General features: G+C 66.6%; 82 protein-coding genes and 1 tRNA gene (1 of these 83 only partly in view). 48 read left to right on the forward strand and 35 right to left on the reverse strand.

The features are described from left to right. Window positions 1-1,270: the 5' portion of an amylo-alpha-1,6-glucosidase gene (locus ABXH26_RS11675; protein WP_353567249.1), read on the reverse strand. The gene continues 887 nt to the left of window position 1, outside the view; 1,270 of the gene's 2,157 nt are visible here — the first part of the coding sequence; the start codon lies at window positions 1,268-1,270; the stop codon falls past the left edge of the window. A gap of 31 nt (window positions 1,271-1,301) precedes the next feature. Between ABXH26_RS11675 and ABXH26_RS11680 the strand changes: the two genes are divergently transcribed. Then, window positions 1,302-2,690 (forward strand): glycoside hydrolase family 1 protein, encoded by a 1,389-nt coding sequence (locus ABXH26_RS11680; RefSeq protein WP_353567250.1) that lies wholly within the window; start codon window positions 1,302-1,304, stop codon window positions 2,688-2,690. Between the two features lie 49 nt (window positions 2,691-2,739). On the opposite strand, the gene ligD is transcribed toward ABXH26_RS11680, so the two are convergent. The 7 genes from ligD to ABXH26_RS11715 all read right to left on the reverse strand — a co-directional run bounded on the left by ligD (window position 2,740) and on the right by ABXH26_RS11715 (window position 15,258). Continuing rightward, window positions 2,740-5,067: a DNA ligase D gene (gene ligD / locus ABXH26_RS11685; RefSeq protein ID WP_353567251.1), complete on the reverse strand. Its 2,328-nt coding sequence runs from the start codon at window positions 5,065-5,067 to the stop codon at window positions 2,740-2,742. Then, window positions 5,024-5,911 (reverse strand): non-homologous end joining protein Ku, encoded by an 888-nt coding sequence (gene ku / locus ABXH26_RS11690; RefSeq protein WP_353567252.1) that lies wholly within the window; start codon window positions 5,909-5,911, stop codon window positions 5,024-5,026. Before ku ends, ligD begins: the two co-directional genes overlap by 44 nt. A gap of 137 nt (window positions 5,912-6,048) precedes the next feature. Continuing rightward, window positions 6,049-8,577 (reverse strand): glycoside hydrolase family 3 C-terminal domain-containing protein, encoded by a 2,529-nt coding sequence (locus ABXH26_RS11695; protein ID WP_353567253.1) that lies wholly within the window; start codon window positions 8,575-8,577, stop codon window positions 6,049-6,051. A 94-nt stretch (window positions 8,578-8,671) separates the two neighbouring features. Beyond that, window positions 8,672-10,786, reverse strand: a complete 2,115-nt coding sequence (locus ABXH26_RS11700; protein WP_353567330.1) for a TIM-barrel domain-containing protein — start codon at window positions 10,784-10,786, stop codon at window positions 8,672-8,674. A gap of 179 nt (window positions 10,787-10,965) precedes the next feature. After that, window positions 10,966-13,194 (reverse strand): serine/threonine protein kinase, encoded by a 2,229-nt coding sequence (locus ABXH26_RS11705; RefSeq protein WP_353567254.1) that lies wholly within the window; start codon window positions 13,192-13,194, stop codon window positions 10,966-10,968. Further along, window positions 13,191-13,799 carry an ECF-type sigma factor gene (locus ABXH26_RS11710; protein WP_353567255.1) on the reverse strand — a complete coding sequence of 203 codons (609 nt, stop codon included), beginning with the start codon at window positions 13,797-13,799 and terminating at the stop codon, window positions 13,191-13,193. Before ABXH26_RS11710 ends, ABXH26_RS11705 begins: the two co-directional genes overlap by 4 nt. A 55-nt stretch (window positions 13,800-13,854) precedes the next feature. Continuing rightward, on the reverse strand, window positions 13,855-15,258 hold the full coding sequence (locus ABXH26_RS11715) for a sulfatase family protein (protein WP_353567256.1): 1,404 nt from the start codon (window positions 15,256-15,258) through the stop codon (window positions 13,855-13,857). Window positions 15,259-15,445: 187 nt separating this feature from the next. Between ABXH26_RS11715 and ABXH26_RS11720 the strand changes: the two genes are divergently transcribed. The 5 genes from ABXH26_RS11720 (at window position 15,446) to ABXH26_RS11740 (ending at window position 26,799) form a co-directional block, all read left to right on the forward strand. After that, complete coding sequence (locus ABXH26_RS11720; protein WP_353567257.1) at window positions 15,446-18,823, forward strand: mechanosensitive ion channel domain-containing protein; 3,378 nt, start codon at window positions 15,446-15,448, stop codon at window positions 18,821-18,823. Between the two features lie 49 nt (window positions 18,824-18,872). Beyond that, window positions 18,873-20,831 (forward strand): DUF294 nucleotidyltransferase-like domain-containing protein, encoded by a 1,959-nt coding sequence (locus tag ABXH26_RS11725; protein WP_353567258.1) that lies wholly within the window; start codon window positions 18,873-18,875, stop codon window positions 20,829-20,831. Then, the gene (locus ABXH26_RS11730) at window positions 20,828-21,502 is read left to right on the forward strand and encodes a 3'-5' exonuclease (protein ID WP_353567259.1); all 675 of its coding nucleotides are present in this window, start codon (window positions 20,828-20,830) and stop codon (window positions 21,500-21,502) included. The genes ABXH26_RS11725 and ABXH26_RS11730 overlap by 4 nt, the downstream gene beginning before the upstream one ends. A gap of 75 nt (window positions 21,503-21,577) precedes the next feature. Then, complete coding sequence (locus ABXH26_RS11735) at window positions 21,578-23,449, forward strand: alginate lyase family protein (RefSeq protein WP_353567260.1); 1,872 nt, start codon at window positions 21,578-21,580, stop codon at window positions 23,447-23,449. A gap of 512 nt (window positions 23,450-23,961) precedes the next feature. Next, the gene (locus ABXH26_RS11740) at window positions 23,962-26,799 is read left to right on the forward strand and encodes a glycoside hydrolase family 2 TIM barrel-domain containing protein (RefSeq protein WP_353567261.1); all 2,838 of its coding nucleotides are present in this window, start codon (window positions 23,962-23,964) and stop codon (window positions 26,797-26,799) included. A gap of 33 nt (window positions 26,800-26,832) precedes the next feature. Here the strand turns inward: ABXH26_RS11740 and ABXH26_RS11745 are convergent, their stop codons facing one another. The 3 genes from ABXH26_RS11745 to ABXH26_RS11755 are packed head-to-tail and all read right to left on the reverse strand — an operon-like array spanning window position 26,833 to window position 31,765. Continuing rightward, window positions 26,833-29,826 (reverse strand): FAD-dependent oxidoreductase, encoded by a 2,994-nt coding sequence (locus tag ABXH26_RS11745; protein WP_353567262.1) that lies wholly within the window; start codon window positions 29,824-29,826, stop codon window positions 26,833-26,835. Between the two features lie 29 nt (window positions 29,827-29,855). Next, a complete protein-coding gene (locus tag ABXH26_RS11750) occupies window positions 29,856-30,899 on the reverse strand; it encodes a hypothetical protein (RefSeq protein ID WP_353567263.1) in 1,044 nt (347 codons plus the stop codon). 20 nt (window positions 30,900-30,919) lie between these two features. Further along, on the reverse strand, window positions 30,920-31,765 hold the full coding sequence (locus tag ABXH26_RS11755; protein WP_353567264.1) for a PEP-CTERM sorting domain-containing protein: 846 nt from the start codon (window positions 31,763-31,765) through the stop codon (window positions 30,920-30,922). Between the two features lie 137 nt (window positions 31,766-31,902). Here ABXH26_RS11755 and ABXH26_RS11760 point away from each other — a divergent pair, with 137 nt between their 5' ends. The 3 genes from ABXH26_RS11760 (at window position 31,903) to ABXH26_RS11770 (ending at window position 34,678) form a co-directional block, all read left to right on the forward strand. After that, complete coding sequence (locus ABXH26_RS11760; RefSeq protein WP_353567265.1) at window positions 31,903-32,460, forward strand: sigma-70 family RNA polymerase sigma factor; 558 nt, start codon at window positions 31,903-31,905, stop codon at window positions 32,458-32,460. Between the two features lie 12 nt (window positions 32,461-32,472). Then, complete coding sequence (locus ABXH26_RS11765; protein WP_353567266.1) at window positions 32,473-34,047, forward strand: LamG-like jellyroll fold domain-containing protein; 1,575 nt, start codon at window positions 32,473-32,475, stop codon at window positions 34,045-34,047. A gap of 61 nt (window positions 34,048-34,108) precedes the next feature. Further along, complete coding sequence (locus ABXH26_RS11770; protein WP_353567267.1) at window positions 34,109-34,678, forward strand: glycoside hydrolase family 127 protein; 570 nt, start codon at window positions 34,109-34,111, stop codon at window positions 34,676-34,678. A gap of 462 nt (window positions 34,679-35,140) precedes the next feature. Here the strand turns inward: ABXH26_RS11770 and ABXH26_RS11775 are convergent. Further along, window positions 35,141-35,226: transfer RNA gene (locus ABXH26_RS11775), tRNA-Leu, on the reverse strand. 20 nt (window positions 35,227-35,246) lie between these two features. Then, window positions 35,247-36,848, reverse strand: a complete 1,602-nt coding sequence (locus ABXH26_RS11780; protein WP_353567268.1) for a hypothetical protein — start codon at window positions 36,846-36,848, stop codon at window positions 35,247-35,249. Between the two features lie 88 nt (window positions 36,849-36,936). Between ABXH26_RS11780 and ABXH26_RS11785 the strand changes: the two genes are divergently transcribed. Further along, window positions 36,937-37,638, forward strand: a complete 702-nt coding sequence (locus ABXH26_RS11785; protein ID WP_353567269.1) for a zinc ribbon domain-containing protein — start codon at window positions 36,937-36,939, stop codon at window positions 37,636-37,638. A gap of 12 nt (window positions 37,639-37,650) precedes the next feature. On the opposite strand, the gene ABXH26_RS11790 is transcribed toward ABXH26_RS11785, so the two are convergent. The 3 genes from ABXH26_RS11790 to ABXH26_RS11800 are packed head-to-tail and all read right to left on the reverse strand — an operon-like array spanning window position 37,651 to window position 40,846. Beyond that, window positions 37,651-39,861: a hypothetical protein gene (locus ABXH26_RS11790; RefSeq protein WP_353567270.1), complete on the reverse strand. Its 2,211-nt coding sequence runs from the start codon at window positions 39,859-39,861 to the stop codon at window positions 37,651-37,653. After that, entirely contained in the window at window positions 39,861-40,394 is a 534-nt protein-coding gene (locus ABXH26_RS11795) for a prepilin-type N-terminal cleavage/methylation domain-containing protein (RefSeq protein WP_353567271.1), read from the reverse strand. Before ABXH26_RS11795 ends, ABXH26_RS11790 begins: the two co-directional genes overlap by 1 nt. Further along, window positions 40,391-40,846: a hypothetical protein gene (locus ABXH26_RS11800; protein ID WP_353567272.1), complete on the reverse strand. Its 456-nt coding sequence runs from the start codon at window positions 40,844-40,846 to the stop codon at window positions 40,391-40,393. The genes ABXH26_RS11795 and ABXH26_RS11800 overlap by 4 nt, the downstream gene beginning before the upstream one ends. A 183-nt stretch (window positions 40,847-41,029) precedes the next feature. Between ABXH26_RS11800 and ABXH26_RS11805 the strand changes: the two genes are divergently transcribed. After that, window positions 41,030-41,623, forward strand: coding sequence for a hypothetical protein (locus ABXH26_RS11805; RefSeq protein ID WP_353567273.1), 594 nt, complete (start codon window positions 41,030-41,032; stop codon window positions 41,621-41,623). A 15-nt stretch (window positions 41,624-41,638) separates the two neighbouring features. On the opposite strand, the gene ABXH26_RS11810 is transcribed toward ABXH26_RS11805, so the two are convergent. From ABXH26_RS11810 to mutL, 5 genes are all read right to left on the reverse strand, one after another. Further along, window positions 41,639-42,670: a hypothetical protein gene (locus tag ABXH26_RS11810; RefSeq protein WP_353567274.1), complete on the reverse strand. Its 1,032-nt coding sequence runs from the start codon at window positions 42,668-42,670 to the stop codon at window positions 41,639-41,641. Next, window positions 42,667-43,209 (reverse strand): hypothetical protein, encoded by a 543-nt coding sequence (locus ABXH26_RS11815; protein WP_353567275.1) that lies wholly within the window; start codon window positions 43,207-43,209, stop codon window positions 42,667-42,669. Before ABXH26_RS11815 ends, ABXH26_RS11810 begins: the two co-directional genes overlap by 4 nt. Window positions 43,210-43,229: 20 nt before the next feature. Beyond that, window positions 43,230-44,159, reverse strand: a complete 930-nt coding sequence (locus ABXH26_RS11820) for a hypothetical protein (protein ID WP_353567276.1) — start codon at window positions 44,157-44,159, stop codon at window positions 43,230-43,232. Window positions 44,160-44,454: 295 nt separating this feature from the next. Next, a complete protein-coding gene (locus ABXH26_RS11825) occupies window positions 44,455-45,231 on the reverse strand; it encodes a hypothetical protein (protein ID WP_353567277.1) in 777 nt (258 codons plus the stop codon). Window positions 45,232-45,463: 232 nt separating this feature from the next. After that, a complete protein-coding gene (gene mutL / locus ABXH26_RS11830; RefSeq protein ID WP_353567278.1) occupies window positions 45,464-47,188 on the reverse strand; it encodes a DNA mismatch repair endonuclease MutL in 1,725 nt (574 codons plus the stop codon). Between the two features lie 140 nt (window positions 47,189-47,328). Here mutL and ABXH26_RS11835 point away from each other — a divergent pair, with 140 nt between their 5' ends. The 4 genes from ABXH26_RS11835 (at window position 47,329) to ABXH26_RS11850 (ending at window position 50,509) form a co-directional block, all read left to right on the forward strand. Then, complete coding sequence (locus tag ABXH26_RS11835) at window positions 47,329-47,703, forward strand: HesB/IscA family protein (RefSeq protein WP_353567279.1); 375 nt, start codon at window positions 47,329-47,331, stop codon at window positions 47,701-47,703. Further along, window positions 47,700-48,458, forward strand: a complete 759-nt coding sequence (locus tag ABXH26_RS11840) for a hypothetical protein (RefSeq protein WP_353567280.1) — start codon at window positions 47,700-47,702, stop codon at window positions 48,456-48,458. Before ABXH26_RS11835 ends, ABXH26_RS11840 begins: the two co-directional genes overlap by 4 nt. A gap of 167 nt (window positions 48,459-48,625) precedes the next feature. Then, complete coding sequence (locus ABXH26_RS11845) at window positions 48,626-49,225, forward strand: PEP-CTERM sorting domain-containing protein (protein ID WP_353567281.1); 600 nt, start codon at window positions 48,626-48,628, stop codon at window positions 49,223-49,225. Window positions 49,226-49,279: 54 nt separating this feature from the next. Then, complete coding sequence (locus ABXH26_RS11850) at window positions 49,280-50,509, forward strand: hypothetical protein (RefSeq protein ID WP_353567282.1); 1,230 nt, start codon at window positions 49,280-49,282, stop codon at window positions 50,507-50,509. Window positions 50,510-50,774: 265 nt separating this feature from the next. Here the strand turns inward: ABXH26_RS11850 and ABXH26_RS11855 are convergent, their stop codons facing one another. From ABXH26_RS11855 to ABXH26_RS11865, 3 genes are all read right to left on the reverse strand, one after another. Beyond that, the gene (locus ABXH26_RS11855; RefSeq protein WP_353567283.1) at window positions 50,775-53,240 is read right to left on the reverse strand and encodes a LamG domain-containing protein; all 2,466 of its coding nucleotides are present in this window, start codon (window positions 53,238-53,240) and stop codon (window positions 50,775-50,777) included. A 173-nt stretch (window positions 53,241-53,413) separates the two neighbouring features. Continuing rightward, window positions 53,414-54,757 (reverse strand): archaeosortase/exosortase family protein, encoded by a 1,344-nt coding sequence (locus ABXH26_RS11860; protein WP_353567284.1) that lies wholly within the window; start codon window positions 54,755-54,757, stop codon window positions 53,414-53,416. A 42-nt stretch (window positions 54,758-54,799) separates the two neighbouring features. Then, window positions 54,800-56,803 carry a VIT and vWA domain-containing protein gene (locus ABXH26_RS11865; protein WP_353567285.1) on the reverse strand — a complete coding sequence of 668 codons (2,004 nt, stop codon included), beginning with the start codon at window positions 56,801-56,803 and terminating at the stop codon, window positions 54,800-54,802. A gap of 134 nt (window positions 56,804-56,937) precedes the next feature. Between ABXH26_RS11865 and ABXH26_RS11870 the strand changes: the two genes are divergently transcribed. The 7 genes from ABXH26_RS11870 (at window position 56,938) to ABXH26_RS11900 (ending at window position 69,086) form a co-directional block, all read left to right on the forward strand. Continuing rightward, entirely contained in the window at window positions 56,938-57,348 is a 411-nt protein-coding gene (locus ABXH26_RS11870) for a hypothetical protein (protein ID WP_353567286.1), read from the forward strand. A 134-nt stretch (window positions 57,349-57,482) separates the two neighbouring features. Beyond that, a complete protein-coding gene (locus ABXH26_RS11875) occupies window positions 57,483-57,773 on the forward strand; it encodes a YHS domain-containing protein (RefSeq protein ID WP_353567287.1) in 291 nt (96 codons plus the stop codon). Window positions 57,774-57,827: 54 nt separating this feature from the next. After that, the gene (locus tag ABXH26_RS11880) at window positions 57,828-59,135 is read left to right on the forward strand and encodes a TolC family protein (protein ID WP_353567288.1); all 1,308 of its coding nucleotides are present in this window, start codon (window positions 57,828-57,830) and stop codon (window positions 59,133-59,135) included. A gap of 7 nt (window positions 59,136-59,142) precedes the next feature. Then, window positions 59,143-60,966: a heavy metal-binding domain-containing protein gene (locus ABXH26_RS11885; RefSeq protein ID WP_353567289.1), complete on the forward strand. Its 1,824-nt coding sequence runs from the start codon at window positions 59,143-59,145 to the stop codon at window positions 60,964-60,966. A 24-nt stretch (window positions 60,967-60,990) separates the two neighbouring features. Next, window positions 60,991-64,893 carry an efflux RND transporter permease subunit gene (locus tag ABXH26_RS11890; RefSeq protein WP_353567290.1) on the forward strand — a complete coding sequence of 1,301 codons (3,903 nt, stop codon included), beginning with the start codon at window positions 60,991-60,993 and terminating at the stop codon, window positions 64,891-64,893. Between the two features lie 281 nt (window positions 64,894-65,174). Continuing rightward, window positions 65,175-68,165 (forward strand): choice-of-anchor tandem repeat GloVer-containing protein, encoded by a 2,991-nt coding sequence (locus ABXH26_RS11895; protein ID WP_353567291.1) that lies wholly within the window; start codon window positions 65,175-65,177, stop codon window positions 68,163-68,165. 189 nt (window positions 68,166-68,354) lie between these two features. Next, on the forward strand, window positions 68,355-69,086 hold the full coding sequence (locus ABXH26_RS11900; RefSeq protein WP_353567292.1) for a glutaredoxin family protein: 732 nt from the start codon (window positions 68,355-68,357) through the stop codon (window positions 69,084-69,086). Here the strand turns inward: ABXH26_RS11900 and asnS are convergent. Continuing rightward, on the reverse strand, window positions 69,083-70,450 hold the full coding sequence (gene asnS / locus ABXH26_RS11905) for an asparagine--tRNA ligase (RefSeq protein ID WP_353567293.1): 1,368 nt from the start codon (window positions 70,448-70,450) through the stop codon (window positions 69,083-69,085). The two genes, ABXH26_RS11900 and asnS, sit on opposite strands and share 4 nt — an antisense overlap. Window positions 70,451-70,497: 47 nt before the next feature. Beyond that, the gene (locus ABXH26_RS11910) at window positions 70,498-71,598 is read right to left on the reverse strand and encodes a metal-dependent hydrolase (RefSeq protein WP_353567294.1); all 1,101 of its coding nucleotides are present in this window, start codon (window positions 71,596-71,598) and stop codon (window positions 70,498-70,500) included. A gap of 98 nt (window positions 71,599-71,696) precedes the next feature. Here ABXH26_RS11910 and coaD point away from each other — a divergent pair, with 98 nt between their 5' ends. From coaD to ABXH26_RS11925, 3 genes are all read left to right on the forward strand, one after another. Further along, on the forward strand, window positions 71,697-72,188 hold the full coding sequence (coaD, locus tag ABXH26_RS11915; protein WP_353567295.1) for a pantetheine-phosphate adenylyltransferase: 492 nt from the start codon (window positions 71,697-71,699) through the stop codon (window positions 72,186-72,188). Between the two features lie 179 nt (window positions 72,189-72,367). Beyond that, window positions 72,368-74,155, forward strand: coding sequence for a Na/Pi cotransporter family protein (locus ABXH26_RS11920; protein ID WP_353567296.1), 1,788 nt, complete (start codon window positions 72,368-72,370; stop codon window positions 74,153-74,155). Between the two features lie 151 nt (window positions 74,156-74,306). Then, window positions 74,307-76,130, forward strand: coding sequence for a carbon starvation CstA family protein (locus tag ABXH26_RS11925; protein ID WP_353567297.1), 1,824 nt, complete (start codon window positions 74,307-74,309; stop codon window positions 76,128-76,130). A 41-nt stretch (window positions 76,131-76,171) separates the two neighbouring features. Here ABXH26_RS11925 and ABXH26_RS11930 read toward each other — a convergent pair whose 3' ends face one another. The 4 genes from ABXH26_RS11930 to ABXH26_RS11945 form a co-directional block, all read right to left on the reverse strand. Beyond that, window positions 76,172-77,647, reverse strand: a complete 1,476-nt coding sequence (locus ABXH26_RS11930) for a pyruvate carboxylase subunit B (protein ID WP_353567298.1) — start codon at window positions 77,645-77,647, stop codon at window positions 76,172-76,174. 120 nt (window positions 77,648-77,767) lie between these two features. Further along, a complete protein-coding gene (locus ABXH26_RS11935) occupies window positions 77,768-78,109 on the reverse strand; it encodes a hypothetical protein (RefSeq protein ID WP_353567299.1) in 342 nt (113 codons plus the stop codon). Between the two features lie 57 nt (window positions 78,110-78,166). Beyond that, window positions 78,167-79,543 (reverse strand): arylsulfatase, encoded by a 1,377-nt coding sequence (locus tag ABXH26_RS11940; RefSeq protein ID WP_353567300.1) that lies wholly within the window; start codon window positions 79,541-79,543, stop codon window positions 78,167-78,169. A 73-nt stretch (window positions 79,544-79,616) separates the two neighbouring features. After that, window positions 79,617-80,300 (reverse strand): rhomboid family intramembrane serine protease, encoded by a 684-nt coding sequence (locus ABXH26_RS11945; protein ID WP_353567301.1) that lies wholly within the window; start codon window positions 80,298-80,300, stop codon window positions 79,617-79,619. Window positions 80,301-80,450: 150 nt separating this feature from the next. Between ABXH26_RS11945 and ABXH26_RS11950 the strand changes: the two genes are divergently transcribed. Beyond that, on the forward strand, window positions 80,451-82,838 hold the full coding sequence (locus ABXH26_RS11950; RefSeq protein ID WP_353567302.1) for a response regulator: 2,388 nt from the start codon (window positions 80,451-80,453) through the stop codon (window positions 82,836-82,838). A 13-nt stretch (window positions 82,839-82,851) separates the two neighbouring features. Here ABXH26_RS11950 and ABXH26_RS11955 read toward each other — a convergent pair whose 3' ends face one another. Continuing rightward, window positions 82,852-83,220 (reverse strand): hypothetical protein, encoded by a 369-nt coding sequence (locus tag ABXH26_RS11955; RefSeq protein WP_353567303.1) that lies wholly within the window; start codon window positions 83,218-83,220, stop codon window positions 82,852-82,854. A 250-nt stretch (window positions 83,221-83,470) separates the two neighbouring features. Here ABXH26_RS11955 and ABXH26_RS11960 point away from each other — a divergent pair, with 250 nt between their 5' ends. From ABXH26_RS11960 to ABXH26_RS12025, 14 genes are all read left to right on the forward strand, one after another. Next, window positions 83,471-83,926, forward strand: coding sequence for a CBS domain-containing protein (locus ABXH26_RS11960; RefSeq protein WP_353567304.1), 456 nt, complete (start codon window positions 83,471-83,473; stop codon window positions 83,924-83,926). Between the two features lie 7 nt (window positions 83,927-83,933). Beyond that, on the forward strand, window positions 83,934-85,268 hold the full coding sequence (locus ABXH26_RS11965; protein WP_353567305.1) for an ArsB/NhaD family transporter: 1,335 nt from the start codon (window positions 83,934-83,936) through the stop codon (window positions 85,266-85,268). A gap of 176 nt (window positions 85,269-85,444) precedes the next feature. Further along, window positions 85,445-86,110: an ROK family protein gene (locus ABXH26_RS11970; protein WP_353567306.1), complete on the forward strand. Its 666-nt coding sequence runs from the start codon at window positions 85,445-85,447 to the stop codon at window positions 86,108-86,110. Between the two features lie 120 nt (window positions 86,111-86,230). Further along, window positions 86,231-87,187, forward strand: coding sequence for an endonuclease/exonuclease/phosphatase family protein (locus ABXH26_RS11975; protein WP_353567307.1), 957 nt, complete (start codon window positions 86,231-86,233; stop codon window positions 87,185-87,187). Between the two features lie 135 nt (window positions 87,188-87,322). Continuing rightward, window positions 87,323-88,534 (forward strand): tryptophan synthase subunit beta, encoded by a 1,212-nt coding sequence (trpB, locus tag ABXH26_RS11980; RefSeq protein WP_353567308.1) that lies wholly within the window; start codon window positions 87,323-87,325, stop codon window positions 88,532-88,534. Between the two features lie 40 nt (window positions 88,535-88,574). Further along, window positions 88,575-89,228: a hypothetical protein gene (locus tag ABXH26_RS11985; RefSeq protein ID WP_353567309.1), complete on the forward strand. Its 654-nt coding sequence runs from the start codon at window positions 88,575-88,577 to the stop codon at window positions 89,226-89,228. Window positions 89,229-89,411: 183 nt separating this feature from the next. Next, on the forward strand, window positions 89,412-91,130 hold the full coding sequence (locus ABXH26_RS11990) for a hypothetical protein (RefSeq protein ID WP_353567310.1): 1,719 nt from the start codon (window positions 89,412-89,414) through the stop codon (window positions 91,128-91,130). A gap of 106 nt (window positions 91,131-91,236) precedes the next feature. Next, window positions 91,237-92,094, forward strand: coding sequence for a PIG-L deacetylase family protein (locus tag ABXH26_RS11995; protein ID WP_353567311.1), 858 nt, complete (start codon window positions 91,237-91,239; stop codon window positions 92,092-92,094). Beyond that, complete coding sequence (nagB, locus tag ABXH26_RS12000) at window positions 92,094-92,864, forward strand: glucosamine-6-phosphate deaminase (protein ID WP_353567312.1); 771 nt, start codon at window positions 92,094-92,096, stop codon at window positions 92,862-92,864. Before ABXH26_RS11995 ends, nagB begins: the two co-directional genes overlap by 1 nt. A gap of 144 nt (window positions 92,865-93,008) precedes the next feature. After that, complete coding sequence (locus tag ABXH26_RS12005; RefSeq protein ID WP_353567313.1) at window positions 93,009-94,085, forward strand: Gfo/Idh/MocA family protein; 1,077 nt, start codon at window positions 93,009-93,011, stop codon at window positions 94,083-94,085. A gap of 7 nt (window positions 94,086-94,092) precedes the next feature. After that, window positions 94,093-95,331 carry a 3-keto-disaccharide hydrolase gene (locus ABXH26_RS12010; RefSeq protein WP_353567314.1) on the forward strand — a complete coding sequence of 413 codons (1,239 nt, stop codon included), beginning with the start codon at window positions 94,093-94,095 and terminating at the stop codon, window positions 95,329-95,331. A 78-nt stretch (window positions 95,332-95,409) separates the two neighbouring features. Further along, window positions 95,410-96,792, forward strand: coding sequence for an MFS transporter (locus ABXH26_RS12015; protein WP_353567315.1), 1,383 nt, complete (start codon window positions 95,410-95,412; stop codon window positions 96,790-96,792). A gap of 3 nt (window positions 96,793-96,795) precedes the next feature. Continuing rightward, entirely contained in the window at window positions 96,796-98,064 is a 1,269-nt protein-coding gene (locus ABXH26_RS12020; RefSeq protein ID WP_353567316.1) for a Gfo/Idh/MocA family oxidoreductase, read from the forward strand. 64 nt (window positions 98,065-98,128) lie between these two features. Further along, entirely contained in the window at window positions 98,129-99,220 is a 1,092-nt protein-coding gene (locus tag ABXH26_RS12025; RefSeq protein WP_353567317.1) for a substrate-binding domain-containing protein, read from the forward strand. A gap of 15 nt (window positions 99,221-99,235) precedes the next feature. Here ABXH26_RS12025 and kbl read toward each other — a convergent pair whose 3' ends face one another. Both kbl and tdh read right to left on the reverse strand, forming a co-directional pair. Continuing rightward, complete coding sequence (kbl, locus tag ABXH26_RS12030) at window positions 99,236-100,432, reverse strand: glycine C-acetyltransferase (protein ID WP_434783425.1); 1,197 nt, start codon at window positions 100,430-100,432, stop codon at window positions 99,236-99,238. A 27-nt stretch (window positions 100,433-100,459) separates the two neighbouring features. Next, a complete protein-coding gene (tdh, locus tag ABXH26_RS12035; protein WP_353567319.1) occupies window positions 100,460-101,500 on the reverse strand; it encodes an L-threonine 3-dehydrogenase in 1,041 nt (346 codons plus the stop codon). Between the two features lie 249 nt (window positions 101,501-101,749). Between tdh and ABXH26_RS12040 the strand changes: the two genes are divergently transcribed. From ABXH26_RS12040 to ABXH26_RS12065, 6 genes are all read left to right on the forward strand, one after another. Continuing rightward, window positions 101,750-103,309, forward strand: a complete 1,560-nt coding sequence (locus ABXH26_RS12040; RefSeq protein WP_353567320.1) for a sulfatase family protein — start codon at window positions 101,750-101,752, stop codon at window positions 103,307-103,309. A gap of 198 nt (window positions 103,310-103,507) precedes the next feature. Then, complete coding sequence (locus ABXH26_RS12045; RefSeq protein ID WP_353567321.1) at window positions 103,508-105,721, forward strand: hypothetical protein; 2,214 nt, start codon at window positions 103,508-103,510, stop codon at window positions 105,719-105,721. A gap of 33 nt (window positions 105,722-105,754) precedes the next feature. Then, window positions 105,755-106,618 (forward strand): PEP-CTERM sorting domain-containing protein, encoded by an 864-nt coding sequence (locus ABXH26_RS12050; RefSeq protein ID WP_353567322.1) that lies wholly within the window; start codon window positions 105,755-105,757, stop codon window positions 106,616-106,618. Between the two features lie 117 nt (window positions 106,619-106,735). Continuing rightward, on the forward strand, window positions 106,736-109,657 hold the full coding sequence (locus tag ABXH26_RS12055) for a glycosyl hydrolase family 28-related protein (protein ID WP_353567323.1): 2,922 nt from the start codon (window positions 106,736-106,738) through the stop codon (window positions 109,655-109,657). A gap of 65 nt (window positions 109,658-109,722) precedes the next feature. Then, on the forward strand, window positions 109,723-110,511 hold the full coding sequence (locus ABXH26_RS12060) for a glycoside hydrolase family 16 protein (RefSeq protein ID WP_353567324.1): 789 nt from the start codon (window positions 109,723-109,725) through the stop codon (window positions 110,509-110,511). A gap of 70 nt (window positions 110,512-110,581) precedes the next feature. Further along, window positions 110,582-111,046, forward strand: a complete 465-nt coding sequence (locus tag ABXH26_RS12065) for a GNAT family N-acetyltransferase (protein WP_353567325.1) — start codon at window positions 110,582-110,584, stop codon at window positions 111,044-111,046. A gap of 231 nt (window positions 111,047-111,277) precedes the next feature. Here ABXH26_RS12065 and ABXH26_RS12070 read toward each other — a convergent pair whose 3' ends face one another. Then, complete coding sequence (locus ABXH26_RS12070) at window positions 111,278-111,640, reverse strand: RNA recognition motif domain-containing protein (protein ID WP_353567326.1); 363 nt, start codon at window positions 111,638-111,640, stop codon at window positions 111,278-111,280. Between the two features lie 346 nt (window positions 111,641-111,986). Between ABXH26_RS12070 and ABXH26_RS12075 the strand changes: the two genes are divergently transcribed. Next, a complete protein-coding gene (locus tag ABXH26_RS12075; protein WP_353567327.1) occupies window positions 111,987-112,943 on the forward strand; it encodes a glutathione S-transferase family protein in 957 nt (318 codons plus the stop codon). Window positions 112,944-113,138: 195 nt separating this feature from the next. Further along, entirely contained in the window at window positions 113,139-113,960 is an 822-nt protein-coding gene (locus tag ABXH26_RS12080; protein ID WP_353567328.1) for a hypothetical protein, read from the forward strand. A 268-nt stretch (window positions 113,961-114,228) separates the two neighbouring features. Here the strand turns inward: ABXH26_RS12080 and ABXH26_RS12085 are convergent, their stop codons facing one another. After that, window positions 114,229-115,128, reverse strand: a complete 900-nt coding sequence (locus ABXH26_RS12085; protein WP_353567329.1) for a hypothetical protein — start codon at window positions 115,126-115,128, stop codon at window positions 114,229-114,231. Window positions 115,129-115,343 lie beyond the last annotated feature (215 nt).

Consider the following 115,343-nt stretch of genomic DNA (forward strand, 5'->3'; position numbering starts at 1 on the left):
GCACCAGTCCCGACTCGTGATGCCGCGCGTAGGTGATGAAGCCCTCCTCGGCGAGCTTCCCGCGCACCCAGCCGAGCGTGCGACGGAACGCCGCTTCGTGTTCCCGCAGGAAATCCCCATCGCCCGTCTGCCGGACGTAGCGCCCGAGCAGCTTGAGAAACAAGGGCGGCGAGTCCGCGCTGCCGAAGTACGCCCCATACGGTACTTCGCGCAGGGCGACCATTTCGCCCTTGCGGGATTCGTGCAGGATCTTGCCCGGCTCCGCCTCGGAAAAGGCATCGTGTTCCCTGGCCTGGTGGCTGGCGAGGAAAGCCAGCACGCCGCGGGCGATCGCGGGCGCGAACCACAGCGTCTGCAGCGCCGTGATCAATCCATCCCGCCCGAAGGGCGCGCAGAACCACGGCGTGCCGGCGTAGGGGTAGAGACCCTGCGGGGTGTCCGTCAGCAGCATCAGCAGGTCGGTGCGTGCCTGGTCGATCCATGACTGGAACACCTCGTGGCTCAGACGCAGCGCGGCCATCCCGCCGAGGACCCCCCTTTCCCACTCCGTCCTCATCTGCCGCGCTCCTTGGAAATCGATGGCCGCCGAGGCTTCGCCGTCTTGCTCGCAGAGGATCGAGATCATCAAGGTCCGCTGCTCGCGCGGCTCCAGGGTGGTCTCGGCAAACACCCGCCCCTCCTCGTGGCGGATCGCTTCCAGCCCGTGCAGCTCGATGCGCGTCACCCGCTCCACGCCGTCGAGCCCGAGGTATTCCTGCCGGCGCGGGTCACCGGTCTCGCGATGCGTGCCCCGTTTTTTCCGGCGGCTGCCGCGGATCTCGAACAGGTCCCGGAAATCCGCCTCCCAGTCGATCCGCAGCCGGACCTTCCGTGGCTCCTGCGTGGGATTGGAGAGAATGAGCTTTTCCAACAGCCGCTGCTCGAACAGCAGCGTCTCGCGGTGAAGGTAGATCGAGCCCGGCTTCTGCCTTCCATCGTCGGTGCCCGGATCGGTCAGGTCGGCGAAGAGCGTCGTATGGTCGGCGCTGACGAAAGCCCCGAGACCCACCGGTGACCTGCCGTCGCCGAAGCGCAGCACGTAGCGCGAGAGGAAGCGGGTGCAGTTCCAGTAGAGCCCGCGGTCGCGGCCCGCGGCCGGATCGATGTTGCCCAATGCGTCGAAGAGCGCCTGCAGTTCGCGGTGCTTGAGGACGTAAGTCGGCGCGTTGGGATTCTCGTGGCGGGTGGTGCCGGCCTCCACCGGGGCGTCTTGAACTCGGGTGATGCTCATGAGCTGGTTCATCCCTTGCTCAAAGGAGGCCATGAACGTCGCACCCGCTCCGACGCCGGCCGAACTGGCCCGGCGCTTCCCGAAGTCCTTTCGTTTCGGCGTTGCCGACTCCGACCTCCAGGTGATCGGCGAGGATGCCTGCCTGCGCGAGGAGCAGTCCCAGCCCACGATGTGGGGGTGGTTTGCGACGCAGTCGGGCAAAGTGCATGGACAGGCAAGCCCCGGTCCCGGGGTCGACCGCTACCATCGCTGGGAGGAGGATGCCGATCTGATCGCCGCGCTGGGTTTCCGCCACTACCGCACCTCCATTTCCTGGGCGCGGCTGATGCGCGAGGACAACAGCGTGAACCGCGCGGCCCGCGATTGGTATGTCCGGTACTTCCGCGCGCTGCGCGAGCGCGGCATCCGCGTCTATGCCACGCTCTATCACTGGGAGCTGCCGCTGCGCTACAGTCTGGTGGGCGGCTGGAAAAACCGGGCCACGGTGGATGACTTCGTGCTCCACGCCCGCGCGTCGGTGGAGGAGCTGGGCGAATACGTCGATGAGTTTTTCATCCTCAACGAACCGTGGTGCAGCGCCCACAACAGCTTCTACACCGGCACCCACGCGCCGGGGGAGGCGAACCTGCGGAACGCGCTCATCGCCGCCCACCACCTGCTGCTCGCCCAGGCCCGGGCCTTCGAGGCCATCCGCGAGATCGCGCCCGCGGCGCCGGTGGGCACCGTGATCAACTACGAGCCCGCCTTTCCCCGCTCGGAAACCCCGGAAGACCTCCGCGCCGCCCAGCTTGCCCACGAGTTCTTCAACGGGTGGTTTCTCGACCCGCTCTTCCTCGGCCACTACCCGGAGGCGATCTCGCGGGTCTATGCCGACTCCATGCCGCAGTTTTCGCAGGCGGACCTCGACGCCATCCGCATCGGGCCGCAGCTCCATGCCCTGGGCATCAACTACTACCTCGGCAAGGTGATCGCCGACACCCCGGAGTCCCCGCTGCTCTACGAGCCGGTCCGCCTGCCGGGCGAATCGCAGAACGCGCTGGGCTGGAGCGTGTGCGTCCCGCCCGTCTATCCGGAAGGCCTCCGGCTCGGGCTGCGGCAGATACACGAGACCTACGGCCCGCACGGCCTGCCTCCCCTCGCCATCACGGAAAACGGATACGCCGGCGAAGATGCCGGGCGCGTCGCCTACTTCGGCGAGCACCTGCGCCAGCTCGCCGCCGCGCTCGACGACGGCCTACGGGTGTCGGCGTACTTCGCATGGACGCTCATGGACAACTACGAGTGGGCGGAGGGCTACCGGGAGGAATCCCGCTTCGGGCTGGTCGGGGTGGACCGCGAAGATATGACCCGTGCGCCGAAGCCTTCGGCGCACTGGTTCCGCGATCTCCTCGCCGCCCACGGTTCATCACGCCCGGCATGAACCCGGCACGATCAGGCGCGAGGGACCGCGGGCGGATTGCTTGCCCTTCCTACAGCGCCCCCATTTCCCGCAACAGCGACACGGGCAGGGTCTGCGAAGGGAGGGCCTGCCACTCGCCCGGAAACTCGAGCGCGGAGCGCAGGTCGAAATCGGCGGGGCCGAGGTCGGCGAGATCGTCCCATGACACCGGCGCGGCGACGGTCGCCCCCTCGCGGGCGCGGAGCGACCACGGAGCCACGCAGGTCGCGCCGCGGCCGTTGCGCAGCCAGTCGAGGTAGATCTTTCCCTCGCGCTTCGACAGGCTGGAGACGGTGGTCAGCTTGCGGGGATTCATCGCCGCCACCTCCGCGGCGACCTTCCGGGCGTAGCTTTTCACCACCGCCCACGGCTGGGTGCGCGCGATTGGCAGGATCACGTGGACACCCTTGCCGCCGGAAAGCTTGGCCACGGGGTGCAGGCCGTGCTTTTCGAGGAAATCGCGGAGCAGGAAGGCAGTTCCGAGCGTTTCCTCCCACGGCACGCTGCGATGAGGGTCGAGGTCCCAGATCACCTGGTCCGGGCGGTCGGGCCGGTCGACCGAACCCAGCCACGGGTGAAACTCCAGCGTCCCATGCTGGACCAGCGAAACCAGCCCCTCGACGTCGCGGATCACGATGAGCTCGGTGCCATCCTCCAGGGCACGCTGGTTCACGTGGGCCGGCACGCCGTTCTTGAACGACTTCTGGAAAAACGTCTGCCCCGTGATGCCATCGGGCGCGCGCAGCAGCGCCAGCGGTCGGTCGATCACGTGCGGCAGCATCCACTCCGCCACGCGCTCGTAGTAGCGGGCGACCTCGAGCTTGGTGATGCCCTCGCCGGGAAAGACCGTGCGGTTCGGGTGGCTGATGACCTGCCCTGCCACCTCCGGCCGCTCCCCCGCCTCGGCACCGCGGTCCGGACCTTCCAGCCGCACCTGCGCGGCCTCCTTGTCCTCGCGCAGTCCGACGAAGCTGGCCTGCCGCACCGAGCCGCTGGCGGTCAGCTCGGTGAACTCGACCTCGACCACCAGCTGCGGCTCCACCCAGCTCACGTCCTTGATGTCGGGAAAATGCTTCCGCTCCGTTGCCAGCGGCTCGAGCTGTTCCAGCAGGCGTCCGCGGGTGTCTGCGGTGAAGCCGCTGCCGACCTTGCCGCGGGCCACCAGCCGGCCGTTTTCATACGAACCCAGAACCAGCGCGCCGAAGCCGCTGCGCGAGCCGCCCGGCGCGGTGAAGCCGCAGACCACGAACTCCTGCCGCGGCCGGCATTTCGACTTCACCCACGCCCGCCGCTGGCCGGGCAGGTAACGCCCGTCGGCCGGCTTGCTGATGATGCCCTCCAGCCCGAGCCGGCAGCTCTCGCGGAACAGCGACGGGCCCTCGTCGCCGCTCCAGGACTTGGAAACCCGGAGCCGCGGGGAGCCTTCGGGGATCCACCCGCCGAGCCGGCGCTGCCGCTCCTCCAGCGGCAGGTCGCGGAGGTTGCGGCCATCGAGGTGAAGCAGGTCGAACACCACGAACTCGATGCCTCCGCGGCCGCCCTTCAGCGCCTCCTGCAGCAGCCCGAATCGCGAGCGTCCCTTCCCGTCGAACACCACCGCCTCGCCATCGATCACGAACTCGCCGCCGGGCAGCCCGTCCAGGTCAGCGGCCAGCTCGCGGAACTTGTCGGTCCAGTCGAGCCCGCTGCGGGTGAACAAGCGGGTGCCGTCGCCCGTCCTCACCGCGATCATACGATAACCATCGTACTTCAGTTCGTGCCGCCATTCCTTTCCCCGCGGCACGCTGGCGACCGTGCGCGCGAGCTGCGGCTCGATGAAGCCCGCCTTTTCGCGCCCGCCCACGTCGCTTCCCGTGCCGGCCGCGCTGCCCTGGATCCGCCGCAGCAGCCAGTTCGGCTCCTCGTCCATCCGCGCGAGCACCCAGCTGCCGTCGAGCCGGCCACCGCGCAGCTGGAACTTCAGCTTCCCCTTCTCGAGCCGCCGCTTCCAGTCCTTGTCGAGCGGCTGCCACGTGCCGCGATCCCAGATCGCGACCTGGCCGGCCCCGTAGTTGCCCTTCGGGATCTCGCCTTCGAAATTGCCGTATTCGAGCGGGTGGTCCTCCACCCGCACCGCCAGCCGCTTTTCCCCCACCCGCTCCGGGACGCCCTTCGGCACCGCCCAGCTCGCCAACACGCCGTGCATTTCCAGCCGCAGGTCGAAATGATGCGAGCGCGCGTGGTGCTCGTGGATGACGAACGCGCGGCCCGGCTTTCCCGGTCCGTCTTCGGCCGGCTCGGGCGTGCGGCTGAAGTCGCGCTTGCCGCGGTAGGCTTCAAGCCGACTTCGACTTCCTGCGGGCGGTCTTCTTGGCGGCATGTTTCTTCGTCCGTGTGGATTTCTTGGCTTTCGAAGACGACGTTTTCCCGCCGCGCTCCTTGACGCTTTTCTCCAGATAGGCGGCCAGGTCCACGACCTTGGTGCCTTCGTCGGCTTCGGCCTCGCCTTCCTTCACGTCCGCCACCGCGTCGCCCTTCCTCACCTTCTGCTCGATGAAATCCATGAGCGCCTCGCGATACTCGTCGTGGTAGTCGTCGGGCTTCCAGTCGGTCGTCATTTCGTCAATCAGCTTCAGCGCCAGGTCCATCTCGCGCTTGGCCGGCTTGAGGTCCTTGTCGCCGGATTCCGGCAGCTCAAGCTTCGAGGTCGCCTTCAGTTCCTGCGGAAAGCGCAGCAGCATCAGCACGAGTGCATCATCGCGCACGAACATCGCCGAGAGATATTCGCGGGTCCGGATGACCACCCGTGAAATCCCGGCCCGACCGCTTTTTCGCAGCGCCTCCCGCAACAAGGCATAGGCCTTCTTTCCCCGCTTCTCGGGCTCCAGATAGTAGGGTTTGTCGAAGAGCAGCGGGTCGATCTCGTCCAGCGCCACGAAATCGCTGATCTCGATGGTCTTGGTCAGCTTCGGCTGGACCGCATCGAGATCCTCCTCGGACAGCAGCACGAACTCGCCGTCCTGGTGTTCGTAGGCCTTCACGATCCGGTCCCACGGCACCTCGTCGCCGGTGTCCGCGTTGACCCGCTCGTAGCGGATGCGGGCGTGGTTGCGGCTGTCGACCATGTGCAGGTGGACATCCGGCCGCGACTCGGCCGAGACCAGCGACACGGGGATGTTCACCAGTCCGAAAGCGATGGAGCCTTTCCAGATCGACCGGGCCATCCTTTCCCCATCGCAACCCGCGTGCCGCCGCCCGGCTCGGGGAAAACCCGCTGCCGAAGCTTCGGGAACCAAGCGTTTTGCAATTCCGGGCGGCGCGCAATGCAGCCTTTTGAGGACGCACGGCCCTCGACCACCGGTCAGCGACCTTCGACCGACTCGGTGAAATCCGCCGTGAGCTGCACGGTCGATCGCTGTCGCACGTCGCGTGACGAGGCACCGACCCGGATCTCATAGCGGCCGGCCTTCGCCATCCACTGGCGGCGGGCGACATCGAAATAGGCCAAATCCCTCGGCCGGACCTTCATGCTCACCTTCTTCCGCTCGCCCGGCTGCAGCGAGACGCGGGCAAAACCCTTCAACTCCTGCTTCGGCCGATCGATGGCGGGCGACGGATCACGCACATAGAGCTGCACGATTTCATCGCCGGCCCGCCGGCCGGTGTTGGCGACCTCGAGCGAGACCTCGATCTCGCCGTCCGGAGCCACCGAGGCGGCCGACATTTCCAAGTTCCCGTAGGCGAAGCGCGTGTAGGACAGGCCGTGGCCAAATGGAAACTGCGGCACGATGCCCCGCGTGTCGAAGTGGCGGTAGCCGACATAGATGCCCTCCGCGTACTCGACCTCGTGGTCCTTGCCCGGAAAGTTCGGCGCGTCCGGGTAGTCGCTCCGTTTCCTCGCCAGCGTGTCGGGGAGTTTGCCGGACGGATTCAGCTCGCCGAAAAGCATGGCCGCCAGCGCGGCACCGCCTTCCTGACCAGGGAGCCAGGCTTCGATCACGGCCGGAACTTCGTCGATCCAGCCGCTCATGCCGATCGGGGTGCCGTTGTTGAGGATCACCACGGTGTGGGGATTCGCCTCGCGCGCCGCGCGGATGAGGCTCTCCTGCCCGCCGGGCAGGTCGAAGGTCGCGCGGTCCTGGCCCTCGCGCTCGCCGCCCATGGTGGACACGCAGACGATCGCGGCATCGGCCGCCTTGGCGGCCTTCCCGATGGCATCGATGGCATGCGGCCGCGTCTGCCATTCGAGTCGGGCCAGCGCGTTGCCACCGCCTTGGAAAAACTCGATCTGCAGGCGGTAGGTTTTCCCCTTTTCCAGTTCGAGGCTGGCGATCGAGGTGTCGCCGGGGCTCGGAATCCAGTGATCGATGATGCGCTCGCCATCCAGCGTGACGCGGTAGCCGTCGTCACCGGCGAAACGCAGCTGATAGAATCCCGATTCCCCGGGCCGCAGCTCGGCGCTCCAGCGGACGCTGTAATCCTCGGCGGGCACGCCGTCGCCCGGCGAGCCGGGGCCTTCGATGCGGATCGCCTCGTCCACGCGGGTCAGCACCGGATGGCCTTGGACGTCGCGGTTGTCGAAATACTGGCCGAGAAACCCGTGCTGCCCGAGCTTTCCGGGCACCGACAGCCAATCGACCGGCATCTCGAAGGGATGGAGCTCGGTATCGACGAACTCGACCTCCACCTCCGGGGCCTGGGCCGCGATCCCATCCAGCAGCGAGGTGCTGCGGAGCGGGTGGACCTCCGGGCTTCCCAAACCCGCGAACTGGAGGCGTCGCGCGCCCTCGCCGATGACGGCCAGCTTGCGGACCTTGCCGGGATCCAGCGGCAGCGCGAACTTGTCGTTCTTCAGCAGCACGATGCCCTTGGCCGCCACCTCCAGAGCCAAACTACGATGTTCATCGGAGTTCACCTTGGCCGGATCCATGGTCGGCGTCCCCTCCAGCAGGCCGAGCCGGATGACCGTGCGCAGGAGCCGGCGCACCGAGTCATCGATCGCCTCGCGGGTGACCGATCCTTTTTCGAGGGCCTCCTCGATCGCCTGCATGCCCACATGGTTTCCCCACGGCATTTCGATGTCGTTGCCGGCCTGCACCGATTCGGTCGCGTGCACCGCGCCCCAATCGGAGATGACCGGGCCATCGAAGCCCCACTGTTTTTTCAGCACCTTCGTGAGGATGTAGGGATTTTCGGTGACGTGCTGGCCGTTGATCCGGTTGTAGGCGGACATCACGGAAACAACGCCCGCCTCCTTCACCGCCGCCTCGAAGGCCGGGAAGTAGATCTCCCGCAAGGCGCGTTCATCGACCTTCACGTTGACCTCGCCGCGGTCGGTTTCCTGGTTGTTGCAGGCGTAGTGCTTCACGCAGGCGCCGATGCCGGTCTCCTGCACGCCCTCGATGTAGGCCACCGCCAGGCGGGCGGTGAGGTGCGGATCCTCGGAAAAATACTCGCCGTTGCGGCCGCCCATCGGGCTGCGATGGATGTTCACCGCCGGCCCGAGAAGAATCTGCGATCCCGATTCGCCCTTGTGGATCGCCTCCTCGGCGATCGCCGCGCCGACGCGGTGCATCAGCTCGGTGTCCCAGGTCGCCGCCATGGTCACGGCGCCGGGAAAAGCGGTGGCCGGTCCTTCCTGAGTGGCCCTGCCCTTGTCCGGATCCGCGCCGGGGATGCCGAGGCCGCGGACTCCGAGGCCGCCATCGACCATCCGCAATGCCGGCACCCCGAGACGGGGGATCGGCATCCAGGTGGCATCCGCACCGCCGAGCATCTTCACCTTTTCCTCAAAAGTGAGGCGGGCGAACAGGTCCTCCACCCGCGCCTCGAGGGGAGTCTCCGGGTCCTTGTAGGGAACTTTCTCCGCACCACGACACCAAGGAGCCATCGACACCAAACAGGTGGCTACGATGCTCACCGTACTTCTTTTACCCATACCCGCGAGGGGGCTGAACATGCAGGACTTCATCATGAAAGGAAACTCACAGGCCGATCCGGATCCCGTCGGTCACCGAGCCACTGCCGCGGCGGATGCCGTTCGCCGTCACCACCTCCACCCGCACCTCGCCCGGAAGGGCTTGGCGACCCGCCGATTTCGCCACCGAGACCAGCACGGTCTTCCCCTCGGTCCGGGCCTTGAACCGCCAGCGGCCGAAGTCGCCGCTGCGATAGCCGTAGCCATCGCCCTCGTCCCCATACAGCTCGCCGGAGGCCTCGCCGTTCTCGTCCGGGCAGACGACCAAGGTCAGCGGCGCCAGCGAGTCCTCGCCGGTGTGTTGAATCACTTTGCCGGCCGGCACGATCGCCCCGCCGCGGATCTTCAGGTGCGGCTGGTGCGGGCCGTCATCGCCCTCGATCAGCGAGAGATCGCGCCAGACGCCTCCGGGAAGCGACGGGTTTTCCGCCCAGCGCGGGACGACCAGCAGGTCATTTCCCACAAGGAAGGCGTCCTCCTCCGACCGCAATGCCGGGTCCTTCGGGTCCGCGAAAAACACCGGCCGCATCACCGGCAGCCCGGTCCGCGAACTGTTCTCGAAGAGCGTGTAAAGATACGGCAGCAAGCGGTAGCGCCGCTCGATGGCGATGCGCGCGGCGTCCTCGACCTCCGGACCGAAGGCCCACGGTTCCTTGTTGTTGGTGCCGGCGCAGGCATGCCCGCGGGCGAAGGGAAACAGCGACCCGACCCCGATCCAGTCCGCCCACAGCTCGGGCGAGGCATCGCCGAGGAAGCCTCCGATGTCCGGCCCGTTGAAGGGCTGGCCGGACAGGCCGAGCGTCAGCGACATCGGCACCGACAGCTCCAGGTGCTCCCGCGAGGAGAAGTTGTCGCCCGTCCAGGTCGCCGCGAAACGCTGGCCGCCGAGCAGGTTCGCGCGGCTCAGCACGAACGGCCGCTTGTCCGGATTCGCCGCCTGGATGCCCTCGCGCGTGGCCTCGACCATCAACCGCCCGTAGGCATTGTGGTAAAGCAGATGCGGCCCCGGCGGCAGGGCGCCGCCACCGCGGTGATGGGTATCGTCCGGCATCGTGTCGCTGGTGCTGGCGCCCAGCTCACGGGCCACGGCGGGCTCGTTCATGTCGTTCCACACGCCGTCCACGCCCTGCGCCATGAAGTCCTTGTAAAGCCCCGCCCACCACTCGCGGGTCTCGGGCCGGGTGTAGTCCGGAAACACACACTCGCCCGGCCACACGAAGCCGGTGAAGTCGCCGCCGTCCGGCTTTTTCGTCCACACGTCCTGCTTCGCTCCGCTACGGTAGACGTCGTAATTAGGATCCACCTTCACGCCGGGATCGATCATCCACACCGAGTGGAAACCCTGCTGGTTGAGGTAGCGGTTGAGCTTCTTCGGCTCCGGAAAGCCATCGGGGTGGAAGGTGAAGACGCGGTAGCCGTCCATGTAGTCGATATCCATCCAGATGACATCGCAGGGGATCTTCTTCGCGCGGAAGGTGTCGGCGATTTCGCGGACCTTGGACTCCGGAGCGTAGGAAAACCGGCACTGCTGGTAGCCCAGCGCCCAACGGGGTGGCAGCGGCATCCGGCCCGTCATTTCCGCCAGCCCGCGCATCACGGCCTGCGGCGACTCGCGATCGATCACATACACCTGGAACAAGGCCCCTTCCGAATCGAAGTCGATGCGCTCCGACCCGGTCGTCAGCGTCGCCTTCCACGAGCTGTCGAAAATCACGCCGAAGGACGTCCCGTCCGGCCGCACGCCCATCACCCAGGGATGCGATTGATAGAGCCGCTTTCCGCCATCCACGCCGTAGGCCCCGGAGTCGGTGTTCCACAAAACGATGCTCTGCCCGTTGCGCAGGAGCGGACCGGTGACCTCGCCGCCGCCGTAGAGGCTGGTGTTTTCCGGCACGCTCAGGCTGGCGCTCGCCTTGCCATCCTCGATGTCAAAGGTGGGCGTGAGCCGCCAATCCTGCGGCAGGTCCCCCACCCTCTGCGGCACCTTTTCCAGGCACAGCGACGGCGTCAGCTTCGGGTCATACCCTTTCGGGCTGAACCCGGCGATGCCTTCGCCCACCAAGGCCGAGCTTTGAACCGCGACCGGGGCCGCGCCGAGGGAGATGACCAGCGCGCCGAGCATCCCCGGCACCGCGATCCCCATGTTCCAACACTTTGATGTCATTCCGAAATCCTTGCCTTGAGGGGACGCTCCGCCGGCATGGCACCGGCAGCAGCTCCCATCCCAAGAGTGCGGATTGCCATCGGATGGCCCGCCAAAAAAAGGCCTCGCGCTGCCCGTCGTGGCGGAGCCGGCGTCTGCTACTCCTTTGAGAACTTCAACGGTTGCCGGCCCTCGCGGACCAGCGTCCGCGCGATCGCCCAGTCCCACCAACAGGCCTCGACCGGTTGACCGGCGACCGTGTCCACGCCATTGGCCGCGCGCAGCATCTCGTCCGCGGTGGCGATCTGCTCATCCGCCCGCTCGAGGTCGCCCATCTCGCGGTAGCACATGCTCATGACCGCATGGATGGCGACCTTGCAGGATAACTTCGCCGCGGGATGGCGAAGGCCGGCCTCACCCATCGCCACCGCCAGATGGTGATCGCCGCTTCGATGACAGAACAGGCCCATGGCGAGGTTCTCCCAGTAGGTTTGCAGCTCCTCCGGCGAGTCGCCGAGGTGGTCCGCGGCCGGCTTGATTTTTTGTAAAAACTCCGCATCGGCCGGGGCCAAAAGACAAGCCTTGAGCAGGTGCTCGGCCTCGATCCGGCCGGTGGGCGGCATGTAGGTCTCGACGACCTCCTCGCGATAGGCCGGGTATTCCTCCGGCGCGAACTCGGCGAAGGCCACGCCGATCACCAGCAGGTCCACGCCCAGCAGCACCTGCTCGGGCCGGTCGAAGCGGTTGGCCTGCACCAGCAGCCGGTAGCAGGGCAGCGCCTGCGCCATCCGGCCCTGCTTGGCATTCCAGTCGCCCAACGAGCGGAACACCGCCGCGGCCTCCAGCGAGGGCTCGATCGAGGACAGCGGGTATTTCTGCCGCAGCTCGTCGGCCTCATCGATGCGGCCCTGGTCGAGCAGCATGGCCACCCGCGCCACGTTGGCCCGCGCATCCGCCTGGGCCCGCAGCCGGCTCTCCTGCCGGCGGGCGTTCTCGGCCTCGTTTTTCAACCGGAACTGGATGTCGCGCGAGCGCTCGGCGCGATGGTAAAGCGAGGTGGTCACCGTCAGGGCCAGCAGCAGCAGCAGGATCAGCGCGGCCGAAAAACCGACGCCCAGCCGGTTGCGGCGGATGAATTTCTGCAGCAGGTAAACGCGGCTCGGCGGCCGCGCCAGCACGGCTTGGTCGCGGAGGAAACGTTGGATGTCGGTCGACAGGTTATTGACCGTCTGGTAGCGGCGGGTCCGCTCCTTTTCGAGAGCCTTGAGCACGATCCAGTCGAGGTCGCCGCGCAGGGCATGAATCAGCGCCGCGGGCTCCGTCCTGCGGGCCTCGGCGATCTTCGTCAGTGCTTCCGGCGGCTCGACCTGGAGCCGCGCCGAGGGCCGCACCAGCTCCATGTCGAGCAGCTTGCGATGCAGCTTCGCCACGCTCAGGCCGCGGATTTCCTCCATGCCCACCGGCGTGTGGGAGGTGAGCAGCTCGTGGAGCAAGACGCCGAGGCTGTAGATGTCGGTGCGGGTGTCCACGTCCAGCGAGACGAGGTCGAGCTGCTCCGGGCTGGCGTAGACCGGCGTACCGATGAACTCGTCGTGCGAGGTGAACGCCGTCGGGTTGCCCAAGCGGTCCGGGCCCGCGGCCTTGGCGATGCCGAAATCGATGATCTTGGGCGAATGGCGGTCGTCGGGGCCGTGGACCACGAGGATGTTCGACGGCTTGATGTCGCGGTGGATCACGCCCTTCTGGTGGGCATGCTGGATGGCCTCGCAGATCTGGATGAAAAGATCGAGCCGCTCGCGCACGGTCAGCCGGTGGCGGTCGCAGTACGTCGTCACCCGCTCGCCTTTCACCAGCTCCATCACGAAGTAGGGCCGCCCGGTTTCCGAGGTGCCTCCGTCGAGGATCTTGGCGATGCCTTCGTGGTCCATCAGGGCCAAGGCCTGGCGCTCGGACTCGAAGCGGGCGATGATGCCCGCCGAGTCGGCGCCGTGGCGCAAGACCTTCACGGCCACGCGGCGGCGGATCGGATGCTCCTGCTCCGCCTCGTAGACCATGCCACAGCCGCCCTCGCCGAGGCGCTGGACCACCTGGTAGCGGCCGACCCGGCTGCCGGGCGCCTCCTCTTCCAAGCCCTCGATCGACGGGGCCGGCTTCGAGGGAAGTTCCCCGACCACTTCCTTGGCGATCTGCGTCCGTTCGTCGCCCGCGTCGCTGAAATACCGCGCCGCCTCGCTGGCGGCCGCGATCAAATCCCGCATCTCGCTCTTCGCCGGGTCATCGGGACCGTAGACGCGGTCGAGGAACTCCTCGCGCGCTGCCGGATTTTCCATGGCGAGGACGGTCTGGTAGACGGCGGAATCGAACTCGCTGGCAGGATCCTCCTTCATGACTCCGGCTCGGTGGTTTCCCCCAGCTGCCGGCGGATCAGCTTGAAGAGCTTGGCCTTGGCGAACATCCAGCGCCGTTCCACGCTGCGCACACTGGAGTCGGTGATGTCGGCGATTTCGTGGGTCGTGAGGCCGCCGTAGAACTTCAGCAGCACGATCTCGGCGGCGTCCGGATTGGTTTTCTCAAGCGCGCCGAGGCACTCGTGGATCATGAGGATGTGCTCGTCGCTCTCGTTCCACTGGTTTTCGAAGTAGTCGAAGTCCGGCGTGGGGCTGCGTTTCGCGGCCGACTTCTGCCGTGCCCGGTCGACCAGGATCCGCCGCATCGCCTGGGCGGCTGCGCCGAAAAAGTGGCCCTGGCTGTTCCACATGTCGGCGCTCGGCTCGCCGAGCCGCAGCCACACCTCGTGGACCAGCGCGGTCGGCTGCAGCGTCTGGTTGCTGCCCCACTCGTGGTTGAGCCGCTGCGCGGCCAATCTACGAAGTTCATCGTAGACCAGCGGCAGCAGCTCGTCGGAACTCAAGCCGCCATCCTGCCAGGAGTCGGCGGTGCGCTCATCGTCCGCGACGTGCGCATCCTCTTCCTCTCTTCGGCGATCACCCATGTTTCTTACCCTACACCGTGCGCAAGGCAGGCCGGAAACCCGCCATTCCCGCGCGCTACGGCTTGCCCGGGAACTTTGGCTTCAGGTCGTCCGCGGCGTGGTGGGCCTCCGGGGTATCGAGCGGGATGCCGGGATCGAGCTGGTCGGCCAGCTCGCGATCCAGCTCCTTCGCCAGCCGGGCCTTGATTTCCGCGCAGGCGGGATCGTCGGCCAGGTTCTTCATTTCAAAACGGTCCTCGGAGGTGTGATAGAGATGCTCGGCGGGCCGATGGACGAAACGCTCGACCAGCTCCAGCGCATGAGGGTTTTCCACGGCGCGGAACACCCAGGTCGGCCAGTAGGCGTTGTGCTCGGTGCGGCCCATCAGGTGCTTCTCGATGTAGAGTTTTTCCGGCGTCAGGTTGCGGATGTAGCGCCATTCGCCGTCGGTCACCGAGCGGATCGGATACGGCGGGCCCTCGGGCCAATTATTATGCATGCCGTAGGCGAACTCGCGGTGCTCGTCGGTTTTTCCGCGCAGCACCCCGGCGAAGCTGGTGCCATCGAAGGCGTCCGGCTCGGGCTTGCCGCCGGCGAGGTCGATCAGCGTCGGCACCACGTCGGCATACTGGACCATGGCGCGCGTGCGCGAGCCGGGCTGGGTCACGCCAGGCCAGCGGGCGACCAGCGAGGTGTGCAGCCCGCTGTCCCAGTTGGTCCACTTGTTGCCGGGAAACTGGGCGCCCTGTTCGCTGCTGAAGAGCACCAGGGTGTCGTCGGCGAGCTTGAGTTCATCGAGCAGGCCGAGGATTTCGCCGACCTGGCCGTCCATGTAGGTGATCTCCGCGAGGTAGGACGCGAAGTCCTGGCGGGTGCGCGGCGTGTCGGCGAGATAAGGCGGCAGCTTGAGCTTGCGCGGCGGATAGGCCGAGCGGTCGCCCATCACCCACGGCGCGTGCGGCTCGACCAGGGCGATCACCAGGCAGAACGGCTGGTCGCCCTTCCGCGTCATGAACTCGCGGGTGCCGCCGAGGTCGTGCGGCAGCGTGGGATTGCGCACGCAGTTGTCATCGAAGCCGGGGACGTTCTCGAAAGGATAAACCTCGCGCGGTCCGATGTGCTTTTTCCCGGCCAGACCGACCCGGTAGCCGAGGTCGCCGAGGTAGTGCGGCAGGCTGCGCGTGCCGGGGCGCGACTTGCCGTGGTTCCAGGCGCAGCCGTTCCGCAGCGGCAGCCGGCCGGAGTAGAGTTCCGAGCGCGAGGGCGAGCACATCGCCATGCCCACGTATGCCCGCTCGAAGACCAGCGACTCGTTGGCGAAGCGGTCGAGATTCGGCGTTTTGGCGTTTTGTCCGCCGTTGAAAGACAGGTCGCTGTAGGTGCAGTCGTCGGCCAGAATCACCAGCACGTTCGGCTTTTCCGCGGCGCGGAGGGCACTGAAACAGAGGCCGAAAACAAGGAGTCGGAAGAGTCGGGTCATGGGTTTGGGTTGGAAACGAAGCGCGGCCCCGCGCCATCGCGGATGCCCCATGGGATATGATGCGAAACGCCGAAACGTTCGGAAAAACCGGTCGTCGGCCGGCCGGTGCCTGAGTTTACTGGTCCTCGCGGCCGGGCCTGTCACCTCCCGCCCTCGACAAGCCCGCGGTCCCGCCCAACGTAAGCGCATGTCGAAACCCATCCGACTGAAGCACGGTCGAGCCCTGATCTCCAACGCTCTGGCTACGAGCGCCTTGGGCTTCGCGCTGGTGCTTCTGCTCCATCCGGCATCGGCGCAGGAAACGCCGGCAAGGAAGGCGGAGGCGAAACCCGCCCAGGAAGCTCCCGCCCCACCGGCGGCGGACGCGTTTTCCGACCTCGAGGCGAAGATCAACCAAGCCGCGGCCGACCTCGAAAGCTCGGGACTCGACGAGCCTTTCCTGACGCAAACCAAAGACGAGCTCGACAAGGCGCGCGCCTCGGTCGGCCAGGCGCGGCAGTTCCGCGAGCGGGCGGCGAAGCTGGAGCAATCCGGTGTGGCCGCGCCCGACGAGGTCAGCCGGCTCGAAGGCCAGCTCGCCGCGCTCGGCAAGCCGCCGGAGCTGAAGGTGCCGAAAGGCATCGACGCCTTGCGCGAGCAGCTCGAAACCGCCCGCGCCGAAAGCGCCCGGCTCAAGGCGGCCGCCGGCAAGGCCGCCGACGATCTGACCCGCTTGCAGGCGCGCCCGGTCGAGGTCGGAGCCCGCCTGCCCGCCGCCAGCGCGGAACTCGCCCAGGCCGAAACCCGGCTCGGCGCGCTGGGCGATGCCGCCCAGGAATCGCTGGTCCAGACCGCCGACCGTCTGGCGCTGCAAGCCGAGGTCGAATCGCTGCGCGCGGAGGTGGCGATGCTTGGCACCGAGCAGGTCGGCCAAGGCCTGCGGGAGCGCATCGCCACGCTCGACAAGGAGCTGCTCGAAGCCCAGGCCACGCGGGCCGCCGCCACGGTGAAAAAGCTGGAGGCCAGCCTGGACACCAAGATGCAGGACGAGATCGAGGTCTTCCGCGACCGCGTGACGAAAATCGGAGCCTGGGATCCAAAGTCCGACCCGGAGCTGGCGCAGGCCGCCCGCGGCCTGCCGGAGTTGGTCGACGAGCTGGCCGGGAAAATCCGCAAGCTGAACGAGCTGCAGGGCCAGATGGACCGCGTCCACCGCGACTTGGAAAACCTGCAGAAGGACAACACCCGGCTTCAGCGCCAGGCGGAACTCGGCGGGCTGGAGGGCGTTTTTTCCCAGGTCCTGCTCGACCTGCGCCGGCGCCTCCCCGACCCGCACGGCCTCGATTTCCGACTGAAAAAACTCGAGGAATCGATCGCCGAGGCCCAGCTCGAGGACTACCGGCTCGGCGAGCTCCGCGATGAACACCGCGCGCTGGCCAAGCGCTGGGCCGACGACCCGAAGGCGACCGCGATGCTGAAGCTGCGCGGCGAGCTGCTCAGCCAGCTTTCCGACACGCAGCGCAGCCTGATCCAGGACCTCGCGCGCTTCGGCTCCGACCAGGTCGCCTACCGCGACCTCACCGTGGAGTTCTCGAAATTCGTCATGGAGCAGCTGTTCCTGCGCCGCAGCTCGAAGCCGGTCGGCCGCGGGTTTTTCACCGGCCTGCCGGCCAGCGCCGCGTGGCTGATCCGGGGCGACGACTGGGTGCAGGTCGGGAAATCGATCGCCACGATTCCGTTCCGGCGGCCGGTCGCGACCGGCTTTGCGGGCCTGGCCGTGTTGCTGCTGGTGGCCGCGCGGCGGCGCTTGCGGTCGGCCATCGAGCGCCGCAACCAGCGCATCCGCCGGATCTCGACCGACCGCATCACGCACACCCTCGGTGGCCTGGTGGCGAGCCTGCTGCTGGCGCTCGCGCTGCCGATCGTGCTCGGTTTCGTCTCCTGGGGCCTGGCCAGCGATCCGGACGCCCCCGAGCGCGCGCGCGGACTGGCGACCGGACTGGCGTGGTCCGCGTGGTTCCTCGGCTGGATTTTGTTTCTCGGGGAAATCGCGCGCCCGCAGGGCATTGGGCCGGTCCACCTCGGCTGGACCGAGCACTCGGCGCGGCTGCTGCGGCGCACGCTCTACCCGGCGGCGGCGTGGTTCGTGCCCAGCCTGCTGTTGGTCAGCATCACCATCTTCGAGGACAGCGCGGTGTATTTCGACAGCCTCGGGCGGCTCGCCTTCATCATCGCGCAGGTCGGGATCGCCTCGGTCTTCGCGCGCATGCTGCACCCGCCGACGGGCGTGTTTTCCCCGATCATCACCGACCGCCCGGAGCGGCTGATGAGCCGGCTGCGCTGGGTTTGGTTCGGCCTCGCGGTCGGCGTGCCGCTGGCCCTGGCGGTGCTGGCGGCGATCGGCTACTCGCTCACCGCGCTGATGCTGCAGGAGGAGTTCCAGAGTTCGCTGCGCTGGGTGGCGGGCGGCGTGGTCGGCTACGGCGTGCTGCTGCGCTGGTTCATGATCAAGCAGCGCCGGCTGACCCTGGCGCAGGCGATCCGCGAGCGAAAAGCCCGCCGCGAGCCGAAGAACGAGCCGCAGGATACCGAGGAAATCGTGGCGCCGGTCGATGAGGACGACATCGAGCTCGACCTCGACGACATCGCGCGGCAGACGCGCCGGCTGCTGCGGTCGCTGGTCAGCGTGGGCGTGATCGTGGCCATCGCCTACGCCTGGGCCGGCGCGCTGCCGCTGGCGCAGGTGGCCGAGCACATCTCGATCCCCGGCGGCCTGAGCTGGCTCGGCCTGGTGCGCGCGGCGCTGGTGCTCACCGTCACCTTCACGGTGGTGAAAAACCTGCCCGGCCTGCTCGACCTCGGCGGCTTGCGGGAGTCGGGCATCGCCCCCGGCACGCGCTACGCCGTGGCCGCGCTCAGCCAGTATGCCGCGGCGGCGATCGGGATGGTGCTCCTGAGCCGGGCGCTGGATGTCGATTGGTCGCGCTTCGGCTGGATCGCCGCCGCGCTGAGCGTGGGCCTCGGCTTCGGCCTGCAGGAGATCGTGGCGAACTTCGTTTGCGGCATCATCATCCTGTTCGAAAGGCCGGTCCGCGTTGGCGACGTGGTCACGGTCGGCCAGGTGACCGGCTCCGTTTCCCGGATCCGCATGCGGGCGACCACGATCACCAACTGGGACCGCCAGGAGTATGTGGTGCCGAACAAGGACTTCATCACCGGCTCGCTGATCAACTGGACGCTCTCCAGCCCGCTCAACCGCCTGACCATCCCGGTGGGCGTGGCCTACGGTAGCGATACCGCCCGCGCCCGCAGCCTGCTGGAAAAGGTGGCCGTGGAGAACCCGCTGATCCTCGAGGACCCGGCGCCGATCATCAGCTTCGAGCAGTTCGGCGACAGCACGCTCAACCTCGTCCTGCGCTGCTACCTGCCGACCATGGAGAACCGCCTCAAGGTCACCACCGAACTGCACGAAGGCATCGCCCGCGAGTTCCAGCAGGCCGGGATCGAGATCGCCTTTCCGCAGCTCGACCTGCACCTGCGCACCGTGCCCGGCGACCTGTTGAAGCCGGCGGGCGGCGCGGATTGAGCGCAATCCCTTTCCCGCGGGCGCGGGATGTGCTCGATTGCGGCTGGCCGTGAACCGCATCCCGAACCGCATCGCCGACGCCCTGGGACATTTCCCGCCCTTTTCCCTGCTCGATCCCGACGCGGTCGAGGAGCTGGCCCGGCAGGCCACGGTGCGGGTGTGGGTGAAAAACGACCCGATCTGGGTCCAGGGCCGGATCCCGGAGGGCGACCTGTATTTCCTGGCCAAGGGCCGTGTGGAATACCACTGGCAGCGCGACGGCCAGTCGGAGCTCGTCGATGTGCGCGACGTCGGCGATTTGCTCGGCCTGACCGCCTTGGTCGATGGCGTGGCCTACCAGGTGTCGGCCATCGCCGCCGACGACTGCCTCGTCTACACGCTGCCGTGGGCCAAGGTGGAAGCCGTGCTGGAGTCGGCCGACGAGGCCCGCAACTACGTGCGCCGCCACCTTTTCTGGGTCACGCGCGTGGGCGGGTCGGTCTCGACCGTGAACGCCTCGGACATCGCCACGCCGGCCGGCATGAGCGGCCGCGCCAAGGACATCCTCGAGGCGCACTTCCACAGCGCGCAGGTGGTGGTGGCGCGGGGGAAACGGATCGTCTCCTGCGGTCCGGACACGCCGGCCTCGGAGGCCGCGTGGCTGATCACCATCCACCATTTGGAATCGATCGTGGTGACCGATGACCAGCGCCACCCGCTGGGCTTCGTCCACGCCACCGATCTGGTCCGCCACACGCTGGTCGAGGGCCGCCCGCCCTCGACGCCCGTGTCCGAGCTGATGAGCGGCCCGGTGGTCACGCTGCCGGAGCTTTCCAGCGCCATCGCCGCGACCCTGCTGATGATGCAGAAACGCGTGTCGCAGCTGTGCGTGACCGAGGACGGCACGCCGGAAAGCCCGGTGCTCGACGTGTGGTCCGACCGCGCGCTGATGAAGCACAGCGGCTACCACCCGGCCGGCCTGATGCGCGATCTCGGGCGCCTCACCTCGCTGGCCCGGGCGCGCGAGCTTTCGGATGAAATCGAGCGCCTCGCGGGGCTCTATCTCGGTGCCGGCGTTTCCTCGGTGGTGGTCGGCCAGATCTGCGCCGAACTCTACGACGAACTCGTCGACCGCCTGATCAAGCTCGCCACCCGCGAACTCGAGCAGGCCGGCCACCCGTTGAATGGCATCCGGTGGGCGTGGATGTCGGTCGGCAGCGATGGCCGCCGCGAGCAGATCCTGCGCACCGACATGGACAACGCGCTGGTCTTCGCCGGCAGCGACGATCCCGAGGAAACCGAGGCGACGCGCGGCTTGTTGCTGAAGCTGACCGAGCGGGTCGTCGAAATGCTGGTCGAGTGCGGGATTTCCCGCTGCCAGGGCGGCGTGATGGCCTCCAACCCGAAGTGGTGCCGCTCGCTCGACGAGTGGCTGGACGAGCTGCAACTCGTCGAGCTCAACCCCGCGCCGGAGACGCTGCTGCGGGCGATCGTGCTCTACGACATGCGCTTCGTGGCGGGCGATGCCAGCCTGGTCACGCCGCTGCGCGAAACGATCTTCCGCAGCGTGCCGGCGAACCCCGGAGTGATGCGTCGGCTGGCCGAGCTGACCGTCGGCGCCCAGCCGCCGCTGAACTTTTCCGGCAAGTTCGTGATCGAAAAAAAGGGCCGCAAGGCCGGGGAGTTCGACCTCAAGGGCCGCGCCATCGCCCCGCTCCGCGATGCCGCCCGGCTGTGGGTGCTGAAGCACGGGCTCAGCCACCACTACTCGACGGGCTCGCGCTGGGCCGACCTCCGCGCGCACGTGCCCGAGCTGGCGGAGATCGCCCAGCTGGCGCGCCAGAGCTACGAGGAGCTGATGCGCTTCCGCGTCCTCAACGGCCTCGCCAACGGCGACTCCGGCCGTTACCTCGTTCCCGAAAAGCTGGGCAAGCTCGAGCGCGACCGGCTTTCCAACGTTTTCGACGTGATCCGCATGGTGCAGCACCGGGTGCGCACCGAGTTCTCGATCGACCTCCGCCTGCGATGAAGCTAACGTGGTTTCAACGACCCGACCCGCGCGTGGCCGCCCACCTCGCCCCGCCGAAGTTCGCGCGTTCCACCCCCCTGGCGGAGATCCCTTTCGTGGTGCTCGATGCGGAAACGACCGGCCTGCGGGTCGGCTTCGACAAGCTGCTCTCCGTCGCCGCCATGCCGGTCCGCCGCGAGCGCGCGGAGGTCGATGGCCTGCGCTCGTGGCTGGTCCGCCGGGAGGACCTCGACGTCACCCCCGCCACCAGCGTCCACACCATCCTGCCCTCGGACTCGACCGGCGGCACGCCCGAGGACGAGGTGCTGGCCGGGCTGTCCGAAATGCTCGCCGGCAGGGTCATCGTCGGCCACCACGTCGGCTTCGATGCCGGCGTGCTCGACCACGCATTGCGCCGCCATTTTCACGCCCGGCTGCGGCATCCACTGGTCGATACGGCGCGGCTCGCGATGCAGGTGCTCGATGCCTACCGGCCCAGCGGCTACGCCGGCCAGCGGCCGCCGGGGCTCGACGAAGTCTGCGCCCACCTCGGCCTCGGCATCTGGGAGCGCCACACGGCGGATGGCGACACCTTCGCCATCGCCCAGCTCTTCCTGCTGCTCTGCGCCCGCCTGCGGCGGAAACTCGGGCGCGACCCGGTGTTCGGCGATCTACCGGTCGCCCGGGCCTGAGCGGATGACGCAGGCAGCGAAAGAGCGGGGGCCTCCGACGGGTAATAGGAATGCTTTCCCGTCAACCCCTTCTCCATGCTGCGCCGTTTTCTCGTCCGGATCGTTTCCTCCAGCCTGCTGCTCGCCGCGGCGCGGGCCGACTTCGTGCATCCCGGCTGCCTTTCCTCCCGGGAAGATCTGGCGCGGATGGCCGACAAGGTCGCCGCCCGCGAGCAGCCGTGGCTCGGCAGCTGGGAAATCCTGGTGAAAAACACCGACGGCTTCCTCGACGACGCGCCCGAAACCCAGTCGCCCATCACCGCCGGTGGCCGCGGCGAGAACTACATCCGGCTGGCCCGCGACGCCGCCAAATCCTACCAACTCGCGCTGCGCTTCCACGGCGCGGGCGACGAGCGATTCGCCCTCAAGGCGGTGGAAATCCTCAACGCCTGGGCCGCCGGGCACGAGGGCTGGGCCGGCGATTCCAACGTCTGCCTGCGGGCCGGCCTCTACGGTCAGCAGCTCGCCTGCGCGGCCGAGCTGCTGCGCGATTTCCCCGGCTGGGAGCGGACCGATTTCCAAGGCTTCCAGCGCTACCTCCGCGAGCGCTTCTACTCGGTGAACCACGACTTCCTCACCCGTCACAACGGCACCGTGCCCGGCCATTACTGGGCGAACTGGGATCTGGCCAACATGGCCTCGATGCTGGCCATCGGCGTGGTCTGTGACGACCCCGCCATCTTCGACGAGGCGGTCCGTTATCTCCACGAGGGCGACGGTGCCGGAGCCTTGAGGCATGCCGTGGTCTTCCTGCATCCCGACGGCCTCGGCCAGTGGCAGGAAAGCGGCCGCGACCAGGGCCACGCGCTGATGGGCCCGCAGCTCATGGGCGCGTTCTGCGAGATCGCCTGGAACCAGGGCCTCGACCTCTACGGCAGCCTCGGTCACCGCTTCCTCGCCTCGGTCGAATACTCGTCGAAATACAACCTCGGCCACGACGTTCCCTTCGTCGCCTTCGTGCGCGAATGGGGTCATCTCGGAAAAGAGCGCCAGGAGATCAATCCAACGATCTCCGAATATGGCCGTGGAATGAGCCGTCCCGGCTGGGACCTTATCTTCAACCACTATGTCCGCCGCTGTGGCCTCGCTGCTCCCTGGACCGCGGCTTACGCCGGAAAATCCCGTCCCGAAGGCGGGGGCTTCAACTACGGCAGCACGAGCGGCGGCTTCGACAGCCTCGGCTTCACCACCCTCACTCACACCCTCGACTCCTCCGCAGCACCCGCTCCTCCGGCCGATCCGCGCGCCGTGGTGACCGGCAGGAGGGTGTCACTGTCGTGGACCGGAACCGCCGGCGCGACCCGCTATCGCGTGGACCGCGCGGACCGGGCGGGCGGACCTTTCACCCGCGTCGCCGTGGTGAAATCCCCGGCCCGCAGCGTGATCGACATCTGCCCCGCCAGGGACACGACTTATCTTTACCGTATCTCCGCCATCCTGCCGGGAGGCACGATGGTGGCCAGCCGCGAGTTGAAGGTCGCCACCGACCTTCAGCTCACCGGTCGCATCATCGGCACCGAGGGCTCCTTCGCCGATTCGGGAGCCGACAAGTTCACGGTCTTCGACGGATCGCTGGACAATTATTTCGACCCGCCCGGACCGGACGCGTGGGTCGGCCTCGACCTCGGAGAAGGCGTTTCCGCCCAAGTCACCGGCATCCGGTTCTGCCCGCGCAAGGGCATGGCCGACCGCATGGTCGGAGGACGTTTCCAAGGCTCGGACGATCCCGATTTCCTGACCGGGGTGGCGAACCTTTTCACCGTCACCTCGGAGCCACCCGATAACATTTTCACCACGGCCGACGTGGCCGCCGCTCCGCCCTGCCGCTACCTGCGGTATCTCCCGCCGGCCGGCGGATGGTGCAGCGTCGCCGAGATCCAGATTCTCGGCCGACCGGAAAAAAGGTGAGCCGCTGCACGGAACCCATTACCATGCAGCGGCTCGATTCAGGCATTCAGACCGAAGCATGGAAACCCATGACCATGCCTCGGCCCGCTCCGAAGGATTCGACTCATGCGAGGAACCCATACCCCGCATCAGCCGCTTGCCCTCCGGATTCACCCGGTTTGGAAAAACAGCCATTCAATGCGACTCCCTGCCGTTTGACGGGCAGCTCATCGACCCTTGGAGTATAGCGGCAGGCGTGCCATCAGCGCTCGAAAACCTCGTTTTCAGGATGTCTCAAATTTAGCCAAGAAGGCCCCATTCATGCATGGCTCTCCATCGGAAGGCACGACACCGTTCTTGGACTCATCGCGTTCATGGATGAAGCCTTGATCCGCGAGCCCCGCTTGTGGCCAGTGGCGGGCCGGCGGGCATTCCGCGACAAAAAAGCTCAAGGGCACGGAGCCTTGAGGATGTCGGGTTTTCCGGGCGAAACCGGTTATTGCGTATGGCCCCCCCGCATGCGGCCCCTTTCCATGAAATCCATCATCGCATTTTCCGGCAGCATCACCCTGCTGGCTGCCAGCCCCGCTCCCCGGACCTCCTTGTTCGATGCCGACTGGAAATTCCACCGCGGCGACGTGGCGGGCGCGGAGGCTGCCGCCTTCGACGACTCCGGCTGGCGCACGCTGGACGTGCCGCACGACTGGAGCATCGAGGACCTGCCGCCGAAGGACGACGCGGTGCCGGAGCTTGAAGCCGTGGCAGGCGAGTGGAAATTCCAGCCCGGCGACGAGGCGGACTGGAAAGCCGCCGATTTCGACGATCGCGACTGGAAGACCGTCACCTTGCCCGACACGTGGGAAAACCACGGCCAATCGAAGGAGTCCAACGTTTACGGCTGGTATCGCCGCTCGCTGGAAATCCCCGCCGACCTGAGGGGCAAGGATTTCGTCCTGCTGCTGGGCAGGATCGACGACGTCGATGAAACCTTCGTCAACGGCGAGCGGGTCGGCGGCACCGGTTCGTTTCCGCCCCACTACCGGTGGGCCGATCAGGAGCAGCGCCGCTATCCGGTCTCCGCGTCGCAGGTCGGGGAAAACGACACCATCCAGGTCGCGGTCCGCGTCTTCGATGGCGAAAACACCGGCGGCATCCATGCGGCCGGCATCAAGTCCGAGCGCATCGGGCCCTTCGATCCGGCGGAAGCCAGCAACCGGCATTTTACGGCATTCACCGTAGGTGGCACCGGCTGGTATCGGAAGCACTTCAAGCTCGGGTCGAACGAAGGCCGGACGAGCCTGCTTTTCGAAGGCGTCTCGATGAATCCGGAAATCTGGCTCAATGGCCAAAAGCTCGGCGAGCACCCGCATGCCTACACCAGCTTCGAGGTCGACCTCACGTCCCACCTCAAGCCCGCCGGTCAGGTCAACGTGCTGGCCGTGAAAGTCCGCAACGAAGGCCGCAACAGCCGCTGGTATGCCGGCTCCGGCATCTATCGCCACGTCCGGCTGACCCGCACCGACCGCCTCCACATCCCGACCTGGGGCGTCTTCGTCACCACGCCCGATGTTTCCCGGGAAAAGGCCGCGGTCCACGTGTCGGTCGAGGTGACCAATGAACGCCCGGAGGCCGCCGCGACCGGCGTGCAGGTGCGCCTGCTCGATCCCGCCGGCAAGGAGGTCGCCATGGCCCGCGCCAATCTGAGCTTGCCGCCCGCGACGACCCTTCCCGTTTCCCTGAAGCTCGCGGTGGACTCGCCGGAGTGTTGGTCGCCCCCGTCGCCGGATCTCTATCTCGCCGAAACAACCGTGGTGGTGGCGGGCAAGGAGATCGACCGCGTCCGCACGCCCTTCGGCATCCGCTCGATCGAGGTCGATGCCAAGCGAGGCTTCGTCCTCAACGGCGAACCCCTCCTGCTCAAGGGCGGCTGCGTCCACCACGATCTCGGCCCGCTCGGCGCCGCGGCCATTGATCGGGCCGTGGAGCGGAAGATCGAACTGATGAAGAAAAACGGCTACAACGCCGTGCGCACCAGCCACAACCCGCCTTCACCCGCCCTGCTCGATGCCTGCGACCGCCTCGGCCTGTTGGTCATCGATGAAGCCTTCGACCAATGGATCGAGCCGAAGGAGGGCAACCTCGAGGGCTACCAGCGTTTCTTCAAGGACTGGCATGCGCGCGACCTGGCCTCGATGGTGCGCCGCGACCGCAACCACCCTTCGGTCGTCATGTGGTCGGTCGGCAACGAGATCCCCGAGCAATTCCGCGCGCCGGAGATCGGCCGCGATTTGCGTGCCGAGGTGCTGAAGCACGACACCACCCGGCCCATCACCCAGGCCTTCCACCGCATCGAGCCGTGGGAGGAGGTGTCGAAGGGTGGCTTCGAGCATCTCGACATCGCCGGCTACAACTACCTGCCCGACAAGTATGAGTCCGACCACGAGCGCCACCCGGACCGCGTCATCGTCGGCACCGAGTCCTACCCGAAGGACGCCTACGCCGACTGGTCGCTGGTCGAGAAGCACCCCTACGTCATCGGCGATTTCGTCTGGACCGCCTGGGACTACCTCGGCGAGGCCGGCCTCGCCCACAGCGTGCCGAGCAACGAGCCGAACCCGTTTTTCATGGGCTGGCCATGGTTCAATGCCTGGAGCGGCGACCTCGACCTGTGCGGGTTCAAGAAACCGCAGTCCTACTACCGCGACGTCATCTGGGGCGAGCGCCGGATCGCGCTGTTCGTCCACCAGCCGATTCCCGACGGCCTTTCCGAAGTGCTCAGCTGGTGGGCCTGGCCGAAGGAAACGGACAGCTGGAACTGGCCCGGCCAGGAAGGAAAGCCGTTGCAGGTCTCGGTTTACTCGCGCTGCGAAAAGGTCCGCCTGGAGCTTGACGGCAAGGTCATCGATGAGCAGCCCGTTTCCGGGGAAACCAAACTCACCGCCCGTTTTCAGGTGCCTTACCGGCCGGGCGAGCTGAAGGCGATCGGCCTGGAAAACGGCAAGCCCGTGGCCGAAGCCACTCTCGTGACCACCGGCCGGCCCGCCGCCATCCGCCTCACCGCCGATCGCGACCCGATCCGCGCCGACCGCAACGACCTTTCCTACGTCACCGTCGAGATCGTCGATGCCCAAGGCCGCCGCGTGCCCGACGCCCGCGTGGAGGTGGACTTCTCCGTTTCCGGAAACGGAGAACTCGCCGCGCAAGGGAGCGCCGTGCCGAACGAGCCCGCCAGCTTCCAGCAGCCGCGCTGCAAAACCTGGCAAGGCCGCTGCATCGCGATCCTCCGGCCCGATGGAGAGGCGGGCAGCATCCGGCTCGAAGCCAGGGCCGAGGGCCTGGAATCGGCGACGCTCACGGTGACCACGCGCTGAACCGTTCGCCTTGGAGGCCGGGCTCGTGTCCGCTCACGGCAGCGGCTTGCCGCCGCTGAGCTTCCATTTCAAAAACGGGACCATGTGGGCATCGAGCGCCGCGGCGGTGGGGTGGACGCCGTCCGGCACGGCCGCCTCATAGGCCGGGCGATCGTTTTCCCGCAGGTCGAGCCAGGCCGGCTCGTGATCGATCAGCAGCAGCGAGCGATCCGCCGCGAAGCTACGATACATCTCGTAATACTGATCGAGCTCCGGCCGCAGGGTGGCGGAAAGGTTGCTGCCCGCGGGCGAGTCCCAGACGCAGTTCATGGTCTGGAGGACGACCTCGCAGTCCGGGTTCTGCGCCTGCACGGCATCGACGATGGCGGCGAGGTTCGCGCGCGCGTCGTCGACGCTGAGCGAGGGCGTGCCGTCGCTGTAGCGGAAGGCATCGTTCATCGCGAACTCGACGAACAGCACGTCGGGTTGGTGGTCGAGGACCTTCTCCTGCAGGCGGGCCACGCCCTCGGCCGAGTTCTTGCCGCTGAGGCCGCTGTTGATCACGGTGACCCGGCCCGGATAGCTCGCCGCGAGCCAGTCGCGCAGCCGGTTCACCCAGGCCCCGTTGGCCGTGAGGCTGGTGCCGTAGGCCACCACAGTGAGGTTCGCGCCGGCCGCCAGCTCACTGAGAAATCCGGCCGTTTCCCCGCCCAGCGAGGCGCGGAAAAAGGCCCGCCCGCCCGCCGTGTCGACGGTCCGCTGGAAGCTTTCCAGCACGCCGTCCACATCGCGCAGGTCGAAGCGCAGCCCGCCGTCCTCCATCCGCGGCGAGGTCAGGGTGAGGTCCTGGATTTCCGACGGGGCATGAAGCCCGAAGTAGCCCGGATGCGCGCGCACGCCCTCGAACAAGGAGGCGTTCGAAATGTCGGGATCGAGGCCGAGTTCCGCCTCGCGGAGGTCGGACATGCCGTCGCCATCGGAGTCGTCGTTTTCCCCGACCGGAGTGAAGCCGGCGGCATCGGCGACGACGTAGCCGTTGGTGCCGGCGTTGGAGATGCGGACGCCCTCGCCCTCGCCGCCGCTGAAGGGAAAGATGCCGAGCAGCATCCAGCGGCCGCCGTTGTTGCGCTCGTCGATCGACTGCACGGTGGTCTCCCCGCCGTGGACGATCTCCACCTGCACGTTCGACGCGCGGTTGGCGTGGGAGGTCCAGCGCAGGTAGACGCGCTGGTGGCCGGCCGGTGCGGATGGCAGCGGGAAGAGCACGCTCTTGTCGCCCTTGCCGGTGTTGTCGTCGTGCAGGTATCCGGTGCCCGCGTAGCCGCCGGTGCTCTGGCTTTCCAACCACTCGCCGGTGGTCACCACGGCGGGGTCGGCATCATCGACCACCGTCTGCGGCGCGGGAGCCACGGGATCGCCCAGCGCCTGGCCGGCGGCGATCAGCGCGGAACGGAGCTTTCCATAGCCCACGTCCTGGACGGCCACGCCGTCATCCAGGGCGAGGTCCGCCGCCAGCGCCGCTGACTGTCCGAGCGCCATGAACACCGGCTCCATGCGGATCGAGCCGAAGGCCGTGTGCGAGGCCGACAGGCTCCACGGCACCAGCAGGTTGGTGCACTCGGCACGCTTCGGCACGATCGCGCGGTAGCCGATCGGATACGGTGTGCCGAGGGAAATCTGGACATCGCCCTCGTTGCGGACCTGGCCGCCGACCACCTGCCGCCGCACGTGGTGGGAGTCCATGGCGTAGGCCCCCAGCGCGATGGCGTCGGCCGCCAGCTTGATGCCGCGGCAGTAGTCCTCGGTCATCACGAAGTCGGAAACCATGCGCCGCGCCTCGCGGACGTAGATCTGCCACGGCCAGTGGTCGTTGTCGGTGAACTCGTCCGCAGGCAGGCCCCACGAAGCGTAGGCGTTGCGGATCGAGGCCGGGACGCGCGGATGGTTCTGCAGCGTCCACAGCAAGCCGCGCTGCCAGTTCTCGTGCGCCTTGGCCAGGGCATCACGCTGGTCGTGGTCCAGCGTGGCCCAGCTCCAGCCGTCGCCGTAATTGCGGCCGATGAAGTCGGTCGAGATGCCGCCCGAGTTGTTGGAATCGGTCTTGCGGTTGGGCATCATCGAGAGCTTGAAGAAGCCCGAGGTCTGCCCGGCCTCGATCGCGCGGAAAAGCAGCTCGTAGTCCGCCTCGTCGTAGCCCTCCGGCTGGGGCACGCTCACCCGGTTCGCCGCCACGTCGGTGAGCACCATGCGGAAACAGTAAGCCTGCAGGCGGTCGTCGCCCCCGCCGTCGGGGCCGGCCGGCTCGTCGCTCACGCCCCGGATCAGGCCGCTGCCGGCATCGCCCGGCGTGAGGTAGGGATCGATCCCCGCGGGCAGCTGGTTCTTCGTCGCGCGGACCGTCTGGATGCCATTGTAGGTTTCACCGTAGGTGGCGTTCGACTCGCGGCCGATGATGAACTCCACGCCCGCGCCGGGCAGCAGGTCGCCCTCGTAGGACGCATCGATGAACATGCCGCCGGGAAACACCCGACCGTCCTCGAGGCGCAGCGCACTGATGGCGGCTCCGTTTTTTAAAACCCCGGCCTCCAGGTCGAGACGGCCATAGGCCACGGTGACTCCGGCCGTGCTGACGAGATCGTCGAAGATCGCCTCCGCCACCTTCGGCTCGAACACCGAGGCGATGCCGAGCGTGGCGTTGAAGGCCGGCCCGTTCTGGCCACCCATCGCCAGGTTCTTGCCCTCCCAGCTCCACGCCGCATCGTCCTGGTAGTGCTGGTAGACCGCGGTGAAGAACTCGCGGCTCAGGCCGCCGAGAATTTCGGGGTCGCCGAGGTCGGTCCAGCCGAGGCCGCTGGAGGTCATGCCGCCGAGGTGCGGGGTCGGCGAGATCAATACCACCGAGCGCCCCGAGCGGGCGGCCTGGACCGCGGCGGTGACGCCGCCGGAGGTGCCTCCGTAGACCACGACGTCGTGCGCGGGTTCATCGGCAGAGGCGGCCGTGACGACAAGACCGGCGGCGGCGAAAAGGGATGGAAGGGATCGGAACACGGATGTGGCAGTGGAAAAAAGGCAGGCTCTCAAGGAGATGGCGGGCCAAGTTGAAGACGGATGAAGTTTTTCCCGGCAGGCAGCTCGACGGTGCGCCGGACGGATTCCTGGAGCTTCCAGGCGGAGAGGTCGGGACTTTGTTGGATTTCAAAGAACAACCCGGCGATCCCGTCGCTGGCCTCGACCACCACTCCCGAGCCGGCCTGCCCGCGGATGTCCTGCGGCGTGACCAGATCGAAGTAGCCTGCATGGTCGCGGATCGCCTGGATCAAAGCCAGATCCGAAACCAGCGGGTCGAGCCCGAGCTCGATCTCCTGCTCGTTGGTCAGGCCATCGCCATCGGCATCGAGGTCGTCGTGGGGCGCCACATCGTCGAAGGTCTCGCCGATGCGCAGCTCGTCGACCTGCAGCGAGGCACCGTTCTGACCGGCGATCCGGACCCGGTCGAAGCCGAGGCTGGCCGCCTCGATCGCCGCCTCCGGGTCGCCCGCCGGGCCCGTGAGCGGCGGATCGACGAACAGCTCGACGCGGTCGTTTGCGCCGCCGCCATCGATCACGTGGAGCACGATGAAGTGCGTCCGGCCGAACTCGCCGCGACCGCTCGACACGCCCTGGTTGGTGGTGAAATTGTTGAGCGTGATGGTGGCATCGCTGGAGATGCTGGAGTTGCTCACCGCGAAAATCGACGAGCTCCCGAGGAAGAAATTCACGCCCTCATAGAGCGAGTTCGCCGCCGGCAGCCGGTAGAGGAAGGAGATCCACACGTTGTCCAGCGGGCCGTTGGCGACGGTCCGGAAGCTCCGGGTCGTGGCGGGCCCGGCGGTGTCCAGCGTGCGGCCACGGGTGACCAGCGAATGGAGGGAGGCATCCATGTAGGCAAGCGAATCGGTGGTGACCCGGCAGGCTTCGCCATCCTGGGTCCAGGCCGCGGCCCAGCCGCTGCCGCCGGCGAGCCCGGTCAGGCCGCCCACGCCGTAGTCGAAGGACTCCTCGACCAGCAGCCCGCCCCGGCAGGGTGCCACCAGCAGGACCACCGCCAGCAGCCGGCGGAGGAATGACAAGCACGTCGTCATACGTCAGTGCGGGATGCCGGTCAGCGGCGGCGGCGCAGGAAAAACCCACCCCCCAGGAGCGTGAGCAGCAGGGCCGATGGCTCGGGCACGCCGACCACCTGGACCATGTTGACGAAGCCGCGGGAGTCGGAGCCCGCGCCATCGATCACGACGTAGATCGAGTCGCCGTCCGCCACGGTCACGCCGAGCTTCACGAAGTTCTCGCCGTTTACGAACGAGCCGTACTCGCCGGCGTAGGTGGCCGAGGGGTAGCCGGGGTTGCTCTGCGTCATTCCGGCCAGTCCGCTGTAGTCGAAGGTGCCGGAGAGCGCCCCCGCGCCGGCGTAGGCGATCATCGGGACTTCGGCCGCATTGGTGTTCGTGTTGCGGGCCATGACGTAGAGTTCGTAGACGCCCGCCGCCAGGCCATCGATGCGCAGGCCCGCCGCCGAGCCTGCCGAGGAGCTGCCGCTGCCGAAGATGCCGTCGCGGCCCGCCGCCGTGCTGCTACTGTCATCCCCGTAGATCGAGCCGGCGGTCAGCAGGTTCTGCTGGCCGGGCACCGCCCCGCCGGATCCGGCCAGCGAGAGGTTGGTGATTTCGGTGGCAAAGCTGACCGTGCCGCTGCCGGCGGTGCTTTCCTGGCCGAGATTCAGCGTCACGCCGAGCGCCGCGTTGCCGTCGGCATAGCTCAGATCGCTGCGGTCGGCCGAGCTGCTGATGGTGTTCCAGCTGGTGCTGGTGGCCGGAATGGCACCGGCATCATGGGCCGGGCTGAGATTGAGGTAGGGGCTGGCGACCGCGCTCGAAGAGCCGAAATCGAGCATCAGATTGGCGGCCGAGGCGGATCCCAGAAGAACGAGGGGCAAGAAGGAGGTGGCTTTCATGGGTTTCGAGGGTTTCAATCAACTTCATGCTCCATGTCGGCGGCACCGGACGAATTAGCATCGGAAGGCCAAAAAACTTTCCCGCCGCTGCTAATGCGGGGGCCCTTCCGGATCATCCAGTGGCAGAAACCCACCCCATGCCCGCCGAACCCGAGAACCCCGACACCCCGGACGAGCGGCAGACCGCCGCCGTGCAGGGACTTTTCCTGAAATTCCAACCCATGATCCGGACCTACATCCTGTCGATCGTGCCCGACTTCACGCTGGCCGAGGACATCCTCCAGGAGACCTTCCTGGTGGTCAGCCGCAAGGCCGGCGGATTCACCCTCGGCACCAGTTTTCCCGCCTGGGTCAAAACCATCGCCCGCTTCAAGGCGCTCGAAGCCGTCCGCCGCGAATACGGCCGCCGCGCGGTGCTCTCGGACGAGGTGCTCGACGCACTCGATACCGAGACGCATCCCTATGCCGACCCGACCGAGATCGATGGCCGCGTGCAGGCGCTGCGCCACTGCATCGCCGAGCTGGCCCCGCAGGCCCGGAGGTCGATCGAATACCGCTACCGTGGCGACCACCGTCCGCCCCAGATCGCCCGCCTGATGGGCTGCACCGTCAATTCGGTCAATGTCACCCTTTCCCGCGCCCGCGCCTTCCTTCGCGATTGCGTGAACCGCCGCCTCTCCCCCACGTCTTCCTGACCCACCACCGCCATGATCGACGAAGCCCGACTGGAAGCCCTGCTCAGCGCCTACTTCGACCTCCGCCTCACCGACGAGGAGCGGGAGGAGCTGGAGGCCATGCTGCTGCATTCATCGCGGGCACGGCGGATTTTCCACGAGCATGCCGGCCACCACGGCGCGCTGCGGGAGTGGGCGCTGCGGGAAAACGGAAGCTCGCCCGTGGTCGAAATGCCGGTACGCAGGCCGCGCACCGCGGGCTACGCCTGGATCGCCGCCGGTCTGGCCGCCTGCCTGGCCCTGGTGCTGTGGCTGAATCCGCGCGAGGTGGCCGCGCCGGCCCAGGCCGAAACGAAGCCATCCCCCGAGGCTCCAACAACCTCGCAGCCGGCGGACGACGTCGCCTTGCTGGCCGAGCAGATCGGCGTCGAGTGGACCGCCGGAGCGCCCGGATTTGCCACGGGTTCGGCCCTGCCCACGGGCCTGTTCTCGATCGAGAAAGGCCTGGTCCGCCTCGATTTCTACAGCGGCGCCAAGGTCTATCTCGAGGGCCCCGCTTCGCTCGAACTGGTGTCTCCGGACCTCGCCCGCCTCACCTCCGGCAAGCTCACCGCGCAGGTGCCGCCGCCCGCCCACGGCTTCACCGTCCTCAGCGAGGCCATGAAGGTGGTGGACCGCGGCACCGAGTTCGGCATGAGCGTGGGAAATGGCGGCGACCTCCAGGTCCACGTCTTCGATGGCGAGGTCGATCTTTACCCGAAAGACGACGAAGGCTCCGCCCGCGCCCTCTACGAAGGAGGCGCGGTGGCGGTCCACCAAGGGGCGACCACCGACCTGCAGGCCGACCGCGCGGCTTTCGCCCGGCCCGGCGAGCTGTCGAAGGCCGCCGAGCAGGCCCGCGACCGCGTCTGGCGCAAGTGGCTGGCCGCCTCCTCCCGCCTGCGGCAGTCGCGCGACCTCCAGGTCTACTATGATTTCCGTAACATCAAGAGCGGCGTGCTCCCCAACCGCGCCGCCCATCCCCCGGCCGGAAGCGAGGGCATCCTGATCGGCTGCGAGCCCGTGCCCGGGCCGTGGCCGCAGGCCGATGCCCTCGGCTTCGCACGCACCAGCGACCGCGTCCGCTTCCGCCTCGACGGCCTCGCGCCCGCCGTCACCATGCTGGCGCGGGTCCGCGTCGACAGCCTGCCGCACGACCACAACGCCTTGCTTTCGATGGCTCCCAAGCAGGTCGGGGAAATCCACTGGAAGCTCGATCGCGACGGCCGCCTGCTGCTCGGCATGCGGGCGAGCGAGGAGCCCTGGGAGCGGCTGGTCAGTCCGCCGGTGGTCGGGGAAAAGGACCTCGGCCACTGGCTCACCCTGGCCACCGTGATCGACAACGAGGCCGCCGTGATGCGGGCCTACGTGGATGGCCGCGAGGTCGCCACCGCCCCGATCACGCGGCCCACGCCGGTGGCGCTTGGCAAGGCCAACCTCGGCAACTTCGAGGCCGCCGAAGCCGGCATTCCGGGCTCATCGGTCGTCCGCAACTTCAACGGCCGCTTCGCCGAGTTCGCCTTCTTCACCCGCGCCCTCACGGCCGAGGAGATCCGGGCCTACCCTTGACCCTACCCCGAGCGGGCTAGGGCGGAAAGCGGGCTGCCGCCCGGATGAGCAGGTGCCGCCGATGAACCATTTCAAAACCGCCGACAACCGCGAGCTCTACGTGAACCTGTTCGTGCCCTCGACCCTCGACTGGCAGGAAATGGGAGTGACGCTCAGCCAGGCGACCAACTTCCCCTTTGAGGACACCGCCACGCTGACGCTGAAAGGCGGGGGCGCGTTTCGGATCCATGTCCGCGTGCCGGAATGGACGAGCGAAGGCTTCCGCATCCGGATCAATGGCGAGGAGCGGCACACGGACGCCTTACCGGGCAGCTATGTGACGCTCGATCGCGACTGGCACGACGGCGACCGCATCGAGATCAAGATCCCGATGTCCTTCCATCTCATGCCGCTGATGGACCAGCCGAACATCGCGAGCATCTTCTTCGGCCCGGTCCTGCTCGCCGCCGAGGAATCCGGCGCCCGCAGCACCTGGCGTTCGGTCGCGCTCGCCATGGATGATTTGGGAAAATCCATCACCGGTGATCCGTCGACGCTCCACTTCCAGGTCGGAGACACCCGGCTGAAGCCGTTTTTCGAGTTCTACGATCAGTTCCACTCCGTCTATCTCGACATCCGTCCGGCGAACTAACCACCGGCCTCGCACCCCGACCGCTTGCGAGCATCCACCGCGCCGGAAAAAAGATCGACCCCGTCCCTCTGGAGCACGGGGGGATGCGAGAGGGGCGGGGTCGATGGGGGGTGTGTGGAGGGTCTTCCGTGGGGGGCTCGGTTGACGGGCGGGGAAGTATCCCGATCTGACGGGGTTGTCCGTTCTTTTCTGATACGCGATCGCGTAGGGTCGGGACGAAAATGCCGGGAGGGGTCAAGGATCCGCCCGGACGGTTCAAGCGCCGGGGCAGGCGGCGATTTCAGGAGCGCTTCCGGCGGCCACCGTCCCCGCCGCGTGGCCGGAATCCGGGAAACCTTGCCCGAGCTCGGGAAGCTCCGTCCACCAAGGAAAATCTACGGCGAACGCCGTAGATTTCACGATCCCTTCAAAAGGGATGACTTCGGGCACTCGCGCCCCCGGCGTGCCCCAGTTTTGAAAAAGTGCCACCGGAGGGACTCGAACCCTCACGCCGGTTGCCCGGCAACGGATTTTAAGTCCGCGGCGTCTACCGATTCCGCCACGGTGGCAATGGAGAAGAGAAACCGCCCTAGCGGCGGTTCTGGATGGAGGCGATGGCCTGTTCGATCTGGGCGCGGATTTCGCCGGCGGAGCCGGATCGGAGCTGCTGCAGGGCGGCGAGGCTCCGGGCGCCACCCACCCGCCCCAACAGGCGGATGGCCGACATCCGGAGCAGCATCGAGTCCTCGTCGAGAGCCGTCATCACCGTTTCCTCGATGGGGCGGCCGAGGTCGCCGTAAAGCGCTTCCCAGTCGCGCGGCTGCTTGAGCCACAGCTCGTGGATGAAGGGGATGGCGCGCTCGTCGTGCTGCTGGACGAGGAACTCGATCATCGGGCGGGGCACCTCGTCGCCGGCAGCGGCGATCCTGCGGGCGGCATCGTGAACGGCCTCGGCGGAGCCGTCGCCGGGGTCGGCCCAGACCATGAGGCCGCGGGCGAGGTCGGAGCGCATGTCATCGTCATCGATCGCCAGCAACTCGCGGAAACGGGCGGCGATGTCGGGCCGGTAGAGCTTGGCGGGCGAGTTGGCGAGGCGTTTCACGGCGCGGGCGACGCGCTGGGGGTCGATGCTTTCGAGTTCCCGCCGGTTGAGCTCGTAAAAGGCGGGATCGTCCGGGTCGGCGAGCTTGGCAAGCGGTCCGGCGACGAAGCGTTGGTTATCGACCGTGACTTCCACGACCTGAAGCTCCTCGACGACGCGGCCGACTTTTCCGAAACGCTCGCAGAGCTTCCGCAGGGGCTTGATGTCGGGGCTGACGCCGTGGAGGACGACGAGGTAGTCGGAGGGCGGGCGGCTGTAGGCCCAGGACTTGGCGTCGGCGTGGGTGCCGCGGATGAGGAACTTGACGATGAGGTCCTTGTTGTATTCCCGCACGTCGCGCAGCCACACGCCCATCGCGGTGGCACCGTCTTCCACGCCATCGGGGCCATAGGCGGAGATGGCCTCGGCGAGCTTGGAGTAGGTCATTTCCTCCTTCATCGCGGCGTAGGGGTCGGCCAGCGGATCGGACGCCGGCGCGGGTCCGGGGGCGCTGCCGGCGGCCTCGACCTGGGAGCGTCCGGGATCCGGCAGGCCGTCTTTGATGAGGAACGGGAGCGCGAGCAGGACGGCGAGGCCGGCCAGGCCGCCGAGGAGGCCCTTTTTCCGCGCCCAGGGGTTGGCGAGGACGAGCAGGACGGTGGCGAGGATGCCGGTGAAGCCGGCGAGCACGAGGCGCTCGGTCATCGAGGCCCCGTCGAGAACCCGGCCGGGTGCCCCGCCGCTGACGAGGATGAAGCCGACGAGGACGATGAAGGCGACGGCGGCGATGCCGAGCATGAGGCGGACCGGGGAAAAGGTCTCGACCTGGCGTCCGGCCTGGCCGCCGGAGAGGTTCGGGGCCGGCTGGAACTTGGGCATGGGCCCGGATTTCATGGGCACCCGGCTGAAGTGCTCGAGGCGGGGATCGCGGTGCTCACCCGGATAAAAGCGCCGGGCGCGGACCGCCACCTCCTCGGTGACGCGGAAGCGTTCGTCGCAGCCCCCGCATTCGACCATCTTTCCCATGTAGTCCGGCGGCACCTTGAACCGCTGGGTGCACTTGGGGCAGCGGATCGTGATTGTCTCCGACTCTTGCTCGGCTTCGTCCATCGGGGCGGAGCTTGCACCGGGCTCCGGAAACAATGCAATCCCCGTCGCCGAGCTTGCCGCACCAAGCAGCATTCTTCAGGGTCCGGGCATGACCTCCAACCTAGAGGCGCTGCTGGTCGTTCAGGACCGCGACCGCCGCCTGCTCGACCTCGAAGCCCAGCTCGCGAAGATTCCGGCGGAGAAGAGCCGGGCGGACCAGCGGCTCGACCGGGACCGCGCCGCCGTGGCGACCGCCCGTGAAAACGCGCAGAAAAACGGCGTGGCGGCGAAGAACGTGGAAATCGACATCGATACCCGCAAAACGACGGTGGCGCGGCTGCGCCAGCAGCAGTTCGAAACGCGCAAGAACGAGGAATTCCGGGCGCTGGGGAACGAGATCGAGCGCTATCTGGGAGACATCGATCGCCTGGAAACCCAGCTGCTGGAGCGGATGGAGGAAGCCGACGAGCTGCGCGGACACCAGCAGGAGGCCGAGGCCACGCTGGCCCAGTCCCAGAAGATCGTGGACGAGGACCTGGCCACGCTGGCCCAGCGCCAGGAGAACCTGCAGCAGCAGCTGGAGGAAACCCGGGCCGAGCGCCAGCGGCTGGCCGCGGACGTGGAGCCGGACCTGCTGGACCTCTACGAGCGCCTGATGCGTAAAAAGGGCGGCATGGCCATCGTGCCAGCGGTCCACGGCCAATGCGGCGGCTGCCACGTCAAGCTGATCGCCGCCACCCTGGTCAAGCTGCAGGCGGACAACTCGCTGGTGCAGTGCGAAACCTGCGGGCGAATCCTTTACCAGGGATAGGGGGCCGGCTCGTCAGTGATCGACCGCGTTGCCCTCGTAGAACTCGCGGCGGCGCTCCTCCAGCACGATCAGCCAGTTCATCATGCAGATGGGCGGCAGGGCGGCGGGGTGGACGATGGGTGCCAGGTTGACTTCGAGGTTGTCGTGGGCGACCTCGTTGTCCGAGGCGGCCTTGACGTCCAGAAGGTGGACGGAGGCCTGCGGGTGGTCGCCGGCCCCGGCGAGGCTGCCGAGCTGGCCGGAGATCTTCAGGTTGTAGGGATCGTTCTCCGCGCCGTAGCGCTTTTCCGGGGCAAACAACGAGCACGGCGGATAAAAGGGCGAGGGCAACCCGCTGCCGGCGGGGGGCGTGGTGGCGGTGGTGTTGAAGTCGTCCGCGATGTAGAGCCGGAGATTGGTCACCACGGAAAAGCCCTTGGTGAAGCTGGTGAGATCGGCGCACTCCTGGAGCACCACGCCGTAGTCGAGTTCGGTGCAGGGAATCGAGGGCCGCTGCAGTACGGCGGAGCCGGGGTAATCGACGTTGACGGCAATGGAATGGTTGACCGCACAGGTGTCGGCTCCGATGAGGGCCAGGAATTTCGCGAAGCGCTCCGGATAGAGGGTGATGCAGGTTTTCGTGCCATGAAGCAGGGTGACCTCCCACGGGTAGCTGGGCCGGAAGTAGCCATACTTGAAGGTGCCGTAGAGCGGGTCACCGAAGCGCGCGTTGTTGAAGGTGATGGAGCCGCTCACGCCATACTGGTAGTAGTAGTGCCCGTTGTAGCCGTAGGCGACGTCCACGGGATAGGGGAAGAAGTAGGATTGGCCCTCCCCGCAGCATTGCACGTAACCGGAGGGCAAACCGGTACCCGATCCCGGGGTGAGATCGATGGTCATGGTCTGGGTCGAGCCGTTCTTTTGGTAGCGGAACTTGAGCGTGGTGGGCGTGGGGTCGTCGGTGCTGACCGCATCGGCGATGTCGAGGCTCATCGCGCACTGGCGGGCGCCGATGGTGTAGTCGCTCCAGGTGGTGTCGGACAGGGTCTGGCTCTCATCCGAAACGCAGTAGCGGTCGAAGAAATCGGCCCCGCGGTTGATCGGGATGAAGGCCGTCCGGCCGCTTTCCGAGGACAGCGAGACGGGCATGAAGTTGCCGTTGGTGATCTCATACCTCTCGCGCACGCCGGGGGCGAAGGGGTCGGTGCCGACCGCCATGCCGTTTTCGTCCAGCACCACGCCGGTGGGATCGCCGGTGGCCAGCAGCGGTTGGTCACCGATCTGCGCGTCGTTGGAAATTTCGAGGCCATTGCGGCCGGAGATCCGCTCGAGGTTCATGCCGGCCCCGACCCGGGCCTGGGAGGCGAAGACGCCACCGGCAATGTTGGTGTTTTTCCACTGGGAGCCATCCTCATACTCGCCGAGCACGGCGGAGGCCTCGGCGGAAATGGCGAGCTGCGAGGGCACCTCGTAGATGGAGAGCACGAAATCCCGCTCGCGGCGCTGGACGCCGGTTTCAGCCTGGTGGTGGTCGGCCAGGTTCATGCGGAAAGCCCACCAGTTCCGCTTGGCCACGAAGGGCTCGCCGGGCGTGGTGTAGCCGAAGCGGATGTTCGGGTAGGGAATCAGGTTGAACTGCTTGTATTCGCTGACGCTGGCTCCCACCCGGCTGGCCGACAGCGAACCGTAGTATTTCTTGGTGGTGATGATCGGATAGTCGCGGTCGTTCGCCCGCACGCGGGAGCTACTGGTTTCCAGCGGCGGGGGGAAATTGATGCCGAAGTCCTGGTCGAGGCCCGGCATGGCATAGCTGCTGGTGGAGTCGTAGGCGCGGAAAGTCTGGGCGGAGTAGGTCTCGGCATCGCCGGGGTTGCCGATAACGGCGTCGGCCAAGCCGAACTTCTTCAGCGTGGCATTGTTCACCGAGGTCTCGGCATTCCCATCGACGATCGCCTGGCGGAAGATCTTCTGCCACAACAGCGGTTGGCGGGTGGTGCTCGATTCGTCGGAACCACCCATCATCGCCTTCATGGCGCTGTTGGCGGTCAGCGGCACGATCGCCCGCAGCACGGCTTCCTCCTTGGTGTCGTAGTCACCGCGCAGCGTCACCTCCGCCTGCACCTGCTGCGAGCGGGTGGCGGTGCGGTAGGTGCTCATCATCATGAGCAGCACGGTCAGGCCCAGCGTCAGCACCATCAGGTAGGAGACGTAGCCCGCCGGTTTCCGGTTGGGGGGAGTGTTCATCACAGTTCGGTTCCTGAATAGACGAGTTCCTCGTCGTTGGGGCCTTCCAGGCGCATCCTCAGGATGCCCTGCTCGATCGAGAAGGTGACGTCATCCGCCAGGGTGGTGATCGACCAATCGGGGTCCCCGATCGCGCCGGAAGTGGGGATCAGGTGGAAATACAGACCCTCGTCGCGGCCGTTTCCCGGATCCTCGAAGGCCAGCGCCGAAGCCCGCAGGCTGCCATCCGGCATGCGGTAGCGCAGGACCAGCACCTTGGCGTCCTGCAGCACCGGGCTGGCGCCCGAGCGCAGCGAATCCATGTCGCGGTAGAGGCGGTAGCCGTCCGCGCCGCTGATCACGCGGTTCACGTAGCTGTTGATCAGCGGTGCCTCGCGGGTGAGGAAATCCTGGGCTTGGAAGATCCGCAGAAAGGCCAGCTGCTGATTCATCATCATCAGCGACATGGTGGCGACCATCAGGCCGATCGACATCGCCATGGTCAGCTCGAGCAGGGTGAAGCCCCGCCGCCGGCGGATGGTTCCGGTCTTCATTGGGAGCGGACGACGGTTCGGGTTTTCACATACGCCCTGCCGCCGATCTCGTAGGTCAGGATGCTCTGGAAATTCCAGGTCCGCATGCCGGCGGGGTTGTCGGCCGCGGTGCCGGTCCCGCCATCGACGGGGAAGTTGTCCTTATCCGGCGTGCGGGTGCGGATGATGGTGCCGGAAATCGTCTTGCCGCCGGGGAGCTTGCCCAGCTCCACCGTGGACTGGGCCTTTTCGGGATAGGTCGGCCAGGGGGAGCTGTCGGAGAGCAGCTCGTTGAAGGGCATGCGCTGGGCGAGGGCCTTCTCGTAGGTCAGGTAGGCGTCGGTGACCGTCTGCTGGAGCGTCCACTGGCGCGGCGCCGTGATGTTGAGCGCCAGTTTCATGAAGACAAGCGTCAGGGCCGCCAGGAAAACCATGGCGTAGGTGGCCTCCAGCAACACCGACCCCCGGGGCACGGTCCGGCGGGGACGCGCAACGGTCGGTCGGGCGCGGGAGGGGCTTCGGGGGGGTGACGCCGCTCCAAACACTTAAGCCTCCTTAATGAAAAATGGACGTTTTGGCAACCCACACGATCGCGGGGCTCCGGGCTGCCGACCGCGATGCTTGCGATCGCCCGCCGGTGCCCGCAAGCTGCCGCCATGGGCACTCGAATCCTGGCACTCTGGCTGGCGGCCGCGCTGGCGGCTTGCGGCCAGGCGGTGCTGGAACCGCCGCTGGGCATGAAGTGGGGTGACCGTCCGGAACGGATCCTCGACTGGGCCGGCCGGCATGACCTCGACGTGAAGATCGAGATGCCGGCGAAAAAGCCGCACTTGCGGGTGATCCGTCTTTCCCCGGCCGCCGGACTCATTCCGGACGCCGCGGCGCGCCAGGTCGAGGCCCGCTACGAGGACGGGCGCTTGATTGAAATGACGCTCCACTACGGCGGCGAGGGCACCGAGGCCGAGGCGGTGGAAAACGCCTTCGAAATGGAAAAGCGACGTCTTTCCCGCGAGCACGGCAAGATGACCGCCAACCAGGAGGAAAAGTCGGTTTCCAACCATTTCTCGACCGTGACCCATTCCTATCATCGCGAACCGGTGCGGGGATTGTTTCTGCTGATCGCCTTCACCCGCATCGAGGACCTGCTGCGCAAGCAGAGTGAAGCCGAGTATTCCGTGATGTATCGGAACGACAACCTGCGGATCCGGATTGAAAACGAGCGGCAGCCGGCCCCCGCAAGCGGGCGCTGAAGCCGCCCTGGCCCGTCATTCCACGGTGGTCACCGTGCCGTTGATCTCGATGTCGCGGTCGACGTTGAAGTTGACGTAGTCGAGCCGGTCGATGCCGAAGGGGGTCACCGTCACCAGCTCCATGGTGTAGTTTCCGCTGTCGGTGATCACGCTGTCCCAGTCATCGATGACCAGGGTGCGGTCGTGCGGGACGGCATCGTAGATCACCAGGCCGGAGCCGGCGACCACGACGCCCTCGGTGCCCAGCGAGGGCGAGCCCTGATAGATCTGCACATAGGTGCGGGAATCCGGGTAGAGGTCGTGGACGTCGATGGTCAACGTCGGGCAGTTGAAACGCAGCTGGTCGCCGTTTTCGATTCCCGACAGGGTTCCATCCGCGACCGGCCAGATCTGCACGAACATCGAGGCGAGCTGGGAAGGCGGCGCCTGGTAGTCATCCAGCGAGTAAACCGAGAACCGCTCCTCGCCGCGGACCTTGGCGCGATTGGCTCCCGGCACCGAGTTCACCTGGATGGTCATGCGGTGAAGGGCATTGTGGTTCAGGGAAACCTGGCTGAGCAGCGCGGCCTGGGTGCGGTCGAGCCCGACTCCCGTGCCCCCCGCCCCGTAGGACTGGACGTGGCGCAGCAGGTTGACGCTCTTCGAGGCCTCGGGGTCGGTCTCGCCCGCCAGCAGCCCGGAGACTTCGATGTCCACCACGAACGGCCGGTCGGCGCGGGTGCGCGGGATGCCGGTGTAGGTGTTGGGGTCCTCGGTGCGGATCAACACTTCGGCCATCGGCACGTAGGTGCCGACGTAGCGGGTGTCCAAGAGATAAACGGTGACCGGATCGTTCTGGATGGTCCACAGCTCGAAACGCGCGCCGCCCGGATCGATCGCCAGCGGGGAAAGCTCCTCGCCGGTGGAGGAAACCGACATGTCCCACGTCACGCCGGTGGGTAGCTGGACCTGGCGCACGAAGTTGGTGAAAAAGTCCGCCGCCTGGCCGTGCGCCACGCCGCCCAGGGCCAGCGCGGCGAGGGAGAGTGAGAGAAACGCCGTTTTCATTGCTCTTCTTCGTTTTGGGTGACAACGCTGGCGGGATCGACCTTGAGCGGAAGCACCGAGATCGGGCCGCCCTTGTAGACCGCCACCACGAGGTTGCTGCTCTTCTCGATCGCCTCGCGCTTTTCCTTGGCCAGGGCCTCATTGCCCTCGGCCTGGACGCGGGTGACTTCCACGGTGGTGATCCAGCCGCGGTTGCGGGCGTAGAATTCGGCCCACCCGACGATTTGGTTGCCCGGCTTCATTTCCAGCATGGCCTTGTAGTCATCCGGGACGGTGAGGATGGCCTGCTTGGGCACCAGGGTGGTGAAGCCGCCGAAGCTGATGATGTCGGATTGCTCGAGCAGATCGACCGGCTGGTTGATCTTGGTCGGGTCCTGGCCGGTGACCGCTTCGAGCCGGCTCATCGGGTCGTGCTGGCGGAACTCGGTCAGCTGCGCATCGAGTTGCTCGTGGGTGGCGGCATCGCGCCAGACGGGTTTTTGATCCGACGCCGCGCCGAGACCGGTCACAGCCATGAAGAGAATGAACTTGGATTTCATGATTCAGGTCAGGTCGGGGTTCACGGGTTGCTCGAGGCTGCTCCTCCGCCGCCGGCTTCGTCGTCGACGGTGGGATCGGTATCCAGATTGATGAACGGGGCGTTGCCGGGATTGCTGGAATCGATCCCGTCAAGGTTGTTGCCGTGGCCGTTGTTGGTTTTGGCCTTCGACTTGAAGGTGACGAGGATCACCATGTCCTGAAGGTCGTAGCCCGGGTCCGACTTCTGGGAGTCGTAGTGGGTCAGCTCCATGAACACGATGACGTCCATGGGCCCGATCGAGACCTTCCCGTTCGGACTCAGGTAGGGTTTGATGAAACTTTCCAGCGACGGAGCATTGTAGTCCGGCACGTTCGAAGGCGGAGTGCTGCCGTTGACGAGGGTCCGCACGTTGTCGGTGCCGCTGTCCGAGGTGAAGTAGGGCCCCCAGGACCGGTTGTAATAGTAGCGTCCGCCGAACTTGAGCTTGCCGTGCCTGCGGAGGGTGAATGATCTCACGATCTGGTCGGGGTTCACGTCCAGGTTGGTGCCGTAGAAGATCTGCTGGTAGCTTCCACCATCCACGCTCATCAACGCCTGGGTCGGCACGAACGAGTAGTTCGAGCTGCCGTTGGAAGTCACCGTCACACCCGCGCCCAGGATCCGGACCTCGCAGTCGATGTCTTCATCCGCCTCGACGGTGGCCGGAGGCACGATGGTGACATAATCCTCGACGATGGAGGGATAGTTGATTCCCCAGGTCAGGGTCGGCTTGGTGCCGGTCTGCACCATGGTCGGGAAGGCGGTGAGCCAACCGTAGGGCAGAGCGGGAAAGGTCTCTTGGTTTCCGTTTCCGTTGCCGTTGCCGTTGTTGGAACTGGAACTGGAGCGCCTGGCGTGGGCGACTCCGGGCAGTCCTGCGAGCGCAAGACAGAGCGTTGCGGCAAGCGCAACCGATGGGCTGGTTTTCATGGCTGGTGTGTGGGATCGCTCGATCGGCTTCATGTTGCCGGTGGCCGGGACGGACCACCGGCGGAAGCCGGTCCGGAGGAGGCAAAGGCAGGGAGCGCGGATTGGCTGGTGGCGCGCCCTACCGGTTCGGGACAGAACCCCTCTCCGGACCGCCGAAAACTTCCATCGGGACTAGGAATGCTTTCGGACGACTTCGCTGGGTGTGGGACTTGGTTTGCTTAGCGTTTCGTTTGGGGGTTTGAGGGGGTTGCGGTTGTTAGGATGCCTTAGAGATTAAATATGCGGAACTACGCAATCACCTAGGCTCCCAGGATCGCCAGGGACCCGCGGGAACATCCTTGTTTTCGACGAATCGCCATTGCACGCGATCGCCGCTTCGGAGCTTGAGAAAATCACGCACGGCCGGACTCAGATCGATGCCGGCCCCGCCGTTCAGATTGTCGCGCGGCGGCTCGCCGCCGAACACGTACTGCCAGTGATCGGTCTGGAAAGGCCCCACGTCCTCCCACTGGGCGTAGCAGACCCGGCCCTCGCGGTGGATCGCCAGCCAGCGGCCGCGGCACACGGATACGCCCTCGCCGCGGTAATCGCGCCAGAACCAGGGAATCACCTCCGACGCCTCCGGGCGGTGGAAGCCGTCGGGGTCGATGTCGTTGTAAGGCAGCGCCACGTAAAAAGGATTCTGCTGCGGCGTGAATCCGGCCGGCAGATAGCCGGACCGACGCGCAGGATCGTCGTAGCCGCCGAAATTCTGCATCCAGTTCGGATCCCAGGCACTGGCCACATTGGCCACCGGGTTGTTTTCGCTGGGCTGCTCACCGACCCAGAAAACGGTCGCCACCACGTTCCCCCGCCAGGTCGCCACGTTGCGATACGGCACGTTCTCCGGCTCGAGCACGATGCGCGCGGCCTCCGGCGCGCCGAATGGATCGCTCAGCGCCGGCAACCGGTCGCGGCGGGATTCCAGCAGGGCTTCCTGTTTCTCCGCCACCATCCGGTTCAATCCCATGGCCCCGGCACCCGCCGTGACGGCCGTCCATGCGAGCAGGAAAATGGAAATCGGGTGGGTCATGAAAAATCGTCGTCGGAAGGCGTCGATCCCGCCTTCTTACGGGATTGCGTATATTTCAGTGAAATTGATGAACCAAGAACTTTTTGAAAAATATTTGAACGATTTGAAATTTTGAAGGTCTGAAGCTCATGAGCGGAAACCCTCTTTCGTCCGGCGTGAAGTTGCTTAAGATTACAATCGCGAAGACTACCAAGGCTTTTTAAACTTTTGCCCTCGTAAAATTTCGCGCTTTTCAGCGGCTGCTGCCGAACCGTCGCTCCAGCTCTCCGAGGGAGAATTCGGTAAGGGTCGGGCGCCCGTCGGCGGCGCAATAGGGAAGATCGCACTCGAAGAGCCGGTCGAGCAGCGCCAGCGCCTCCTCCGGCCGCGTTTTTTCCAGCAGGGCGGCCTTCCGTGCCAGGGATTTGGCCAGCCGTTCGAGGGCGAAGCGACGGGAAAGCGAGGCTTCATCGGCCAGCTCGTCGGCGAGACCGGTGAGCAGCGCGGCGACCTCCGCCGGATCGACGAAGGACGGCGCCGAGGAAACCTGGACACTGCCGCCGCCGAAATCGCCCAGCTCGAAGCCCGCCGTCGCGAGGCCCTCGCGATGGGCCAGCAGCAGCTCGGCCTCGCGCGGGCCGGGATCCAGCACCACCGGCACCAGCAGGCTCTGCGAGTGCCCGCTCCCCTGGCCGCCGGCGAGAAGTTTTTCGTAAAGGATCCGCTCCCGCGCCGCCTGCGGATCGAGCATCACCAGGCCGTCCTCCGATTCCAGCAGCGCATAGCGCCCGAGCAGGGTGCCGATGAAACGAAAGCGTGGCCCGGTTTGCCGCGACGTTTCCGCCGGGTCGGGAAGCAGCGGGCACTCGACCGCGACCGGCTGCCAGGCCACCGGCCGCGGCGCGGGCGCGGCGTATTCCGGCGACCGAGGCGGTGCCGGTCGCACGGGGGCCGAAGGCGGCTCCCGCAGCACCGGCTTGGGCGGCTGCAGGGCCGAAGACGCTCCCATCACCGCGGCCGCGATCGCCTCCCGCAGCTCGTGCGGCTGGCGCAGGCGGATCTCGCGCTTGGCGGGGTGGACGTTCACATCGACCAGCGCGGGATCCAGCTCGATCCACAGCCAGGCGGCCGGATGCAGCCCCTCGGGCAGGCCGCCGCGGAAGCCCTCGACCAGCCCGCGCGAGATCGCGGCGTCCTCGACCGGCCGCCCGTTGAGGAAGATGCACTGGTGTTTCCGCCCGCGGCGGGCGTGACCGTGCGGCAAAAGGAAGCCTTCCACCTTCAGCCCGCGGCCCTCGGTCGTCTCCAGCCGCAGCAGTTCCTTGCCGACCGCCAGCCCCACGATCTGGCGCAGGCGGTCGAAGCGGTCGAGCCCGGCCGGCAGGTCGAAGACCTCCCGTTCGTCCTTGCGGAACCGGATCCGCACCTCCGCCGCGGCCAGGGCGTGCAGCCGCAGCTGGTGCTCGATGTGGGCGCTCTCGGTGGTCTCGGTGCGCAGGAATTTCTTCCGCGCGGGCACGTTGAAAAACAGGTCCCTCACCTCGATCACCGTCCCCACCGGGCAGCCGGCATCGCGCGGCTCGGCGATGCGCCCGCCCTCGACCTCGATCTCGGTGCCCGCCACCGCCCCGGCGGTGCGGGTTTTCAGGCGGAAACGGGACACACTGGCGATGCTGGGCACCGCCTCGCCGCGAAAGCCGAGGGTGCGGATCCGGTGCAGATCGGCGGCCTCACGCAGCTTGCTGGTGGCGTGCCGCTCCAGCGACATGCGGGCGTCCCCGGGCGTCATGCCGCAGCCATCATCGGTGACGCGGACCAGCGCCGCGCCGCCGCGGCGGATCTCCACCAGCACTTCGCGCGCGCCCGCATCGATGCTGTTTTCCACCAGCTCCTTGACCACGCTGGCCGGGCGCTCCACCACCTCGCCGGCCGCCACCTGGCTGGCCAAGACATCGGGGAGCACTCGGATCGACGGCACCCCGTCACTTCAAACTCCCCGCCCCTCGGCGGCAAGGGGATCCTCGCCGGGAAAAACGTCGGCCCGCCCCCGCTGCGGCCGATTCCGCGCAAATATTTTCTCCTCGCACCCCGCCGCTGCCATTTTATCTAGACCCCGTCATGATCACCATCAGCGACCGCGCCGCCACCGCCCTACGCGATCTCCTTGCCAGCAAGGGAGCGTCGGAAAAGGCCGGCCTGCGCCTCGCCGTCCGCCGCGGCGGATGCGCCGGCTGGCAGTATGAAATGAAGATCGCCGAGCCGGAGGACGGCGACGACCTCTCCGCCTTCGGGGGCGGCCGCCTGATCGTCGCCGGCGACAGCGCGGACAAGCTCGCCGGCTGCATGATCGACTACTCCGACGGCCTTTCCGACGCCGGCTTCCGGGTCGTCAACCCCCAGGCCGTCCGCTCCTGCGGCTGCGGCACCTCCTTTGAAACCGCCGGCGATCCGCCATCCGACTTCGATCCCGAGGGCGACTGCACCACGAAATGAGCGCCAAGGCGGAAACGCTGCCCCCCCGGAGGAAACGCCGCGCCCACTATTACGGGTGGCTGCTCGCCAACATCGTCGCCGCCTGCCTGGCCATCCTTTCCTGGCTGCTCACCCTGCACGTCTTCGGTCACCCGGAAATCCCGCAGTTCTACCGCCTCATCAGCAAGCTGGGTCGCGCCGAGCCGCCGGTCGGGTTCACCCTCCAGCAGGCCCCGCCCGGCGAGGCGGCGGATCCCGAAAAGCTCTACCGCCGCTACGCCGAGCTGCCCGACGACAAGACCGCCACCCTCAACGGAGCGCTGCTGCGCAACTACCTGACCGGCCTCAAACAGCCCGAGCTGATCCAGTACGTCGAGGCCGACCTCGAGGTCGTGGAAACGCGCGACCTGACCGGTGACGACCTGTTCCCCGAGGGCTTCGCCGTCCGCGGGCGGGCGATGGTCCAGCCGGATGAGTTCGCCAAACCCGTGCCCTACCCGGTGGTCGTCGATTACCTCTTCCCCACCGCCAACTCCGCCGCGCGGAACTGGTTCGTCCCCGGCGACCAGCTCAAGGTTTCCAAGATCCCCAACTGCGCCATGCTGCTCCACGTGGGGCGCGCGATCGATGACGACACGCCGCTGGTGGTCCTGACCGTGGTCCCCATCGTGATGACCCAGTACCAGGTCGGCGAGGACCGCCAGTTTTCCCTGAAAACCCCGGAAACGCTCAATCCCGGGGCCAGGCTACCCGTCTTCTCGACCAAGGCCGAGTAAGCGGCCTCCGGCTCCTCCTTTCCTTCGCCGCCCCGGCCGGTGAAACGGTGGCAGCCGCGCCACCGGGCGGAGAATTCGGGCTGGTTCAGCCCTTCGCCCGCAGCCGCCGCCGGCGCGGTCCCAAAGGATTTGCCCTGACGCGCCCTGTCTGGTAGGCCCTGCGACTGATGAAAAAATCCGCCCGTTTCCCCCGCTGGATCCGCCTCGTTCCGGCGGCCGTGTTGTCCGGGTCCTTCGCCGCGGCCCAGAGCACTTCGCTGCTCGGCGATGACTACCAGATCGCCGGCACCTACGACGGCTTCGACTTCGGTCCCGCCACCACCTCGGCCTCCGTGGCCGGTAACACCAGCGTCTCCCTCGGTTTCCCCACCCTCGTCCTGTCGTGGGTCGATGGCGACACCTTCGATGTCGGCATCGAGGATCCCGAGGGCGTCTTCTCGCTGGTGCTGACCCTGTCCGACCTCGACTTCTCCCCGACCGCCGGGATCTCCGGCGTGAGCTTCAATTTCGCCGACAGCAACTACGCCACCTATCTGGCGTCCCCGCTGAATCCCTCCGGTGCTTCCCGCCCCTCGGACCCCGTCGTTTCCTACACTGCGGACTCCGTGACGGTCGCCTTCGGGTCCGATTGGAGCGGCCAGCTCGCCTCCGACTGGCCCTCGCTGCGCTTCGACATCCAGACCGTCCCCGAGCCCGGCACCGCCGCCCTGGCCGTCGCGGGCGTCGGCCTGCTCACCCGGCGCGGGCGCCGGAAATCCCGGGCCTGAAGTCCGCGGACATCCCTCCTTGGCAGGCCCCTCCTCCCCGCCCATCCTCGCGGCATGGCTTGGCGCATCGATCAGCAGGTGGTTCGCGGTGAGATCGACAGCCGCCAGCGCGGCCAAACCACCGGCCGCCTGTGGCTCGCGAACCGCGCGGAGCCGGTCGAGCTCGAGCTGGAAGGTTCGCCGTGGGCCGACCTCGCCGGCCACCTCCTCCGTTTCCACCAGCCGCGGCCCCAGGCCGGCCCGCTCGACGGGCTCGCTCCCTGCCAGCGGGGCGTCGTCGGCGACATCACCGCCTCCCGCAAGGTCAAGGTGTCCGACACGCCGGTGGAGGAAAGGCACGGCGCCGCCCAAGCCGGCCGGCCATCCTACCACTGGGCGAACTGCCTCTACCTCGAGTGGTTCAGCGAGGCCAACGGGCGCGTGGTCATTGAAAGCACCGACTTCGAACTCGAGCTCAATCCCGATCCGTCATGGACGATGACGGCCGATGAAGAACTGGCCCAACGGGCGCGCAATGCCGAAGCCATGACCCGCTTCATGGACCGCCTCTCCGCCGCCCATGCCGGGGCGGTCGATGACGAGGATTTCGACGACGACGCCCCCCAAAGCACCGCCGAGGCCGAAGCCGAAGCCCAGACCGCCTGGATGGACAAGCTGCTCGATCGCATCGAGGCGCGCATCGAGCGTGAAGGCTTCGACGAGGACCGCTACGACGAGATCTACCACGAGGAGCGCGAGCGGCTGCGCCGGGAAACCGGTCACCCGCCCGAACCCGAGGATACCCCCGAGGCCGCGCGGGAGCGCCAGCAATGGATCGATGAAATGAACGAACTCGCCGCCGAGGCCATGGCCGAGCTGGAGGCCGAAGCGTGGAAGGATCGACCCGAACCTCGGCGTCCCGAGCTGCTCGATCGGGCAACGGACCTCGCGGTGGCGCTCTTTCATGACGTGGCGGGCTGGATGCCCGACGATTCGCCCCGCGAGCATCCGTTGCGCGAGATCGTCAATGGCGTCCAGATCGCCTCCGCCAAGCTCGCTGGCGCGCTCGGCCACGATGCCGACGAGCCCTGGCCGCCCGACGCCTTGACTGCCGGCGACACCCTGGTCCGCCTCAAGAAGGCGCGCGACGCCCTGCGCGACGCCCTGCGCGGGCTCGATTCCGCCGATGAGGAACAACTCGCCGAGACCGAGTGGCGCATCGAGACCCGCCGCGCCGTTGCCGACCTCCTCGGCGAGGTCCAGCGCCTCATCGCCGAAGTCCGCGAGGTGCTTCGAGATGACTGAAGGGCCCCCTTTGACGACTGGGAAAACCTCCGGCGCACCTCGTCCGGCGATTTCCGTCCAGCGGCCCGGCCGCGGGTGGCCCTGGCCCACGCCACCGACCACGCCCTGCGGCGAGCAGGGATCCTCGGGGAGGCGGCCAGCCCGGCCCATCGCAGATCCCGGCGTTCACGGAGAATTGCGCAGGTGATCCGGCAGCCGCCGCAGCGAAGTCGTAAGGCACACCCCGACGCCCGACGGAGGCCGGGCGCCGGGGCTGCCCGAGGCGCTAATAGCGGAGCCGGTAAAAATGGATCGGCCCGTCATCGGGCAGATAGGGGGAAACCGCGCCGGGCACGTCGCTCCAGCTCCCGAGGTCGCCCGACTCCTGAAGCACGCCTTCCGTCCACTCCAGCGTGACCGAGCCGGCCGGGCGGCTCAGCATCAGCTGCGGAACCGCTCCGCCGCTGCCCGCGAAATGAGCTTCAATCCGCGAAGCGGACAGCGCCGTATCGTAGATTGCCGCCGAGCTGATGCCGCCGCTGAAAACCCGCAGCTGGCCGGGATCGACCGCGTCCGGGAAAAGGGTGCCGTATTTCCACCGCCCGCGCGACCCGATCGACCAGTTGGCGTTGTCGACCGCCACGGCACCGTCGGGATCCTCGCCCGTGGCGACCAGCTCGCCATTGCGGTAGAGCATCCACTCCCCGCCGCTCCACGTTCCCGCCAGGTGCACCCAGGCATCGCCGCTCAGATCCTCGGCGGGAATGGCGAACGACGCCTTGCCACCGCTGGCTCCGACCTCGTAGTTGCCTTCCTCGATCCGCAGATAGAGTTCCTTGTCGAAGTTGTCATTTCCCCCGTGGCCGATGATGTTCGCCGAAGTCTGGACCTGCGTCGGATCCGGGCGAACCCACGCTTCAAGCGTGATTTCACCCGCAATGTTCAACTCCTCCGGATTGCGGAGTTCGACATAGGTCTTGTCGCCATCGAAAAGACTGGCCATCTGCCCGACATCGAAGACCGGGAGCTCGGGTGCCGCGATGGGAAGGGGATCGTTGACATAGACCCCCTGCCCGTCCGCTCCCAGCGAGCCGAGGTTTTCCGCCGCCGCGACCTCGGGCTCGTCAAGCCGGTAATAGGCTACGGGACCGTCCGCCTCGATCAACTCATGATAGGGCACCGGGCGCGAGGCATTGATGCCGTTGGCATGGTGATCGGCAATCTGCTGGGTAGACAGCACCGTATCGTAGAACGCCACTTCATCGAGATCACCCTTGAACGGATTCTCGGTGCCGTTCGGAAACCCGGCGAGGCCGATCGGAACATCGCCGGGCCCGTTCGGAACATAGGGGCCCGCTGTGGTCGTCTGCGTCGCCACCTGCGCACCATTGACATAGATGAGGGCGGTCTGGGTGGAGGCGTTGTAGGTCACGGCGAGATGCTGCCATTCGCCGACGACATATCCGCCGGCGCCATTGCCGGACACCAGGTTGATGGTCGCGTTGTTGCCACTGCCGTTGTAGAGCCGGAGGTTCCATCCGTAGCCGCTGCCGGGACTGGTGGCGGCGTTGGACCCCCGCTGCCAGATCACCCATCCGGTGCGGTCTCCGTTGGGCTCGTGGTTTTTCACCAACGCCTGTGCATTCGGATTCCCCTCGGCCAGCGGGCGCACCCAGCCCTCCCACGAGAAGCTCTCCGAGTTGAGCGCCTCCTCCGCCGGCAGCACGGTGGGATAGCCGCCATCGGTGGAGACCGGGTCGATCATGTCGTAGCGCATCGCCGGGTTGTCATCGCCCGCCAGCGCGCCCGCCACCCCGTGGATGGCTCCGGGAAAATGGATGCCGTTTCCGGCAACACCGAGGCTGCCCAGATTTCCCGCCACCACCCGCGACGGTGGGTACTCGTCCAGGCGCAGGTGAAGGATCGCGCCATCCGACTCGACCAGCGTGGCATAGGACTGCTCGGGGGTCAGCGTCCACGCATTGTCGATGTGGGCGTTGATCTGTTGGGAGGTCAGCGCGGCCGGGTAGAAGGCCACCTCGTCGAGGCCGCCGGTGAAGGGGTTGTCGCCGGCGTTGTCGGAGCTGTAGGCGCCCAGCCCGAGCGGCACCTCGGTGTTCGGCACGTAGCCGCCCGACTGGCTGCCCACGTTCACCCCATCGACGTAAAGGGTGGCGGTCGAAGCCGGGCCGTCCCACACCACGGCCAGATGGGACCAGGCCCCGATGAAGTAGGAGCCGCCGGTGATGTCGATCGACGGAGTCCCGCCATTTTCATCATACATCCGGAAATTCCAGCCGGTGGTCGAAGAGCGCTGGAAAAACGCCCAGCCCTGCCGGTTTCCCGCCGAGCGGCGATTGAACAGCGGAGCCTGGGCGTTGGTGGCGCCGTTCACGTCGGGGCGGACCCAGGCCTCGATGGTGAAAGATTCGCCCGCCGGCGGATTCAGCGCCGCATGGAAAGGCACCGTCGTCAGGGCACCATCGGCATAGGAGATCGCCGTGCTCGTGCCCGCGTCGAGAGCCCCGAAGTCACGGTATCCGACGCCGGCGTGCGTGCCATCGAGCACCGCGCCGAGGCTGCCGCTGTTGACCGCGACGCTTTGCGGAATCGCACCTCCCAGAGGAAGGAACACCAGCGGGCCGTCGGCGAGCACCGCGTCCGCATAGGAGCTTGCCTTGGCCGGGATCGCCCACAAGGCAAGAAGGACGGGAACCAGGGCAGTCAGAGAACAACCAGGTGAAGGTTTCATCGGAATATCATGGGTTCAGGTGGTGAAATGAGGTCGCCGGATCGGAAGTGCATCCGGGCGGAGTTCCGGTGGATGCCGCCCGGTGTTTTGCATGAAATTTCCAATCGCGTATACCTTCGGCTCGGCACGACATTGTCACGAAAGCCGCGAAAGATTGCCGGGCGGACGACATCCTATGGGGTTTCCGCCGGGCGGATCATCGTCACCGCCGTCCACGGCCCCGCCTCGGGATGCAGGGTGGCATTCCAAAACCATGCCGAAGCATCCGTGCAGGCCTTGCCGCCCGCGGAAACGTAGCGCTCGCGGACCGTCCAGCTCCGGCCATCGCGCCCGGCCCGGGTGGTGCCCCACAGCCGGCCGTCGGCATCACGGTGCGCCGGCTCGCTGTGGGTGGTGAAACCTTCGGCCCGCAGGCAGTCCGCCGCCGGATGCATCCTCCGCGTGGCGCGATCGGTCCGCCGCAGGATCAGCTCGGCATCGCCGCAGCGGAAGCGGGCGATCGACCCCGGAAAGGCCGCCGCGAAGCGCTCCTCCACCTTGCTCAGAGGCAGGCGGACCAAAGGAACTCCCTCCCAGACCGCCGGCCATTTCTCATCAATGCCCTGCGTTTCGATCGGGCCCGGTCGCTCCGCCGTCCGACCCGCCACCACAGCCAGCAGACCGAACCCGACGACCATACCACGGCGCAGCAAACTCCCGCGCGGCCGCCGCAGTCGGGCGAGCCGCCCGCTGAGATGGAACACCGCCAGCAACACGCCGCCATGAACCAGCAAGCCGGTCCCGGGATGCAGCCAATGAGGCCATGCCACGCGCCCCGATTCCGGGAAAAACACGATCGCCGCGCGCAGCCCGTTGCCGATGATCACACATCCCACCGCCATGGTCAGCAGGGCGAGCGTCCGCACCGCACTGAGCCGCAGGCGCGCCGCCAGCACCGCGGCCACGAAGCACGCCGTCCACAGCATCCGGATGCCGGCACAGGGTGGATCGATCCCGACCATCCGCTCGCCCTCCAGGATCACCACGCCGGCCCGCTCGACCGGCAGCCCGCCGAGTTTCAAAAGCCAGCGGGTGATTTCCGCCGCGGCGAGGCGCAGCGGATAGCCGGCATAAAAGTCGAGCGACGCCACCAGCGGCAGCGACAACACGAGCAACGCCATCACGCCCGCCTTGCCGCGCGGCATGCGGAGGGAAAAGCCGATCACCGCCACCGTCAGCAGGCCGGTGAGCAGCGGATAGCGCGGCCAGCCCGCGGCCTGCACCACCGCCAGCCCGGCCGCCCCGGCCAGCATCCGGCCGGCCGCGATCCTCACCTGGTCGCGGTCGCGCCCGCCGAAACGAACAGCCGCCCCCAAGGTGCCCAGCCCCGCCAGCAGCGCGATCAACCCGAGCGGCTCGTCGGAGCCATCGTCAAGCCGCCGCCCGTACCACGCCAGCGTCGGCAGCGAGGCCAACAGCAGCGCCGCCACGGCCGCCACGGCCTTCCAGCGGATCGCCGGGCACCCGGACCCGGCCATCCTCATACCGGGAACTACCGTGTTCATCGTAGCACCGCGGCATCATTCTCCCGGCTGCACCCGATGCCGATGCAGGAGCAGGCCGGCGGCCGTCAGCAGCAAAAGGCTCACCACCCCCGGCTCCGGCGCCGCACCCACCGCGGAGCCACCGCCGCCCGACACCACCTGGCCGGTGCCGAGCGCCTGTTCGCCGACCCCCTTCGGCAGCGGCAGCGGCTGGGTCACCTTCTTGAGCTTGTCCACCACCTCGCGCGGGGTTTCATCCACGGCCACGAAAGAGGTGTGCTCCGTCAGCAGGCTGTAGGTCAGCCCGAGCGTGGTGATTTCCCGGTTGATCTCCTCTTTCCCCCGGCCCGCCACCAGAGCATCGTCCGCCAGCGTGCGCACCTTTTCCCGCGCCCACAAGGTCCGCAGCGCCGGGTTGCTGCGCGAGGCCACGTCGGCCACGTCGAAAACCGCCTTATACGGCCCCGCGCCGCCCTGGCCGGTCACGATGATCCGCCCCCGCGGCTCGCCGGTCCATTTCCCGATCAGCTCGATCGGACGGTCGGCGAACACGTCCGGGATGCTCCGCGGCTGCACCTCGGAAGTACGAAACCCCTCGTAGCTCACCCGGATCCCCGTCAGCACCGGCGAGCTGATGTAGCCGCGGAAACGGCGCGCCGTTTCCTCCGCCTCGCCGGGATGCAGGACGAAGAAAGGCTCGCCCATGCCGGCGCGGGCCAGACCCTCGATCAGCCAGCGGTTGACCGAGCTGCCGATCCCGAAGGCGAACAGGTTCGCCCGCCCGCGCTGCGACCGCACCAGCTCGAAGGCCTCGCGCTCGATGCTGACGTAGCCGTCCGTCACCACCACGATGCTGCGCGAGGTGTCTTCGTCCATCGGCAGCGCCAGCGCGCGCTTCAGGGCCGGCAGCAGCTCGGTGCCACCGCTGCCGTTCGCCATCCGCGTGAGGTCGGTGCCGCGGGCGATGTTTTCCGGCGTGGCCGGCAGCGAGGTTTGGGAAAACATCCGGCTTTCCCCGGCGAAGAGCAGCACGTTGAAGGTATCCGTCGGCCGCAGGCCACCCAGTAAATCGCGCATCAGAGACTTGGCGGTATCCAGCGGAAAGCCGTGCATGCTGCCACTGACATCCAGCACGAACAGATAGTCGCGCGCCGGGATCTGCTCCGGCACGACCCGCTGGGGCGGCTCCACATTCACCAGGAAGAAGTTCTCCTTTTCCCCCTCGTGCAGCAGCAGCCCGCTGGCCACCTGCGAGTCGGCCAAGCGGTAGTGCAGCACGAAATCCCGGTCCGCCGCCTCGCCGCTGGCCGGCAGGTCCACCTCCGCCTGCTCCTTGCCGGTGAAGTCGATTTTCACCGAGTGGCTCGGCGAGGTCAGCGACTGCAACGGCATGCCGGCATTCACCCGGATTTGGGCCGCGAAGGTCGCCGGGGTCGCCACGCCTTCCCCCAGATAGGGGTTCCCGATCCACGGCTCGGTCGCCGCGCCGGCATTCGAGTAGCGCGGGCCGACCACGGTCGGATACACGAACTCATACACCCTCTCCGTTGCGGTCAGCTTCTCGCTGAAATGGAGCGTCACCTTCACCTCATCGCCGGGCAGGATGTTCGCCACGTTCATGCGGAACACATTCGGACGCTCCTGCTCGAGCAGCGATGCCGTCTTGTGCTCGGCCTTGGCCTTTTCATAGGTCGCCTTGGCCTGCTTCTTCTCCTGGATCTCGGCCACCACCACGCGCTCGCCGATCTTCATTTCCACCCCGTGCACCGCCGCCCGCGTGCTGGCCGGAAAAACATAGACCGCCTCGATCGGCGAACTGCCCGTGTTGGCGTAGGTTTGCTTGACCGTGACCTCGGCGATCACGCCGGAAAGGGTGGCCTGAAGGTCGGTCGACTTCAGCGGAAAGGCCTCGGCGTTCTGCTCGCCGGTCACCTCGAACCGGGGTGGCAGCGTGCGGTCGGCATCGGCATCGGGAGTCGGCAGCGCTGTGGCAAGCCGCGTCAGCAGGACCAGCGCGGCGACAACTGGGGTGGGATTCATCACGTTCATGGCTTCAAATGCTCTTCGTTGGAAAGGCTCGGAGGCCGCGATGAAACGAGCATGCTCGCGCGGTGAACGGTTCGTGAAATCAAGGTGACGGATCCGGGGGCTTGCCCCGGCGATGCTTCAGGTTTATGGAATCATTCGTCGTCCGGAACCTCACACCTGCATTGAGTCTCTCCCGATCCATCGTCGCCCTGCTGCTGGTCTTCCTCATCGGAAGCCCGCTCTGTTGCTGCGCGGCGGAGGGATGCAGCAAGGACGCCGGTCCCGCCCGCCACTCGTGTTGCGAGAAATCCGCCACGAAAAAGCACGGTGACCCGTCTCCCAAGGAGCACGTCTGCCACTGCAAGTCGAAGGACCCGCGCGATCTCGCCAAGGCCCCCGAACTTTCCCACGACCCCGGGATCCCGCTTCCCGCGGAAATCTTCATCGCGGTGACGCCCCCAGCGGAAGTCCCCCGCATCTTCGTGGCCGCACACTTTTTCCCCGGCAGCGATCCCCCGCGAACGCGGCTTGCCCGCCTCGCCCGCTGGCTCATTTGAAGCCCGCCGTTTCCTGAACCCGCCCGCACCTTGCTTCGCGGCGGCTTTTCCGCGTACCGCTGCGGCCCTTTCCGGCCCCGGTCACTCCACGCTTTGCCCCTCAATCCCCACTCTATCTAACAGAACCAACCATCATGAAAATCACCATCCTGATCACATCCCTCGCCTTCGCCTTCACCTCCTGCTCGAAGCAGGAAACGGCCACCGCCGAGCCACCGGCCGAGTCCGCGACGGCGGTCGACACCGCCGGCGCCAAGCCCTATCCGCTGGAGGTCTGCCTCGTTTCCGGAGAGAAGCTCGGCGAAATGGGCGAGCCCCATGTCATCGTCTACGAGGGCCAGACGATCAAGTTCTGCTGCGAGCACTGCGAGCCGAAGTTCCGCAAGGACCCGGAGAAATACCTGTCGAAGCTCGAACAGCCCTGACCCCTTGCCACCGGAGGAGCCTGATGCGCGCCTCCGGTGGCCACCTCTTTTCCCATGCACCGCATCCTCATCGCAGGAACCTGCCTGTGGCTCGCTGCCTGCTCGAACTCGCCCGATGCCGTCGGCGCCAAGTCGGCCATGCTCGACGTGCCGCCACCCGCCGCCGCCGTGAATTACGGCATTCCCCGTAGCGCGGGCCCCGACGTCCTTGCGGCACTCGCCATCCAGCACCATCCCTCCCTCGCCGCCGCCCGCCACCGTGCCGGGCGACTCGCCGCCAAGGCTCCGCAAGCGCGCTCCCTGCCCGATCCCACGGCCGAAATCGCCGCCGGCTCGATGGCCGAGACCGCCGCCGGCCGCATGGAAGCGATGGCCTCGGTGAAACAGAAGCTCCCTTTCCCCGGCAAGCGCCGCGAGGCCGCCGCCGCCGCCGACAGCGAGGCCGCCGCCGCCCGCGCCGAGATCGAGGCCCTCGAACTCAAGCTCACCGAGCAGGTCCACGCCGCCTGGTGGGATCTCTACCTCGCGCACCAGACCATCGCCCTCACCCAGGAGAGCCGCTCGGTGCTCGATGCGCTGCGCCAGGCCATCGACGCCCGCGTCGCCGCCGACCAGGCCAGCCAGGCCGACCAGCTCCGGCTCGCCAACGAACTGACGATGGTCGACCGCGACCTCGCCGAGGCCGAAAAACTCCGCGCCACCGCCGCGGCGAGACTCAACTCCCTCCTCAACCGCCCCTCCGGAGCTTCCTTGCCCACGCCCGCCAATGCCTCCATTCCCTCGCCCGGGTCTTTGGAAAGCCTGCTCGCCCGCGCCCAGGCGAACCACCCCGAGGTCGCCGCCGCCGAACAGCGCGCCAACGCCTTCCGCCACCAGCTCAAGCGCGCCGAACTCGAAAAGTATCCTGATTTCACCGCCGGCATCACCCACGGATCGATCTCCGACTCCGGCCTGTCGCGCATGTCCAACGGCCGCGACCAGCTCTATGCCACCCTCGGCATCAACATCCCGCTGTGGCAGGAACCGCGCCGCGCGATGATCCGCGAGTCCCGTGAGGGCATGGCCGAAACCGAGTCCATGATCGCCGCCAAGCGATCCGACCTGCGCTACCGCGTCGAGGAAGCCTGGTTCGAGGCCAAGACCGCGCGCGAGGTCGCCCGGCTTTTCGAGACCCGCCTCATCCCCGATGCCGGCCAGGCCTACGACGTCACCCTCACCGGCTACAGCACGGGAAAAAACAGCTTCAACGACCTCATCGAAACCTGGCGTCAGCACCTCGCCTACCGCCTCCAACTCGCCCGCAACCGCGCCCAGCTCGGCAAGGCCACCGCCACCCTCAAGGCCGCCGCCGGCATCCGCTAAACTTCCCATGAAAGCCTCCCGCTTCCTGAAAACCTGGCCCCTGTTCCTCGGCGCGGTCCTCCTCTTCCTCTTCGGCTGGTGGTTCGGCACGCCGGCGACCGGAGAAAAACACATCCACACCGAGTCCGACACCCTCTGGACCTGCTCCATGCACCCCCAGATCCGCCAGCCGAACCCCGGCCTGTGCCCGATCTGCAACATGGACCTCATCCCGCTCGAGGAAGGTGCCGCCACCGGCCCGCGCGAGATCGTCCTCACGTCCGAGGCCGTCGCGCTGCTCGACCTGCGCACCGCCCCTGTCGTCCGTGCCCCCGCCCAGGCCGAGGTCCGGCTGTTCGGCCGCATCGACTACGATGAACGCCGTATTTCCACCATCACCTCGCGCGTCGCCGGCCGGCTCGACCGGCTTTTCGTCGACTACACCGGTGCCCTCGTCCGTCAGGGCGACCACCTTGCCGAAATCTACTCGCCCGACCTCATGGTCGCGCAGCGCGAACTCATCGAGGCCCGGCGTTCCCTCGAAAACAACCCCTCCGGCGCCGCGCGCGACACCCGCCGCCGCTTGCTCGAAGCCGCCCGGGAAAAGCTCCGCCTGCTCCAGTTCAGCGAGCAGCAGATCGCGGAAATCGAGAACTCCGAGACTCCCAGCGACCACCTCACGCTCTACGCGCCGCAGTCCGGCGTGGTCACCGCCAAGCTCGCCAACGAAGGCCAGTATGTGAAGACCGGCGACCCGCTGTTCAAGGTCGCCGACCTGTCGACCGTCTGGCTGAAGCTCGAGGCCTACGAGTCCGACCTCCAGTGGCTCCGCTACGCGCAGGACGTCCGCTTTACGGTCGAAGCCCTGCCCGGCCGCACCTTCCACGGACCCATCGCCTTCATCGACCCCGAGATCGATCCCATGCGCCGCGTCGCCAAGGTTCGCGTCAATGTCGACAACCCCGACCTCGCCCTGAAGCCCGGCATGTTCGCCGAGGCCGTCGCCCGCTCGTCGGTCACCGCCAACGGCCGGGCGCTCGATCCCTCGCTGGCCGGGAAATGGATCAGCCCGATGCACCCGGAAATCGTCAAGGACGGCCCCGGCCAGTGCGACATCTGCGGCATGGACCTCGTTCCGGCCGAGGAACTTGGCTTCATCCCCGATGCCAAAGGCGCCCCCGAGCCCCTGCTCGTTCCCGCCTCGGCCGTCCTCCGCACCGGCCAGCGCGCCGTCGTTTACGTGAAGCTCAAGGAAGCCGGTCACTATGAAGGCCGCGAGATCCTCCTCGGTCCGAAGGTCGGCGAGCGATTCATCGTCGAGGGCGGCCTTGAGGAAGGCGAACTCGTCGTGGTCCATGGCGCCTTCAAGCTCGACTCCGAACTCCAGATCCAAGCCAAGCCCTCGATGATGTCCCTCACCCCCGCCGGAACCGAGGTCGACCCCGCCGAAGCCGCCGCCCTCCGCGCGGCGCTCGCCGTTTACTACCCGATCGCTAGCGCGCTCGCCCACGACGACGAACCCGCCGCCAAGCAAGCCGCCGCCCAACTTGCCGAAGTTCTCGAGCCCCTCGGCCTCGCCGATTTCACCGCTCCCCTCCTCGACGCCTCCGACCTCAAATCCCGCCGCGCCGCTTTCGCGCGCCTCAGCCAACAACTGATCGCCCTCATCCGCGAACGCGCCCCCGACGCCGTCGGCCCCGCCTACGTCGTCCACTGCCCCATGGCCTTCGGCGGGGGTGCCGACTGGCTTTCCCCCGAACCCAAGGTCCTCAACCCCTACTACGGTGACGCCATGCCCACCTGCGGCAACGTCACCGAGACGCTCTCGCTCGGCTCTTCCACTGATCACTGATCACTCGGCACTGATCACTTCGTGATGAAATCTCTCATCCATTTCTGCCTCCACCAGAAGCTGGTCGTCCTGCTCCTGCTGACCTTCTTCATCGCCTGGGGCATCCGCGTCGCCCCCTTCGACTGGGACACCGGCGGCTACAAGCGCGATCCCGTCGCCGTCGATGCCATCCCGGACCTCGGCGACAACCAGCAGATCGTCTTCACCGACTGGCCCGGCCGCTCGCCGCAGGACGTCGAGGACCAGGTCACCTACCCGCTCACCGTCGCCCTGCTCGGCATCCCGGGTGTCAAGGAGGTCCGCTCCTACTCGATGTTCGGCAGCTCCTCGATCTATCTCATCTTCGAGGAGGACGTGGAGTTCTACTGGAGTCGTAGTAGGGTCCTGGAAAAACTCAACTCCCTGCCCGCCAACCTGCTCCCTCAGGATGTCGCGCCGACCCTCGGGCCCGACGCCACCGGCCTCGGGCAGGTCTTCTGGTACACGCTCGAAGGCCGCGACCCCGAGGACAAGCCCGCCGGCGGCTGGGACCTCGACGAACTCCGCGCCATCCAGGATTGGCAGGTCCGCTACTCGCTGCTTTCCGCCAAGGGCGTCGCCGAGGTCGCCTCGATCGGCGGCTTCGAGCGGCAGTATCAGGTCGATGTCGATCCCGACCGCCTGCGCGCCAACGAGGTCACGCTCGCCCAGGTGGTTGATGCCGTTCGCAAGTCCAATCAGGAAATCGGCGCCCGCAACCTCGCCGTCAACGGCGTCGAGTATTTCCTCCGCGGCACCGGCTACATCGAAAGCGTCGGCGACCTCGAACAGGCCGTCGTCGCCGTCCGCGACAACACGCCGATCACCGTCGCCGACGTCGCCTCCGTCCATCTCGGCCCGGCGATGCGCCGCGGCGCGCTCGACGTGAACGGCGCCGATGCCGTCGGCGGCGTGGTCGTCGCCCGCTACGGCGCCAATCCGCTCGAAGCCATCAAGGCCGCGAAATCGAAGATCGCCGAACTCCAGTCAGCGCTGCCGGTCCGTGCCGTGGTCGATTGGGAAAAGACCGATCACGCCCGCGTCGAGGCCTTCGCTCGAGAGCACGACCTATCTCCGGCATTCGAAGCGGACGGCACACTCGGAGATGAGGCATGGCTCGCCTTCACCCGCAACACACCCCGCGCCGACTGGCCGGACTGGCTCACCACCTCGCAGGTCACCGTCGTGACTTTCTACGACCGCGCCCAGCTCATCGGCGAAACGCTCAACACCCTCGACGAGGCGCTCGTCCAGCAGGTGCTCGTCACCATCATCGTGGTGGTCGTGATGGTGCTCCACCTCCGCAGCAGCCTGCTCATTTCCGCCATGCTGCCGCTGGCCGTGCTGATCACCTTCATCGCGATGAAGATCGCCGGCGTCGATGCCAACATCGTCGCGCTGTCCGGCATCGCCATCGCCATCGGCACCGTGGTCGATGTCGGCATCGTCCTCACCGAGAACATGCTCAAGCACCTCGACGAGTCCGATCCCGGGGAAAGCCGCGCCGCCGTGATCTACCGCGCCGTCACCGAGGTCGCCAGCGCGGTGACCACCTCGGTGCTGACCACGGTCATCAGCTTCCTGCCGGTCTTCGCCATGACCGGCGAGGCCGGCCGCCTGTTCCGCCCGCTGGCCTTCACCAAGACCTTCGCGCTGACCGCCTCGATCATCGTTGCGCTGACCATCATCCCGCCCGTCGCGCACCTGCTCTTCGGCTCGTTTCCGAAATGGTTCCGGAGCCGCCGCGCCCTTTCCTGCGGCCTGCTCGCCGCCGCGGGCGTGATCGCGTTTTCCCTCTCCACCCCGCTGGCCCTCGCGCTGCTCGCCCTCGCCGCCGGGGTGGCGGTCGATCCATGGGTCCGAGGAAAAACCCGCCGCACCGTGGTCCTCGGCCTGAATGCCGTCGCCGCGCTCGGCGTGGTGGTTTTCCTGACCCTCGACTGGATGCCGCTCGGCCTCGACCGCAACGCGCTCGAGAACATCATCTTCGTCATCCTCGTCGTCGGCGGCCTGCTGCTCGGCTTCAAGATCTTCGAAATGACCTACCCGCGCGTGCTTCGCTGGTGTCTCGATCACAAGCCGCTCTTCCTCGCCGTGCCCGGCGCGTTCCTCGTGTTCGCCTTCTGCGTGTGGCTCGGATTCCCGAAAATCTTCGCCTTCCTGCCGCGGACCGTCGGGCCCGGCATCACCGAGACCCGGCTGTGGCGAAGCGCCGCCGAAAAACTCCCCGGCCTCGGCCGCGAGTTCCGCCCGGCGCTCGACGAAGGATCGTTTCTCTTCATGCCGACCGTCAGCCCGCACGCATCAATCGATGAAGCGCGCGACACGGTCGGCCGCCTCGACCGCGCCATCGCCGCCATTCCGGAGGTCGATCGCGTCGTTGGAAAAATCGGCCGCGTCGACTCACCGCTCGACCCCGCGCCGATCTCGATGATCGAAACGGTCGTCAACTACCTTCCCGAATACCGCTCCGACGACAGGGGCCGCGTGCTCCGTTTCCGCACGGGAAAAGACGGCGATTTCATCTACGACGACCGTGGTAGCTTGATCGAGGATCCCGGCGGCAAGCCCTACCGCCAGTGGCGGCCCGGCATCCGCACGCCCGACGACATCTGGCAGGAAATCGAACAGGCCACCCGCATGCCCGGCGTGACCGGCGCGCCGAAGCTGCAACCGATCGAGACCCGCCTGGTCATGTTGCGCACCGGCATGCGCGCGCCGATGGGACTCAAGATCAAGGGCGACAGTCTTTCCGAAATCGAGCAGGTCGGCGTGCAGATCGAGCACCTGCTGCGCAGCGGCGGAGTCGAGGGCCTCGCCACCGAAACGGTCAACGCCGACCGCATCGTCGGCAAACCCTACCTCGAGATCATTCCCAACCGCGACGCCGCCTCGCGCTACGGGCTGAACATTTCCGACATCCACGATACCATCCAGACCGCGGTCGGCGGCCGCGTGGTCACCACCACCGTCGAGGGCCGCGAGCGCTTCGGCGTGCAGGTCCGCTACGCCCGCGAAGTACGGGACTCGCAGGAGATGCTCGGCCGCGTGCTGGTCACCGCCCGCAGCGGCGCGCAGGTCCCGCTCTCGCAGCTCGCCCGCATCCGCTACGTCCGCGGCCCGCAGATGATCAAGGCCGAGGACACCTTCAAGACCGGTTACGTCACCTTCGGCTCGCTGCCGGGCTTCGCCGAGGTCGATGTGGTCGAAAACGCCGCCGCCTTCCTGCAGGCGGCCCGCGACGACAGGCGCCTCGTCCTTCCGCCCGGCGTCCGCTACGACTTCGCCGGCAATTACGAGTCCGCGCTCGAGTTCAACCGCACGCTCTGGACCATGGTGCCGCTCGCGCTCGGCGCGATCTTCGTGCTGCTCTATCTCGACAACCGCTCCGTTGTTACCACGTTCATCGTATTTTCGGGCGTGGCCGTCGCCTGGTCCGGCGGATTCCTGCTGCTGTGGCTGTACGGCCGCCCCACTTTCCTCGACTTCGAGCTGTTCGGCCACAACCTGCGCCAGCTTTTCCAGGTCTCGCCGATCAACCTCTCGACCGCCGTGTGGGTCGGCTTCCTCGCCCTGTTCGGGATCGCCACCGACGACGGCGTGGTCATGTCGACCTATCTCCGCCAGCGCTTCGACGAGCTGAAGCCGCGCGGCCGCGAGGCCATCCGCGCCGCCGTCCTCGAAGCCGGCCAGCGCCGCGTCCGTCCGTGCCTGATGACCACCGCCACCACCCTGCTGGCGCTGCTTCCCGTACTCACCAGCACCGGCCGCGGCTCCGACCTGATGGCCCCGATGGCCGTGCCGATCTTCGGCGGCATGCTGATCGAGCTGATGACCATGTTCGTGGTGCCGGTGCTGTATGCGGCGAAGGAGGAAGCCGGCGGACGAACCCACCCCCGGGCGGCCTGAGGCGACCGCCTTCGTCCGCCCTCAGCCCTTGCCGCCCTGTGCCGGCCCGCGGACACCCGGGGGCGCGGGTCACGCCTGACACTCCCGTCCTTTTCCGCCTTGCACGCGCAGTGGAGTTTCTGCTAACTGCGCGAAAAAAGTGGTGGAGGAGGTGATCGGTTTCCACCCCTTTGCCCGCCAGCCCGTGTGGCCCCTGCGGCGTCATGAGCGCCATCTTCCAAAAGCTCGAACTTGGCCGTCGCGGACATCGCCGCGTTCCGGCCGCCGCATGGTGTTGGGTCATGATGTCCGTGGCATCGGCGGGGCCGGTCTATGAGCCGCTCGCCTCGTTCACGGCGCCGCCCAAGGTGCCTTCACGGGGGGCATTGATTCCAGTCGCGGGCGAGGAGGCCTTTTTCGGTCTCTCCGCCACCGGGGGTGGGGAGGGAAAGGGGACGCTCTACAAGATCACCAAAACGGGGACGGTGACGACCCTGGTGAACTTCACCGGCCTGCGGGACGAGTATCCCGGATACGAACCCAAAGGGGGGCTGTGGGACGACGGTGCGGGTTGGCTTTGGGGAACCACTTTCCGGGGCGGCGCCTCCGACGTGGGAACCGTTTTCAAATACAACTGGCATACCGGCACCTTCGAAACGGTGGTCGAGTTCAACGGCGACAACGGATCTTTCCCCGATGGCACGCTGGAACCGGACGGCACCGGTGGACTTTGGGGAACGACCACCGGCGGCGGCCTCACCGACGACGGCACCGTGTTCCGCCTCCGCCTCAGCGACGGGGCTTTCGCCTCGATCATTTCCTTCAGCCGCACCGCCGGCCCGGCTCCCGGGGCCTGGCCGGTGGGCGGACTGACGGCGGATGGGCACGGCTCGCTTTGGGGCGTCACCGCGCAAGGCGGGCAGAGCAGCCAGGGAGTGGTGTTCAAGGTGGACATCGCCTCCCACGACTACACGCGGATGGCGGACTTCGCTCCATTCCCGGTGCTCGATACCATCACCGCCCGGCTTCACTACGATGGGGAGGGGTTCTTGTGGGGAACGGCGGGAGGAGGGATCACGGAAGGTCCCGAGGGGGCCGTGTTCAAGGTGGCGACGCTCACTGGGGAGATCACCGTGGTGCATCAGTTCGACTGGGCGACGACCGGTTGGAAACCCTCGGGCGGTCTCACGGAAGACAGCTCGGGAAACCTCTGGGGGACGACCACGGCAGGACTAGGCTCCGGTCTCGGCGGCGTGTTCAAGGTTCAGCGGTCGACGGGTTCGGTCACCTCCGTCGCGGAATTCTCCGAGGAAACCGGCTACTCGTCGGTGGCGCCGCTGACTGCCGACAGCTCGGGCGTTTTCTGGGGCACCGCGACGCATGGTGGACCGGCCGGCGTGGGATCGATTTTCAAGGTGGCCACCCGCGCCCTCCCCGCGTCGATCACCGCCGTCCGACTGCTGGACGACGACCTGCCGCCGGTGAGAGGTCGCAGCCCGAACGGGGGATTCGTGATGACGGATAGCGGGAAATTGTGGGGCACCACCTTGCTCGGGGGTCGATCGGATAACGGCACGGTATTTACTCTCGATCCCGAGTCCGGCGAAATCCAGACCCTCGCGGAGTTCACCGGGACGGGTGGTGCCGCCCCCGGCAGCGGACCCTCCGGCTTGATCGATGGAGGCAATGGCGGGTTCTGGGGGGTGACCGCCGGCGGAGGACTCGGGCACGGGACCATTTTCAAGGTGGATTCGCAGACGCGTGCCGTATCGACGGTCGTCTCACTCACCGGCACGACTGGCGCCGCGAAGGGGGATTGGCCGGGAGGAAAACTGGTGCGCGTGGGCGACTGGCTGTGGGGCACCAGCCGGGCCGGCGGGCTTGCGGACCGGGGGACCGTTTTCAGGGTCAACCGACTCACGGGCGCATTCGTCACCGTGCACGAATGGACCGGCACGGCTCAGACCCACGGCGACGGGGCGATGGACGGGCTGGCACCGGACGGATCCGGATTTCTCTGGGGCGTGACCTACCGGTCGGGAAGCAGCGGCCATGGCTCGGTCTTCAAAATCGCCACCTCCACTGGCACCTACTCGGAGGTCTATCCCTTTCCTCCCAGCGGCGAAACTGATGTCATCCCCCAAGGGCCGCTCACCGCCGGTGGTGACGGACGCATGTGGGGAGTGACCAACGTCCTGTCCGGCACCAGCGGAGGAACCCTCTATTCCCTCCGCATCAGCGGTGGCGCCCTGGACTCCCATCACCCTTTCTCGGCGCTCGGCGGACCCGGGCCGGGAGGAAATCCCGCGGGTGGATTGCTGGCCGACGCGAGCGGCACCCTGTGGGGGATCTCCCGGCAGGGCGGCAATCATTCCCGCGGGGCGATCTTCCGGATCCCGGTCAGCGGAGGCTACGCGGGAACCGCGGTTTGGACCCTGCCGCTGTCCCGCTACGCGTGGCCCGCGCCGGGATTCCATCCTGGATCGAGCCCTCTGACCGCAGGGGGTGACGGTCACTATTATGGTGCATTGGAGGAAGCCGGCATCGGTGGCAACGGGCAGATCTTCCGGCTCCGTTTCGGTCCCAACGCGCTCACCCTGCCCGCGGATGGGGTGGGCCACACGAGTGCCGTGCTCCACGGCCTGATCAAGCCGAACGGGACCACCAGCGCGGCAGGATTCGATTTCGGCGTGCAGCCCGATCTCGCCACCTCATTGCCGTGGTCCAGCGGCAATACCAGCTCCGGCAGCTTCTACGAACCCGTCAGCGCCCAGCTCACCGGCCTGGTTCCCGGCACCACCTATTACTTCCGCGCCCGCGCCACCAACGCCGACAATCCATTTCCCCAGACCGGGAAAATCCTGTCCTTCACCACCCGCAAGCCGGGCCTCGCCGACTGGCTGCTCGGCTACGGCATCACCGGCCCCGAGGCAGGTCCGACGGAGGACCCGGACGACGACGGCATCTGCAACGCGCTGGAATACATCGCCGGCAGCCACCCCGGGCAGCCCTCGTTGCCGGCCCACCCGGTCGGAGCCTTCGGCCATGGCGGATACACCGTCAGCTTCCTGCGCGCCGACCTGTCGGAAACGCCGGACATCGATCTCAGCGTGGAGGCCGGCAGCGACCTCGAAACGTGGCCCTCCATCTATCACATCGGGGCCACCACCACCGCCTCGAGCCCCGGCGTCACCGTCATCGAGAACGGCTTCCTCAGCGACAGGATCGAAGTCGCGCTGCCTCACCTCCAGCCGCGCCTGTTTTGGCGCATCCACGTCACGGTGACGCCATGACCCCGCCCGGCGATTCGGGGATCGCACGCCGTTTCGTCCACGCGCTCCCCCGGCCCTCGGTCCGGCCTCGCGGAGGGAACTGGGCCCACCTTTCCTGGCGGCCGGGCTCGATCCGTTTGATGGATCGCATATCCATGCTTGGGTGATCATGCGGGGTCGGGCGACTCCGCGCCACCCGCTGCCATCGCCATGAAGAAAGCCGCCACCGTTTACCGCATGGTCACCCCCGACCACCTCTGCCCGTGGGGGGTGAAAGCCAAGGATCTCCTGCAACGCAAGGGCTACGAGGTCGAGGACCACCACCTCGAGTCCATGGAAGCCAACGAGGCCTACAAGGAAAAGCACGGCTACGAGGAGACCCCGCAGGTGTTCATCGGCGACGACCGCTACAACTATGACGAGCTGCGCGAGAAGTTCGGCATGAAGCAGGATCCGAAGCAGGGCGAGACCTACCAGCCGGTGGTCGCCGTCTTCGCCGTGGCCTTCGCGATGGCGCTCACCACCTGCTGGGCGATGCGCGGCGGCCTCGACGCCATCCGCGTGATCGAACTGTTCATCGCCTTCAGCATGGGCGTGCTGGGGATCCTCAAGCTTCAGGACCTGCTCGGCTTTTCCACCGGCTTCGTCCAATATGACCTGCTGGCGCGGAAATACGTGCCCTACAGTTATGTCTACCCCTACATCGAGGCCGGCGGCGGGGCCTTAATGATCGCCGGGCTGTTCACCTGGGTGGTCGCGCCGATCGTGCTCATCGCCAGCGGTATCGGCGCCATCTCGATCATCAAGGCGGTCTACGTCGAAAAACGCGACCTCAACTGCGCCTGTGTGGGCGGTGGCAGCAGCGTGCCGCTCGGCTTCATTTCGCTCAGCGAGAATCTGATGATGATCGCCATGTCCGTGTGGATGATGGTGAAGGCCTAGAACTCGCAGTGGCCCGGCGTGCGGGCGAAGGGGATGACATCGCGGATGTTCTGCATGCCGGTGACGAACATCAGCAGGCGCTCGAAGCCCATGCCGAAGCCGGCGTGCGGGACGCTGCCGAATTTCCGCGTATCGACATACCAGCCGTATTCCTCGGTCGAAAGGCCGTGGCGCTCCATGTTCGCCAGCAACATGTCGAGCCGCTCCTCGCGCTGGCTGCCGCCGACGATTTCGCCGATCCCCGGAACCAGCAGATCCATGGCGGTGACGGTCCTTTCGTCATCGTTGAGCCGCATGTAGAACGGCTTGATCTCCTTCGGGTAGTTGAAGACCGTGACCGGCCGCTGGAAGTGCTCCTCGGTCAGCCAGCGCTCGTGCTCGCTTTGCAGGTTGTGGCCATATTCGACCGGATACTCGAAGGCCTTGCCGGAGTTCTGCAGAATATCGACCGCCTCGGCGTATTCGATCCGCTGGAAGGGGTTCGAGGCCACGAACTCGAGGCGTTCGCGCAAGCCCTTGTCGACGAACTTCTCGAAGATCGCCAGGTCGCCCTCCTGTTTTTCCAAGGCCTCGACAACGAGGTATTTCAACATCTCCTCCGCCAGATCCATGTCTCCTTCGAGATCACAAAATGCCATCTCCGGCTCGATCATCCAGAACTCGGCCGCGTGGCGGGAGGTATTGGAGTTTTCCGCGCGAAAGGTTGGCCCGAAGGTGTAGATCCGCCCCAGCGCGCAGGCGAAGGCCTCGCCCTCGAGCTGGCCGGAGACGGTCAGGTGGGCGGCCTTTTCAAAGAAGTCGTCCTCGAACTTCTGCTTCGCGCCGGTGCTCGGGTCGAGCGTGGTCACCCGGAACATCTCGCCCGCGCCCTCGCAGTCGCTGGCGGTGATGATGGGCGTGTGGATATAGTGAAACGCGCGTTCGGCGAAAAAGCGGTGCACCGCCTGGCTCATCCGGCTGCGCAGGCGGAACATCGCGCCGTAGAGATTCGTCCGCGGCCGGAGGTGGGCGATCGAGCGCAGGAACTCCGGCGAGTGCCCTTTTTTCTGCAGCGGGTAGTCCTCCGGCGCGATGCCGAGCAGGCGCACGGCCGAGGCCTGCATTTCCCACGACTGCCCGCCGCCCTGCGACGAAACAAGCCGGCCGACGAGCTGGACGGACGAGCCGGTGGTCATCCTCGGCAGGTCGTCCGAGCCGGGGATGCCGTGATCGATCACCACCTGCAGCGAGCCCAAGCAGGAGCCGTCGTTGATTTCGAGAAAAGAGAAGCTCTTCGAGTCGCGGCGGGTCCTCACCCAGCCGGCGGCTTCGATTTCCGCGGCGGGCGCGGTGGCGGTGAGGAGGTCGCGGATCAGCGTGCGCATGGTCCTGATCTAGCAAGGAGCGGCCGGTCCGCAAGTTCCCGGGGCCTTCATCGCACCGAGCCGAGGAACTCGTGCGGGCGGCCGGGATCGCCGATCAGCCGCGGGCGGTCCTCCCAGCCTTCCTGGTCGCCGCAGATCCGTCGCCACAGCCGGGCCATCATCGCCTTCGTGTCGCGGTCGTCCTTGATCGTCGTCTTCATCGGATCGCCCCGGGTCTCCAGCCGGTAGTCCCACGCGTGCACCGGGCGCAGCGCCAGCCCGCGGGCGTCCCACTCGCGGTATTCGCCGAAGCGCAGGTCGACCAGCCAGATGCCGCCAGCCCGCGGCCGGCCGAGGCACCAGTCCTTGGAAATCCAGCGCACGGTCGCCACCTCGGCGTGCTCGTCCCACTCGTCGAGCGCCGCCGTGTCCTTGCGGAAAATGGTCCACTGCAGCGGCTTGTCGCCATCGAAGATCGACCGGTAGCCGACCCATAACTCATCGCCATGGCGTGCCACGACCCTCCACAGCAGGATCGAACACGGCGCCGGGGCCTCCATTTTCCGCTGCCATGAAATCCCGCGCCGGTCGAGGTCCGCCACGGCGGCGCGGGAGACGGCCGACTTCGCCCAGAAGCTGACGCCCACGTAGGCCGAGCTGATCGCCAGGCAGACGGCGGTGAAACGCAGCCCGGCGCCCTTTTTCCAGCGCTTTGCCTCGATAAAAAGTCCGCGGACGACCGCCACCAGCAGCGGCAGCGCGAACAGCGGGTCGCTCGCAGGCAGGTTGTCGAGCGACACCGGAGGCATCGGCACCGGCCACAGCACCTGCGCGCCGGAGACCGTGAAACAAGCCAGCAACACGTGCCCGGCCAGCGCCAGAAAAACGAACCACCCGGCCCTCGCCGGCGTGACCTTGTGCTTTTTCCAGCGCTTCGAAAGCGGCTTCGCCAGCAGCCAGGCCAGCGGCACGACGAACAGCAGCGAGTGCGTGAAACCGCGGTGGATGCGCAGATCCCAGACGGTGTCGACGAAGGGCAGCAGCAGAAAATCGATGCCCGGCAGCAGGCCGAACAGCGCGCCCCAGCCGATCGCCGGTCGGCCGAGCTGCCGGCCCAGCATCAGCGCCCCCACGATCGCGCCGAGCGCCGCCTGTGTGATCGGATCCACCGGCGCCCAATCTGTTTCCCCCGGCGTGACCGCCAAGCGGAAAAGCATCACGAAACCCGTGGCTTGTATCTTCCAGGCTGAGTCTCGAAGCTCCGCCCATGCGCACCGCGGTTTACGCCGGCTCTTTCGATCCGCCGACCAATGGCCACCTGTGGATGATCGAGCGCGGCCTCGAGCTGTTCGACCGGCTGATCGTGGCCATCGGCGACAACCCCTCGAAAACCTACACCTTTTCCATCCAGGAACGGCTCGACCTGCTCAACGCCTCGGTGCCGAGCTGCGAACGGCTCGCGATCGCCCATTTCCACAACCGCTACCTCGTCGACTACGCCCGGGAAATGGGGGCCACCTTCGTGCTGCGCGGCATCCGCAGCCCGGACGACTACGAATACGAGCGCGTCATGCGGCACATCAACTCCGACCTCGCGCCGGGGATCACCACCACCTTCCTGATGCCGCCGCGCGACATCGCCGAGGTCTCCTCCAGCATGGTGAAATCCCTGCTCGGCCCCGAGGGCTGGCAGGAAATGGTCCGCCGCTACGTCCCCGCAGCCGTTTTCAGTGCGCTGGAGGCGCGCGTCGGAGGCTGAGACGCAGGGCGGCAGCCCTTCGGTGACATCCTTGTCATCGATGAAAACCCGCCGCAACCCCGCCCGTTCTCCCGCGTGGAGGTGGAATCCATCGGGCCCTGACGACGGGGGCGATGGCTTGAACGGACGGACTTTTTCCTCGCTCGGACTGGGTGTTTGTGACGGTTTCGTCACCACCCATGCCGCTTTTCGCCACCGTCTCCGCCCCATCCGTCGTCCTTGGCCTGCTCCACGTCCTCGGGGCCCTCGGTGTCTTCCTTTTCGGGATGAAGATCATGTCGGAGGCCGTCCAGCGGGTCGCCGGCAAGAAGATGCGCCAGGCCCTCGCCAACATCACCGGCAACCGTTTCAGCGGCCTGCTGACCGGGTTTTTCACCACCTCGCTGGTCCAGTCGTCCTCGGCCACCACCGTGCTGGTCGTGTCCTTCGTCAATGCCGGCCTGTTGACGCTCATCCAGTCCATCGGCGTCATCATGGGCGCCAACCTCGGCACCACGATCACCGCCTGGATCGTCGCCCTGATCGGAAAATTCAGCGTGGATACCGTGGCGCTGCCGCTGATCGGCATCGGGCTGCCCTTCGTTTTCATCGGCAAGGACAAGGGCAAGAGCTGGGGTGAGCTGTTCCTCGGCTTTGGCCTCGTGTTCTTCGGGCTGGGGCTGCTCAAGGATTCCGTGCCCGACCTCAAGTCGATGATGAAGGAGGACCCGGCCACCGCCGAGACCATCCGCCAGATCGTCACCTGGATGGGCGGCCGCGGTTTCCTTTCCACCGTGCTCTACCTCGTCGGCGGCATCGCGCTGACCCTGATGGTCCAGTCCTCCTCCGCCGCCATGGCCATCACCATCACCTGCGCGCTCAACGGCTGGCTGGGCGACGTGACCGATCCCCTCGGCGTGTTCCGGAACTCCGCCGCCATCGTGCTCGGGGAAAACATCGGCACCACCGTCACCGCGTGGCTCGCCGCGCTGGGGGCGAACGTCCACGCCAAGCGCGCGGCCCGCGCCCACTTCACCTTCAACGTGATCGGCGTGCTGTGGATGCTGGTCGCCTTCGTGCCCTTCTCGGCGCTGGTGTGGAAGATCGCCGAGTCGCTGCCGGAGAGCATGCGCTCGGCCACGGACGGCTTCCAGACCTCCGAGATCGCCTTCGCCACCGCCATCTTCCACACCTCGTTCAACCTGGTGAACATCTGCCTGCTGATCTGGTTCGTGCCGCAGATCGCCAAGCTGGTCGAATGGTGGGTCCGCGACCGCTCGCCGCAGGCCGCCTCACCGCGGCTGAAATACATTTCCCAAGGCCTCGTCGATCTCGGCGAGCTGAACTTCGCCGAGGCGGAAAACGCCACCCGCCAGATGAACACGCTGACCTCGCAGATGTTCGATGGTTTCGTGAACCTGCTCAACCACCCGCAGACCGACCTTTCCGCCGAAGTCGCCGCCCTCAAGCAGATGGAGGACGACTGCGACGAGATGCTCAAGGACATCACCTCCTATCTCATCCAGTGCTCCTCGCACGAGATCGGGCCCTCGAATGCCAGCCAGATCACCTCGATGCTGCGCGTCGTTTCCGAGTACGAGGAAGCCACCGACCGCATCTACCGGCTGGTGAAGATCGTGCAGCGGAAGTACGAAAAGGGCCGCCATTTCAGCGAAGAGCAGCACCGCGAACTCACCGCGCTGTGCTCTCAGGTCCGCGCCATCCTCGACCTCTGCGCCAACGCGCTGTCCGGCGTGTCCGGGGAAATGTTCGAGAACGCCAATCGCATCGAGGACCGCATCGACGGCCTGCGCAAGCGCCACAACAAGGGTGCCGTCCGCCGCATGCAGGCCGGCGGCGAGGTCCAGACCGAGATGCTCTACACTGAGACCAACAACCACCTCGAAGCGATCGGCAACCACGCCCTGAACATCATCGAGGCCTCCGAGCGCACCGAGCACGCCACCGCCGGCCGCGCCGACGAATAAAAGGAACACAGGCGTCCCGCCTGTGCCCCCCCCAGCTCCTCGTCTCCCTGACCCAGGCACGCCCCCCGGCGTGCCTTTCTCATTCCCGCCATCCCCTTCCCTCCCTAGTCTCCCTCCAATCTTCCATCTATCGTCTTCCAGTCTGTCGTCTATGCCCACCCTCCTCATCGCGCTCGGCTCCCTGGTCCTCTACCTGCTGGCCTATCACACCTACGGCCGCTGGTTGGCGAGGAAGGTCTTCCGGCTGGATCCCGACCGCACGCCGCCATCGATCGAGCTGGAGGATGGAAACGACTACGTCCCCACCTCGAAGGGCGTCGTTTTCGGCCATCACTTCACCTCGATCGCCGGCACCGGGCCGATCGTCGGCCCCGCCCTGGCGGTGATCTACGGCTGGCTCCCCGCCCTGCTGTGGGTCCTTTTCGGGTCCATCCTCATCGGCGCGGTTCACGACTTCGGCTCGCTCGTCGTTTCCATGCGCAACCGCGGCCAGACCGTCGGCGACATCTCCGGCCGCGTCCTCACCCCGCGCACACGGATCCTGTTCCTTTCCATCCTGTTCCTCGCCCTGACCATCGTGCTGGCGATCTTCGGCCTCGTCATCGCCGCGGTGTTCCGGATGTTCCCGGCCTCCATTTTCCCCTGCCTCGTCCAGATCCCCATCGCCGTCGCCATCGGCATCTGGCTCCACCGCAAAGGCATCTCGCTGATGCTTCCCTCGATCCTCGCGCTCGGCTTCATGTATCTCACGGTCTGGTTCGGCGACGAAGGACTCCTCCACACCTTCAACTCGACCCTCGCCGGCCTGCCGGTCATCGCCTGGGTCGGGCTGCTACTGCTTTACTCGTACCTCGCCTCGGTGCTTCCCGTGTGGGTGCTCCTGCAGCCGCGCGACTACATCAACTCACTCCAGCTGCTCACCTCGCTCGGCCTGGTCGTGCTCGGCCTGGTGGTCGCGGCGGTGTTCGGTTTCGGCCCGGAAAAGCAGGCCCTCGAGATCGTCGCGGAGCCGGTCCGGATCGGAGCCGCCGCACCCGAGGGCGCCCCGCCGATGTTTCCGTTTCTTTTCATCACCATCGCCTGCGGGGCCATCTCCGGCTTCCACTGCCTCGTTTCCTCCGGCACCTCGTCGAAGCAACTCCAGTCGGAGTCCGACGCCCAGTTCGTCGGCTTCGGCTCGATGCTCACCGAGGGCTTCCTGGCCGTGCTCGTCATCCTCGCCTGCGTCGCCGGACTCGGCCTCGGCGCGCCGGAAGTCATCGATGGCAAGGCCACCGACCACCTGCTCACCGGCTCCGCCGTCTACCTCAACCGCTACGCCACCTGGAAGGCCTCCGGCGGCCTGCCCGCCACGGTCGGCGCCTTCGTCGATGGCAGCGCGAACTTCCTGCAGGCGCTCCATCTCAAGCCCGCCTTCGCGGTCGCGCTGATGGGCGTCTTCGTCGCCTCCTTCGCCGCCACCACCCTCGATTCCGCCTGCCGCCTGCAACGCTACGTCACCCAGGAACTCGCCGCCGCGATCCGGCTCAAGCCGCTGGCCAACAAGCATGGCGCGACGCTTTTCGCGGTGGTCGTCGCCGGGGCCATCGCCGCCCTGCCCGCTCCGGGAGCCGCGTGGGAATTGGCCAACCTCGGCAAGGGCGGCATGATCCTGTGGCCGCTCTTCGGGGCCACCAACCAGCTGCTCGGCGGCATCGCGTTTCTCGTGATCCTGTTCTGGATGCGGCGGCGCGAGCTCCCGCTGTGGTTCATCGCCCTCCCCGCCGGATTCATGCTCGTCCTGCCGGCGGTGGCGATGCTGATGCAGCTCTTCTCCGGCCCGGCCGCCTGGCTGACCGGGGAAAATCCGAACTTCCTTCTGGCCGCGTTCGGCCTCGCCACCCTCGGGCTGGAGGCGTGGATCGTCATCGAGGCCCTCAAGGTCTGGCCGCGGGCCAAGGGCCTGCCCGAAGCTCCCGCATCCGAGGCCGGCTAAGGAACCGGTCCGAGCCGCCCGCCCTGCACGGCGGTGCGGGCTCAGGCCACCGTCTCGACGGTCACGTCCATGGTCCGTCCGTCAACGGTGAGGGCGTAGTGCTTCACGCCGGCGGGCACCGGTGCCGCGGCGACGGGCGCCGGCGCCGCCGGAGCAGGCTCGGGTTTTGGCGCGTAGAGCGCCTCGAGCTGGGCCGGGAACATGGCGTGGATCACGCAGTGCTCGTCGTCGCTCGGCAGGCCTTTTTCCTCCAGCTCGCGGCGCAGGGCGTCCATGTGCTTGGGCTTGGCGTCGGGCGCCTCGACCGGGCGGCACTCGATCGGCGACTTGCCGGTCTGCTTCGCGGCGATGGCCTGGATTTCCGGATCGACCGGCGCGGGCGTGCGGCCGTAGTAGCCGAGCGCGATGTCGGCCGCCTGCGGCGAAAGTTGCTTCCAGCGGCCGAACTTGACGTTGAGGAAGGCCTGCATGCCGACGATCTGCGAGGTCGGCGTGACCAGCGGGATCCAGCCGAGCGCCTCGCGCACGATCGGGATTTCGCGGAACACCTCGTCGAAGCGGTCCTCCATCTTCTGCTCCTTCAGCTGGGTGCGGAAGTTCGACAGCATGCCGCCGGGCACCTGGTATTCGAGCGTGTCGCTGTCCACGACCTCGTTCTTGTGCGAGGTGAAGTCGCCCAGCTCCGAGTAGGCCTTTTCCAGCGGCCCGCGGATGGCCTTCAACGCAGCCCGCTGCTCGTCGCTCACCTGCGGGCAGCGCGGGTGGCCTTCGAGCAGTGCCAGCATGCGCGTAACGTCCGGCTGGCCGGTGCCGTTGGCGAAAGGGGCGATCGAGACATCGATCGCGTCCACGCCGGCATCGATGGCGGCGAGATAGGTGGCGGCTCCGAGCCCGGCGGTTTCGTGGGTGTGGATCCAAATCGGGATCTCCACCTTTTCCTTCAACCCGCCGACGATCGCCGCGGCGTGCTGCGGCGGGATCAGGCCGGCCATGTCCTTGATGACGATGGCGTCGCAGCCCATGCGTTCGAGTTCGAGGCCGAGTTCGATGAATTTCTCCACCGTGTGCACCGGGCTGGTGGTGTAGCAGAGGGTGCCGTGGGCCTGGGCGCCGGCCTTCTTGGCGGCGGTGATGGCGCAGCGCATGTTCCGCGGGTCGTTGAGGGCATCGAAGATGCGGAAGATGTTCATCCCGTGCTTGGCGCTGGTGGCGATGAAGGCCTCGACCACGTCATCGGGAAAGTGGGCGTACTGGACGATGTTCTGGCCGCGCAGCAGCATCATGTGCGGCGTGTCCGGGCAGGCTTTTTTCAGCGCATCGAGGCGGTCGAAGGGAAACTCGCGGAGGAAACGCAGGCCGGCATCAATGGTCGCGCCGCCCCAGGTCTCCAGCGCGCCGAAACCCCAGGCATCGAGCGCCTCGCAGACCGGCAGCATCTGCTCGGTGCGCATGCGGGTGGCGGCGAGGCTCTGGTGGCCATCGCGCAGGACGGTGTTGTTGAAAACGACGGGCTTCATGGCATTCGAGGTCGTGGTTTCCCCGGACGGCAAAGCCCGCCGGGTGCCTTCATTGAACCCCCATCCCGGACCAAGGGGGAGTGTTTTGTGTGTTCTTCGCGGCATGCGGGACGGGCCCGGTCACCGGGTCTCCGCCTCGGGCTGTTCGAGCACCATCACGACATCCGCCGCATCGCAAACGGCCCGCATGGTCCCGCCGGCGGCCTTCGGTTGATACTCGAAAATCAGCATCCGCCCGTCGGCGCGGGCGCCGGTGACGTGGTCGAGATCGATGCGGTTGTCATCGCGGACAATCACCGCCCGGACCATGCTGCCGGCCGAATCGACGGCACCGGCGCGGAAGGTGGCGACGAGGCGGACAAAGGTGGCGGCGCGCTCGCCGGGATCGACGGTCGGCGTGTCCTGGGCGGCGCCGATGCTGAACATCGCGAGGCTGGCAAGGGTGACAAGGGTGGCTTTCATGGCCTCCCAAGCTGCGCCGGAAGCCGGCTCCGCGCAAAGCGTTTCGCCCGCCGTCGCTCAGGGCAGCGGCCGGGAGGCCTCCTTGAGATAACCGAGGGCCTTGCGCACCACGGCGGCGCATGCCGGATCGTCGGCCAGGTCGTGGGCCTCGGCGGGATCGTCTTCGAGGTTGTAGAGTTCGAGGGGCTTGCCCACCGCGCGGAACACCTTCCATTTCCCGAAGCACAGCGCCTGCGACTCCAGGACCTGGGTCTGGGTCTCGTCGTTGAACTTGCGGAACTCGATGTGCAGGTAGTCGTGCTCCGGCTGGTTGCCCTGGCCGAGCAGGGTGGGCAGGAAGGAAAGGCCGGTGCTCTGCGCCGGCACCGGCTCGCCCAGCAGCCCGCACAGGGTCGGCAGCACGTCATCAAAGCCGCTGAGATGGTCGGTGGTGCGGCCGGCGGCGATGTGGCCCGGCCAGCGGGCAAGCATCGGCGTGCGGATCCCGCCCTCGTGCATGTCGCGCTTGTGCCCGCGCAGGCCGCCGGTGGAGTCCCAGAACTCCGGCCGGTGGCCGCCTTCCATGTGGGCGCCGTTGTCGCTGGCGAACATGACCAGCGTGTGGTCGTCGATGCCGAGCTCCACCAGCAGGTCGAGGATGCGGCCGACCTCGCCGTCGAGGTATTCCATCATGGCCGCGAAGCCGGCGATCGGGTTGACGACGTCCGGCGTGGTCTCGCCCGGGCCGGCACCATATTTGCCGATCACGTCATCGAACTGCGGGAAGACCTTCCGCCATTTCGCGTGCAACGCGGCCGGGGCCTGCATGGCGGCGTGCGGCACCGTCGTCGGGATGTAGCAGAAAAACGGCTTCTTTTCCTTCGCGCTACGGCGGATGAAATCGCGCGCGGCCTCCATCATGATCGGCGGCGAGTAGGTCTTGCCATCGAGCATCTCCTCCTTGCCGTTGCGGATGATACGACTGGGATAGTAGGTGTGGGCGATGATCTGGCTCTTGCAGCCGCAGAACTCGTCGAAGCCCTGCTCCAGCGGGTTCTGCGGGCCGCCGCGGGTGGTCACGCCGAGGCCCCACTTGCCGAAGGCGCCGGTCCGGTAGCCGGCCTGCTGGAAGACCTCCGGCAGCACGGTGAGCTCCTGCGGCAGCGCGGCGCGGGCTTCGGGCAGATTCGAGCGGAGGTAGTTCCGTCCGGACTCGATGCCGGTCATCAGCACCGCACGAGAAGGCGAGCAGACGGTGTTGCCCGAGTAGTGGCGGGTGAAACGCATGCCCTCCGTGGCGAGGCGGTCGATGTGCGGCGTCTCGAACTTTTCCTGACCGTAGCAGGACAGGTCGCCATAGCCGAGGTCATCGGCCAGAATGTAGATGATGTTGGGCTTTTCGGCCGCGGGGCCGGCCAGCGGAAGCAGCAGCAGGAACAGGAGGAAGCATCTCATGGACGGGCGGAGGTCGGGGCGGATCATACGGGCAGCCCCGCGCGCATCATGCACCGCATTCGGGTAGGGATCATCAGGTCCGCCGGTGGCGCGCCACGCGCGGCATGGGAACCACCAGAGCTGCGAGCACCAGGCCCACGGTGAAACCGCCGACATGCGCCCCGACGGCGATGTTTCCCGCCGTGCGGGTGAACATCGAGTGATAGTCCATGGCGAAGAACACCGCTGCCAGCGCCGCCAGCTTCCACGGAGCCACCGGTTCGGCGAGCGGCCAGATGTGGGGATCCGGCAGGTCCCAGCGCAGCGCCATGTCGAGATAGGCGCCCATCAGCCCCGAGATCGCGCCGGAGGCCCCGAGCATGGGGATCCACGAGTCCCGCTCGATGATCACGTGCGAAACGGAGGCTCCCAACGCGCTCAGCAGAAACACCCCCAGCATCCACCGCCATCCCAGCAGCTCGCTGACCAGCGCCCCGAAGCCCCACAGATAAGCCATGTTGCCGGTGAGGTGAAAAACATCCCCATGCAGGAAAGCGCAGCTCAACAGGGTCAGGAAATGATGGGCATCCCCGGAACCCGCCGAGCCCTCACGCAGCCGATGCCAGCTTTCCACCACCGCTCCGGGGTTGACTTCCCAGGCCTCGTCCCAGTCGCCGAAAAGCTGGGCGATGAAGACCAGGGATATGCCAAGGATCAGCCCCAGCAGCACGCCTTGCACCCTCATCAGCCCGCCGAAGCCGTCACACGCCCATCGCATGCGGCGACCATCCCGTGCCCCCGGAACGAAGGCAACTCCATTACCCGGCGGGGAGCGCCCACCTACGCGATCCCCTACATACGTCTTTACGATCTTGAGAAGACCAGCCCGCGGAGGCACCGTCGGAATCAGGGTCTTTCCTCTCGATCGATGTTCCGCACCAGCCTCCGCATCCGAATCCTTCTCCTGACCGGCGCGTTCCTGGGGATCGTTTTTTCGCTGGGGCTGCGGACGCTCGGCCAGGTCGGTCGGTTCCACCGGGAAGCCCTCGAGAACCAGCAGGCGATCTCGCACGCCGAACTGCTGGCCCGGAGTGCCCAGGCCGCGTTCGCCGCGCAGGTCCAGGAATGGAAGAACACCCTTCTCCGGAGCGACGCTGCCGATGAATCGGCCTACCACTGGAACCACTTCGTCCAGCAGGAGCACCGCACCCGCCGGCTGGCGGGCGAGCTGCTCGCCGCCCTGCCCACGGATTCACGGGCCACCCTCATCGCCCGCGGTTTCCTCGCCCGCCACGACCAGCTTGGAAAAGACTTCCGCGCCGCCCTCGCGGAACTCCGCCGGGGCGGCACCGATGCCTCGCAGAGGGCCGATCATCTCGTCCAGGGGAAGGTCCGCGAGCCTGCCGCGATGTTCGATCGTCTCGTCGATCAGCTCGAAGCGGAGCGCGCCATGATCGAAGCCACCACGGACAAGGAGAAACGCGACCGCGCCACCTCCACGGTCGTGGCCACGGCGGGTTTCCTGGTCGTCGTGTTCGTCGTCATGTCCGCCGCGCTGCACCGCTGGGTGAACGTGCCCATCGCCGCGGCCATCAAGCAGGCCGGCCGCATCGCCACCGGCGACTTCGAACCGACCCGGGTCGAGACCGCTTCGATCGACGTCGCCAGCCTGCAGGAAAGCCTCAATGCGATGGCGCGCCACCTCAAGGACGGCCGCGCCAACCTGTTGCAGGCCCGCGATGAGGCCGTCGAAGCCTCGCGCCTCAAGTCCGAGTTCCTGGCCAACATGAGCCACGAGATCCGCACGCCGCTCAATGGCGTGATCGGCATGACCGAGCTGCTGCTCCTTTCCCCGCTCGATCCCGAGCAGCGGAACATGGCGGAAACGGTGCACACCTCCGGCGAGGCCCTGCTTTCCGTGATCAACGAGATCCTCGATTTCTCCAAGGTCGAAGCCAACCGGATGGAACTCACCGAGGAGGACTTCGACCTCGAGGAAATGGTCGGGCAGGCCACCCGGGTGGTCGCCCCTCGGCTGCGGAAAAGGCAGATCGAGCTGGTGGTGGCCATCGCGGACGAGGTGCCGGCCCGGGCCGTCGGCGATCCCGCGCGGCTGCGGCAGGTGCTCATCAACCTGCTGACCAATGCCGCCAAGTTCACCCCCGAGGGCGAAATCGCGGTCCGGGTCTCGCGGGCCGCCTCCTCCGGCGAGCAGCTCAGGCTTTGCTTCGAGGTGGCCGACACCGGCATCGGCATCCCCCGGGACAAGCTTCCGATCATTTTCGAGGCCTTCCGGCAGGTCGACGGATCCTCCACCCGCACCCAGGGCGGCACCGGACTCGGCCTGGCGATCTGCAAGCGGCTGGTCGAGTTGATGCAGGGATCGATTTCCGTCGAAAGCACGCCGGGAGCTGGCAGCACCTTCACTTTCGAGGTCTGCCTGCTGCCCTCCGAGGCTCCGGAAGCGGAAGCGCCCGCTTTCCTCAGCGGCCGGCGGGTGCTGGTGATCGATGACCACCGGCTGAACCGCGAGATCCTGGCCGACCGGCTCGCCGGCTGGGGTTGCGAGGTGGTGGCCGTGCCGTCGGTCGCCGCCGCAGGGGAAGCCTTGGAAAGCCCCGCGGCACCGTTCGACCTCATCCTGTGCGACGACCAGATGCCCGGTCACGACGGCTACGATTTCATCCGCCAAGCCGCCGCGGACCCCCGCCTCGCCAAGGTGCCGGTGGTCCTCCTCTCCTCCGCCGCGCCCGGCTCACCGCCCGCCGACCTGCCACCCGGAGCCCCGGCGGCCACCCTCACCAAGCCCCTCGTCCGCCGGGCCCTGCTCGATGGGCTGGCCCAGGTCCTTTCCCCGGCACCCGATCCCGCCCCGCGCGCGCCGGAGCCCGAAATGCCGGCGGCTTCCATGGCCGGAGAGCTGCTGGTGGTCGAGGACACCCCGCTCAACCGCAAGTATCTCGGCATGATCCTCAAACGCGAAGGCCTCGTTCACCGGATGGTCGAAAACGGCCGCCTCGCCGTCGAGGAGGCGATTCACCGGGACTACGACGTGGTGCTGATGGACGTGAGCATGCCGGAAATGGACGGCTTCGAGGCGACGCGCCGCATCCGTCAGGCCACCGCGGGGCGGAAACGCCGGCCGGTCATCATCGGGCTGACCGCCCACGCCATCGCCGGCACCCGCGAGCGCTGCCTGGAAGCCGGCATGGACGACTACCTGACCAAGCCCGTGAAGCCGGCCGAGCTGGCCGCGCGGATCCGGCACTGGCTTTCCGCACCGGGACGTGCGGATCTCGCCACGCTGGCAGGATAGCCCCCGAGCCATCCTAATGTCCTGGCCCCGGCACCTGCCGGAGCCGATCCGTCACCAGCCCGTGCTCCTTCAACATCGCGAGCGCCTCCAGCGTGCCATAGAGCACTCCTGCCCAGACGATCGAGAGGGCCAGCCAGCGTCCCCCATCCTGCACGCCGTGGCACAGGGCCACGAACAACAGCACCGGCCCGGCGAACACCCGGCACCACCGGGTGGCTAGCCGGTCGAAGAGGCCCACAAGCAGCACGAAGACGGCCAAGAAGGCAGCGGCCGAGACGGCCGCAACTCCGGGAGTGACGAGCCGGTCGTCGAGGAGGAAGTAAACTGCCGCCCCGACCAGCGCGCTGGCGGTTGCGGTGAGGAAGTATTGGCGGGTTTTCATGGAGACGTTGAGGGCGGGCCTGTCCAACGGGCACCATGCGATCAAATGCGAGCGGGGTCAAACCGCGAGCGGCGGGGTGGAGGCCGTCGCACGGGTTCCATCGCGGGGATGTCACGTCCGGATGGGAAACGGCGAGCATTTGCAAGGATCCGTGTGGCGGCGGTGGCGGTGATTTCGAAACTCATGCCCATCGCAACAAGGAGTGGGTGTGGAATCGCAGGGAGCAACTGATGTGACATGCCGGTCGATCATGGCCAGGGATTTCCCGAGGCTGACCGAGGATCTGCCCTTGCTGGAGTGCGTGCGCCGGCTGTTGGAAAACCGGATGCTTGGGATCCCGGTGGTGGATGCCGCGGGCAAGTATCTCGGAGTCTTCCGCAAGAACCTGCTGATCGCCGAAGTGCTGCCCCAGGTCGCGCGCCAGGATCCGCGGCTCGAGCGCATCGCGCGCATGATCGATGCCGGCCTGCTGCAGGAAACGCTGGCCGGCGTGCGCTCCCGCTTTGCCCCGATCGCCCACGAGCCGGTGCGCCTGCACATGGATGTGGTGGCCCCGGTGCTGCGGCCGGAGCAGCCGCTGGTCGCGGCCATGTTCTACCTCTTCCAGGGGCGGAACTTCCTCCCGGTGGTGGAGGAAAAGACCTGCTTGCTGGTGGGGATGGTCTCCGCCTGGGACGTGCTGGCTCACCTCATCGCGCGGGATTGAAACGCTCATGTGGCCCGCCGTTTCCCATATCTCCGCCGATCACGGTCCGCTGTGGCCCTCCCTCACCATCCTCGGCCTGACCTACGCCGCCATCATGAGCGAGCGCGTGAACCGGGCGATCATCGCGCTGATCGCCGCGGTGGTCATGATTGGCAGCGGCCTGCTCACGCAAAAGGAAGCCGTGGCGGGCATCGACTTCAACACCATCGGGCTGCTGACCGGCATGATGGTGATCGTTTCCGTGGCCCGGAAAAGCGGGTTGTTCGAGTTCCTGGCCATCTGGGCGGCGAAGGTGGCGCGAGGCCGGCCGGCGGGCATCATGGCGTTGCTGATGCTGATCACCGCGGTGGTGTCCGCGTTGCTGGACAACGTGACCACGGTCCTGCTCATCGTGCCCGTGACGCTGCTGATCTGCGAGCGTCTGGAGGTGCCTCCCTACCCTTTCCTGCTGTCACAGGTGCTGGCCTCGAACATCGGCGGCACGGCGACCCTGATCGGTGATCCGCCGAACATCCTGATCGGCACCCAGGTGGGCCTGTCGTTCAATGCCTTCGTGGCCAACCTGGCGCCGCTGATCGTGGTGCTACTGGTGGTGCACCTCGGAATCATCCACCTGGTCTGGGGGCGGAAACTGAGGGCCTCCGAGAAAGGCCGCAAGCTCATCATGGCCCTCGACGAACGCAAGGCGATCAGCGACCGCGCCTTGCTCGCCAAATCGCTGGTCGTCATCGGCGGCGTGTTGGGATCCTTCACCTGCGCCCATGCCATCGGGCTGGAGTCGGGCACCATCGGCATCGCCGGCGCGGCGTTGCTGCTGTTGCTCGACAACCTCGGCAAGCCGGCCGCCAAGCAGAACGAGAACGTGACCCACGTCTTCAACGAGGTCGAATGGGTGACGCTGTTCTTTTTCATCGGCCTGTTCGTGGTGGTCCGGGGCGTCGAATCCTCGGGAGCGCTCCAGCTGCTGGCGAGCCGGCTGCTCGAAGCCACCGGCGGCGACCTGCGGTCGACCGGGCTCGGCATCCTCTGGTCCTCGGCCATCCTCTCGGCGCTGGTCGACAACATCCCCTTCGTGGCCACCATGATTCCGATGGTGAAATCGATGGCCGGCAGCTTCGGCGGGCCGGACGGGCTGGCCCCGCTGTGGTGGGCGCTTTCGCTCGGAGCCTGCCTCGGGGGCAATGCCACCTTGGTCGGTGCCAGCGCGAACCTGACCGTGGCGGGCATCGCCGAGCGCCACGGCGTGCCCTTCCGTTTCCTCACCTACACCCGGCACGCGGCCCCCATGGTGGTGCTGCACCTGCTGGTCTGCCACGCCTACTGGCTGTGGCGCTTCGCGTAACGCCGGCCCGGCCGTGGTTGGGTTTCCGGCCACCGTTTCCCCATGGGCCCGGGTTTTCGGAAAACCTGCGGATCCGCTCCCGGCATCGCGGCGGAGGGTCAGGGGGTTTTGGCTACCCACCTCCGCCGTCCTTTGCCAAGGTGGCTCCATGCCGGCAGGAAGCCCGGCCACCATGGATGAAAGTACTGGTTCTCGATATCGGCGGCAGCAACGTGAAGATGCGGATGACGGGGCAGGAGGAGCGGACCAAGTTTTCCTCCGGCCCGGCATTCACCCCGCAGGACCTGCTCGCGGGCCTGAAGGAGCATGCCGCGGATTGGGACTACGAGGCCGTGACCGTCGGCTTCCCCGCCCCGGTCCTCGCCGGGCGTCTCCCGAGGGAGCCGAAGCACCTCGGCGGCGGGTGGACGGATTTCGATTTCGAAAAGGAACTCGGCAAGCCGGTCAAGCTGATCAACGACGCCGCGATGCAGGCCGTCGGCTCCTACGAAGGCGGACGGACGCTTTTTCTCAGCCTCGGCACCGGCCTCGGGTCGGCCCTGATTTCCGACTATCATGTGATCGCCACCGAGTTATGTGAACTCCGCTGGTCGAAGAGTTCCACCATCGAGTCGCAGGTGGCCAAGGCGAAGAAGAAACACCTCGGCCCCAAGCGCTGGGAAGAGCGCGTCCACCTCATCGTCGAGATGCTGCGGAAGTCGCTGCTGCCCGATTCGATCGTGATCGGCGGCGGCGAGGCGAAGCACCTCAAGGAACTGCCCGCCGGTGCCCGCCGGGTCGACAACGACATGGCGCTCGAGGGCGGCGAAGCGGTCTGGAACGAGCCGCGCTTCCAGCTCTGATCGATGCGGGGCCGCGCCGGCACGGGATTTCCTGCGCTCGATCCGTGCCGGAAAACCATGGAAGCCGCAGGGAAACGGGCGCGTAAAACCCGCTCCATGCCCGTCCGATCTTCCCGCTGCTTGAACCGGGTTTTCACGACCCTCCTGGGCTCGCTCGCTCCCGGCATCGTTGCCGCAGCCGGGCCCGCGTTCACCGTGATGAGCTTCAACACCTGGCACGACCTGTCGCAGGTGAAAAACGGCTTCGAAAAGGGCCGCGAAGCGATCCGGCGGTCCGGGGCCGACATCGTCTGCCTCCAGGAATCCACGCCGCAAACTTCAACCCGCCTCGCTGAAGAGCTGGGCTGGCACCGGGCGGAGAACGGCACCGGTTCCGTGGAAATCCTCAGCCGCTTTCCCGTGGTCGAGACCTATGCCGGCAAGGAACCCACCCCCGACCGCTTCATCGGCGCGCGCTTCCTGCTCGGCGACGAGCCACGGCGCGAAGTCATCGTTTTCAACACCCACCTCGACTACGTGCACTACGGGCCCTACGCCGCTGCACGCCCCCAAGCCACGCCCGCCAGCACCCTCGCCGAGAACCGTCGCTCCGAGCGGGTTCCCCAGATCACGGCCGTGCTGAACGCGATGAAGCCTTATCTCACCGCGGCGGACAGCCTTCCGGTCATCCTCACCGGCGATTTCAATGGGCCCTCGCACCTCGACTGGACGCAGGCCGCCGCCGCGAACCATCACGGCATCGGACCGGTCGCTTGGCCGGAGAGCCGGCTGGTCATCGACCGCGGCATGGTGGACTCCTTCCGCCACCGGCACCCCGACCCGGTGGCGATGCCCGGAACCACCTGGTCCGCCATCCACAAGGATTCCGAACCGCAGGACCGCATCGACTTCATCTATCACAAGGGCACTGCCCTGCGACTCGTGGATTCCCGGGTGTTCACGACCGAGGTGGAAACCACGATTGGAGCCTGGGGTAGCGACAAGACGCCGGTGGAGACCAACACCTGGCCCTCCGACCACGCGGCGGTCGTTTCCAGCTATTGCTTCGATGCGGCGAGCTCCACGCCGGGCGAGTGAAAGGCTGCGCCCCGACGCCGGGGCCTCGACCCTTCACGCCGCGGAATGAAGCGGCGGATGCAGCAATGACTGCGTGGACTCCCGCGCCGGCCGCGCGCTATGGCGAGGGGTGCGGCATCACCCGACCCAGCGACCATGAACAACACCTTCACCCACCCCCTGCCCGATGCGGATGGCTATTTCGGCGAATACGGCGGCAGTTTCATCCCGCCCCAGTTGCAGACGATCCTCGCTGAAATCTCCGAGGCCTATGAGGCCATCATCCGCGACGAGGACTTCCTCGGCGAGTTGCGGTGGCTCTACCGGCACTACGTCGGCCGGCCGAGCCCGGTGTTTCACGCGCGGCGGCTGTCGCAGAAGTACGGCGCGGAGATCTACCTCAAGCGGGAGGACGTGAACCACACCGGCGCCCACAAGATCAACCACTGCCTCGGCGAGGCACTGCTGGCGCGGAAGATGGGCAAGACCAGGCTGATAGCGGAAACCGGCGCCGGCCAACACGGCGTGGCCCTCGCCACCGCGGCGGCGCTGCTGGGCATGGAGTGCGACATCTTCATGGGCGAGGTCGATATGGCCAAGGAACACCCCAACGTGGTCCGCATGCACATCCTCGGCGCCCGCGTGGTGCCGGTCGGCCACGGCCGCCGCACCCTGAAGGAGGCCGTCGATGCCGCCTTCGAGGCCTACCTCGGCGATCCCGTGAACCAGTTCTACGCGATCGGCTCGGTCGTCGGCCCCCACCCGTTTCCCAAAATGGTCCGGGACTTCCAGTCGATCGTCGGCAACGAGGCCCGGCAGCAGATCCAGGAAATGACCGGCCGCCTGCCCGACCACGTGGTGGCCTGCGTGGGGGGAGGGTCGAATGCCATGGGCATCTTTTCCGCATTCCTCGACGATGAAACGGTCGCCCTCCACGGGGTCGAGCCCGCCGGGCGGAGCCTCGACGAACCCGGCGAACACGCCGCCACCCTGACCAAGGGCCGCCCCGGCGTGATGCACGGCTTCAAGTCCTACATGCTTCAGGACGAGGCCGGCGAACCCGAAGAGGTCTACTCCGTGGCCAGCGGCCTCGACTATCCGGCCGTCGGCCCCCAGCACAGCTACCTCAAGGACATCGGGCGGGTCCGCTACCACACCATCAACGATGCCGAAGCCATCGATGCCTTCTTCGAGCTGTCGCGCCTGGAGGGCATCATCCCGGCCATCGAGTCGTCCCACGCCGTGGCCCACGCCACCCGGCTGGCGGCGGAGGGCGGCAGCATCCTCGTCAACCTGTCCGGGCGCGGCGACAAGGACATCGACTTCGTGGCCGAAAACTATGGCGCGCGCTACGGCCTCCCCGGCTAGGCGCGGGAGGCGTGGATGTGCCTTTCCCGGTCCACCGCCGGTGGCGCGCGGGCTCGACAAGGCGGCACCGGTCGTGCTGGGCTTCCTGTTGGAAACGATGACCACCCACGAACCCTCGCCCTATCTCCCGCCGCGCGCGCCGGAGACGCCGCCCCTCCCGGACCCGCAGCTGCCACCCACGGTGATCAAGGTCTTGGGGATCATCCATCTGGTCTTCGCGGCGATGGGAGTGCTCAATGCCATCTTCGCCATCGTCGGGATGGTCGCTCTGGGAAAGATGAAGGGTTTCGCCGGGACCGCCGGAGGTTCGGCCGCCTTCGGAAAATACATGTCCGAGATCGCCTGGGTCTCGATCCTCAACGCCGTCTTCTCCATCGGGCTCGCCGGGCTGCTGCTGGTCGCCGGGCTCAAGCTGCTGCGCCACCGCGCGAACGCGCTGCGGTGGTCGAACGCCTACGCGTGGACCTCGATCGCCACCAAGGTCGTCGCCACGGTGATCTCGCTGCTGGTCGTGCTGCCCGCCGCCCACCGGATGAACGGCGCGATCGGCAGCCAGATGCCCCAGCTCCAACAGACGATCACCACGGCCTCATCGGTCGTCGGCTCGCTGGTGTCCTTCGTTTATCCCATCCTCACGCTGGTCCTGCTCAATCGCGAACCGGTGAAGCGCTTCCTGGCGAGCCACGGCACCTGACGCCCCCGGCAGCGGAGAGATCAGGAGGCGGGGCCATGGGGCCCGCGGAGCGTTCCGGAGAGGCGGCGGGAACGGAGAGGCGGCGCATTTTTTGCGAACGCATGGCCGACTCCGGACATGCACCCCAAGGCAGTCGATGCACCCCACCCCGGAACCCGTGGGTGCCATCCTGCCCCCAAACCCATGAAATCCATCCTCCTCACCGCCATGCTCATGCCGGTTGTCGCACAGGCGCAACTGGTGCTCTCCGACTCCTTCGACATCACCGGCGGCACCTCCGCAGCCACCGGTTTCGGAAACGACGGCGTCAACACCGAGATCGAGACCCGCCTCGCCGGCCAGGCCGCCACCGACCAGCTGCTCTCCTACTACGCCAGCGGCGCGGGCAAGCCCGAGTCGGCCTACTCGATCGTCGACAACGCCCTCGTCATCGATCCCGCCGTCAACGTTGGCTCGGTCACCTTCACCGAGGACGGCTTCAGCGCCTTCGACTTCGGCGGCTACCTCCGCGGCAAGGTCTACGAAATCGAGCTGACCATGGACAACGACGCGGTCGATACCGTCAACCGGCGCTTTTCCTTCTCGATCGCCACGGGCCCCGCCCAGACGGTCGATGCGGTTCCCTTCGGCATCCAGCTCGCCGCCAACGCCGGCCAAACGGGCGCGGAGGTCTTCAAGCGCATCGACACCACCGCCAACCCCGACGGTGGCGACGTCAACCAGTCGATCGCCGCCGACCTGCCCTATGGCGTGCCGGTCAGCCTGCGCCTCGTCATCACCGATGTGGACACCACCATCGGCCAGCTCTCCAGCTACGAAATCTATCTCAACGGCGGCACCACGCCCATCGACAGCGGCAGCTTCGGCATCCCCTCCGTCAACCGCTACCTCGTCCTCGACATCGCCCCCAACAGCGGTCCCGTCACCTACGACGCTCTTAGTATCACGGTCACCGGCGAGGCCCCCGAGCCGCCTCCCATCACCGGCGACCGCTACCTCTATTTCGTCGGAAACGACGGCGCGATCCACGGCTTCACCGGCATCGATACCGGCGACGTGCCGGTCACGGCGGTGGGCAACTTCCGCGGCGGCGTGGCCGAGGCGACCCACGTCGATTACGGTGACTTCCAGGCCTTCACCTGCGATCCCACCAGCGGCATCGTTTACGGCATCAATCTCTACGGTGACGTCGTTACCTGGCCAAGCGTCGCCGACTGGCTGGCCAACACCCACGCGGACGTGCCCACGGAAAGCGACCCCCGCTACGATGCCTACGGGCTCAATGCAGTCCATGGCGCTTCTTATGATCCCGCCACCGGAGGCTTCTACGTCGTCTACGAGGGGGACGCCTCGATCGACGGAGACATCGGGGAATACGCCACCGCCGCCGATTTCACCACCAACACCAACGCCGTCGTGACCCCTTCGACCTACGGCGGCAACCTCCTCAACTTCTACTACTGGGGCGAGGACGCGCCCGGCAACCGCGTGGCGCCGAACGACACCCCCGGCGCGAACTATTTCCAGGCCTCCGGAGGCGGGCAGCTGGAGGGCTTCCTGAGCCTGTCCGACTACGCCGCCGACCCGAACATCCGCACCTTTCAGAAGGCCGGCTTCTGCAACGGCTGCGTCGCCGCCTTCGCCCTGCCCCTTCCGGTCGAGCCGGATCTCCAACTGCGGATCACCGGCGTCGCCCGCAACGGCGTGGGAGAGGTCACCAGCGCCACCCTGGAGTTTTCCCCCCAGCCGGCGGCGAGCTATTCCGTCCTCCTTTCCCCGGATCTGCAAACGCCCTTTAGCATCGTCCCCGGCCTGGAAAACGTGACCGCCTCACCGGTGATCGTGCCGATCCCCGCCGGCTATGAAACCCGGGGCTTCCTGAAGATTTCGGAGAATCCCTGAGCCGCTCTCCGGCCCGGCCGCGTTTCATTGTCTCGCCTGCGGTCGGGATTCCGCCTACGAAGTCGCCCGAGACGGCACGGTCCCGCCGCGCCGTCGAGCGACTTCCATGACCTTCCGAAACGCCAGCGCCACCCTGTTCATCCCGGATTCCCAAGCGGAGGCCGGGGCCTTGAAACGAATCACCCACCTGGGCATCGGGGCGCACCAGGACGACCTGGAGTTCATGGCCTTTCATGGCATCCTCGAGTGCTACCGGAGCAAGACGAAGTGGTTCGGCGGCGTGACCTGCACCGACGGGGCCGGCAGCTCGCGCGCCGGGCCCTATGCGCATTTCTCGGATGAGGAAATGGTGGCCGCCCGCCGTGCCGAACAGGACCAGGCGGCGCAAATCGGGCACTACGGCGTGATGATCCAGCTCGGCCATCCCAGCAGCGTGGTCAAGAGCCCGAACGATCCCTCCCTCCGGCAAGACCTGCAGGCGATCCTTTCGACCACCCGCCCCGAGGTCGTCTACACCCACAACCCCGCCGACAAGCACCAGGCACACATCGGCGTGGTCATCGCCGCCCTGCAGGCGATGCGCGCCCTGCCGCCCGCCGACCGGCCGCAACGCGTCATCGGCTGCGAAGTCTGGCGGAACCTCGACTGGCTGGACGATGCCGACAAGGTCCTCATGGACGTGAGTGGCCACGACGAGCTGGCGGCGGCATTGAACGGCACCTTCGACTCCCAGATTGCCGGGGGAAAACGATACGATCTCGCCACCCTCGGACGCCGCTCGGCGAACGCCACCTTCTTCAACTCGCATGCCACCGATGCGGCGACCCAGCTGATCTACGGCATGGACCTGACACCGCTGGTCACCGATGAAACTTTGAGCATCACCGACTACGTCGGCGCCCAGATCGAAAAGTTCCAAACCGACGTGAAACACCACCTCGCCCGACGACTCGGGGAAGCCTGATGGAAATCATCATCCAGCCCACCGCAGAAGCCGCCACCTCGATCGCCGCGCGCATGATCGCCGGCCTGCTGGAGGAAAAACCCGCCGCCGTGCTCGGCCTGGCCACCGGCAGCACTCCGCTGAAGCTCTACGGCCAGCTGACCCGCATGGAGCTGGACTGGTCCGGCGCCACCACCTTCAACCTGGACGAATACGTGGGCGTGCCGCCGGACCACCCCACCTCATACCACCACTTCATGCGGGAGCACCTGTTCCGGCACGTCAACCTGGCCCCGGAACGAATCCATCTCCCCGACGGGCTCGCGCCGGACATCCCCTCGTGCTGCCGCCGGTATGAAGCGGAAATCCGCGCGGCCGGGGGCATCGACCTCCAGGTTCTTGGCATCGGCACCGATGGCCACATCGGCTTCAACGAGCCCACCTCGTCACTGGCCTCCCGCACCCGCATCAAGACCCTGACCCCGCAGACGCGGCGCGACAACGCCCGCTTCTTCGGCAGCGAGGAACAGGTCCCGCACCACGTCATCACCATGGGCATCGGCACCATCATGGACGCGCGACACTGCGTGCTGCTCGCCTTCGGCGAAAAGAAGGCCCGCGCCATCGCGCAAGCCGCCGAGGGACCCATCACCGCCATGAACCCGGCCAGCGCCCTGCAGCAGCACCCGCGGGTGACCTTCTTGCTCGACGAGCCCGCGGCCTCGGAACTGAAGCTCAAGGACTACTACCGCTGGGCCTACGAAAACAAACCCGCCTGGCAGGCGATCTGACCCGGAGCCCGAGGCCTGCCGGCACCCATTTCAAGCTCCCTGCGCGCCTGGGACCCCGCGCTGAAGCGCGGACCGAACCCGCCCTTGGCGTGGCCGCGGAGCTGATATATTCCTCCGGCGCGGCACGTTGTTCCGCTTCCGATCATGCCCGATCCCATTCGAATCCTCTGCGTCGGAGCCGGCCACATGGGCCGCTCGCACGCGCTGGCCTACCATCGCATCCCCGGTTTCGAGGTCGTCGGCATCGTCACCCGCTCCGCGGAAAGCCGGGCCCGCCTCAATGCCGAACTCGGAGGAGGCTGCGCGGAATTCGCCAATTTTCACGAGGCCCTTGCGGAAACGAAGCCGGACGCGGTGAGCATTTCCACCTATCCGGACACCCACGCCGCCTATGCCGCAGCCGCCTTCAACGCCGGCTGCCATGTGTTCCTTGAAAAGCCGCTCGCGGAGACGGTCGCCGCCGCTGAGGAAATCGTCGCCAAGGCGGTGTCGAGCCGCAGGAAGCTGGTCATCGGCTACATCCTCCGCCATCACCCGAGTTGGGTGAAATTCATCGCTTTGGCCCACACGCTCGGCAAGCCGCTGGTCATGCGCATGAACCTCAACCAGCAGTCCAGCGGCGCCAACTGGAAAACCCACCAGGCGCTGATGGCCTCGGTGTCCCCGGTGGTCGATTGCGGCGTGCACTACGTCGATGTGATGTGCCAGATGACGCGCTCGCGGCCGGTCCGGGTGTCGGGCATCGGCGCTCGGCTCAGCGACGAGCTGCCGGAGGGAAAGATCAACTACGGCGCGCTGCAAGTGACCTTCGAGGACGGATCGGTCGGCTGGTACGAAGCCGGCTGGGGCCCGATGATGAGCGAGGTGGCCTTTTTCGTGAAGGACGTGGTGGGACCGAGGGGCAGCGTCTCGATCGTGGCGGAAAAGGCCGCCGGCGAGGGCCAGAGCGCGAATGTGGACGCCCACACGCAGACCCAGTCGCTGCGCCTGCACCACGCGCAGCTCACGCCGGACGGCCATTTCGCCCGCACCGACGAGACGCTGCGGCTCGAGGACGAGCCCGATCACGACGCCTTGTGCCACCGCGAGCAGGAGTATTTCCTGAGGGCGATCCGCGAGGACCTCGACCTCGCCGATCACATGAACGACGCCCTTTCCTCGATGCGGATCGTCGCCGCCGCCGACGAGAGCTTCCGCACCGGAAAAACCATCCACCTCTGATCCCGACATGAAATCCATCGCCACCCTCGCCTGTGCCCTGCCGCTCGCCGCTTCCGCCGAGCTGCGATCGTTGTCCCTTTTCGATGGCGAGGACCTCGCTGCCTGGATCGGGGATGGCTATGTGGTCGAGGACGGCACCCTCGTCTGCACGCCGGAGGGGCGGAACCTGGTCACCCGCTCGATCTTCGCCAACTACGCCTTCGACTTCGAGTTCAAGCTGCCACCGGGAGGCAACAACGGGATCGGGATCCTCTACCCCGGGGAGGGTGATGCCGCCTACACCGGCATCGAGGTGCAGATCCTCGACAACGGTGCGGAGCAATACGCCGACCTACTACCGGCCCAGTACCACGGTTCGCTCTACAAGCTTGCGGCGGCGAAGGAGGCCCCCCTCAAGCCGACCGGCGAGTGGAACCAGGAGCGGATCGTCGTCAACGGCAGCCAGGTGCAGGTGACCTTGAACGGCGAGCTGATCAACCAGGCGGACCTCGACGAGCTGAACCGGAGATTCCCCGACCACGCGGGCGCCAGGCACCGGGCCGGCCACCTCGCGCTCTGCGGCCATGGCGACCCCGTCGCGTTCCGGAACCTCCGCATCGCCGAAATGCCGCCCGCCGCCAACGACGCGGGAGCCGCGGCGGCGGGATTCGTGAGGATCTTCGACGGCGAAAGCCTGGACGGCTGGCGGGCCGCGCCCGGCGACGAGGGCCACTGGGTGCCGCTGAACGGCATCCTGAAGTACGACGGCCGTAGTGAATCCAAGGACAAGGACCTCTGGTCGGAGAAGGAATACGGCGACTTCACGCTGGCCTTCGACTGGCGCTGGTCGGCGCCCGGCCCGGTCATGAAGCGCCCGGTGATCGGCGTGGATGGCAGGGAAACCGGCAAGCAGGTGGAGGTGCAGGAGCTGGACAGCGGCATCTACCTGCGCGGCAGCTCGAAAAGCCAGGTGAACCTGTGGAACTGGCCCTGCGGGTCGGGCGAGGTCTACGGCTACCGGACCGACCCGGACCAGCCGGCCGAGGTGGTGGCCGGGGTCACGCCCCGCGCCAAGGCCGACAAGCCGGTGGGCGAGTGGAACCGCATGCTCATCACGATGAAGGGCGACCGGCTCTCCGTTTCCCTCAACGGCCTGGAGGTGATCCGCGAGGCCACCCTGCCCGGCGTGGCCAGGAAGGGACGCATCGCCCTCCAGCACCACGGCACGCCGATCGACTTCGCCAACCTCTGGATCAAGGAGCTGTGAGGGCCCGGAGTACGACAGACCCTTTTGATAGGCCGGCTTCGTCCTTGCCCGTAGTCCCGGAAACAACGACCTGACCCCATGGAAAGCTCCAAATCCCAAGGCCTGCTGGCCACCCGACTGTCGATCATGATGTTCCTCCAGTTTTTCGTCTGGGGGGCTTGGTTCGTGACGCTCTACCAGATTCTCGGGGGCAACGACCTCACCTCCATCATTGGCGATGCCTACAGCAGCGCGCCGATCGCGGCGATGGTGGCGCCTCTTTTCCTCGGCCTGGTCGCCGACCGCTTCTTCGCCTCCGAGCGGGTCATGGGCATCCTGCTGCTGGTCGGCGGCGTGCTGATGCTGATGGTCCCCGGCGCGGTCGCGGCGGGGGATGGCGGGAAGGTCGTCTGGCTCTTCATCGGCCACATGCTCTGCTACATGCCGACGCTCGGCCTGGGGAACACGATCGCCTTCACCAACCTGCCGCGCGAGGTTTTCCCGAAGGTCCGGGTGTGGGGCACCATCGGCTGGATCGCCGCCGGCCTGGTCGCGGGCTTCCTCGGCTGGTCGGCGGATGTGAACCTCTTCAAGATGGCCGGCGCGGCCTCGCTGCTCCTGGGCGGCTACTGTTTCACCCTGCCCCACACGCCGCCGCCGCTGGCGGGCCGCAAGGCCGACCTGCGCTCGCTGCTGATGGCCGATGCCTTCCGCCTACTCGCCAAGCCGGCGTTCCTGGTCTTCATCGTGTGCTCCACGCTGATCTGCATCCCGCTGGCCTACTATTATTCCAATACTTCCGGCTTCCTCTACGACATGGGCTTCGAACAGCCGGCCTCCGCCATGACCGTCGGCCAGATGTCCGAAATCATCTTCATGCTCCTGATTCCCTTCTTCTTCCGGAAGCTCGGCGTGAAGTGGATGATCCTCATCGGGATGCTCGCCTGGGTGCTGCGCTACCTGCTTTTCGCCGCGGGCGCCCCGGACCAGGTGGCCTGGATGCTGTTCCTCGGGATCGCCCTGCACGGGGTTTGCTATGACTTCTTCTTCGTCACCGGCTTCATGTACACCGACCGCGCCGCGCCCAAGGAGATCCGCGGGCAGGCGCAGAGCATGCTGGTCTTCTTCACCCAGGGCGTGGGCATGTTCATCGGCTTCAAGGTGGCCGCCGCCAAGCTGCTTCCGGTGACCGATCCGTCCGCCGCGCTGGCCGGGGAAATCGGAGCCGCCCGCGGCGAGCAGACCCTGACCTTCGCCCAGCAGCTCGGAAAAATGTTCGCCGTGACCATGCCGGACGCGGTGAACGGCGACACGCTCGCCGCCGCCGCCACGGCCTGGAAAGGTTACTGGACGCTGCCCGCGATGATGGCCGGGGGCATCGCCGTGCTGTTCTTCCTCGCCTTCTGGGACCGCAAAAAGGACGACCCGGACACGGCCGAAGTGGCCGAGGCCGCCGCGCCGGAAGAAACCACCGCCGTTTGACCCATGAATCCCCTGAGCCGACGCCAAACGCTGAAGGGCCTCGCCGCCCTCGCCACGATCCAGATCGTCCCCAGCCGCGTGCTCGGACTCAACGGCCAGACCGCTCCGTCCAACGAACTGACCAAGGGCATCATCGGCTGCGGCGGCATTTCCGCCTCCCACCTGACCATGCCCGGCAAGCTGCTGGCCCTGTGCGACGTCGATCGCCACCACCTCGACCAGCGGATGAAGGAGGCCGGCGGCGAACAGGCCGGGGTGACCGGCTACCATGATTTCCGCGAACTGATCGCGCGCGATGACATCGACATCGTCCACATCGCCACCCCGCCGCACTGGCACGGGCTGATGTCGATCGCCGCCGCCCGGGCTGGCAAGGACATCTGGTGCGAAAAGCCGATGACCCGCACGATCGGCGAGGGCATCGCGGTGGCCAAAGCCGTGCAGGACGAAGGCCGGATCTTCCGCATCAACACCTGGTTCCGCTTTCAGGGCGGCTTCTACGGCATGAAGGCACCGGTGAAGCTGATGAAGAAGGCCATCCTCGCCGACATGTTCGGCTGGCCGTTGAAGTTCACCGTTTCCGCCTCCACCGGGTTCGACTGGAAATTCCAGTGGGTCGGCCAGTTGAAGCTGCCCCTGGAGCCGGTGCCGGACTACTTCGACTACGACCTCTGGCTCGGCCCCGCGCCGGCCAAGCCCTACCATCACCACCGCACCCACCAGACCTTCCGCGGCTACTGGGACTATGACAGCGGCGGGCTGGGCGATATGGGCCAGCACTACCTCGATCCCATCCAATACATGCTCGACAAGGACGGCGAGGCTCCCGTTTCCGTGGAAATCGATGCCGATCCGCAGGACGCCGACGCGGTCGGCACCTGGCGGCGCATCGAACTGACCTATGCCGATGGCTGCAAGGTCATCCTCGACGGCGAGGATCGCGACAAGGACGCCGCCTACATCGAGGGCCCGAAGGGCAAGCTCATGAAGGGCTTCGAGTCGGACATCCCGGACTTCCGCGCGAAGGTGCGGGAGCTGCCCGATCCGCCGCCGCAGAACACCGATTTCCACGAATGCGTCCGCGAGCGGAAACCCTTCGCCCTGAACGAGGACAACGCCTTCTGGTCAACGACCATGCTCAACATGGCGGTCACCGCCCACCGCTTGAACCGAAGCCTGAAGTTCGACTCGAAGACGCTGACCTTTGACGACGATGAAGCCAACGACCTGATCCGCCAGCCGATGAGGGGTCCCTGGTCGCTGGACACCTGAATCCCCAGGGGGAGCCGGGGCGTCCGGACTGGCATGGACCGGCCGCGCCGATACGTTTCCGGCCATGGATCGTCTTCCGCCGCGCCCCTCCCTCCCCGCGATGCTCGCCGAGCGCCTGGCGGAGGAAATCCGGGACGGGGTGTGGACCCGCGTCCTGCCGGGCTCCCGCGTGCTTGCCGGGCGCTACGGGGTCGACCGCAAGACCTGCGACCTGGCCCTTTCCCTGCTGACCGACCGCCGGATCATCAGCCCTCCGAGCCAAGGCAAGCGACGCCGCATCCTGGCCACCAGCGTCCCTCAAAACGCGCCGCCCACCGGCCACCTCCTTCTGCTGCACTCCAGCCACCGGGTCCTCGATACCAACATGCTGGACTTCCTCTGGAAAATCGCCGGGGTGTGGCACGACCACTCGGGCGAGGCGCACTTCGAGCGCGTCGATTACGGCCGCTACCGGAACCCGGCCACGCGGCTGGACGGGCTCATCGAGCGCCATGCGGCCACGGCGATCTTCATGCTCATGCCCACCTGGGAGTGGACGCAGACCGCGATGACCCGCCTGCCGACCTACCGGTCCGGCGGGGATGGCGACCGGAGCTGGCCGGTCAGTTGCAGTGGCTACTCGGTCGAGCAATCGGTGGGCGAAGCCGCCCGCCGACTCGTCGCGGCCGGGCACAAGCGCATCATCGCCCCCGTGGAAGGCGGCTGGCCGAAGCTCCGGGCCACGCTCCAGCAGGGCATCGCCCAGGCCTTCGGCGGTCGCCACCCGGTGTATCCCGGCGATGAGATGGTGCCCGAGTTTTCGGAATCGGTGGCGGAGGCCTGGCAGGGCTATTGGCGGCGGAGTTTCACCCGGCTCCGGCCGACGGCGATCATCCTCCTTCAGGAAACGCACCTGCTTTCCCTCTACAGCTACTGCTCGGCTGCCGGGATCCGGCTTCCCGACGACCTCTCGGTGATCCTCCTCGGCCAGTCCGAACTGCTGGCCTGGCTGCGGCCGAAGCCGGTCATGGCGACCTTTCCCTACGCCCGGTCGGTCGCCCACTTCCGGCATTGGATTTCGGCCGGGCTCCGGCCGATCGGCCACCGGATGTCGAAGCTGGAATTCAGCGACGACGGGGAAACCGTGGGCCCGCCCCCGAAAGCGGGAGGTCGCTAATCCGCGGCGGGTTTTTCAGGAAATGACACCCAGCTCCCTGCCGGTGTCGCTGAAGGCCTGCAGCGCCCGGTCGAGGTGGTCGCGCTCGTGGGCGGCCGAGATCTGCGTGCGGATGCGGGCGGTGTCCTTGGGCACCACCGGGAAGAAGAAGCCGATGGCGTAGATCCCCTTCTCCAGCAGCTTGGCCGAGAAGTCCTGGGAAAGCCGGGCCTCGCCGAGGATCACCGGAGTGATGGGATGCCCCGCCCCGCTGATGGTGAAGCCGGTGGAGGCGATCTGGTCGCGGAAATAACGGGTGTTGTCCTTCACCTTGTCCGCGAGATGAGTCGATGCCGTGAGCATTTCGAGAACCTTGAGCGAGGCGGCCGCGATCGGTGGAGCGATGCTGTTGGAGAAGAGATAGGGACGGGAGCGCTGGCGCAACAGGTCGATGATCTCCTTTTTCCCGGAGGTGTAGCCGCCCGACGCACCGCCGAGGGCCTTGCCCAGGGTGCCGGTGGTGAGGTCGATTTTCCCGAACAGGCCGCAGTGCTCGTGGGTGCCGCGCCCCCGCTCGCCGAGGAAGCCGGTGGCATGGCAGTCGTCGAAGTGGACCAGCGCGCCGTATTTTTCCGCCAGGGCGTGGATCCCCGCCAGGTCGGCGATCACGCCATCCATCGAAAACACGCCATCGGTGGTGATGAGTTTGTGGCGCGCGCCATCGGCATCGGCCTGCTTCAGCCGGGCCTCCAGGTCCGCCAGATCATTGTTGTCATACCGGTAGCGCCGGGCCTTGCAGAGCCGCACGCCATCAATGATCGAGGCGTGGTTGAGGGAGTCCGATATGATGGCATCCTCGGGCCCGAGAAGCACCTCGAACAGCCCGCCGTTGGCATCGAAGCATGAGGGATAAAGGATCGTGTCCTCGGTGCCGAGGAACTCGCTCAGCGCCTCTTCCAGCCGGCGGTGAAGCGTCTGGGTGCCACAGATGAAGCGGACCGAAGACAGCCCGTAGCCGTAGTCGCTGACCGCCTGGCGGGCGGCCTCCCGGACTTCCGGATGGTTCGAGAGGCCGAGGTAGTTGTTGGCACACATGTTGATCACCCGGCGGCCGTCCTGCAGCGTGATCTCGGCGTCCTGCGCGGAGTCGATCGCCCGCTCGGTCTTGTAGAGGCCGGCGGATTCGATTTCAGACAGGGTGGACCGGAGTTGTCCGAGGAAGTCGCTGGGGATCATGGAAAATACCGGGTGCTGCGTGTTTCAAGCGTCCGCGGCCTGGCTCCAATCCAGGATGACCTTGCCGCAGGAGCCCTCGTTCATGAGGGCGAAGCCTTTTGCGAAATCGCGATAAGAGAAGTGATGGGTGATGACGGGAGATATATCGAGACCGGACTGCAGCATGGTCGTCATCTGATACCATGTTTCATACATCTCGCGGCCGTAGATGCCCTTGATGTGGAGTCCGTTGAACACGACCTTGTTCCAGTCGATCGCCACCGTCGGCTCGGGGATCCCGAGCAGGGCGATCTTCCCGCCGTGGGCCATGTTGTCGACCAGATCGTTGAAGGCATGGCGGTTGCCGGACATTTCCAGGCCGACATCGAAGCCCTCGGTCATGCCCAGTCGGTCGGCCGCCTCACGGATCTTCGCGCGGGAAACGTTCACCGTGACGGTGGCGCCCAGCTTGGAGGCCAGCTCCAGGCGCTGGTCGTTGAGATCGGAAACCACGACGTGGCGGGCGCCGGCGTGCTTGGCGATGGCGACCGCCATGCAGCCGATCGGCCCGGCCCCGGTGATGAGGACGTCCTCCCCCAGCAGTGGAAAGGACAGCGCGGTGTGGGTGGCGTTGCCGAACGGATCGAAAATGGAGGCGAGGTCCCGGGAAATGCCGGGCGCATGCTTCCAGACATTGGTCGCCGGAAGGGCGATGTATTCCGCGAAGGCGCCCGGGTGGTTGACCCCGACGCCGGCGGTGTCCTTGCAGAGGTGGCGGCGGCCGGCCAGGCAGTTCCGGCAGCGGCCGCAGATGAGGTGCCCCTCGCCGGAAACCACGTCGCCGGCTTTCAGGTAATCGACGTCGGCCCCGATCTCGACGATCTCGCCGACGAACTCGTGGCCGATCACCAGCGGCACGGGGATCGTTTTTTGCGCCCAGGCATCCCAGTTGTAGATGTGGAGGTCGGTGCCGCAGATGCCGGTCCGGTCCACGCGGATGAGCACTTCGCGGTCGCCTATGGTCGGCTCGGGAACGTCGGTCAGGGTCAGGCCGGGTGCAGCCTCGGATTTGACGAGTGCCTTCATGACGCGCATCGAAAAGGGAATGAGAGGTTGCGGCGAGAACTCCCGCCGCCGCCAAGGCCGGCGGCCCGGACACGGCGGATTCTGCAAGCCGATCCCAGGCCACGCAAAGGGAATTCCCCGCGCGGGCCGGCGAAGACCGGCCATTTCAAGTGGCGGAGCCACTGGGCCAGTGGGTGCCGCCCGGCCGCGGCGGTATGAAACATTTCGGCCCGCTCGGGCATTACTAAGGGACGCCCGTCGCTCCCACCCATGATCCGCACCCGCTCCCGACTGCCCGCCATTTCCTCGCTGATCCTGCTCTCGCTCGGCGCCATCCTGGCCGCCTCCGGACGCGACCGACCGAACATCCTGGTCATGATCAGCGACGACCAGTCGTTTCCCCACGCCTCGGCCTACGGGTCGGAAATGGTCGATACGCCGAACTTCGACCGCGTCGCCTCGCAGGGCATGCTTTTCACCCGCGCCTTCTGCGGCGCGCCGGGTTGCAGTCCCTCCCGCGCCGCGTTCCTCACCGGCCGCCAGATCTGGCAGCTCGAGCATGCGGGCACCCATGACTCGTCGTTCGGCAAGCGCTACCGGACCTTCGTCGATCAGCTGGCGGATGCCGGCTACCACACCGGCTACGTCGGCAAGGGCTGGGGCCCCGGCAACTGGAAAGCCGGCGGCCGTACCTGCAACCCGGCCGGACCCAGCTACGGGGGCCACGACAAGCCCTACGCGGAAGGTTTCGCGCGCTTTCTCAAGGAGCGCCCCAAGGACGCTCCCTTCGTGTTCTGGTTCGGCTCCGCCGATCCCCATCGCGGCTACCAGAAAGGCAGCGGCCTCGCCTCCGGAAAGACCCTCGCGCAGGCCGAGGTCCCGCCTTTCCTGCCCGACACCCCCGAAATCCGGTCGGACCTCCTCGACTATGCCTTCGAGGTCGACCGTTTCGACCGCGACTGCGGTGCCATGCTGGAGCTCCTGAAGCAGACCGGCGAATACGACAACACCCTTATCATCGTCACCAGCGACAACGGCATGCCCTTTCCCTATGCCAAGGCCAACTGCACCGAATTCGGCATCCACATGCCTCTCGCCATCGCTTGGGGAAAGGACGTCCCCGCCGGCCGCACGAGCGACCGCCTGGTGAGCCAGATCGACATCACCGCGACCATTTATGAAGCCACCGGAGTGCGGCCGCCCGAGGGTGTTCCCCTCGCCGGCCGGAGTTTTCTCGCCCATTTGGAGGGAAAAGATGACTCGCCGGGGCCTGACGCCCTCTACGCCGGCCGCGAGCGCCACTCGTCCTCGCGTTTCCGCACCCTCGGCTATCCCCAGCGCTGCCTTCGCACCGCCACCCATCTCTACATCCGCAATTTCAGACCCGAACGCTGGCCCGCCGGAGCCGGGCAGAAATTCACCCGCGCGCCCGGATCGCGCCTGAGTGGAAAGCACGACGGCTATCACGACATCGATGCCTCCCCCTCGCTCGGTTTCCTCATCCACCACCGCCATGATCCCGCGACCCAGCGCTTTTTCCACCTCGCCGTGGATCATCGGCCGGGCGAGGAACTTTACGACCTCACCCGGGACCCCGGCTGCCTCGACAACCTGGCCGACGATCCCGCCAGCGCCGCCATCCAAAGCCGCCTCGCCGCCCGCCTCGACCGCTACCTGAAGGAAACCGGCGACCCCCGCGTCACTGGCACCGGCGATGTCTTCGAGACCTACCCACGCTACTCGCCGGTGCGCTCGTTTCCCGAACCCGCCTGGGCGAAGAAGCATCCGGAAACGGTGCCGCCCACGCCGTGGCTCGACGACAAGGGCTGATGCCCGGCGCGTCCGCGGAAGCCGCCCGGAGAACGGTGGCCGCAAGGTGCGCCCTTCGGAAAATTGCGGACGAATTCGGCGAACGCTTGCCGGACTCGGGAAATAATCTGTCTGACAACCTTGGATCGGATCGGCGCCTTCCGCCTGGATCCTTCCCGATTTTCATGGCGTTCCGCGCCCAACCCAAACCCAGAATCCATGCTCAAAAACCCCTTAGCCCTGTCACGGGCTCCGCTGACTGCCGGCCTGTGTTGCCTTTCGCTCTCTCAAGCTCAAGCCGAGATCATCACCCAAAGCATCGGCAACATCGATTGGAACGCCGCCATGTGGGGCGATCCCGCCGCGCCGCCCACCGCCGGGAATGATTACTTTACCGACAGCACCCTGGACCGGGTGAGGATCGCCGCGGACGGCACCTCCTCCACCTTTGGAGGCGATTCCCTCACCCTCGTCCAAGGATCCCGGGCGCTCATCAAGCTGCAGAACGGGGCCGTGGCGACCCTCAACGGCGACCTGACCCTGGACGGAGGCGGCATAAGCTACGGCCCCAACGGCGGCCCGCACGACGGCACGCTGATCGTGGACAACTTCGTGGTGACCGGCACCGGCGCCGACATCACCCCGAGTGGCGGGGTGGGGACCTTCACCATCGACGGCACCTTGCGCGGGGATGGCGACCTCCAGATGCTGGTGGTCAGCGGCACCAACCTGAGGACCGTGGTTTTCACCGATGTCGGCGACTACACCGGAAACATGACCGTGGCGGACCTCATCCGCGTGGATTTCAATGGGGACCACTCGTTTCCAGGCAGCCTGACGCTGCTGGGCGGAGCCGTCCTGACCGTCGATCAGACGCTCACCTTCGAGGAAGGAAAGCTGATCGCGAACGAAACGGTGATCCCCGCCGGCACCTACTCCGGGGCGGATCTTTTCGATCTGGGCGCGAACTTCGACGAGTTCGGGGGAACCCTGATCGTCGAGCGCAGTGATAGCGACGACGACGGACTCCCGGATTTTTATGAGGATCTGATCATCGCCTTCGATCCGGACGACGATGTCACCGACTACACCGACGTCACGCCGCTCACCGACTTCGATGGTGACGGGCGCAGCGACCTCGCCGAGTTCGCCAATGGAGACCTCGCTCTCCAGACCGACCCGACCGATCCCGACATGGACGATGACGGTCTGCTCGACGGTGCGGAAACGGCGGGCACCAACAACACCGGTGTCGCCACCGGCTACGGAGCGACCGATCCCAAGAACCCGGACAGCGATGACGATGGCTACAGTGACGGCATCGAAGTCCGCTACGGCTCCGATCCCAACCAGGAAACCGGGCTTCCCGGAGATCCCGCGCCCCTCGTCAATGGCGGGTTCGAGGCACCTCCGCTCGATCCCTACGGCGTGGGTGTCGGCGCCGCGAGCGGCAACGTTCCCGGCTGGTCGGCGGTCGAAAACGATTTCTGGGTGCTCGACTATTTCGAGACCCCCGGCCTGCACAACCCGTCACTGGCGAGCGAAGGATTCCAATTCGCGACCGCCGTCCGCACCGCCCCGGAGCCCGACGTCGAACCGGTCGATCTCACCGGCGGCGACGACGCTTCCATGAGCATGCGCCAGGACATCGACGTCTCGGCCTTCGCCACGCAGTTGGACGACGGAGCCAGGACCTTCTTCCTGGATTTCGACTGGCGGGACAGCGATGCGGCGGACCAGGGGATCATCACGGTCTCCTTCCTCGACGCGTCGGACAGCGCCGTGGGACACGCCTCCACCTTCGAGACCTCGGGTTCGCTCGCCGACTGGACCACCACCCGCTTGCCGGCCTATCCGCCGGTGGGAACCCGCACGATCCGGGTCACCGTGGAGGCCATCAAGATCGGCGGCGGCACCTCGTCGGTGCGAAACGTCCACTTCGACAACTTCATCGGCCGTCTGGTGGATTTCGACAGCGACGACGACCAGCTTCCCGACCCCTGGGAAACCGCCTACGGCCTGGACATCGACGACCCATCCGACGCCGCCGTTTCCTCGGATGGGGACAGCCTGACCAACCTCGAGGAATTCCAGGCGGGAACGAACCCCACGCTGGCCGACACGGATGGGGATGGCGTCGATGACGACGCCGAAATCGCACAGGGAACCGATCCGCTCGATCCGGCCTCCGTGCCCGGCGGCGTCGAGCTGGTGGACATCATCACCACGCGTGACGGAGCGAACCAGGTCGTCGAAGTCGAGGTGGTGTTCAGCGGACTGGTTCCGGGGACCTCCTATGAACTGCTGCGGAGCACCGACCTCCAGTCCTTCACGACCTCTGTCGATGCATCGACGCCGGACGGCTCCACCGCGAGCTTCTTCGATTCCGATCCGCCCGCGGGCAAGGCGTTCTACCGCCTCAGCGATCAGTGATTTCCTCAGAACCCAAAAAACCAAACCGAAGCCATGCGCTACCTATCATCGGGCACCTGCTGCCTCGCCGCACTCATCACCGGAGCCTCGTGGTCATCCGGTGCCATCATCGCTGATTTCACCGACGGAAACGGAGCGAGTTCCGTGGACCAGTACCAGGGCATCGCGGGCGATGGCTGGGACGGTCCATGGGGAACCTCGACCTCGACCGCCGACCTGACCGGGAGCGTCGTCAACAGCTCCCCCCTCAACGGCGGAGGCAATTATCTCAGCTCCACCCTCACCGCCACCGGAGCCTCCGGCGGAAGGGGCATCCAGTTCCGGAACTACAATGATTTCGGAGATGTGAATGTGTCCGCCGCCCACACCATCTCCTTCGACATCCGGGTCGACTCGTCATTGGCTACCTTCAACTCCGGCATCGATTACTTCCAGATGTACGACCGCATCGGCGGCACGGATTTCGCCAACACCGGGGCCTGGCTGGTGCGGGCATTCGGGGCCGATGTGGAGAACCTGGGGACTACCGCCGTCGTCGGGGGAAACTGGGCGATCTACAATGGCAACAAGGACGGCTCGTTCTCCAACACCAACTTCGTGGATACCGGGGTGCCGCTCGTCGCGGGAAATGTTTATCATTTCGATGTCACCCTCGACCCCACGATCGCCGAGTACTCGGTCACCATCAATGGCGGCACCACGTTCTCCGGTTTGGGATTCCGCAATGCCACCGGCACCGTCCAGACCCAGGTCAACTTCGGCGGGCGGGTCAGCGATCTCAATGAGACCCTGACCTATTCGCTCGATTCGATCGCGGTCACCAACGTGCCGGAGCCGTCCTGCCTCCTCGTCTCGTGCCTCGGCGTCCTCGGTCTTGCCCGGCGGCGGCGGGCCTGAGTTTCCCCGTCGGACCCACCCGTCTCCCATGGCCCCGGGGCAGCCGTCCCCGGGGCTTTTTCGCCCTTCTCCACGCGCCCCTCGAATCGGCCGCCCGGCCTTTCCCGCCATGCATCCATGAAACTTCGCCCGGCCTCGATCGTCGCCCTGCTCCTGCCAGCCTTCCCCCTCGCGGGGGCCGTGTTTCCCTATCCGGACCCACCCAACGCGGAGGTCAGCTCCAGTTATTCCATGGCGGTCGATGGCGCGCCGGTGACCGTGATGCATTACATGGATTACCATTACGCGCATTTCGCCTTCGATGGATCCATCCAGGTGTCGGTGGCAACGCCCGACCCCATCACCAGCTTTCGCATCAGCCCCGCGGGCCTCGGCATCCAGGGGGAGGTTCTGGATGAAACGACGCTCTCCTTCACCCTCGACGCGGCTCTTGGAATAGACGCCACGCCGACTTATCTCGTGATCGATGTCGCCGGCAGGGAGAAGTTGGTGATCCTCGCCGATCCTCCGGAGTCCGACGTCCCGGCATCAAACGGGCCGGGCATCTTCAACGTCGTGTCCGACTTCGGCGCGGACGCCTCCGGTGCCACCTACACCCAGCCGGACCTCCAGCAGGCCATCGATGCGGCGAGCGCCTTCGGCTCCCCCGCCGCGCCGGGCATCGTCTATGTGCCGCCCGGCCTCTATCAGGTCCGCTCGGATCTTCTGCTCAAGGACAACGTCGACTTCTATCTCGCGCCCGGCTCCGTCATCAAGGCGGACGAGGATGTCGGCCACTATTCGGTTCAGGGCGGAGTCATCGGTCCGGTGCTAGTGGTGGACAATGCCGAGAACGTCACGATCCGCGGCCGGGGCGAGGTGGACGCCAGCGGCATCGCCCTCATGGACCTGCTGAGCCGCACGCCTCCCGTCTTCGTTTCCCAGAGCAACGACCACCCCCGGCGCCGGATCCTCCGCACCAACAACGGCGGCACTTCGCGGAATGTCCGCATCGACGGCATCCTCTGCAAGGACGCCACCGGCTGGTCGGTCGAACTCAAGCGCACCCTCGGCATCACCGCCCGGCATGTGAAGGTGCTCAACCACAAGGACATCAACTGGAAGATCGAGAACGACGGCATCAACGTCTGCTCGTCGTCCGACGCCGTGGTCAACCAATGTTTCGTGATGACCATCGACGATGCCGGCTGCGCCAAGGCCTCGGACGCGGTCATGGGTTCGATGGACCACGTGCTTTTCTCCAACAACGTCCTCTGGACCTGGAGCGCCGGAGCCAAGGCCGGCATGCAGAACGACCACCCCATGAACGACGTCGTTTTCCGGAACCTCGAGGTGGTGCACTGCCGCCGGGCCGTGGCGGTGGACACCAAGACCTCCCAGGACATGGGAAAGGCGATCCCGATCGAGGGCGTCCGCTTCGAGGACATCCATGTGGAGGAAATCGAGGGCCACTGGAACATCGCCAACCATGATGCCCTGGAGTTCATCCTCGAGGACGCGGATGCAAACGACATCACCATCCGCAATCTCCGCCTGCCGGAAAACCGGCCCCTGCGCTGCGGCCCGCGGTTCCAGGCCCACGGCGTTTCGTTCGTGAATCTCGTCATGGGCTCGGAGCTGATCACCGACGTCTCGCAGGTAACCGTGACCGGAAGCCAACCGATCCACGACCTTACGTTCACCACCCAGATTCCCGATATCCACCTGGCCGGCCCGGCGACCCATGACGGCTCGGATTTCACCGTCGCCGTCCAGTTCAGCATGCCGGTCACGGAGCTGGCCCTGTCCGATTTTCAGGTCACCCACGGCAGCGCCTCGAAGCTCGAGGGAGGCCCCTCCCTCTTCACCCTGACGGTTCATCCCGATACCAACGGCTGGATCCAGGTCACCCTACCGGCGGACTCCGCACAGTCTTCGGCGGCGATGGGCAACCTCGCCTCGGAAACCCTCGACATCGCCCGCGCCGCGGCGGCCATCGCCCTGCCCACCACCGCCAGCGCCCCGCTCGAGCTCCACGTTTCCGCGGATGACCTGGCGCTCGCGGACGGGGCGACGGTGAGCGAGTGGCCGGATGCGGTGCGCCCGCGTTCCTTCACCGGGACGGCCACCTTCGAGGCCGACTTCACCCACGGCATCCCGGGCGTCCGCTTCAATGGCACCAACGACCAACTTTCCCTCACCGGCATCGAGGACGGCCCGGACACCGGGCAGGTCACGATCCTGGTGCTCGGCGCGTTCTCGACCGAGGGCAACGACGCCGTCAGCGACTTCATGATCTCCAGCCAGTTCCCGGATGGATCCACCAACAACCGCTTGCGGATCTTCAAGCGGGGCAACGACGGCCGGATCGACGCCCGCGTGGGTGGCGGCTCCACCATTTCCGGCAGCACGACCGATACCGCCCCGCACGTCTTCGGACTGGTGGCGGGGCGAACCCCCGGCTCGGTGGATTTCCTGATGGATGGAAGGACCCTCAACACGGGCAGCTCGGGGAATTCCGCGGCCATGCAGGCCTTGTTCCTCGGGGCCTACGGCACGGGTGGCAACCAGTTCTTCGAGGGCACGGTTTCGGAAGTGCTGCTCTTCAGGGGAGCCCTGTCGGAAACGGACAGCGCGGCCGTCCAGGACTACCTGTTCCGGAAATACTTCGGCCATGCCCTCGATACCGATCGCGACGGACTCCCCGACGCCTGGGAATACGAGCAATTCGGCGGCCTGTCATCCACCGCGGGCGGCGCGTCGGATGCGGATGGTGATGGCTTCACCGACGAGGACGAATGGCTCGCGGGAACCCGCCCCGCCGATGGCAGCTCGATTTTCAGCAGCACCCTCCACCCCGCGGGCCCCGGATCGCTGGAGCTCACCTTCTTCGCCATCCCCGATCGACGCTACACCCTGGAGGTCAGCCCCGACCTTCAGGATTGGGTCGAAAACGGAACTCTGGACCCGGTTCAGGCCCCCGGAGTCCGGTCGATGCCGCTGGCCGCTCCGCCCGCCGCCCGGCTCCATTTCGCCCGGATCCGGGCCGACCTCGAGTGAGCCGCATCACCCTCGCCCGGCACCTGCCTGCAAGAGGTGCGGGGGTTTCACGGTAAGCTGAGGTCGTGAAAGCCGCCCCGCCCCTCATCGCGCTGGTCCTCGCCACTTCGACCGGCTTGGCCGACCTCCCGCCGGCACCGGCCGGCTGGCAGCTTCACTGGCACGACGAGTTCGAGGACCCGCGGATCGATCCCGCCAAGTGGTCACCCTGCGAGCGCAACACGCCCGACTGGGCCAACACCATGACCCGCGACCCGCGGTGTTTCGAAATCGGCGGCGGCACCCTCAAGCTGGTCGGCATCGTCAATCCCGACCCGGCCGGAGACCCATCCCCCTTCCTCACCGGCGGCCTGACCTCGAAGGGAAAGTTCGAATTCACCCATGGCAAGGTCGTCATCCGCGCCCGCTTCAAGTCCGCCCGGGGTGCCTGGCCGGCGCTCTGGCTTCTCGGCACCGGGGGCGACTGGCCGCACTGCGGGGAAATCGACCTGATGGAACATCTCAACTTCGACGACAAGGTCTACCAGACGATCCATTCCCACTACGCCAACGAGATCGACCACAGCCGCAAGGACCCACCGAAAGACACCACCGTCCCCGTCGATCGCGACGACTGGAACACCTATGGTGCCGAATGGAGCCCCGAAAAAATCGTCTTCACCGTCAACGGCCAACCCACCCTGACCTACCCCAGGATGCCCGAAAAGGGCCCGGAGCAGTGGCCCTTCGACCAGCGCTTCCATTTCATCCTCTCCATGCAGATCGGAGGAAAGTGGGTCGGCGAACCGGACCCCGCCGACTACCCGGCCCACCTCGAGGTCGATTGGATCCGCGTTTTCAAAAAGAAGCCGTAACCCACACCGCGCCCCGCCGCCCCGCGGAAAAATGGTTTCGCCGCCGGCCCGCGCGTGGATGCTCCAGACCATGCCGAATCCCGAGCCGCGCCCCATCCGTCCCGCCGATGTCGGAGAACTCCACGAGATGGTCCGTGAGCTGGCCGACTTCGAAAAAATCGGCCACCTCGTGAAGTCGTCGCCCGGGGACCTTGCGGACGCAATCTTCGGGCAGCGGCTGCTGGAAGCCCTCGTCATCGACCGTCCCGGGGGAGACGGCCTCGCCGCGTTCGCCCTTTTTTACCGGAACTTCTCCAGCTTCACCGGCAAGCCCGGCCTGTGGCTGGAAGACTTGTACGTCCGTCCCGACTTCAGGGGCACGGGTTTCGGGAAAAGCCTCTTCACCGCCTTCATCGACACCGCCCGCCAACGCGGCTGCGGACGGGCCGAGTGGTCGGTGCTCGATTGGAACCAGCCCGCCGTGGACTTCTACCGCGCCCATGGAGGCGAGCTCATGCCCGATTGGCGCATCTGCCGGATCACCTTCAAGGACTGACCGGAATGGCACGAGATTAAGCTCCCATTACGTTTCTTCCGTTCCGGAGGGATTTGGGAATTCGCTTTGATCCCGTGCCATTCACGACTGACCGCCACCGCGGCTATCCGCCCGGCACCGGCTTCATTCCTGGAGCCGACGATCGAGCCCACCGGCCGCCCCTTCATGAAAAAAGCAGGGCTCCCCTCGGGGATGCCCTGCTTTTGAGAAAGCCTGGGTCGGATGGGCCGCTTACCAGCGGTTGCCACCACCGCGATTGCCGCCGCCGCCGCCGTAGCCGCCGCGGTTGCCACCACCACCGCCACGGCGCTGGCCGCCACCGTAGCCGCCGCCACCGCCACCGCCGCGTTCTTCGCGCGGCTGGGCCTCATTGATGCGCAAGGCGCGGCCTTGGAAGTCCTGGCCGTCCAGCCCCTTGATGGCGGCTTCCATGGCTTCCTTCGAGCCCATGGTCACGAAGGCGAAGCCTCGCGGGCGGCCGCTCTCCCGGTCGGTCGGAAGGTGAACGTCCGTCACGTCGCCATACTCGGAAAACAGGTCGCGAAGGTCCTGGTCGGTGCTGCTGAAGGGGAGATTCCCCACGTACATTTTCATGATATCAAGTGGCCCGCGGATCCTTTCGTATCTTGCAGACTGTTCCCGCTTGTCGGGTCTCAGATCACCATCGAATCGCTAAACTCACCTGGCAACACTCCGTTCCTTGATCATGCCAGGGCGCGGACCACCCCGATCCCCGTGAACCATATCGCCCTCCCAGGCAAGCGAATTCGCCCGCGAATCGCGACGGAGCCCGATTCAAACCGGGCTCCGCAGCCAGAAGCCGCGTGCCACGGCCCGTGCCGAAGCCGCCGGTCAACCCCGGCCCGCGAGGAGCGCCACCGCACGCTTCACTCTGTGGAAACCGCTTGCCCGTCCGGGCTTCCGGCACGAGCGGGGGTGGATGGACTTTCCCGACGAACAGAGCAAGGAGGGCGGATTCGAACGCCAGCAGGATGCCTTCCGCCACTGGGTCCGTGACGAACCCGGTGCGCGCTTCCGCCCCGAGCCGGGCCGCTACCACCTCTACATCAGCTATGCCTGCCCGTGGGCCCACCGCACCCTCCTCATGCGCCAGCTCAAGGGGCTCGAGGACGCCGTCGGCATGACGGCGGTCGATCCCGTCCGCGATGAAAACGGCTGGCGTTTCGGCGAGGGCGACGGCTTTTCGCCCGACCCCTTGCACGGCTGGAAATACCTCGCCGAGGCCTATGAACTCACCCGGCCGGATTTCGCTGGCCGCGTCACGGTGCCGGTGCTGTGGGACCGGGAGACCCGCCGCATCGTCAACAACAGCGAGGTCGACATCATGCGCATGTTCGACGACGTCTTCTCGCCGCTGGCCCGCGCCTCCCGCCCCGGCGAGTTTTACCCGCCCGCCCTGCTGCCGGAGATCGAGCGCCTTGAAACATGGATCTACCTCCGCGTGAACGATGGCGTCTACCAATGCGGTTTCGCCACCCGCCAGGAGGTTTATGAAAAGCATGTCTTCGAGCTCTTCGACACGCTCGACCAGCTCGAGACCCGCCTCGGCCGCCAGCGCTACCTCGCCGGACGCGTGATGACCGGCGTCGATTGGAATCTATGGGTCACGCTTCTCCGTTTCGACGCCGTCTATCACGGCCACTTCAAGTGCAACCTCCGCCGGATCGCCGACTATCCGAACCTCTCCGGCTTCCTTCGCGATCTCTACCAATCCGGTCGCGTGCGCGAAACCGTCCGCCTCGATCACATCAAGCGGCACTACTACCTCACCCACCGTAGCATCAACCCGAACGGCCTCGTTCCCGCGGGACCCGATCTCGACCTGGAAAGCCCCCACGACCGCGAGGCGCTTGGCCCTGCCGGCACCGCCGGGTGAAGCTCCGCTGGACAGCTTCCCTTTGTGCCCGAGCGTGAGATTCACACCCGAGTATTCCACCCATGAAAGCAGCCCGTATCCATCAATTCGGCGGCCCCGAGGTCGTGCAGACCGACGACATCGCTCGCCACCGCATCGTGGGTTTGTCAGGAATCGGGATCGACGTCCCCCCTCTCCCCGCGTTAGCTCCCCTTCATGCTTCGCCTCCTCCTCCTATGCTTGGGGCTGCAGGCTCCCGCCGGTGCCCACCTGGTCGAAGCCGCCCCCTCCGAAGCCACGACTTTCCAGCTCGATGTCGATGGCGACGGCGTTCCCGAACTCGACCACTTCATGTTCTCGGAAGATGACCAACGCCTCTTCTTTTTCATCAGCGTCGATATAACCGAATCGCCCACCTCATTGGGTAAGAATTCATTCAGAGGCATCACCGGCGGCAGCGCGGCCACGATCGAACATTTGTCCGAGGCCGATGGATTCTCCACCACCTTCGTTCCTCCGCAAGATATGAAGCGCGACTCTCAGCTCGATTCCGCCAGGGGCTATGTTTCGCTGACCGATGACGAACCGCTCATGGCCACCTGGACCTATGGAACCCAAGGGACAGACTCGGAGGTCGCGCACCTCGTCGGAATCATCATCGACGCCCGTGCTTACTTCGATTCGGGGCGGGCGGCCCCTATCAGGATTTATTATCACGATGCCGGACCCGTGGCTTCCGGTGGAGAGCCCCGGTGGATCTCGCTGGCCGACACGGGAATCCCCCTTGCCCCAACAGAGCTGGATGCCGAAGTGAGGCACCCGGTCCCGCGCCTGGTCCGGTTCACCGTGTCTACGGAAGTCGGATTGAAATACCGGATCGTCCGCCGTTCCATCCACCACGCGCCTGAGGAGGTCATCTGCGTCGATGGTGACGGGACGGAAATGACCATCGAGTGGGACGACTCGGACCGTTCAGAATCCGGTGCCATCTTCTACCTTGAGTCGTTCGGCGGCACCGCCTTCACCCCGCAGGACTGAATGAAACCTGTCCACTCGACGCGCCCTTACACGGCCATTCGCCCGGCATCCTATGATCGCAGGAACCGAGCATCGCTGGATTTCTGGGGATGACCGTCAGGCGAACGAACAGCCGCCCGTCACCACCGAGACCAAGAGCCCCCCATGCGATTGATGGGCCGTCAAAATGGTTAGCGTAGGGCAACTGCTCCACGTTCTCGCCGGCCGTTTCATTGAAGACAATACACTTCACCTGAAGTCGGGCCATCCAATCAAGCAATGACCCGATTCATCCATGGCTTTTCCCCCGGCCCACCATCCGCCAGATCGCGATCAAGAGAATCCCGGTTCCCGCCACCAGCCCCACCCACCACAGCGGTTTCTCATCGGGTTGCTCCTCGGCTCGCTCTTCTTCCGCGACACCGGGAACCCGCCGTAAATTCCTCTCCTCCACCCCGGCCAGTCCCTGCCCAGGCCTCAGTTCCCGCTCCGCAGGCCCCGTCAAGGTGTAAGGCTGGGGATCACCCTTGAAACGGAACGTCCGGGTGCCGGCCTTCACCTGTTCGAACCACAGCTGCCAGGTCCTCAAATTTTCCGCTCTTGCGAAAAGCTCCTCATCGAACGTGGGTGGATCGTCCAGCAGTCGAATGAGAGCCTGCTGAGATAGGTAAGCATTCGCCGTCGGAATACCGACATCATAAAGACGCGGATCGAGCATATGCCTAGTATCAGACAAGAATCCTCCTAAAACCTTCACGGATTGAGGAGTTTTCAATTCACCCAATATGTTGACGACATACAATCTCATGAGATCCGGATCGCCGTAGTGGGCAATGACGTTATTATTCCCTTCCTCCCACAGCTTCCATGCTCTTTCCATTTCGCTCTGGAAAAATTCTGCATGGCGGGGGATTGAGCACATGGCATTTACAAGCTCTTCTTTCACTTCCATCCTTTCTTCCAGAGGATATATGTTTTTTTTGCCTATCTTTCTTATACCCAATCCTAATAGTAAAAGATTCTCATCCGAAGGATTCTTCACGGCTTCCATAGCGACTTTTTCCCATTTCTCGAAAGCCGCCAAAGTCTCGGCTTTCTCTGCCTCGCTTATTTCCGATGACGGTTCACTATTCGCGATAGATCCCAATAATACCACCAAAAATACAGCACCACAAATAATGGTATCCATATAATTATTAGTTATCGAACTCGGAGGAAAGCCTTTGGCCGGAATGAGTGGCTCATGAGCGTGAACCCGTCGTGGCTGATCGGTGTTCGCCACCAGCAGCCACCTCACCACCGAGGACACCCGTCCCGAGCGCCGCCCGCGTGCCACTGAGCCCGCCAGTTCGAACCGGCCCGTCCGGCTCGATCCGCCCCCTCTTCGCCTGAGGTCGGTCCTCG

The sequence above is a fragment of the Haloferula sargassicola genome, from assembly GCF_040362925.1.
GTDB classification, from domain to species: Bacteria; Verrucomicrobiota; Verrucomicrobiia; order Verrucomicrobiales; family Akkermansiaceae; genus Haloferula; species Haloferula sargassicola.

What these genes read in the sequence shown, in the direction of transcription:
- ABXH26_RS11990 (WP_353567310.1), top strand. Translation starts at nt 89,412, where the DNA reads ATGAAATCCATCCTCCTCACCGCCATGCTCATGCCGGTTGTCGCACAG.
- ABXH26_RS11880 (WP_353567288.1), top strand. Translation starts at nt 57,828, where the DNA reads ATGCACCGCATCCTCATCGCAGGAACCTGCCTGTGGCTCGCTGCCTGC.
- ABXH26_RS12005 (WP_353567313.1), top strand. Translation starts at nt 93,009, where the DNA reads ATGCCCGATCCCATTCGAATCCTCTGCGTCGGAGCCGGCCACATGGGC.
- ABXH26_RS12075 (WP_353567327.1), top strand. Translation starts at nt 111,987, where the DNA reads ATGGACTTTCCCGACGAACAGAGCAAGGAGGGCGGATTCGAACGCCAG.
- ABXH26_RS11770 (WP_353567267.1), top strand. Translation starts at nt 34,109, where the DNA reads ATGAACCATTTCAAAACCGCCGACAACCGCGAGCTCTACGTGAACCTG.
- ABXH26_RS11720 (WP_353567257.1), top strand. Translation starts at nt 15,446, where the DNA reads ATGTCGAAACCCATCCGACTGAAGCACGGTCGAGCCCTGATCTCCAAC.
- ABXH26_RS11700 (WP_353567330.1), bottom strand. Translation starts at nt 10,786, where the DNA reads ATGCTCGGCGCGCTGGTCATCTCCCTCGGCGCGGCCCCGGTCGCGGTT.
- ABXH26_RS11760 (WP_353567265.1), top strand. Translation starts at nt 31,903, where the DNA reads ATGCCCGCCGAACCCGAGAACCCCGACACCCCGGACGAGCGGCAGACC.
- asnS (WP_353567293.1), bottom strand. Translation starts at nt 70,450, where the DNA reads ATGCGCACGCTGATCCGCGACCTCCTCACCGCCACCGCGCCCGCCGCG.
- ABXH26_RS11940 (WP_353567300.1), bottom strand. Translation starts at nt 79,543, where the DNA reads ATGAGATGCTTCCTCCTGTTCCTGCTGCTGCTTCCGCTGGCCGGCCCC.
- ABXH26_RS11900 (WP_353567292.1), top strand. Translation starts at nt 68,355, where the DNA reads ATGAAGAAAGCCGCCACCGTTTACCGCATGGTCACCCCCGACCACCTC.
- ABXH26_RS11820 (WP_353567276.1), bottom strand. Translation starts at nt 44,159, where the DNA reads ATGAAAACCAGCCCATCGGTTGCGCTTGCCGCAACGCTCTGTCTTGCG.
- ABXH26_RS11960 (WP_353567304.1), top strand. Translation starts at nt 83,471, where the DNA reads ATGGCCAGGGATTTCCCGAGGCTGACCGAGGATCTGCCCTTGCTGGAG.
- trpB (WP_353567308.1), top strand. Translation starts at nt 87,323, where the DNA reads ATGAACAACACCTTCACCCACCCCCTGCCCGATGCGGATGGCTATTTC.
- ABXH26_RS11965 (WP_353567305.1), top strand. Translation starts at nt 83,934, where the DNA reads ATGTGGCCCGCCGTTTCCCATATCTCCGCCGATCACGGTCCGCTGTGG.
- ABXH26_RS11850 (WP_353567282.1), top strand. Translation starts at nt 49,280, where the DNA reads ATGGCTTGGCGCATCGATCAGCAGGTGGTTCGCGGTGAGATCGACAGC.
- ABXH26_RS11730 (WP_353567259.1), top strand. Translation starts at nt 20,828, where the DNA reads ATGAAGCTAACGTGGTTTCAACGACCCGACCCGCGCGTGGCCGCCCAC.
- ABXH26_RS11805 (WP_353567273.1), top strand. Translation starts at nt 41,030, where the DNA reads ATGGGCACTCGAATCCTGGCACTCTGGCTGGCGGCCGCGCTGGCGGCT.
- ABXH26_RS11765 (WP_353567266.1), top strand. Translation starts at nt 32,473, where the DNA reads ATGATCGACGAAGCCCGACTGGAAGCCCTGCTCAGCGCCTACTTCGAC.
- ABXH26_RS11995 (WP_353567311.1), top strand. Translation starts at nt 91,237, where the DNA reads ATGACCTTCCGAAACGCCAGCGCCACCCTGTTCATCCCGGATTCCCAA.
- ABXH26_RS11750 (WP_353567263.1), bottom strand. Translation starts at nt 30,899, where the DNA reads ATGACGACGTGCTTGTCATTCCTCCGCCGGCTGCTGGCGGTGGTCCTG.
- ABXH26_RS12020 (WP_353567316.1), top strand. Translation starts at nt 96,796, where the DNA reads ATGAATCCCCTGAGCCGACGCCAAACGCTGAAGGGCCTCGCCGCCCTC.
- ABXH26_RS11840 (WP_353567280.1), top strand. Translation starts at nt 47,700, where the DNA reads ATGAGCGCCAAGGCGGAAACGCTGCCCCCCCGGAGGAAACGCCGCGCC.
- ABXH26_RS11735 (WP_353567260.1), top strand. Translation starts at nt 21,578, where the DNA reads ATGCTGCGCCGTTTTCTCGTCCGGATCGTTTCCTCCAGCCTGCTGCTC.
- ABXH26_RS11860 (WP_353567284.1), bottom strand. Translation starts at nt 54,757, where the DNA reads ATGGCCGGGTCCGGGTGCCCGGCGATCCGCTGGAAGGCCGTGGCGGCC.
- ABXH26_RS11845 (WP_353567281.1), top strand. Translation starts at nt 48,626, where the DNA reads ATGAAAAAATCCGCCCGTTTCCCCCGCTGGATCCGCCTCGTTCCGGCG.
- ABXH26_RS12050 (WP_353567322.1), top strand. Translation starts at nt 105,755, where the DNA reads ATGCGCTACCTATCATCGGGCACCTGCTGCCTCGCCGCACTCATCACC.
- ABXH26_RS11875 (WP_353567287.1), top strand. Translation starts at nt 57,483, where the DNA reads ATGAAAATCACCATCCTGATCACATCCCTCGCCTTCGCCTTCACCTCC.
- ABXH26_RS12065 (WP_353567325.1), top strand. Translation starts at nt 110,582, where the DNA reads ATGCCGAATCCCGAGCCGCGCCCCATCCGTCCCGCCGATGTCGGAGAA.
- ABXH26_RS11925 (WP_353567297.1), top strand. Translation starts at nt 74,307, where the DNA reads ATGCCCACCCTCCTCATCGCGCTCGGCTCCCTGGTCCTCTACCTGCTG.
- ABXH26_RS11815 (WP_353567275.1), bottom strand. Translation starts at nt 43,209, where the DNA reads ATGAAATCCAAGTTCATTCTCTTCATGGCTGTGACCGGTCTCGGCGCG.
- ABXH26_RS11920 (WP_353567296.1), top strand. Translation starts at nt 72,368, where the DNA reads ATGCCGCTTTTCGCCACCGTCTCCGCCCCATCCGTCGTCCTTGGCCTG.
- ABXH26_RS11890 (WP_353567290.1), top strand. Translation starts at nt 60,991, where the DNA reads ATGAAATCTCTCATCCATTTCTGCCTCCACCAGAAGCTGGTCGTCCTG.
- ABXH26_RS11790 (WP_353567270.1), bottom strand. Translation starts at nt 39,861, where the DNA reads ATGAACACTCCCCCCAACCGGAAACCGGCGGGCTACGTCTCCTACCTG.
- ABXH26_RS11755 (WP_353567264.1), bottom strand. Translation starts at nt 31,765, where the DNA reads ATGAAAGCCACCTCCTTCTTGCCCCTCGTTCTTCTGGGATCCGCCTCG.
- ABXH26_RS11710 (WP_353567255.1), bottom strand. Translation starts at nt 13,799, where the DNA reads ATGGGTGATCGCCGAAGAGAGGAAGAGGATGCGCACGTCGCGGACGAT.
- ABXH26_RS11715 (WP_353567256.1), bottom strand. Translation starts at nt 15,258, where the DNA reads ATGACCCGACTCTTCCGACTCCTTGTTTTCGGCCTCTGTTTCAGTGCC.
- ABXH26_RS11825 (WP_353567277.1), bottom strand. Translation starts at nt 45,231, where the DNA reads ATGACCCACCCGATTTCCATTTTCCTGCTCGCATGGACGGCCGTCACG.
- ABXH26_RS11885 (WP_353567289.1), top strand. Translation starts at nt 59,143, where the DNA reads ATGAAAGCCTCCCGCTTCCTGAAAACCTGGCCCCTGTTCCTCGGCGCG.
- ABXH26_RS12045 (WP_353567321.1), top strand. Translation starts at nt 103,508, where the DNA reads ATGCTCAAAAACCCCTTAGCCCTGTCACGGGCTCCGCTGACTGCCGGC.
- ABXH26_RS12010 (WP_353567314.1), top strand. Translation starts at nt 94,093, where the DNA reads ATGAAATCCATCGCCACCCTCGCCTGTGCCCTGCCGCTCGCCGCTTCC.
- ABXH26_RS11950 (WP_353567302.1), top strand. Translation starts at nt 80,451, where the DNA reads ATGTTCCGCACCAGCCTCCGCATCCGAATCCTTCTCCTGACCGGCGCG.
- ABXH26_RS11835 (WP_353567279.1), top strand. Translation starts at nt 47,329, where the DNA reads ATGATCACCATCAGCGACCGCGCCGCCACCGCCCTACGCGATCTCCTT.
- ABXH26_RS11795 (WP_353567271.1), bottom strand. Translation starts at nt 40,394, where the DNA reads ATGAAGACCGGAACCATCCGCCGGCGGCGGGGCTTCACCCTGCTCGAG.
- ABXH26_RS11870 (WP_353567286.1), top strand. Translation starts at nt 56,938, where the DNA reads ATGGAATCATTCGTCGTCCGGAACCTCACACCTGCATTGAGTCTCTCC.
- ABXH26_RS11935 (WP_353567299.1), bottom strand. Translation starts at nt 78,109, where the DNA reads ATGAAAGCCACCCTTGTCACCCTTGCCAGCCTCGCGATGTTCAGCATC.
- ABXH26_RS12080 (WP_353567328.1), top strand. Translation starts at nt 113,139, where the DNA reads ATGCTTCGCCTCCTCCTCCTATGCTTGGGGCTGCAGGCTCCCGCCGGT.
- coaD (WP_353567295.1), top strand. Translation starts at nt 71,697, where the DNA reads ATGCGCACCGCGGTTTACGCCGGCTCTTTCGATCCGCCGACCAATGGC.
- ABXH26_RS12085 (WP_353567329.1), bottom strand. Translation starts at nt 115,128, where the DNA reads ATGGATACCATTATTTGTGGTGCTGTATTTTTGGTGGTATTATTGGGA.
- ABXH26_RS12055 (WP_353567323.1), top strand. Translation starts at nt 106,736, where the DNA reads ATGAAACTTCGCCCGGCCTCGATCGTCGCCCTGCTCCTGCCAGCCTTC.
- ABXH26_RS11705 (WP_353567254.1), bottom strand. Translation starts at nt 13,194, where the DNA reads ATGAAGGAGGATCCTGCCAGCGAGTTCGATTCCGCCGTCTACCAGACC.
- tdh (WP_353567319.1), bottom strand. Translation starts at nt 101,500, where the DNA reads ATGAAGGCACTCGTCAAATCCGAGGCTGCACCCGGCCTGACCCTGACC.
- ABXH26_RS11785 (WP_353567269.1), top strand. Translation starts at nt 36,937, where the DNA reads ATGACCTCCAACCTAGAGGCGCTGCTGGTCGTTCAGGACCGCGACCGC.
- ABXH26_RS12015 (WP_353567315.1), top strand. Translation starts at nt 95,410, where the DNA reads ATGGAAAGCTCCAAATCCCAAGGCCTGCTGGCCACCCGACTGTCGATC.
- ABXH26_RS12040 (WP_353567320.1), top strand. Translation starts at nt 101,750, where the DNA reads ATGATCCGCACCCGCTCCCGACTGCCCGCCATTTCCTCGCTGATCCTG.
- ABXH26_RS11780 (WP_353567268.1), bottom strand. Translation starts at nt 36,848, where the DNA reads ATGGACGAAGCCGAGCAAGAGTCGGAGACAATCACGATCCGCTGCCCC.
- ABXH26_RS11970 (WP_353567306.1), top strand. Translation starts at nt 85,445, where the DNA reads ATGAAAGTACTGGTTCTCGATATCGGCGGCAGCAACGTGAAGATGCGG.
- ABXH26_RS11945 (WP_353567301.1), bottom strand. Translation starts at nt 80,300, where the DNA reads ATGCGATGGGCGTGTGACGGCTTCGGCGGGCTGATGAGGGTGCAAGGC.
- ligD (WP_353567251.1), bottom strand. Translation starts at nt 5,067, where the DNA reads ATGCCGCCAAGAAGACCGCCCGCAGGAAGTCGAAGTCGGCTTGAAGCC.
- ABXH26_RS11955 (WP_353567303.1), bottom strand. Translation starts at nt 83,220, where the DNA reads ATGAAAACCCGCCAATACTTCCTCACCGCAACCGCCAGCGCGCTGGTC.
- ABXH26_RS11680 (WP_353567250.1), top strand. Translation starts at nt 1,302, where the DNA reads ATGAACGTCGCACCCGCTCCGACGCCGGCCGAACTGGCCCGGCGCTTC.
- ABXH26_RS11865 (WP_353567285.1), bottom strand. Translation starts at nt 56,803, where the DNA reads ATGAATCCCACCCCAGTTGTCGCCGCGCTGGTCCTGCTGACGCGGCTT.
- ABXH26_RS11740 (WP_353567261.1), top strand. Translation starts at nt 23,962, where the DNA reads ATGAAATCCATCATCGCATTTTCCGGCAGCATCACCCTGCTGGCTGCC.
- ku (WP_353567252.1), bottom strand. Translation starts at nt 5,911, where the DNA reads ATGGCCCGGTCGATCTGGAAAGGCTCCATCGCTTTCGGACTGGTGAAC.
- ABXH26_RS11695 (WP_353567253.1), bottom strand. Translation starts at nt 8,577, where the DNA reads ATGGCTCCTTGGTGTCGTGGTGCGGAGAAAGTTCCCTACAAGGACCCG.
- ABXH26_RS12025 (WP_353567317.1), top strand. Translation starts at nt 98,129, where the DNA reads ATGGATCGTCTTCCGCCGCGCCCCTCCCTCCCCGCGATGCTCGCCGAG.
- ABXH26_RS12070 (WP_353567326.1), bottom strand. Translation starts at nt 111,640, where the DNA reads ATGAAAATGTACGTGGGGAATCTCCCCTTCAGCAGCACCGACCAGGAC.
- ABXH26_RS11855 (WP_353567283.1), bottom strand. Translation starts at nt 53,240, where the DNA reads ATGAAACCTTCACCTGGTTGTTCTCTGACTGCCCTGGTTCCCGTCCTT.
- ABXH26_RS11895 (WP_353567291.1), top strand. Translation starts at nt 65,175, where the DNA reads ATGATGTCCGTGGCATCGGCGGGGCCGGTCTATGAGCCGCTCGCCTCG.
- ABXH26_RS11810 (WP_353567274.1), bottom strand. Translation starts at nt 42,670, where the DNA reads ATGAAAACGGCGTTTCTCTCACTCTCCCTCGCCGCGCTGGCCCTGGGC.
- ABXH26_RS11930 (WP_353567298.1), bottom strand. Translation starts at nt 77,647, where the DNA reads ATGAAGCCCGTCGTTTTCAACAACACCGTCCTGCGCGATGGCCACCAG.
- nagB (WP_353567312.1), top strand. Translation starts at nt 92,094, where the DNA reads ATGGAAATCATCATCCAGCCCACCGCAGAAGCCGCCACCTCGATCGCC.